Source organism: Bacillus sp. AF23 (assembly GCF_020861455.1).
Taxonomy (GTDB): Bacteria; Bacillota; Bacilli; order Bacillales; family Bacillaceae; genus Bacillus; species Bacillus halotolerans.
Genome location: NZ_JAJHVY010000030.1, coordinates 115,343 through 227,272 on the forward strand (window position 1 = coordinate 115,343; position 111,930 = coordinate 227,272).

At 45.3% G+C, this 111,930-nt stretch carries 123 protein-coding genes, 2 pseudogenes and 1 riboswitch; of the genes and pseudogenes, 38 read left to right on the forward strand and 87 right to left on the reverse strand.

Features of this window, described 5'->3' with window-relative positions; all coding sequences use genetic code 11:
• Nucleotides 1–183: 183 nt before the first annotated feature.
• Complete coding sequence (locus tag LNN34_RS16350; protein ID WP_024122709.1) at nt 184–780, reverse strand: sulfite oxidase-like oxidoreductase; 597 nt, start codon at nt 778–780, stop codon at nt 184–186.
• A gap of 100 nt (nt 781–880) precedes the next feature.
• On the opposite strand from LNN34_RS16350, the gene LNN34_RS16355 reads away from it, so the two are divergent.
• Nucleotides 881–1,483 carry a biotin transporter BioY gene (locus tag LNN34_RS16355; protein WP_101864124.1) on the forward strand — a complete coding sequence of 201 codons (603 nt, stop codon included), beginning with the start codon at nt 881–883 and terminating at the stop codon, nt 1,481–1,483.
• 72 nt (nt 1,484–1,555) lie between these two features.
• Here the strand turns inward: LNN34_RS16355 and LNN34_RS16360 are convergent, their stop codons facing one another.
• Entirely contained in the window at nt 1,556–2,884 is a 1,329-nt protein-coding gene (locus tag LNN34_RS16360; RefSeq protein WP_229043823.1) for a Na+/H+ antiporter family protein, read from the reverse strand.
• A 145-nt stretch (nt 2,885–3,029) separates the two neighbouring features.
• Nucleotides 3,030–4,532: a leucyl aminopeptidase gene (locus LNN34_RS16365; protein WP_229043825.1), complete on the reverse strand. Its 1,503-nt coding sequence runs from the start codon at nt 4,530–4,532 to the stop codon at nt 3,030–3,032.
• A gap of 155 nt (nt 4,533–4,687) precedes the next feature.
• Between LNN34_RS16365 and LNN34_RS16370 the strand changes: the two genes are divergently transcribed.
• Nucleotides 4,688–5,164, forward strand: a complete 477-nt coding sequence (locus tag LNN34_RS16370) for a divergent PAP2 family protein (protein WP_044158979.1) — start codon at nt 4,688–4,690, stop codon at nt 5,162–5,164.
• 33 nt (nt 5,165–5,197) lie between these two features.
• Here LNN34_RS16370 and LNN34_RS16375 read toward each other — a convergent pair whose 3' ends face one another.
• From LNN34_RS16375 to LNN34_RS16390, 4 genes are all read right to left on the reverse strand, one after another.
• Nucleotides 5,198–5,857, reverse strand: coding sequence for a 3D domain-containing protein (locus LNN34_RS16375; RefSeq protein ID WP_081638361.1), 660 nt, complete (start codon nt 5,855–5,857; stop codon nt 5,198–5,200).
• A gap of 104 nt (nt 5,858–5,961) precedes the next feature.
• A complete protein-coding gene (locus tag LNN34_RS16380) occupies nt 5,962–6,282 on the reverse strand; it encodes a YuiB family protein (RefSeq protein WP_044158980.1) in 321 nt (106 codons plus the stop codon).
• Between the two features lie 50 nt (nt 6,283–6,332).
• Nucleotides 6,333–6,476 carry a YuiA family protein gene (locus LNN34_RS16385; protein WP_024122716.1) on the reverse strand — a complete coding sequence of 48 codons (144 nt, stop codon included), beginning with the start codon at nt 6,474–6,476 and terminating at the stop codon, nt 6,333–6,335.
• Nucleotides 6,477–6,650: 174 nt separating this feature from the next.
• Nucleotides 6,651–7,871, reverse strand: a complete 1,221-nt coding sequence (locus LNN34_RS16390) for an NAD(P)/FAD-dependent oxidoreductase (protein WP_044158981.1) — start codon at nt 7,869–7,871, stop codon at nt 6,651–6,653.
• A gap of 330 nt (nt 7,872–8,201) precedes the next feature.
• Here LNN34_RS16390 and yumC point away from each other — a divergent pair, with 330 nt between their 5' ends.
• Nucleotides 8,202–9,200, forward strand: a complete 999-nt coding sequence (yumC, locus tag LNN34_RS16395; RefSeq protein WP_024122718.1) for a ferredoxin--NADP reductase 2 — start codon at nt 8,202–8,204, stop codon at nt 9,198–9,200.
• Nucleotides 9,201–9,240: 40 nt separating this feature from the next.
• Here yumC and LNN34_RS16400 read toward each other — a convergent pair whose 3' ends face one another.
• Nucleotides 9,241–9,381, reverse strand: coding sequence for a hypothetical protein (locus tag LNN34_RS16400; RefSeq protein WP_044158982.1), 141 nt, complete (start codon nt 9,379–9,381; stop codon nt 9,241–9,243).
• A gap of 278 nt (nt 9,382–9,659) precedes the next feature.
• On the opposite strand from LNN34_RS16400, the gene guaC reads away from it, so the two are divergent.
• Nucleotides 9,660–10,640 (forward strand): GMP reductase, encoded by a 981-nt coding sequence (gene guaC, locus LNN34_RS16405; RefSeq protein ID WP_069486973.1) that lies wholly within the window; start codon nt 9,660–9,662, stop codon nt 10,638–10,640.
• 52 nt (nt 10,641–10,692) lie between these two features.
• Here guaC and LNN34_RS16410 read toward each other — a convergent pair whose 3' ends face one another.
• The 4 genes from LNN34_RS16410 to LNN34_RS16425 form a co-directional block, all read right to left on the reverse strand.
• Complete coding sequence (locus LNN34_RS16410; RefSeq protein ID WP_010331733.1) at nt 10,693–11,055, reverse strand: HesB/IscA family protein; 363 nt, start codon at nt 11,053–11,055, stop codon at nt 10,693–10,695.
• A 78-nt stretch (nt 11,056–11,133) separates the two neighbouring features.
• The gene (gene dapF / locus LNN34_RS16415) at nt 11,134–11,988 is read right to left on the reverse strand and encodes a diaminopimelate epimerase (RefSeq protein ID WP_099043580.1); all 855 of its coding nucleotides are present in this window, start codon (nt 11,986–11,988) and stop codon (nt 11,134–11,136) included.
• Nucleotides 11,989–12,110: 122 nt separating this feature from the next.
• A complete protein-coding gene (locus tag LNN34_RS16420) occupies nt 12,111–13,325 on the reverse strand; it encodes a NupC/NupG family nucleoside CNT transporter (protein WP_044158986.1) in 1,215 nt (404 codons plus the stop codon).
• A gap of 137 nt (nt 13,326–13,462) precedes the next feature.
• Nucleotides 13,463–13,699 carry a YuzB family protein gene (locus LNN34_RS16425; RefSeq protein ID WP_010331736.1) on the reverse strand — a complete coding sequence of 79 codons (237 nt, stop codon included), beginning with the start codon at nt 13,697–13,699 and terminating at the stop codon, nt 13,463–13,465.
• 263 nt (nt 13,700–13,962) lie between these two features.
• Here LNN34_RS16425 and LNN34_RS16430 point away from each other — a divergent pair, with 263 nt between their 5' ends.
• Entirely contained in the window at nt 13,963–15,030 is a 1,068-nt protein-coding gene (locus tag LNN34_RS16430) for an NAD(P)/FAD-dependent oxidoreductase (protein WP_229043827.1), read from the forward strand.
• A gap of 20 nt (nt 15,031–15,050) precedes the next feature.
• Here LNN34_RS16430 and LNN34_RS16435 read toward each other — a convergent pair whose 3' ends face one another.
• Complete coding sequence (locus LNN34_RS16435; RefSeq protein ID WP_044158988.1) at nt 15,051–15,377, reverse strand: YuzD family protein; 327 nt, start codon at nt 15,375–15,377, stop codon at nt 15,051–15,053.
• 101 nt (nt 15,378–15,478) lie between these two features.
• Between LNN34_RS16435 and LNN34_RS16440 the strand changes: the two genes are divergently transcribed.
• A complete protein-coding gene (locus LNN34_RS16440; protein WP_175422398.1) occupies nt 15,479–15,814 on the forward strand; it encodes a NifU family protein in 336 nt (111 codons plus the stop codon).
• A 39-nt stretch (nt 15,815–15,853) separates the two neighbouring features.
• Here the strand turns inward: LNN34_RS16440 and LNN34_RS16445 are convergent, their stop codons facing one another.
• The 5 genes from LNN34_RS16445 to yutH all read right to left on the reverse strand — a co-directional run bounded on the left by LNN34_RS16445 (nt 15,854) and on the right by yutH (nt 22,442).
• Nucleotides 15,854–17,830: a S9 family peptidase gene (locus LNN34_RS16445; protein ID WP_229043828.1), complete on the reverse strand. Its 1,977-nt coding sequence runs from the start codon at nt 17,828–17,830 to the stop codon at nt 15,854–15,856.
• Nucleotides 17,831–17,938: 108 nt separating this feature from the next.
• The gene (thrB, locus tag LNN34_RS16450) at nt 17,939–18,868 is read right to left on the reverse strand and encodes a homoserine kinase (RefSeq protein ID WP_106295613.1); all 930 of its coding nucleotides are present in this window, start codon (nt 18,866–18,868) and stop codon (nt 17,939–17,941) included.
• Nucleotides 18,865–19,923: a threonine synthase gene (thrC, locus tag LNN34_RS16455; protein ID WP_044160320.1), complete on the reverse strand. Its 1,059-nt coding sequence runs from the start codon at nt 19,921–19,923 to the stop codon at nt 18,865–18,867. Before thrC ends, thrB begins: the two co-directional genes overlap by 4 nt.
• Nucleotides 19,923–21,224, reverse strand: a complete 1,302-nt coding sequence (locus LNN34_RS16460; RefSeq protein ID WP_044158994.1) for a homoserine dehydrogenase — start codon at nt 21,222–21,224, stop codon at nt 19,923–19,925. The genes thrC and LNN34_RS16460 overlap by 1 nt, the downstream gene beginning before the upstream one ends.
• A 204-nt stretch (nt 21,225–21,428) precedes the next feature.
• Nucleotides 21,429–22,442, reverse strand: a complete 1,014-nt coding sequence (yutH, locus tag LNN34_RS16465; RefSeq protein WP_059292705.1) for a spore coat putative kinase YutH — start codon at nt 22,440–22,442, stop codon at nt 21,429–21,431.
• Between the two features lie 153 nt (nt 22,443–22,595).
• Between yutH and LNN34_RS16470 the strand changes: the two genes are divergently transcribed.
• Nucleotides 22,596–23,096: a phosphatidylglycerophosphatase A gene (locus tag LNN34_RS16470; RefSeq protein ID WP_024122730.1), complete on the forward strand. Its 501-nt coding sequence runs from the start codon at nt 22,596–22,598 to the stop codon at nt 23,094–23,096.
• Between the two features lie 23 nt (nt 23,097–23,119).
• On the opposite strand, the gene nucF is transcribed toward LNN34_RS16470, so the two are convergent.
• The 3 genes from nucF to LNN34_RS16485 are packed head-to-tail and all read right to left on the reverse strand — an operon-like array spanning nt 23,120 to nt 24,657.
• Complete coding sequence (gene nucF, locus LNN34_RS16475) at nt 23,120–23,893, reverse strand: 5' nucleotidase NucF (RefSeq protein ID WP_229043829.1); 774 nt, start codon at nt 23,891–23,893, stop codon at nt 23,120–23,122.
• A gap of 29 nt (nt 23,894–23,922) precedes the next feature.
• Nucleotides 23,923–24,357 carry a DUF86 domain-containing protein gene (locus tag LNN34_RS16480; RefSeq protein ID WP_044158997.1) on the reverse strand — a complete coding sequence of 145 codons (435 nt, stop codon included), beginning with the start codon at nt 24,355–24,357 and terminating at the stop codon, nt 23,923–23,925.
• Nucleotides 24,358–24,381: 24 nt separating this feature from the next.
• Nucleotides 24,382–24,657 (reverse strand): YutD family protein, encoded by a 276-nt coding sequence (locus tag LNN34_RS16485; protein WP_003228682.1) that lies wholly within the window; start codon nt 24,655–24,657, stop codon nt 24,382–24,384.
• A 112-nt stretch (nt 24,658–24,769) separates the two neighbouring features.
• Here LNN34_RS16485 and LNN34_RS16490 point away from each other — a divergent pair, with 112 nt between their 5' ends.
• Complete coding sequence (locus tag LNN34_RS16490) at nt 24,770–25,399, forward strand: YhcN/YlaJ family sporulation lipoprotein (RefSeq protein ID WP_229043831.1); 630 nt, start codon at nt 24,770–24,772, stop codon at nt 25,397–25,399.
• 15 nt (nt 25,400–25,414) lie between these two features.
• Here LNN34_RS16490 and lipA read toward each other — a convergent pair whose 3' ends face one another.
• Nucleotides 25,415–26,311 (reverse strand): lipoyl synthase, encoded by an 897-nt coding sequence (lipA, locus tag LNN34_RS16495; protein WP_010331747.1) that lies wholly within the window; start codon nt 26,309–26,311, stop codon nt 25,415–25,417.
• A gap of 237 nt (nt 26,312–26,548) precedes the next feature.
• Here lipA and lytH point away from each other — a divergent pair, with 237 nt between their 5' ends.
• Nucleotides 26,549–27,529: an L-Ala--D-Glu endopeptidase gene (gene lytH / locus LNN34_RS16500; RefSeq protein ID WP_229043833.1), complete on the forward strand. Its 981-nt coding sequence runs from the start codon at nt 26,549–26,551 to the stop codon at nt 27,527–27,529.
• Nucleotides 27,530–27,556: 27 nt separating this feature from the next.
• On the opposite strand, the gene yunB is transcribed toward lytH, so the two are convergent.
• From yunB to LNN34_RS16530, 6 genes are all read right to left on the reverse strand, one after another.
• Nucleotides 27,557–28,324 (reverse strand): sporulation protein YunB, encoded by a 768-nt coding sequence (gene yunB, locus LNN34_RS16505; RefSeq protein ID WP_229043835.1) that lies wholly within the window; start codon nt 28,322–28,324, stop codon nt 27,557–27,559.
• Between the two features lie 71 nt (nt 28,325–28,395).
• Complete coding sequence (locus tag LNN34_RS16510; RefSeq protein WP_010331750.1) at nt 28,396–28,701, reverse strand: YunC family protein; 306 nt, start codon at nt 28,699–28,701, stop codon at nt 28,396–28,398.
• A 64-nt stretch (nt 28,702–28,765) separates the two neighbouring features.
• Complete coding sequence (locus tag LNN34_RS16515) at nt 28,766–30,154, reverse strand: bifunctional metallophosphatase/5'-nucleotidase (protein ID WP_229043837.1); 1,389 nt, start codon at nt 30,152–30,154, stop codon at nt 28,766–28,768.
• A gap of 20 nt (nt 30,155–30,174) precedes the next feature.
• Entirely contained in the window at nt 30,175–30,996 is an 822-nt protein-coding gene (locus LNN34_RS16520) for a sulfite exporter TauE/SafE family protein (protein ID WP_229043839.1), read from the reverse strand.
• 17 nt (nt 30,997–31,013) lie between these two features.
• The gene (locus tag LNN34_RS16525; protein WP_059353728.1) at nt 31,014–31,862 is read right to left on the reverse strand and encodes a DUF72 domain-containing protein; all 849 of its coding nucleotides are present in this window, start codon (nt 31,860–31,862) and stop codon (nt 31,014–31,016) included.
• 37 nt (nt 31,863–31,899) lie between these two features.
• Entirely contained in the window at nt 31,900–32,247 is a 348-nt protein-coding gene (locus LNN34_RS16530; RefSeq protein WP_024122739.1) for a hypothetical protein, read from the reverse strand.
• 109 nt (nt 32,248–32,356) lie between these two features.
• Between LNN34_RS16530 and LNN34_RS16535 the strand changes: the two genes are divergently transcribed.
• Nucleotides 32,357–33,625, forward strand: a complete 1,269-nt coding sequence (locus LNN34_RS16535; protein WP_229043841.1) for a glycosyltransferase — start codon at nt 32,357–32,359, stop codon at nt 33,623–33,625.
• 20 nt (nt 33,626–33,645) lie between these two features.
• Here the strand turns inward: LNN34_RS16535 and LNN34_RS16540 are convergent, their stop codons facing one another.
• A complete protein-coding gene (locus tag LNN34_RS16540; RefSeq protein WP_229043843.1) occupies nt 33,646–34,989 on the reverse strand; it encodes an allantoinase in 1,344 nt (447 codons plus the stop codon).
• A 180-nt stretch (nt 34,990–35,169) separates the two neighbouring features.
• Between LNN34_RS16540 and pucR the strand changes: the two genes are divergently transcribed.
• The 6 genes from pucR (at nt 35,170) to LNN34_RS16570 (ending at nt 41,771) form a co-directional block, all read left to right on the forward strand.
• A complete protein-coding gene (gene pucR / locus LNN34_RS16545) occupies nt 35,170–36,765 on the forward strand; it encodes a purine catabolism transcriptional regulator PucR (protein WP_229043845.1) in 1,596 nt (531 codons plus the stop codon).
• 200 nt (nt 36,766–36,965) lie between these two features.
• Nucleotides 36,966–38,261, forward strand: a complete 1,296-nt coding sequence (locus tag LNN34_RS16550; RefSeq protein ID WP_267476735.1) for a nucleobase:cation symporter-2 family protein — start codon at nt 36,966–36,968, stop codon at nt 38,259–38,261.
• A gap of 6 nt (nt 38,262–38,267) precedes the next feature.
• Complete coding sequence (locus tag LNN34_RS16555; protein WP_229043849.1) at nt 38,268–39,560, forward strand: nucleobase:cation symporter-2 family protein; 1,293 nt, start codon at nt 38,268–38,270, stop codon at nt 39,558–39,560.
• A gap of 13 nt (nt 39,561–39,573) precedes the next feature.
• Nucleotides 39,574–41,058 carry a factor-independent urate hydroxylase gene (pucL, locus tag LNN34_RS16560; protein ID WP_229043851.1) on the forward strand — a complete coding sequence of 495 codons (1,485 nt, stop codon included), beginning with the start codon at nt 39,574–39,576 and terminating at the stop codon, nt 41,056–41,058.
• A complete protein-coding gene (gene uraH, locus LNN34_RS16565; RefSeq protein ID WP_229043853.1) occupies nt 41,058–41,411 on the forward strand; it encodes a hydroxyisourate hydrolase in 354 nt (117 codons plus the stop codon). The genes pucL and uraH overlap by 1 nt, the downstream gene beginning before the upstream one ends.
• A gap of 282 nt (nt 41,412–41,693) precedes the next feature.
• A complete protein-coding gene (locus LNN34_RS16570) occupies nt 41,694–41,771 on the forward strand; it encodes a YjcZ family sporulation protein (protein ID WP_082687850.1) in 78 nt (25 codons plus the stop codon).
• A gap of 43 nt (nt 41,772–41,814) precedes the next feature.
• Here LNN34_RS16570 and LNN34_RS16575 read toward each other — a convergent pair whose 3' ends face one another.
• The 3 genes and pseudogenes from LNN34_RS16575 to LNN34_RS16585 all read right to left on the reverse strand — a co-directional run.
• Complete coding sequence (locus LNN34_RS16575) at nt 41,815–41,970, reverse strand: hypothetical protein (RefSeq protein WP_229043855.1); 156 nt, start codon at nt 41,968–41,970, stop codon at nt 41,815–41,817.
• Nucleotides 41,971–42,368: 398 nt separating this feature from the next.
• Entirely contained in the window at nt 42,369–42,920 is a 552-nt protein-coding gene (gene pucE / locus LNN34_RS16580) for a xanthine dehydrogenase subunit E (RefSeq protein ID WP_229043857.1), read from the reverse strand.
• Nucleotides 42,911–43,408: pseudogene (locus LNN34_RS16585) on the reverse strand (molybdopterin cofactor-binding domain-containing protein); the annotation flags it as partial. The gene pucE (LNN34_RS16580) and the pseudogene LNN34_RS16585, both read right to left, overlap by 10 nt.
• A 362-nt stretch (nt 43,409–43,770) precedes the next feature.
• Between LNN34_RS16585 and LNN34_RS16590 the strand changes: the two are divergent.
• The gene (locus tag LNN34_RS16590; protein ID WP_229043860.1) at nt 43,771–44,433 is read left to right on the forward strand and encodes a hypothetical protein; all 663 of its coding nucleotides are present in this window, start codon (nt 43,771–43,773) and stop codon (nt 44,431–44,433) included.
• Between the two features lie 76 nt (nt 44,434–44,509).
• Here LNN34_RS16590 and LNN34_RS16595 read toward each other — a convergent pair whose 3' ends face one another.
• Complete coding sequence (locus LNN34_RS16595) at nt 44,510–44,722, reverse strand: transcriptional regulator (protein ID WP_229043862.1); 213 nt, start codon at nt 44,720–44,722, stop codon at nt 44,510–44,512.
• Nucleotides 44,715–44,942 carry a hypothetical protein gene (locus LNN34_RS16600; protein ID WP_229043864.1) on the reverse strand — a complete coding sequence of 76 codons (228 nt, stop codon included), beginning with the start codon at nt 44,940–44,942 and terminating at the stop codon, nt 44,715–44,717. The genes LNN34_RS16595 and LNN34_RS16600 overlap by 8 nt, the downstream gene beginning before the upstream one ends.
• 106 nt (nt 44,943–45,048) lie before the next feature.
• Here LNN34_RS16600 and LNN34_RS16605 point away from each other — a divergent pair, with 106 nt between their 5' ends.
• Nucleotides 45,049–45,237: a hypothetical protein gene (locus LNN34_RS16605; protein ID WP_229043866.1), complete on the forward strand. Its 189-nt coding sequence runs from the start codon at nt 45,049–45,051 to the stop codon at nt 45,235–45,237.
• Between the two features lie 43 nt (nt 45,238–45,280).
• On the opposite strand, the gene LNN34_RS21955 is transcribed toward LNN34_RS16605, so the two are convergent.
• Together LNN34_RS21955 and LNN34_RS16610 are read right to left on the reverse strand one after the other, a co-directional pair.
• Entirely contained in the window at nt 45,281–45,412 is a 132-nt protein-coding gene (locus tag LNN34_RS21955; protein ID WP_267476724.1) for a hypothetical protein, read from the reverse strand.
• Nucleotides 45,412–46,542, reverse strand: coding sequence for a Rap family tetratricopeptide repeat protein (locus LNN34_RS16610; RefSeq protein ID WP_229043868.1), 1,131 nt, complete (start codon nt 46,540–46,542; stop codon nt 45,412–45,414). The genes LNN34_RS21955 and LNN34_RS16610 overlap by 1 nt, the downstream gene beginning before the upstream one ends.
• Before the next feature lie 209 nt (nt 46,543–46,751).
• Here LNN34_RS16610 and LNN34_RS16615 point away from each other — a divergent pair, with 209 nt between their 5' ends.
• A complete protein-coding gene (locus tag LNN34_RS16615) occupies nt 46,752–48,515 on the forward strand; it encodes a T7SS effector LXG polymorphic toxin (RefSeq protein ID WP_229043870.1) in 1,764 nt (587 codons plus the stop codon).
• 18 nt (nt 48,516–48,533) lie between these two features.
• Nucleotides 48,534–48,998 carry an SMI1/KNR4 family protein gene (locus tag LNN34_RS16620; protein ID WP_044430364.1) on the forward strand — a complete coding sequence of 155 codons (465 nt, stop codon included), beginning with the start codon at nt 48,534–48,536 and terminating at the stop codon, nt 48,996–48,998.
• A gap of 445 nt (nt 48,999–49,443) precedes the next feature.
• On the opposite strand, the gene pucE (LNN34_RS16625) is transcribed toward LNN34_RS16620, so the two are convergent.
• From pucE (LNN34_RS16625) to allC, 7 genes are all read right to left on the reverse strand, one after another.
• A complete protein-coding gene (gene pucE / locus LNN34_RS16625) occupies nt 49,444–49,965 on the reverse strand; it encodes a xanthine dehydrogenase subunit E (RefSeq protein WP_229043872.1) in 522 nt (173 codons plus the stop codon).
• A complete protein-coding gene (gene pucD / locus LNN34_RS16630; protein ID WP_229043874.1) occupies nt 49,956–52,193 on the reverse strand; it encodes a xanthine dehydrogenase subunit D in 2,238 nt (745 codons plus the stop codon). Before pucD ends, pucE (LNN34_RS16625) begins: the two co-directional genes overlap by 10 nt.
• Nucleotides 52,194–53,027 carry a xanthine dehydrogenase subunit C gene (gene pucC / locus LNN34_RS16635; RefSeq protein WP_229043876.1) on the reverse strand — a complete coding sequence of 278 codons (834 nt, stop codon included), beginning with the start codon at nt 53,025–53,027 and terminating at the stop codon, nt 52,194–52,196.
• Nucleotides 52,966–53,631, reverse strand: coding sequence for a xanthine dehydrogenase accessory protein PucB (gene pucB / locus LNN34_RS16640; protein WP_229043878.1), 666 nt, complete (start codon nt 53,629–53,631; stop codon nt 52,966–52,968). The genes pucC and pucB overlap by 62 nt, the downstream gene beginning before the upstream one ends.
• The gene (locus LNN34_RS16645; RefSeq protein ID WP_229043880.1) at nt 53,628–54,629 is read right to left on the reverse strand and encodes an XdhC family protein; all 1,002 of its coding nucleotides are present in this window, start codon (nt 54,627–54,629) and stop codon (nt 53,628–53,630) included. Before LNN34_RS16645 ends, pucB begins: the two co-directional genes overlap by 4 nt.
• 216 nt (nt 54,630–54,845) lie before the next feature.
• Nucleotides 54,846–56,096: a pyridoxal-phosphate-dependent aminotransferase family protein gene (locus LNN34_RS16650; RefSeq protein WP_229043881.1), complete on the reverse strand. Its 1,251-nt coding sequence runs from the start codon at nt 56,094–56,096 to the stop codon at nt 54,846–54,848.
• Between the two features lie 16 nt (nt 56,097–56,112).
• Complete coding sequence (gene allC / locus LNN34_RS16655; RefSeq protein WP_101859991.1) at nt 56,113–57,351, reverse strand: allantoate deiminase; 1,239 nt, start codon at nt 57,349–57,351, stop codon at nt 56,113–56,115.
• A 453-nt stretch (nt 57,352–57,804) separates the two neighbouring features.
• On the opposite strand from allC, the gene LNN34_RS16660 reads away from it, so the two are divergent.
• Nucleotides 57,805–58,671, forward strand: a complete 867-nt coding sequence (locus LNN34_RS16660; protein ID WP_044159027.1) for an endonuclease I family protein — start codon at nt 57,805–57,807, stop codon at nt 58,669–58,671.
• A 33-nt stretch (nt 58,672–58,704) separates the two neighbouring features.
• Here the strand turns inward: LNN34_RS16660 and LNN34_RS16665 are convergent, their stop codons facing one another.
• Nucleotides 58,705–59,808 (reverse strand): ABC transporter ATP-binding protein, encoded by a 1,104-nt coding sequence (locus tag LNN34_RS16665; protein WP_229043882.1) that lies wholly within the window; start codon nt 59,806–59,808, stop codon nt 58,705–58,707.
• 183 nt (nt 59,809–59,991) lie between these two features.
• On the opposite strand from LNN34_RS16665, the gene frlR reads away from it, so the two are divergent.
• Nucleotides 59,992–60,720: a transcriptional regulator FrlR gene (gene frlR, locus LNN34_RS16670; RefSeq protein WP_024122756.1), complete on the forward strand. Its 729-nt coding sequence runs from the start codon at nt 59,992–59,994 to the stop codon at nt 60,718–60,720.
• A gap of 24 nt (nt 60,721–60,744) precedes the next feature.
• Here the strand turns inward: frlR and LNN34_RS16675 are convergent, their stop codons facing one another.
• The 7 genes from LNN34_RS16675 to LNN34_RS16705 form a co-directional block, all read right to left on the reverse strand.
• Nucleotides 60,745–61,599, reverse strand: coding sequence for a fructoselysine 6-kinase (locus LNN34_RS16675; protein WP_229043883.1), 855 nt, complete (start codon nt 61,597–61,599; stop codon nt 60,745–60,747).
• A 13-nt stretch (nt 61,600–61,612) separates the two neighbouring features.
• Nucleotides 61,613–62,515: a carbohydrate ABC transporter permease gene (locus LNN34_RS16680; RefSeq protein WP_229043884.1), complete on the reverse strand. Its 903-nt coding sequence runs from the start codon at nt 62,513–62,515 to the stop codon at nt 61,613–61,615.
• Nucleotides 62,516–62,518: 3 nt separating this feature from the next.
• Nucleotides 62,519–63,397 carry a carbohydrate ABC transporter permease gene (locus tag LNN34_RS16685; RefSeq protein ID WP_044159032.1) on the reverse strand — a complete coding sequence of 293 codons (879 nt, stop codon included), beginning with the start codon at nt 63,395–63,397 and terminating at the stop codon, nt 62,519–62,521.
• Between the two features lie 57 nt (nt 63,398–63,454).
• Nucleotides 63,455–64,723: an ABC transporter substrate-binding protein gene (locus LNN34_RS16690; protein WP_229043885.1), complete on the reverse strand. Its 1,269-nt coding sequence runs from the start codon at nt 64,721–64,723 to the stop codon at nt 63,455–63,457.
• An 80-nt stretch (nt 64,724–64,803) separates the two neighbouring features.
• Nucleotides 64,804–65,790, reverse strand: a complete 987-nt coding sequence (gene frlB / locus LNN34_RS16695; protein WP_229043887.1) for a fructosamine deglycase FrlB — start codon at nt 65,788–65,790, stop codon at nt 64,804–64,806.
• A 215-nt stretch (nt 65,791–66,005) separates the two neighbouring features.
• Nucleotides 66,006–66,380 (reverse strand): nucleotide excision repair endonuclease, encoded by a 375-nt coding sequence (locus LNN34_RS16700; RefSeq protein WP_010331777.1) that lies wholly within the window; start codon nt 66,378–66,380, stop codon nt 66,006–66,008.
• Nucleotides 66,381–66,482: 102 nt separating this feature from the next.
• On the reverse strand, nt 66,483–67,601 hold the full coding sequence (locus LNN34_RS16705) for an NAD(P)/FAD-dependent oxidoreductase (RefSeq protein WP_229043889.1): 1,119 nt from the start codon (nt 67,599–67,601) through the stop codon (nt 66,483–66,485).
• Between the two features lie 158 nt (nt 67,602–67,759).
• Between LNN34_RS16705 and LNN34_RS16710 the strand changes: the two genes are divergently transcribed.
• The gene (locus tag LNN34_RS16710; protein ID WP_003240873.1) at nt 67,760–67,909 is read left to right on the forward strand and encodes a hypothetical protein; all 150 of its coding nucleotides are present in this window, start codon (nt 67,760–67,762) and stop codon (nt 67,907–67,909) included.
• Nucleotides 67,909–68,184, forward strand: coding sequence for a hypothetical protein (locus LNN34_RS16715; RefSeq protein WP_059353513.1), 276 nt, complete (start codon nt 67,909–67,911; stop codon nt 68,182–68,184). The genes LNN34_RS16710 and LNN34_RS16715 overlap by 1 nt, the downstream gene beginning before the upstream one ends.
• 95 nt (nt 68,185–68,279) lie before the next feature.
• Here LNN34_RS16715 and sufB read toward each other — a convergent pair whose 3' ends face one another.
• The 19 genes from sufB to LNN34_RS16810 all read right to left on the reverse strand — a co-directional run bounded on the left by sufB (nt 68,280) and on the right by LNN34_RS16810 (nt 85,334).
• On the reverse strand, nt 68,280–69,677 hold the full coding sequence (sufB, locus tag LNN34_RS16720; protein WP_024713611.1) for a Fe-S cluster assembly protein SufB: 1,398 nt from the start codon (nt 69,675–69,677) through the stop codon (nt 68,280–68,282).
• A gap of 20 nt (nt 69,678–69,697) precedes the next feature.
• Nucleotides 69,698–70,141: a Fe-S cluster assembly sulfur transfer protein SufU gene (sufU, locus tag LNN34_RS16725; RefSeq protein ID WP_044159038.1), complete on the reverse strand. Its 444-nt coding sequence runs from the start codon at nt 70,139–70,141 to the stop codon at nt 69,698–69,700.
• Nucleotides 70,131–71,351: a cysteine desulfurase SufS gene (gene sufS, locus LNN34_RS16730; protein ID WP_024122766.1), complete on the reverse strand. Its 1,221-nt coding sequence runs from the start codon at nt 71,349–71,351 to the stop codon at nt 70,131–70,133. The genes sufU and sufS overlap by 11 nt, the downstream gene beginning before the upstream one ends.
• Entirely contained in the window at nt 71,351–72,664 is a 1,314-nt protein-coding gene (sufD, locus tag LNN34_RS16735) for a Fe-S cluster assembly protein SufD (protein WP_229043891.1), read from the reverse strand. The genes sufS and sufD overlap by 1 nt, the downstream gene beginning before the upstream one ends.
• A gap of 17 nt (nt 72,665–72,681) precedes the next feature.
• Complete coding sequence (gene sufC, locus LNN34_RS16740; RefSeq protein ID WP_044159040.1) at nt 72,682–73,467, reverse strand: Fe-S cluster assembly ATPase SufC; 786 nt, start codon at nt 73,465–73,467, stop codon at nt 72,682–72,684.
• Between the two features lie 176 nt (nt 73,468–73,643).
• Complete coding sequence (locus LNN34_RS16745) at nt 73,644–73,796, reverse strand: hypothetical protein (RefSeq protein WP_010331789.1); 153 nt, start codon at nt 73,794–73,796, stop codon at nt 73,644–73,646.
• A gap of 192 nt (nt 73,797–73,988) precedes the next feature.
• Entirely contained in the window at nt 73,989–74,366 is a 378-nt protein-coding gene (locus LNN34_RS16750) for a carboxymuconolactone decarboxylase family protein (RefSeq protein WP_229043893.1), read from the reverse strand.
• Nucleotides 74,367–74,704: 338 nt separating this feature from the next.
• Entirely contained in the window at nt 74,705–75,526 is an 822-nt protein-coding gene (metQ, locus tag LNN34_RS16755) for a methionine ABC transporter substrate-binding lipoprotein MetQ (RefSeq protein WP_024122769.1), read from the reverse strand.
• 13 nt (nt 75,527–75,539) lie between these two features.
• Nucleotides 75,540–76,208: a methionine ABC transporter permease MetP gene (metP, locus tag LNN34_RS16760; protein WP_044159042.1), complete on the reverse strand. Its 669-nt coding sequence runs from the start codon at nt 76,206–76,208 to the stop codon at nt 75,540–75,542.
• Nucleotides 76,201–77,226, reverse strand: coding sequence for a methionine ABC transporter ATP-binding protein MetN (metN, locus tag LNN34_RS16765; RefSeq protein ID WP_229043895.1), 1,026 nt, complete (start codon nt 77,224–77,226; stop codon nt 76,201–76,203). The genes metP and metN overlap by 8 nt, the downstream gene beginning before the upstream one ends.
• A 107-nt stretch (nt 77,227–77,333) precedes the next feature.
• Nucleotides 77,334–77,440, reverse strand: a riboswitch (SAM riboswitch).
• Nucleotides 77,441–77,554: 114 nt separating this feature from the next.
• Nucleotides 77,555–77,899, reverse strand: a complete 345-nt coding sequence (locus LNN34_RS16770) for an SCP2 sterol-binding domain-containing protein (RefSeq protein ID WP_059292598.1) — start codon at nt 77,897–77,899, stop codon at nt 77,555–77,557.
• A gap of 107 nt (nt 77,900–78,006) precedes the next feature.
• On the reverse strand, nt 78,007–78,327 hold the full coding sequence (locus LNN34_RS16775) for a thioredoxin family protein (RefSeq protein ID WP_059292597.1): 321 nt from the start codon (nt 78,325–78,327) through the stop codon (nt 78,007–78,009).
• A gap of 11 nt (nt 78,328–78,338) precedes the next feature.
• Nucleotides 78,339–78,692 (reverse strand): toprim domain-containing protein, encoded by a 354-nt coding sequence (locus LNN34_RS16780; protein WP_059292702.1) that lies wholly within the window; start codon nt 78,690–78,692, stop codon nt 78,339–78,341.
• Nucleotides 78,693–78,769: 77 nt separating this feature from the next.
• Nucleotides 78,770–79,006, reverse strand: coding sequence for a YusG family protein (locus LNN34_RS16785; protein WP_010331799.1), 237 nt, complete (start codon nt 79,004–79,006; stop codon nt 78,770–78,772).
• Between the two features lie 55 nt (nt 79,007–79,061).
• Nucleotides 79,062–79,445: a glycine cleavage system protein GcvH gene (gcvH, locus tag LNN34_RS16790; RefSeq protein WP_010331800.1), complete on the reverse strand. Its 384-nt coding sequence runs from the start codon at nt 79,443–79,445 to the stop codon at nt 79,062–79,064.
• Nucleotides 79,446–79,511: 66 nt separating this feature from the next.
• Nucleotides 79,512–79,868, reverse strand: a complete 357-nt coding sequence (locus LNN34_RS16795) for an arsenate reductase family protein (protein ID WP_024122775.1) — start codon at nt 79,866–79,868, stop codon at nt 79,512–79,514.
• A 111-nt stretch (nt 79,869–79,979) separates the two neighbouring features.
• The gene (fadE, locus tag LNN34_RS16800) at nt 79,980–81,764 is read right to left on the reverse strand and encodes an acyl-CoA dehydrogenase FadE (protein ID WP_069486950.1); all 1,785 of its coding nucleotides are present in this window, start codon (nt 81,762–81,764) and stop codon (nt 79,980–79,982) included.
• Nucleotides 81,765–81,778: 14 nt separating this feature from the next.
• A complete protein-coding gene (locus LNN34_RS16805) occupies nt 81,779–82,954 on the reverse strand; it encodes an acetyl-CoA C-acetyltransferase (RefSeq protein ID WP_229043897.1) in 1,176 nt (391 codons plus the stop codon).
• A 10-nt stretch (nt 82,955–82,964) separates the two neighbouring features.
• Nucleotides 82,965–85,334: a 3-hydroxyacyl-CoA dehydrogenase/enoyl-CoA hydratase family protein gene (locus LNN34_RS16810; protein WP_229043899.1), complete on the reverse strand. Its 2,370-nt coding sequence runs from the start codon at nt 85,332–85,334 to the stop codon at nt 82,965–82,967.
• A gap of 175 nt (nt 85,335–85,509) precedes the next feature.
• On the opposite strand from LNN34_RS16810, the gene LNN34_RS16815 reads away from it, so the two are divergent.
• Nucleotides 85,510–85,656 (forward strand): YuzL family protein, encoded by a 147-nt coding sequence (locus LNN34_RS16815; RefSeq protein WP_003240817.1) that lies wholly within the window; start codon nt 85,510–85,512, stop codon nt 85,654–85,656.
• Between the two features lie 24 nt (nt 85,657–85,680).
• On the opposite strand, the gene LNN34_RS16820 is transcribed toward LNN34_RS16815, so the two are convergent.
• A complete protein-coding gene (locus LNN34_RS16820; RefSeq protein WP_229043901.1) occupies nt 85,681–86,589 on the reverse strand; it encodes a proline dehydrogenase family protein in 909 nt (302 codons plus the stop codon).
• A gap of 99 nt (nt 86,590–86,688) precedes the next feature.
• On the opposite strand from LNN34_RS16820, the gene LNN34_RS16825 reads away from it, so the two are divergent.
• The 4 genes from LNN34_RS16825 (at nt 86,689) to mdtP (ending at nt 89,537) form a co-directional block, all read left to right on the forward strand.
• Nucleotides 86,689–86,934, forward strand: coding sequence for a hypothetical protein (locus tag LNN34_RS16825; RefSeq protein WP_229043902.1), 246 nt, complete (start codon nt 86,689–86,691; stop codon nt 86,932–86,934).
• A gap of 11 nt (nt 86,935–86,945) precedes the next feature.
• On the forward strand, nt 86,946–87,278 hold the full coding sequence (locus LNN34_RS16830) for a spore coat protein (protein ID WP_202663819.1): 333 nt from the start codon (nt 86,946–86,948) through the stop codon (nt 87,276–87,278).
• 173 nt (nt 87,279–87,451) lie between these two features.
• A complete protein-coding gene (locus LNN34_RS16835) occupies nt 87,452–87,898 on the forward strand; it encodes a MarR family transcriptional regulator (RefSeq protein ID WP_095714032.1) in 447 nt (148 codons plus the stop codon).
• A gap of 25 nt (nt 87,899–87,923) precedes the next feature.
• Nucleotides 87,924–89,537 carry a multidrug efflux MFS transporter MdtP gene (mdtP, locus tag LNN34_RS16840; protein ID WP_024122781.1) on the forward strand — a complete coding sequence of 538 codons (1,614 nt, stop codon included), beginning with the start codon at nt 87,924–87,926 and terminating at the stop codon, nt 89,535–89,537.
• A gap of 34 nt (nt 89,538–89,571) precedes the next feature.
• Here mdtP and LNN34_RS16845 read toward each other — a convergent pair whose 3' ends face one another.
• Both LNN34_RS16845 and LNN34_RS16850 read right to left on the reverse strand, forming a co-directional pair.
• Nucleotides 89,572–89,955: a tautomerase family protein gene (locus LNN34_RS16845; RefSeq protein WP_024122782.1), complete on the reverse strand. Its 384-nt coding sequence runs from the start codon at nt 89,953–89,955 to the stop codon at nt 89,572–89,574.
• A 19-nt stretch (nt 89,956–89,974) separates the two neighbouring features.
• Nucleotides 89,975–90,715, reverse strand: coding sequence for an SDR family NAD(P)-dependent oxidoreductase (locus tag LNN34_RS16850; protein WP_095714035.1), 741 nt, complete (start codon nt 90,713–90,715; stop codon nt 89,975–89,977).
• A 142-nt stretch (nt 90,716–90,857) separates the two neighbouring features.
• Here LNN34_RS16850 and LNN34_RS16855 point away from each other — a divergent pair, with 142 nt between their 5' ends.
• Nucleotides 90,858–91,724 carry a LysR family transcriptional regulator gene (locus LNN34_RS16855; protein WP_106019531.1) on the forward strand — a complete coding sequence of 289 codons (867 nt, stop codon included), beginning with the start codon at nt 90,858–90,860 and terminating at the stop codon, nt 91,722–91,724.
• A gap of 45 nt (nt 91,725–91,769) precedes the next feature.
• Here LNN34_RS16855 and LNN34_RS16860 read toward each other — a convergent pair.
• The 4 genes and pseudogenes from LNN34_RS16860 to LNN34_RS16875 form a co-directional block, all read right to left on the reverse strand.
• Nucleotides 91,770–92,058: pseudogene (locus tag LNN34_RS16860) on the reverse strand (YusU family protein).
• A gap of 27 nt (nt 92,059–92,085) precedes the next feature.
• Nucleotides 92,086–92,913 (reverse strand): ABC transporter ATP-binding protein, encoded by an 828-nt coding sequence (locus tag LNN34_RS16865; protein WP_095714037.1) that lies wholly within the window; start codon nt 92,911–92,913, stop codon nt 92,086–92,088.
• Between the two features lie 214 nt (nt 92,914–93,127).
• Complete coding sequence (locus LNN34_RS16870; protein ID WP_095714038.1) at nt 93,128–93,565, reverse strand: YusW family protein; 438 nt, start codon at nt 93,563–93,565, stop codon at nt 93,128–93,130.
• 108 nt (nt 93,566–93,673) lie between these two features.
• Nucleotides 93,674–95,458 (reverse strand): M3 family oligoendopeptidase, encoded by a 1,785-nt coding sequence (locus LNN34_RS16875; RefSeq protein WP_103671343.1) that lies wholly within the window; start codon nt 95,456–95,458, stop codon nt 93,674–93,676.
• Nucleotides 95,459–95,592: 134 nt separating this feature from the next.
• On the opposite strand from LNN34_RS16875, the gene LNN34_RS16880 reads away from it, so the two are divergent.
• Together LNN34_RS16880 and mrgA are read left to right on the forward strand one after the other, a co-directional pair.
• Nucleotides 95,593–96,447 (forward strand): oxidoreductase, encoded by an 855-nt coding sequence (locus LNN34_RS16880; protein ID WP_095714040.1) that lies wholly within the window; start codon nt 95,593–95,595, stop codon nt 96,445–96,447.
• A gap of 77 nt (nt 96,448–96,524) precedes the next feature.
• A complete protein-coding gene (gene mrgA / locus LNN34_RS16885) occupies nt 96,525–96,986 on the forward strand; it encodes a Dps family protein (RefSeq protein WP_024122790.1) in 462 nt (153 codons plus the stop codon).
• A gap of 40 nt (nt 96,987–97,026) precedes the next feature.
• Here mrgA and LNN34_RS16890 read toward each other — a convergent pair whose 3' ends face one another.
• The gene (locus tag LNN34_RS16890; RefSeq protein ID WP_101859974.1) at nt 97,027–98,403 is read right to left on the reverse strand and encodes a S1C family serine protease; all 1,377 of its coding nucleotides are present in this window, start codon (nt 98,401–98,403) and stop codon (nt 97,027–97,029) included.
• A 275-nt stretch (nt 98,404–98,678) separates the two neighbouring features.
• On the opposite strand from LNN34_RS16890, the gene cssR reads away from it, so the two are divergent.
• Nucleotides 98,679–99,356 (forward strand): secretion stress-responsive two-component system response regulator CssR, encoded by a 678-nt coding sequence (cssR, locus tag LNN34_RS16895; protein ID WP_024122792.1) that lies wholly within the window; start codon nt 98,679–98,681, stop codon nt 99,354–99,356.
• Nucleotides 99,353–100,708 (forward strand): secretion stress-responsive two-component system sensor histidine kinase CssS, encoded by a 1,356-nt coding sequence (gene cssS, locus LNN34_RS16900; protein WP_229043903.1) that lies wholly within the window; start codon nt 99,353–99,355, stop codon nt 100,706–100,708. The genes cssR and cssS overlap by 4 nt, the downstream gene beginning before the upstream one ends.
• 27 nt (nt 100,709–100,735) lie before the next feature.
• Here the strand turns inward: cssS and spxO are convergent, their stop codons facing one another.
• Complete coding sequence (spxO, locus tag LNN34_RS16905) at nt 100,736–100,900, reverse strand: anti-adapter protein SpxO (protein WP_003221681.1); 165 nt, start codon at nt 100,898–100,900, stop codon at nt 100,736–100,738.
• A 168-nt stretch (nt 100,901–101,068) separates the two neighbouring features.
• On the opposite strand from spxO, the gene LNN34_RS16910 reads away from it, so the two are divergent.
• A complete protein-coding gene (locus tag LNN34_RS16910) occupies nt 101,069–101,944 on the forward strand; it encodes a TetR/AcrR family transcriptional regulator (RefSeq protein WP_044159068.1) in 876 nt (291 codons plus the stop codon).
• Nucleotides 101,945–101,981: 37 nt separating this feature from the next.
• Here the strand turns inward: LNN34_RS16910 and fumC are convergent, their stop codons facing one another.
• Nucleotides 101,982–103,370, reverse strand: a complete 1,389-nt coding sequence (fumC, locus tag LNN34_RS16915) for a class II fumarate hydratase (RefSeq protein WP_010331827.1) — start codon at nt 103,368–103,370, stop codon at nt 101,982–101,984.
• Nucleotides 103,371–103,436: 66 nt separating this feature from the next.
• The gene (locus LNN34_RS16920; RefSeq protein ID WP_010331829.1) at nt 103,437–103,622 is read right to left on the reverse strand and encodes a YvzF family protein; all 186 of its coding nucleotides are present in this window, start codon (nt 103,620–103,622) and stop codon (nt 103,437–103,439) included.
• Nucleotides 103,623–103,739: 117 nt separating this feature from the next.
• Here LNN34_RS16920 and LNN34_RS16925 point away from each other — a divergent pair, with 117 nt between their 5' ends.
• The 3 genes from LNN34_RS16925 to LNN34_RS16935 are packed head-to-tail and all read left to right on the forward strand — an operon-like array spanning nt 103,740 to nt 107,366.
• Complete coding sequence (locus tag LNN34_RS16925) at nt 103,740–105,185, forward strand: spore germination protein (RefSeq protein WP_229043905.1); 1,446 nt, start codon at nt 103,740–103,742, stop codon at nt 105,183–105,185.
• Nucleotides 105,157–106,251 (forward strand): spore germination protein, encoded by a 1,095-nt coding sequence (locus LNN34_RS16930; RefSeq protein WP_229043907.1) that lies wholly within the window; start codon nt 105,157–105,159, stop codon nt 106,249–106,251. Before LNN34_RS16925 ends, LNN34_RS16930 begins: the two co-directional genes overlap by 29 nt.
• The gene (locus LNN34_RS16935; RefSeq protein ID WP_229043909.1) at nt 106,248–107,366 is read left to right on the forward strand and encodes a Ger(x)C family spore germination protein; all 1,119 of its coding nucleotides are present in this window, start codon (nt 106,248–106,250) and stop codon (nt 107,364–107,366) included. Before LNN34_RS16930 ends, LNN34_RS16935 begins: the two co-directional genes overlap by 4 nt.
• A 7-nt stretch (nt 107,367–107,373) precedes the next feature.
• Here LNN34_RS16935 and liaR read toward each other — a convergent pair whose 3' ends face one another.
• From liaR to liaI, 6 genes are all read right to left on the reverse strand, one after another.
• Complete coding sequence (liaR, locus tag LNN34_RS16940; protein WP_024122798.1) at nt 107,374–108,009, reverse strand: two-component system response regulator LiaR; 636 nt, start codon at nt 108,007–108,009, stop codon at nt 107,374–107,376.
• Nucleotides 107,987–109,069, reverse strand: a complete 1,083-nt coding sequence (liaS, locus tag LNN34_RS16945) for a two-component system sensor histidine kinase LiaS (RefSeq protein ID WP_229043911.1) — start codon at nt 109,067–109,069, stop codon at nt 107,987–107,989. The genes liaR and liaS overlap by 23 nt, the downstream gene beginning before the upstream one ends.
• On the reverse strand, nt 109,066–109,794 hold the full coding sequence (gene liaF, locus LNN34_RS16950; protein ID WP_044159076.1) for a LiaRS two-component regulatory system accessory protein LiaF: 729 nt from the start codon (nt 109,792–109,794) through the stop codon (nt 109,066–109,068). The genes liaS and liaF overlap by 4 nt, the downstream gene beginning before the upstream one ends.
• A 34-nt stretch (nt 109,795–109,828) precedes the next feature.
• Nucleotides 109,829–110,701: a DUF4097 domain-containing protein gene (locus tag LNN34_RS16955; RefSeq protein ID WP_199398161.1), complete on the reverse strand. Its 873-nt coding sequence runs from the start codon at nt 110,699–110,701 to the stop codon at nt 109,829–109,831.
• 99 nt (nt 110,702–110,800) lie between these two features.
• Complete coding sequence (liaH, locus tag LNN34_RS16960; protein ID WP_059292579.1) at nt 110,801–111,481, reverse strand: stress responsive protein LiaH; 681 nt, start codon at nt 111,479–111,481, stop codon at nt 110,801–110,803.
• 26 nt (nt 111,482–111,507) lie between these two features.
• On the reverse strand, nt 111,508–111,888 hold the full coding sequence (liaI, locus tag LNN34_RS16965; RefSeq protein WP_059292578.1) for a cell envelope stress-induced membrane anchor protein LiaI: 381 nt from the start codon (nt 111,886–111,888) through the stop codon (nt 111,508–111,510).
• Nucleotides 111,889–111,930 lie beyond the last annotated feature (42 nt).

A 111,930-nucleotide genomic window follows, 5' to 3' on the forward strand; every position in this document is an offset into this window, starting at 1 on the left:
GCTGCATTTATGATAATGATTTTCACTATCAACTAGACAACTCAAATAATAGGTTTTCTGGCAAACAAAGTCAACTTTTTCCTTAATAAAAAAGGCACCTTCTCTAAATAAGGTACCTGATGACTAGCAATATGGAAATAAAATCCTGTAAAAGATGCTGATTATCCTACGTTTACTAGAACCTTAATCCCATGTAAATCTCTGATTCCGCCAAGGGTCGCCTCTCATATGATAGCCGTTCTGCTCCCAAAAACCGGGATGATTTTCTTTCGTAAATTGGATGCCGCGCAGCCACTTAGCGCTTTTCCAAAAATACAAATGAGGAAACACCCCTCGCAGCGGGAAGCCGTGTTCAGGCGTTAAAGGTTCGCCGTTATGCGCATAAGCGAGCAGTGATGTTTCAGCCAAAAAGTCATCGAGCGGCAGATTTGTCGTCCAGCCCTCTTCCGCGTGTAAAATGACATAGCCCGCCTCTTCTTTTACCCCGGCTTTCTCCGCAATATCCCTTGTCCTTACCCCCTGCCAAACGTTATCAAGCCGCGACCAGCCTGTCACGCAATGAATGTCATTTTCTGATTCGCACTGAGGAAAGGCTTTTATATCTTCAAAGCTTAAAAGCATCGGGTGATCAACCAATCCGTATACTTGCAGATTCCACTTCGTCATATCCTCATAATACGGAACGTTCCCCGTATGAAGCACAGGAAACGAAGTCGTCACATTTTGATTGGGCGGCACTCTTCCTGACTGATCTGCCTGTTTTATTTTTCCGAAATACATGCAAATCCTCCTTTTGTTAACCTAAATTATATTTATGTTGACAATCATTCAGATCTTTATTACTCTATGATTGTGTATGTAAACCTAAGGGGGAACAACGATGAAACAACCTAAACTTCGTGCGGGTGATATGGCGCTGATCGGCATGTTCGCCGCACTTATGGCTGTCGGCGCCAACATTACATCAGTCGCGCCCTTTTTGCAAGTTGCCGGCATTCCGCTGTCGATGCAGCCGTTTTTCTGCCTCTTGGCGGCTTTGCTTCTCGGCAGCAAACGCGCTGCTATCGCGATGCTTGTATATGCGCTTGTCGGATTGGCCGGGGCACCAGTGTTCGCTCAGTTTTCCGCGGGCTTCGCACCATTTGCAGGTAAAAGCGGCGGCTTCATTATCTCATACATTCCTGCAGCATTCGCAGCTGGATGGTTATTAGAACGCAAAATCCACCCAAGTAAAATCCGTTTTCTGATTGCTTCTCTTATCGGAACGGCCATTATGTATATCATTGGCACCACCTATATGTATCTTGCGCTGAAGCTGTGGATTCATACACCGGTGAGCTACGGCACGGTTTGGGGCTTTATGACTTGGTTTATGGTAAAAGACACGGCGCTGGCTGTGCTGCTGACGTTTATCGCACCTGCGATCTACCGCTCTATTCATAAAGCAACCGGCTTTAACAGACATCAAATATCGTCCACTTAAAAACCGTTTCGATGGACGTTTTTTTGAAATGATAAACGAAAAAAGGCTCTCCCGTTAAGGAGAGCCTTTTTTCTATAAGACAAGCGCCGCAATCCAGCCAAAAATAACAAGCGGAATGTTATAAAAGATAAATGTCGGCACACAAGTGTCCCAAATATGGTGATGCTGTCCGTCCGCACTCAGACCCGAAGTCGGCCCAAGTGTACTGTCGCTGGCAGGTGAACCGGCGTCGCCAAGCGCGGCAGCCGCTCCGATAATCGCAATCGTTGCCATCGGGCTGAATCCGAGCTGCATACATAGAGGCACAAAGATCGTTGTGATCACCGGAATCGTTGCAAAAGATGAGCCGATTCCCATTGTAATCAGCAAGCCGACAATCAGCATCAGCAATGCACCCAGTGACTGACTGTGCCCGATAATACCAGCTGATGTTTTGACCAATGACTCGACATCTCCGGTTTTTGTCAATACATTTGAGAATCCGGCTGCAACAAGCATAACAAATCCGATAAAGGCCATTAATACCATACCGTCAGTAATCAATGAATCCGCTTCGTCACGTTTCATTACGCCGCTGACAAACAGAATAATCAGGCCGGCCAGCGCCCCCATAATCATCCCTTCTACTCCCAAGGTCTGCGATAAATAAAGCTGGACGCCGAGTGACACTACAATGGCGAGAACCGCGATTCCCAGGCTTTTTTTTGTATATGGAGATGCTTTTACACCTGAGATTTCTTTTGTTTCATACACTTTTGGTTTACGAAAAACGATTACTGATAAAATCAAACCGACAACCATGCCTGCAACCGGTATGATCAGCGCGTACGGAATATCGCCAAGCGGAACGTTTAAACCCGCATCGGCCATGTTGTCCTTCAGCATGCCTTGGAAAATCTGGCCGAAGCCGACAGGCAGCAAAATATAAGGAGCCGTTAAGCCGAACGTAATCACACACGCAATCAGCCTGCGGTCCATTTCAAGCTCATTAAAAATGTTCAAAAGCGGCGGTATCAGCACAGGAATAAATGCGATGTGAACCGGTACCACGTTTTGTGAAAAACAAGCTACGATTAAAATAATCAGTACGATAAGCACTTTAGACAGTGCCTTTTTTCGAGTATCTTCTTTATTTCCAATTAATTTTACAGAAGCTTCCACCATAGCATCCGGAAGACCTGTTTTCGTTAAAGCCGCAGCAAACGCACCAAGCATAGCGTAGCTGACTGCAACGGTGGCATTTCCGCCGAGCCCTTCTGTAAAGGCTTTAACCGTTTCACCCAGGCCGAGTCCTCCTGTTAAGCCGCCGGCCAAAGCACCTATGATTAAAGCAATAACTATATTGACACGCAGAAGGCTTAAGACAAGCATAAGCAGCACTGCGATTACGACTGCATTCATGATACCCCTCCAAAAACCCTTTAGTTTGCTAATGTAGTAGATAAATAAAGCACGAACGTATCGTATCATATTCATGATACTTTAGTCAACTAAAGATTTTGGAGAAAAAAAACCCTGCCGCGAAATCGCAGCAGGGCTATATTTATTATGCTTTTGCGTCTTCTTCCGCTGTGAATCTTTCTGCCAGAGTAGCCAGTGTTCTTGCCATGACGCCGGTTGCACCGGACGGGCCGAAGCAGCTTGCTTTACTTGAAGTTGCTGTGCCTGCAATATCAAGATGGACCCAAGGAGTCGTTTCAGCAAACTCACCAAGAAACGTTCCTGCCATAATGGCATGGCCTTCCCGTCCCGGTGAATTGTTTAAATCCGCCATTTGGCTGTTTTTCACACGTTTTTTATCCTTTTCTGTAATCGGCAGCTGCCAGATGGCCTCACCGCACTCTTCCGCAGCTTCAGCCACCCGCTGATAAAAGCTCTCGTTATTTGTCATGGCGCCGGTTGTTTCTGTGCCCAATGCCACAACAACACCGCCGGTGAGCGTTGCCACATCAACAAGAACAGACGCGCCATGCTGTTTCGCATATGTAAGGCCGTCTGCAAGCACAAGCCTTCCTTCTGCATCCGTGTTAAGGATTTCAATCGTTTTTCCGCTTAATGACACGATGACATCGTCAGGCTTCATCGCCCCGCCTGAAATCATGTTGTCGGTTGACGGAATGACAGCCAGCACATTTTGCTCCGGACGAAGCTCGCCGATCGTTTCCATTGTGCCAAGGACCGCTGCCGCTCCTCCCATATCGGATTTCATGCCGACAATTCCTGTTTTCGTTTTAATAGAGTAACCGCCTGTGTCAAAGGTAATTCCTTTTCCGACAAGTCCGATAACGTTTTCCCATTCCTTTTTGCCCTGATACTTCAAGACAATCATTTTGGGCGGTTCGGCAGAGCCCTGGTTTACCGCAAGGATTCCGCCCATACCGAGCTCTTCCATATCCGATTTCTCCAATATTTCACACTCAAAATCATACTTCGCCGCAAGCTCGGACGCATAAGAAGCCAAGTCAGTTGCTGTCAGCATATTTCCCGGCATATTAACAAGCGTTCTCGCCGAATTTGTGCCCTGTCCGTATGCCCGGCCGACAAGAAGACCGGCCTGCACTTCTTGTGTATCTTCATCTGTGACGGCATAGATGGATTCAAGCTGTTTATCCGGCTCATTAGATTTGTGCTTATAATCCTGCACCTCATAAGAAGCAAGCAGGCAGCTCTCAGCTAATGCGTGAGCGGCATCCGCTGCGGGAACTTCTTCACAAATAAATGTGTCAAGCAGTACGGCAGCCTCTTGTTTTCTGTCTTTATGAATGGCGTGAAAAACATGGGCAAAGCTTTCCTTCGCCTCTTCAAATGAATAATTCGCCTCTCTTCCCAAACCGACGAAATAAATACGTTTCATACCAGCGGAGGACGGAGGGAATACTTTTGATACTTGATTCCGTTTGGCAGAGACATCACCGTCTTTCAGAAGCTGAGTCAGATGGCCTTCCAGTTTTCCATCAATTTCCTTTGCTTTGCCTGTCAGCTGGCTTTTTTGAAAAAGTCCGACCACCAGGGTTTCAGTATGCTCTAATTGTTGAACCGCATAAAACATAAGGCTTACACTCCTAACGTAATGGGTATTTGTAATGAACAATGGTATAATAGGAAAAACATTCTTTCCTTACATTTATTTTATCAAACAACAGACAAAGACCTGCTTTTTTCTTTTGTAACACGAAAGATTTTCATATAGAAAGGATGTCGCCTATGGAACTTTTTATGAATTTTCCTTTATTATCAAGCCTTGCTGCCATCATCTTTGCACAAGTCATTAAAGTGCCGATACAATTTATCGTATCCAGAAAACTGGACTGGTCGCTGGTGACAAGCACAGGCGGCATGCCGAGTTCCCACTCCGCAGCTGTTACGGCGCTCTCTACCGGCGTAGCTTTAGAGCATGGATTAGGTTCCTCTCTCTTTGCGGTTTCAGCCATTTTCGCCGTCATTACCATGTTTGACGCAACCGGCGTCAGACGTCATGCCGGCGAGCAGGCAACAGTCATTAATAAACTTGTGATTGATTTTAACCGTTTTGTGAATGAAGCAAAAGATTTCCCGAAAGCCGAAGAGAAAGAAAAACAAAAAAAGCTGAAAGAGCTTCTCGGCCATCAGCCAATCGAGGTCTTTTTTGGCGGATTGACAGGAATTTTATTAACACTGGCACTGGCATACTTTTTTCTGTAAAAAAAATAACGCTCCAGCCGCAGCTGGAGCGTTTTATTCTTTCACTGTTTTGTATTGATTTCTGAACACCTGCAATGATTTTGTTTCATTAAGCTTTACCAGTTCATCCTCAGTGACTTTTCCGGTCCCCTTCTTAATCACATACACGTCCAGGGTTTTTTTGCCCCATTCATTGTAGACATCATGAACGGTTTCAAAATACAAATCAATGCGGTTTCCCTTGATGGCCGATCCGGTGTCCGCAACGACACCCAAACCGTAGTTCGGGATAAATAAAATGGTGCCGATCGGAAAAACGGATGGATCGGCGGCAACCGTAGAGTATAAATCTCTTTTCACTTTAACACCTGAATATGTAAGCCCGTATAATGGATCACCAGGTTTTTTACCCGTCGATTCGACTCCCGCTGTATAGCCTGTAGCCGTTACTTTTTGCGCCGGATATTGGTTCCAGTCAAAGGCTTCTTCCAATGGTTTGTCTTTTGCTTTGGCTGCAGCGGACATCGTTTTTTCGTTTTTCTGCTGCAATGCTTTTAATGTCAGTCCTGTATTCTTCGAGTGCTTCTCATTATTTTCTTGTACCCATTTTGATAAGTCCTTCGCCTCTACTCCTGATATCGCTAAATATGTCGTGGCAAACGCGAGCAGAAATAAACAGGCCATCAGCAAACGTCTGATCATTTTCAACATTATTCACCTCTCCTCCGAATCATTGTTCCCATATAGCGGGAGCAATATTCAAAACGGTGAATGCGCTGAAGGCACAAAAAAAAGCTTTCTTTAGAAAGAAAGCGGCATTAAAACATCTGATATCCTCTTTTTCTGAGCATGTTGATCGCTATGCCTGAGACAATGGCGCCGGCCAGACCGCTGGCTAAAATCAATACATCTGCAGCAGCTAACGATACGACTCTCTGAAACAGGCTGGCAAAGGATTCGCCTGGCGATTGGATATAGCTGATCAGCTTTTCCTTGCTGATTATAAAAAGGCATACAATCGGATAAATCACAGCCATAATCCAAGACATTCTCAGCAGCATGTTTAATAAGAAACCGATTCCAAAAAACAAAACAAAAAATAAAACAATTGAGATGATAACGACTGGCAGACTAATCAAAACCCCACCCCCTGCGTTACTTTTAGTGTACCGCGGGGGCTTTTAAAAAGTCAACGGCTGGAAAATGAATGACTGTCTTTACCTGTCCCCTGACATGACGGACAAGTTTCTGAACCGCCGAGGATTAATTGAAAATACCCTTTCCCTGAGCAAAACGGGCATGCCTGTGAAGCGGTTGTCGTTGCGGTTTTCATCTTAGCATCACCTTTTTCTTAATTTTCAGATAATAATACCATACCAAGGTGTCAATGATAAAGTCAGATCATGTGACATATCTTTTGATGTAAGCGGAAACATTTTTAGTTTCCTCTTGTTCTCTTTTTATTTTGGCGTTTTTTAATAAAACAAAACCCGCGGAGAGCGGGTTTTTAGAAAAACTTAAACTTGCCTTTTTTCAGTGTGAGTCCAAGTCCGCCGATTAAAAACAGCGAACGGTTATCGATGACTTTTTTCATAAAAGAAGCCGGCGTGCCTTTCAGTTTTCTTCCGTACACGACTCCGACCGCATTATGCTCGCCAAGAGAAGCCACCGTTCCTTTTATATCAGGTTTGAATTCTTCAAGCTCGCCGCCCTTAATGAGTTTTGCAATGTTTTTAGCGACCGTAGTCCCCTGCTGCATCGCGATTTGGGCGGTCGGCGGATAAGGACGGTCAGTGTCTTCATTGATAAACAGCGAGCTGTCGCCGAGAATAAAGACGCTGTCATGTCCGGGCGCGCGAAGATCAGGATTGACTTTCACCCGGCCGCGCATATTTTCAAAGCCGGCTTCTTCCACAATCGGATGTCCGCGGACACCTGCCGCCCACACCACTGTTTGCGATTTGATTTGCTCGGGCTCCTCATCTTTTTTGCCGACTGTGACTCCTTCTGCGGTACACTCTTGAACCGCCGTTCCGATTTTAAACTCAACGCCATTCTCCTCAAGATAGTGAACAGCATAATCGACAAGCTCGGGATCAAAGCCCGGCAATACGGTCGGCGCTGCTTCTACGCAGATAATGCGTACAAGGCTTCTGTCAACGTCATATTCCTTGCAGAGCTCCGGCACACGGGCAGCCAGTTCGCCAAGAAATTCAATACCCGTAAACCCGGCTCCCCCGACAACGATTGTTAACCTGTCCGGCCTTTTTTCAGCTTCAATGTTGTAAGTCGCAAATTGCAGCTCAATATGTTCCCGAAGCACACGGGATGTATTGATATTGGCGATCGGAAACGCAAATTCTTTTAAACCTTTAATGCCGAACGTTTCAGGTACCGCTCCGAGGCCGATAACTAAATAATCGTACTGCAGTTCTCCATTGGCAAGCACAACTTTCTTCTCTTCTATTTTGATTGCCTTCACGGTATCCTGTACAAAATTGACACGTGACTGGTTGATTACATCTTTTATCTGATAACGGCAGCGGTCATGATGGAGCGTACCGGCGCTCGCTTCGTGCATCCATGTCGTTTCGTAATGATAATTGTGTTTATTCACAAGCGTAATATCAGCATCATTCGGACCGACATGCTTCGTCAGCCTTGTCACTGTCATCAATCCGCCATAACCTGCACCTAAAATCACGATTTTGGGCTTATTCAATGCCATCACATCCACCTTCTCTTTTTTTTGCTGTTAGACGCATATAAAAATCATCATTTGTGTTATCTTCAGCTTATTGGCAGGATTTTATGAAATATATTGAAAAGTTTTTTGTGAAGTCCACACCCATAGCACTACTATCATGTGTATCCGGCTGGTTCATGAAACATTCAGAAAAAAGATGAATTCATGTTTTTCTTATCGTATCGGCCCCCAGGCATATGATCAAGAATGAATGCGCATACAATACACTCGCAAATTTTTCTGCTGACTCGTCAATTTTAAGAGCAATATGGTATAATTAATAACAATTTTCATTTAGGAGGCAATTTTCGTATGCGAGAGGATACAAAGGTTTATGATATTACAATTATAGGCGGGGGACCGGTCGGCTTATTCACCGCTTTTTACGGAGGCATGAGACAGGCAAGCGTCAAAATTATCGAAAGCCTGCCTCAGCTTGGCGGACAGCTTAGTGCCCTGTACCCTGAGAAATATATATATGACGTAGCAGGATTCCCGAAAATCCGCGCCCAAGAGCTAGTGAACAACTTAAAAGAGCAAATGGCGAAATTCGACCAAACCATTTGTTTGGAGCAAGCGGTTGAATCTGTTGAAAAACAAGCAGACGGCGTGTTTAAGCTTGTGACAAACGAAGAAACCCATTACTCTAAAACGGTCATCATCACTGCAGGAAACGGCGCATTCAAACCAAGAAAGCTCGAGCTTGAAACAGCTGAACAATACGAAGGCAAAAACCTTCACTACTTCGTTGATGATTTACAAAAATTCGCCGGCAGACGCGTTGCGATTCTGGGCGGAGGAGATTCAGCGGTTGACTGGGCGCTTATGCTTGAGCCAATCGCAAAAGAAGTTTCCATCGTTCACCGCCGCGATAAATTCCGCGCGCATGAGCACAGTGTGGAAAACCTTCACGCATCTAAAGTGAATGTCCTGACTCCATTTGTTCCGACAGAGCTCATCGGAGAAGACAAAATCGAGCAGCTTGTGCTTGAGGAAGTGAAAGGCGAGCGCAAAGAGATTTTAGAAATCGATGACTTAATTGTCAACTACGGCTTCGTCTCATCTCTTGGACCGATTAAAAACTGGGGACTTGAAATTGAGAAAAATTCCATTGTCGTCAAATCAACGATGGAAACAAATATCGAAGGCTTCTTCGCAGCAGGTGACATTTGCACATACGAAGGAAAAGTCAACCTGATCGCAAGCGGCTTCGGCGAAGCACCGACAGCTGTTAACAACGCGAAAGCTTATATGGACCCGAAAGCTCGCGTACAGCCTCTGCACTCTACAAGTCTTTTTGAAAATAAATAATAAAAAAAGGAGTTTGTGTCAAGATGACACAGCTCCTTTTTTATTTGAAGATATTTATATAATTCATCGCAGTTCCGATAACCAGCGCAATCACAAGGGCTGCTACAACCCAGATCGTGGTCATGATAATGCGGTCTTGGATCTTTTGGGACTTCGGTGTTTGTTCTTCGTTTTGAGTCATCTCCACTCGCTCCTTTCCATGTCCATGTCATAAAGAAAGCCTGGTGCTGAAGGACCAAGCTGTGCTGAACTTATATATTAGCGTCTTATCATCCGCTCTATGAGACCATTCGTTAAGACTATGATACCCAAACTCATCCTGAATGACAAGCTTCCGCACCTGAATCACATCCATCATCAGATAAATCGTTTGACATCCTCTCCAAAACAGAGTACATTATACAAGGCGAACATTTGGTATATATTCATCATAAATATTCGTATTTAGGAGTGGATTCTATGGAAAACGTGTTTGATTACGAAGATATTCAGCTAATTCCTGCAAAATGCATTGTGAACAGCCGTTCTGAATGTGATACATCCGTGCGTTTAGGCGGACGTACATTTAAATTGCCCGTCGTTCCTGCCAATATGCAGACGATTATAGATGAGAAACTTGCGGTTTCATTAGCCGAAAACGGCTACTTTTATGTGATGCACCGCTTTGAACCTGAAAAACGGATTGACTTTATAAAGGACATGAACGCACGCGGCCTATTCTCTTCTATCAGCGTTGGGGTCAAAGATGAGGAGTATGCATTTGTCCGTCACCTGGCAGAAGAAAATCTGGTCCCTGAATACGTGACCATCGACATCGCTCACGGACATTCCAATGCCGTCATTGAGATGATTCAGTACCTCAAAAAGCATCTTCCGGACAGCTTTGTCATCGCGGGAAATGTCGGAACACCGGAAGCTGTCAGAGAGCTCGAAAATGCCGGAGCGGATGCAACAAAAGTCGGCATCGGACCGGGAAAAGTATGTATAACGAAAATTAAAACCGGTTTCGGAACAGGCGGATGGCAATTAGCCGCGCTGCGCTGGTGCGCAAAAGCCGCCAGCAAACCGATTATCGCGGATGGCGGAATCCGCACCCATGGCGACATCGCAAAATCAATCCGATTCGGCGCCACCATGGTCATGATCGGTTCACTATTTGCCGGACACGAGGAATCACCGGGACAAACCATTGAAAAAGACGGAAAGCTCTACAAAGAATACTTTGGCTCAGCCTCTGAATATCAAAAAGGCGAAAAGAAAAATGTCGAAGGCAAAAAAATGCACGTAGAGCATAAAGGCGCAATCATGGATACGCTGACTGAAATGGAACAGGATCTTCAATCTTCTATTTCTTATGCTGGCGGAACTAAGCTGGAGGCTATCCGCAATGTGGATTATGTCATCGTGAAGAATTCGATTTTTAATGGAGATAAGTATTAAAATAAAAAAAGCCAAGTCAGCGGCTCGCCGCTTGACTTGGCTTTTTCTATTATTAGCACTCTTCTGGTTTACCTGCATTCGTCGCTGTCCTGAAAGAAGAACCGCAGCCGCATGAGGCGATGGCGTTTGGATTATCGATGGTAAAACCGCCGCCAAGCATGGATTGCTTAAAGTCTATAATAGTGCCGTTCATGATATCAAGGCTTTCTTTGTCGACGAGAACAGTAATGCCGTGCTCCTCAAACATACTGTCTGCTTCGCTTTTTTCATGCTCAAAGCCCATTCCGTATGAAAGACCGCTGCAGCCGCCGCCTTTAACGCCGACACGCAGAAACGCGTTTTCTTCTTCATGCTCTTTCATCATATCTTTTATATGCAAAGCTGCTGCTTCTGTAATTGTTACAGGGTTGCTCATTAATGTGAACCTCCTTTTAGAAACCGGATGTTGTCTTTTATTATAAACTTGATCGGCTCATTTCTCAAACTAGCTGTTTTATAAAAAATAGACGCCCTCACAAACAGTCTCTGCCGGACCTGTCATCATCACATGGCCGTTCTCTTTCCAATTAATGACCAAATCTCCGCCCGCTAAATGAACCGTAATGTCTTCATTTTGTCTTGATACGCCGTTTAAAACAGATGCGACAGCCGCTGCACAAGCGCCTGTTCCGCAAGCCTGTGTGATGCCTGATCCCCGTTCCCACACGCGGAAGTGCAGTTCATGCTCATTCACAGTTTCCACAAACTCGACATTCACACCTTCCGGAAATCTAGGATCTTTTTCAATCACCGGTCCCAGTGTCGTCAGCGGAGCCTGTTCAATATCGGCAACCGGAAAAACGATATGAGGATTGCCCATGGAAACCGCGGTGCCTTTTAGCTCAGCTTCTTCAAATGTCATTGTTTCATTAATGGTTTGCTCCTCACCGCCGCCAAGCATCGGAAGCTCGGCTTTTGTCAGACGCGGTTCACCCATATCGACAGTGACAACATTCACTTTTCCGTTTTCAGCTTGAACCTCCGCTTTCACAAGCCCGGAGAGGGTTTCAATCAGAAAAGATGTTTCCTCAACCAGCTTATGCTCATACGCGTATTTTGCAACGCAGCGCAGGCCGTTGCCGCAGTTTTTCCCTTCAGACCCGTCATTATTAAAAATTCGCATTTTGACAGGTGCTTGATCTGAAGGACATATGAGGATCATTCCGTCGGAGCCGATCCCTGTATAAACGGAAGACACTTGAACCGCTATTTCAGACAGTTGTTCTTCCGGCAGTTGTTCTTCAAATTGATTCACGTATATATAGCTGTTTCCAAGTCCGTGCATTTTGGTAAATCGAAATGAGTTCATAGATGCCTCCAACTTTTTCTCTTTTTCTTAGTATAAAAGCTATTATAAACGGACACAATACAATTATCCCCCGTTTTTCATACATAAAAGCTCCTTGCAATTACGCAAGGAGCTTTTATCTTTTATATGAACATGCCGGCAATAGCCGCGCTCAGCAGATTGGCTAATGTTCCCGCTAGAACAGCCTTTAACCCGAGGCGTGCGATATCTGAGCGGCGGCTTGGCGCTAAACCGCCAAGCGTACCGAGCATAATCGCAATCGAGGAGAAATTTGCGAATCCGCATAACGCAAAACTGATAATCGTAGCGGTTTTTTTAGAAAACTCGCCGATGTGCGGACCGAAGTTAGAATAAGCGACAAACTCATTCAGCACCAATTTCTGGCCGATAAAGCTTCCGGCATGCAAGGCTTCATGCCATGGCACACCAATCATAAAGGCGATTGGAGAAAACACATAGCCGAGGATAGATTCTAATGTGACATCTTTTAAACCGAACAAGCCAAAAACACCGCCGAGAATACCGTTGACCACGGCGATTAATGCGACGAATGCAAGCAGCATCGCACCAACGTTCAGCGCAATTTGCAGACCTGTTGACGCACCCTTTGCAGCCGCGTCAATCACATTGGCCGCTCCTTCGCCTTCATCCATTTTGAAATCGCCTTTTACTGTTTGCGGCGTTTCCGTTTCAGGAATGATTAATTTTCCGAAAACCAGACCCGCAGGAGCAGCCATGAAGCTAGCCGCGAGCAAGAATTCAATCGGAATACCGAGAAGGGCGTAGCCAAACAAAGTTGAACCCGCAACAGCCGATAGACCGCTCGTCATAATTGTAAACAGTTCAGAGCGCGTCAGCCCTGCAATAAGGGGCCTGATCACTAACGGAGATTCCGACTGCCCTACAAAAATATTAGCAGCAGCCGCAAGAGATTCCGTTTTGCTTGTCCCAAGAAGCTTCGACAATCCGCCGCCGATCACACGGAAAATGAGCTGCATGATTTTCAAATGATATAAAACTGCAATCAGTGCTGAGAAGAAAATGATAACAGGCAGTACACTTAATGCAAACGCCGGGCTGTCGCCGACTTTTAAAAGCGGCCCAAATATGAAACTGATGCCTTCATTGGCATAATCAATCAGAAGCTGTACACGGCTTGAAAACCATAAAAAAACAGCGCGTCCCGCTTCCCATTTCAACACGATGTATCCAAACGCCACCTGTATACATAAACCAACGATGACGGTTCTTATTCTAATATTGCTTTTCTTTTCTGAAAATAAAAACGCGATGGCGATTATCCCAACTGCGCCGAGCAGTCCCCAAAGAACATTCATGAATACACCTACACCTCTTAAAATTTATTTAAAACAAATCTTTTATACGATAACAATAATATTTTTTGATGTCTACACATTTTTTCAGTACTTTTGTACCGCAAAATAAAAAAGGGCCTGAAACAGGCCCTTTTTCTTCAAAACATTGGGTTTTCTTCAATAAATGTATATATATTCTCAACAAGCTCAGCAGGTGTTTCACCCGTAACGACTTCTCCGTTTACTAGAGCGAATAGTGATTCCATACATTTTCCGCAATAGCTTAAACAGCCGTATTCAAGAACATCCAGATTCGGATCTTTCTCTAAAATCGCTCGGGCTTCCTGAGAGCCGTGAGCCAGATTGCTGACACAAAATTCAATCATTGGATTCATGCGGTTTCACCTCACATATGAACATTATCGCGAATTTTTCACTATTCGTCAAAGACAACGAACGCATCAAAATTTATTATCGTAACATATCATTCCCGCAATAACGTTCTACTAATTTGCGTTTTAAAGCTAATTTGTAGGTTATTTTGAAACTAATATTGTGATTTTAGATCAAATTCGATATAATTCTAGATGTTATTTTACAAAGTTCGTATTTTTCATCAATGTGTCTATCATACTCTTCGGGTTAAAGGGGAATTCAAATGAAAAAATTGGTCTTGATCGGCGGAGGTTACGGAAACATGCGTGTTCTTCATCGCTTATTGCCCAACCAGCTGCCTCATGATGTTTCAATCACGTTAATTGACAGAAATCCTTATCACTGCTTAAAAACAGAATATTATGCCCTTGCCGCAGGCACAATTTCTGACCACCATATCAGAGTAACGTTCCCAGAGCACCCTCGCCTGGATGTCGAGTACGGCGATATTTCATCAATTGATATTGCACAAAAACAAGTGCTGTTCCATGACCGCGAACCGATTTCTTACGATGACGCAGTGATCGGGCTCGGCTGCGAGGATAAATATCATAACGTGCCGGGAGCGCCCGAATTCACCTACAGCATTCAAACCATCGATCAGTCCCGCGAAACCTATCAAAAGCTGAACAACTTATGCGCCGAAGCGACTGTTGCCATTGTCGGAGCAGGCCTTAGCGGCGTTGAACTTGCAAGTGAATTAAGAGAAAGCCGTGACGATCTGAACATTATTTTGTTTGACCGCGGAGATCTCATTTTATCAAGCTTTCCCGAGCGTTTGAGCAAATATGTGCAAAAGTGGTTCGAAGAGCACGGTGTCCGCATTATTAACAGGGCAAATATCACAAGAGTAGAAGAAGGCGTTGTGTATAACCACGATGACGCAATTTCCGCAGACGCCATCGTATGGACAGCCGGCATACAGCCGAATAAAGTCGTCAGAGACTTGGATGTGGAAAAGGACGCACAAGGCCGTGTCGTGTTAACCTCTCATCACAATGTCCCGGGTGATGAACATCTGTACGTTGTCGGAGATTGTGCCAGCCTTCCTCACGCACCGAGTGCCCAGCTGGCAGAAGCTCAAGCAGAACAGATTGTCCAAATATTGCAAAAACGCTGGAATGGTGAAGCCCTTCCTGAATCAATGCCTCAGTTTAAGCTGAAAGGCGTTTTAGGTTCACTCGGAAAAAAATCCGGCTTCGGACTTGTTGCTGACCGGCCGCTGATCGGCCGTGTTCCGCGTTTGCTGAAATCCGGCTTGCTGTGGATGTACAAACACCATAACGGATAATAGCAGAACCGCTGATGAAGTCAGCGGTTTTCTGTATAACCGTATCTCTCCATTTCCTCATATACATCCTTCAATTTCGGATTGCCTTCTCCGACAATTTTATTTTCGACGAGGACGAGCGGATAAAAATATTCGTCATTTCTGATTTTTTCCGCAAGCTGTTTTACGTTTTCGACGTCAGGCGGCTCGTAAATGTCGATGTATTGGATTTCAAAAGGCTGATCCGGATATTTTCTTTTCAGCGCAGCCTCAAGCCATTCAAATGTATCTTTAGCCGTCGGCATATTGACACAGCTTGCACAAACGGTTTCTGCCCCATATACGCTGAGCATGACTGTTTTGGTCATTGATAAGTGCCCCCATTTCTCTGCATTACATTCTTTCTATTAAGTATACAGAGACAAAAGACGTTTTTATAGAAAAAAACCGTTTTTGTGTTCAAGTCTGAATGTGCTATAATAATGGGAGCAATTCTGCAAACCAAACAATAGATTTTTATTGTTACACTGAATATAATGGTTTTATGACGACGAAAGGAGCGAATGTCATGACTGAAGTTGAAATGAAAGAACAGGTGCAGGAAGTACTGGACAAACTTCGTCCGTTTTTACTTCGTGACGGCGGTGACTGTGAGCTTGTAGACATTGATGAAGGTATTGTTAAGCTTCGTCTTCTAGGCGCGTGCGGCAGCTGCCCAAGTTCAACAATTACGCTGAAAGCCGGAATTGAACGCGCTCTTCTTGAAGAAGTGCCGGGTGTAATTGAAGTAGAACAAGTCTTTTAATAAAGCAGTCAGGCTGATATTTGATCAGCCTGGCTTTTTTTATGAGAGATATTGGTCAAACCATGAGCTTATATAGGTCAGGCGCTTGATCCGCTGTCCCGGGTGTCCGCTGCGTGACAAATTATGCGTCGCTTTCGGAAAACGGACCAGCACGGTTTCCTTGTCCATTTTTTTCAAGACGATAAAAAGCTGTTCAGCCTGTTCAATCGGGCACCGGTCATCACGTTCGCCATGAAGAATTAAAAGGGGCGTCTCCACGTTTGCCGCATATTTTAAAGGGGAACGGTCCCACAGTTTTTCCGTATCGGTAAACATGTCATGCTCAAGCTGCCAGTCCGTGAAAAAATAGCCGATATCACTAACGCCGTGAAAGCTGAGCCAGTTTGAAATCGAACGCTGAGTGACAGCTGCTTTAAAACGATGTGTCTGCCCCACGATCCAGTTGGTCATAAAGCCTCCGTAGCTTCCGCCTGTGACCCCTATCCGCTCGGCATCTATCTTCGGGTCTCTTTTGATCGCCTCATCCACTGCCTGCATCACGTCCTGATAGTCTTTTCCGCCGTAATCCCCTCTGACTGCGTTCACAAATTCCTGTCCGTAGCCATGACTTCCTCTTGGATTTACATAAACCACTGCATATCCTTTCGCCGCCAGCACCTGTAATTCGTGAAAATATGTATGCCCGTACATCATATGCGGACCGCCGTGTATATTGAGAATAAGCGGATAGTTTTTGCCCTCTGCAGCGTGAGCAGGTTTCATCAGCCAGCCGTTCACCGTCATCCCATCTTCTGTCACATATTGAATGTCTTCAGGTAACGAAATGAGGTGCTCGTCAACAAACTTGTCATTCGCATCAGTCAGCCGTTTTTCTTCCTGTCCAAGCGGAATGCTGTAAAGCTCACTAGGTCTGCCAGGCTTTGTCACACTGGCAATAAAGCTGTGTTCATCAGGATGCATAGAAAAGCTGTTGATATATTCTTTTTCTAACCGAATCGGATATACGAGTCCCTCTATAGAAACATAATAGATTCCCGTGCTGCCTTGTTCTGTGCCGATGACATAAAACCCTTGACTGTCTTTTGTCCAAACCGGGCGCTGTTCAGCTCCTCCTATCAGCGAATCTCCAATCAACGCATCCGCTAAGTGAACGTCCAGCATATCAGTGAGACACGTAAGGCGGTCTAGCTCTATATCATAAAGCCACGCTTTTTCTAGCGTTGCATTCCGATATTCCTGTTCATGCCCAAGCAAAGCAAGGTACCTTCCGTCCGGTGAAAAAGAGCTGGGTCCGAATGAGCCGCGATGAGAGGTAATCAGCTTGAGATCTTCTGTCTCCAGCGACACCATGCAGACATCGTGCGGCTTGCTGGCATCATCCGTTTCAGTCAAATTAGCCGAAAAAACGAGAGATTTGCCGTCAGGAGAAAAAGCCGGATCGAAGTGGTCAGCTTTTTCATTAGTCAGCTGTTTTACCTCACCAGACTTCACGCTGACAAGCACAAGCTGAGCATACGCGCCTCTCGTCAGCCCTTTTCCATCCCGTTTATAGGCTAAACCATGCACTTCAACCGGTTCAAAGCTGTCGGGTTCCGTTTTCTCTTGATCATAAACACTTTCTTCATCTCCCAGGCTGACCGTGACAAGCACTGACTCTCCATCCGGAGACCATACCGGCTGAGACACACCATATGGAATATCAGTCAGTTTTTTTGCTTCCCCGCCTTCAGCGCTCATTATATAAAGCTGAGACACATCGCCATCACGGTCAGAAACAAACGCAATCTGGCGTCCGTCAGGAGACCATCTAGGATCAGTACTCCGCTTTTCTCCATGTGTCCAAGGAATGGACGTGCCGCTTCCTGCATCATATACCCATATATTTGAAGTATATGAATCTTTCTCTTTGTTTGCTTGTGACTTCACATAAGCCGCACGCTTGCCGTCCGGGGCGTATTGAGGGTCCGTCACCGAGACAATGGCTGTCATATCTTCGGCGGTCATCAGCTTTTTCATATCAATCTCCTCCTTTTTACATGTATTTCGTTTTTCTAAATAAAAATCCCTTTATATCATGAAGAAAAAAAGCGTCCTCTGCTGACGCTGAGGAACGCTTGGAATGAACTATACACTTTTCACTTGATAGAAAGGATTTCGCTCTATTATACTTCCCTCTTTCGGAACGGTCAAAGCGTCGACTTCACAATGCGGGAAATGAAGTGCGAGCTGCTCTTTCAGCGCTTCTCCTTTTCCTTTTTCGGTCATGACAAGAATCGTCGGGCCCGCTCCGCTGAGGGCAGTTCCATAAGCGCCTTTCATCTCGGCAACATGCTCCACTTTAGACAATTCCGGGACAAGCATCGCCCGATACGGCTGATGGAACATATCCTTTTTCATGATTTTTCCGACAAGCTGCCAATCCTTTGACATGATCGCCGCGATGAGAATGTTGCTGACGGCGCTGGCTTTTACAGCGTCCGCATATGGAAACTCTGCCGGGAGCACGTCCCGCGCGTCTCTTGTCAGCACCTCGTAAAAAGGAATGACAACCACAACATCAATGTCGGCATCCGGCACGCGGATCATTTGCGTCTCGTCGTCTTCATGCAGTCCGATCACAAGCCCGCCGACGAGAGAAGCGCCTGCATTGTCCGGATGTCCTTCTTCAAGGCTGGCTAAATGCAGCTTGTCTGCTTCGGAGAGCTGTAAACCGCATAATTCATCTGCCAGTTCTATAGCCGCCACTATGGCCGCAGCACTGCTGCCAAGACCGCGTGCAAGCGGGATGTCACTCCACACTTTCACATGTGCAGGAGGCATTGCTTTTCCGTACATATCCGCCGTCCGTTTCGCCACTTGGTAGATCATATTATCTGTACCCGCCGGAATTCCGGCGACTGTTTCTGTTTCAGCTTCAAAAGACCATTGATCGCTTTCAAAGACGGTCAGCTTCAAATATCTGCTGAGCGCCATTCCGACTGAATCAAAGCCGGGGCCTAGGTTAGCCGTGCTTCCTGGAACAGTGACAGAGAACAGCATGTCGGCATCGTTCATACACGGGCCGCTCCTTTTACATATTCGAGGATGCTGTCTTCATCAGTCGGCAGGGTGACCGGCTTCATTTCAGAAATGTCGACCGCTGTGTTCGGGTCTTTCAGCCCGTTCCCTGTTAACACAGCCACAACCTTGCTGCCTTTCGGAATTTCTCCGGATTTTACTTGTTTCAGCACACCTGCAATAGATGCGCAGGAGCCCGGTTCTGCAAACACGCCTTCTTCACGGGCGATCAGCTGATACGCATGAAGAATTTCATCATCAGTGACTTCGTCAATTTTCCCATTGGACTCCTCAGCCGCTTTTACAGCTTTATCCCAGCTTGCCGGGTTTCCGATACGAATCGCTGTTGCCACTGTTTCCGGGTTTTCAATAACTTCGTTGCGGACGATCGCAGCTGCTCCTTCCGCTTCAAAACCGCGCATTTTCGGAAGGCCAGTGCCGTTTTTCTCATGATATTCTTTGAAGCCCTTCCAGTACGCTGTGATGTTTCCCGCGTTTCCGACCGGGATCGCCAAAACGTCCGGTGCTTCGCCCAGCTGTTCGCATACTTCAAAGGCAGCTGTTTTTTGGCCTTCGATGCGGTAAGGGTTGACCGAGTTGACAAGCGCGATCGGTGATTTTTCACAAATTGAACGGACAATTTTAAGGGCATCGTCAAAGTTGCCGTCGATTGCAATGATTTCAGCTCCGTACATGACTGCCTGAGCGAGCTTGCCAAACGCAATTTTCCCATTCGGGATGATGACAATACATTTCATATCGGCGCGGGCTGCATAAGCAGCCGCAGCCGCTGATGTATTTCCGGTTGACGCGCACATAATCGTGTCGTTGCCTTCTTCTTTCGCCTTTGCCACCGCCATGACCATCCCGCGGTCTTTAAAAGATCCAGTAGGGTTTACGCCTTCTGTTTTGACATGGAGCTCAATCCCGAGCTGTTCAGACAGCTTCGGCAAATGAATGAGCGGCGTATTGCCTTCATGTAACGTAAGCGCCGGTGTTTGATCCGTTACAGGTAAAAATTCTTTATATTGATGGATAAGTCCTTTCCACATTAGCTCCAACCGTTCCCTTCTACACGATATGTGCTTTTGACTTCTTGAACGACTTCCAAATCATTTAAGTTTTGCAGGATATCACTGAAATCAGCTTCTGATGTGTGGTGTGTGACGATGACGATTTCCGCTAACTCATCATGCCCCTTAATCGGCAGCTGAAGAATTTTCTCAAAGCTGACGCCCCGTTCTGAGAACACAGACGTGATTTTCGAGAATGAGCCTACCTCATCCTTCACGTGAATTCTCAAAAATTGCTGTGCATAAATATCGGACGGCGACTTCATGTTTTTCTCGTATTGCGGCGCAACAAAGCTGTTGCCGGTTACGCCGAGACGCATGTTTTTCATGACAGCGACCAGGTCAGACACAACTGATGTGGCTGTCGGCATGCTTCCCGCTCCCGGGCCATAGAACATCGTCTCTCCGACAGCTTCGCCATACACGTAGACGGCGTTATATTCATTATGCACGGCAGAAAGCGGATGGTGATCTGGAAGCAGCGTCGGCTGAACGCTGACTTCAATTTTGCTGCCGTCACGCTGGGCAATCCCGATCAGCTTCATTGTGTAGCCGAGGCGTTTGCTGAAGCTGATATCCTCGTCTGTAATCTGGGAGATCCCCTTCACTTTGACATCTTCCAGATCGACGTTCATTGAGAAGCCGAGACGCGCCAATATTGCCATTTTCCGTGCGGCGTCGAGCCCTTCCACATCTGAAGTCGGGTCAGCTTCAGCAAACCCCAGATCCTGCGCTTCCTTAAGCACTTCCTCGTAAGGGCTTTTCTCTTTAATCATTTTGGTTAAGATAAAGTTCGTTGTTCCGTTTACGATTCCCATCATTTTAGTAATCCTGTCTGATGAGAGGCCTTCCTCTAATGTGCGAAGAATTGGAATCCCGCCGGCAACGCTGGCTTCGAAGTAAATATCACAGCCATTTTCCTTTGCTTCAGCCAGCAGTTCAGAACCGTACACAGCCATTAAATCTTTGTTTGCCGTGACAACGTGTTTTTTCGATCTCAAAGCGTCAAGCAAATATTGCTTTGTCTGCTCAACACCGCCGATTACCTCGATGATGACATCAACATCTGGATCGTCGATCACATCATATACTTCTGTCGTGAGCACTTCCTTCGGCAAATCTACTTCTCTTTTTTTCTCTACATCTTTCACAAGCACTTTTTTTATTGTAATTGGACAGCCAACCTGATGCATCAGCTTATCCTGATGGTCTTGAATAATTTTAACGACACCGCTTCCGACGGTACCTAAGCCTAAAAGCCCTACACGAATTGCTTTCAAAAAAACTCCACCCTTCTTCGAATTGTCCTTTCAAGAGAGACAATTGTTAACTCAACACAGACATATAAGTTACAAATATTATATAAGCCCACTCCTGTTTTGACAAGACAACAATCTGCTGAATTTTGCGAATGCAAACGCTTAACCAATTGATATGACAAGATTCTTTATTTTCTAATTATTTTTGTCAGATTTTCTCCTTCCTTACAAGCCGCCCTTTCCGAGCCAGCTGACAGGGGGAACAAAAATGTTCTGCGCTCTCATGTTCATAAACTCCTGGGCGGCATTCAGAAATTGTTCATAGCCCGAATCGCTGAGAATGTAGTCGAGCTGCTCTTCATAATAGTGCTTTTCTGATTCTGAAGAAATATAGTAGCCTTCCACGATTTCATAATAATGAAGCGGAAAAAGGAGACGGCTGTACAAAAGACGTTTCGAAAATGAAGACAGCGGTGTGATTTGCTCGTATTCCTGCAAAAAGCGAAAGCCCTGCCGGTTAAAATCATCACGATGATGCAAAAATGTGTGTCTCATATATTCGGCTAAATCGCGTGCAGCGTGGTCAAATACCCAGTCAGCCGGAATCCTGATTAGGGATTCAGAAGACCACGTATTTCTTTCCATCCTCTGATGGCATATTGTTCCTGAATCAGCCGCTTGCGGTTTGTCATCGAGCTCAGTATCGACTAAATATTGAATCGCGTTTTCTGACAGTCCTAAATAATATGGAAACGATTCAATCATTTTTTTATCAAAGGGCTCGTGCGGAGGGGTATGAACCTTTCGCTGCCAAAACGCTTCAAGCTGATCAATTCGTTTTCCCCACAGGTCTTTCCACTGCCCGATTCTTCCGGCCTCCTTGACTTCGTACGGGTATCCTCTGCCCTTTCGATGAAACTCCGCCAGTTCTGTCCCTATGGAAAATGCCCGGTTTGAAAAAGGAGGAGCCGCCTTCAGCAGGGCGTACGTTTTTCCTTCATGTTCAAAGGTCAGCTCGCCTTCTTTTGTAAAGATAAAAACGGAAACGTATGGGTCACTTTGTTCTTGTAAATACTGACTCATGTAATAAAGCTCCGCCAGCTCCTCATCTGAAAAATGGGAAACGGGAACAATCAAAAAGAAGGAATTCGGTGTTTGAAAGCATTGATACGTATGCTGATACATTGAAAGCTGCCTGATATGAATGCCGTATTTTTCTTTTATTGTGCCTTTCACAATGATCACCTGCCTGTTGAATTAGGGCTCATCACATCGTAGTCATACACAGGCGGAATTATGAATACATATTTTAATCCGGCGAAGGAGCAAGAAAAAGTCGTAAACATCTCGTACGTTTTGTATAAACTAGTAAAAAAAGATTGGGTGAAGTTGATGTCAGATAAAGAACAAATCAGTCAGATGGAAGCCAAAGCAAGAGAACGGATGAAGGAGCGCGGCGTTGAGGTATCCGATATTGCCGAGCTTGTCTTTTTTCTGCAGAAAAAATATCATCCGGATTTAACCATGGATGAATGCACGTTGAATGTGAATCGGGTCCTCGCAAAGCGTGAGGTGCAAAACGCGATTTTAACGGGCATTGAATTGGACGTTCTTGCTGAGCAGAAAAAACTGTCTGAACCGCTGCAAACGATGCTGGAGATAGATGAAAGCCTATATGGAGTAGATGAAGTTCTGGCATTTTCCATCGTGAATATTTACGGGTCCATCGGGTTTACGAACTATGGCTACATCGACAAAGAAAAACCCGGTATCCTCGGCCGTTTAAATGATAAATCAACCGGCGAATGCCATACATTTCTTGATGACATTGTCGGCGCAATTTCCGCTGCGGCCTCCAGCAGGCTCGCACACCGCGCGCGGCATACAGAATAAAGGGCACCCTTTTTGGGCGCCCTTTATTCTGTATGCTGAATCCACTCAGTCAGTGAATCAATAGCGTGAGTCGGTTTTTCCATATCGTCTGTCATATGCTCTCTTTTCGTTACGCCTGTGTGGACAAGCAGCGTATCCATCCCTGCATTAATGCCTGCCATAATATCAGTCGCGTAGTTGTCGCCGACCATAAGTGTCTCGGATACGTCAGTGCCGAGAACACGCATCGCCTGCTCCATGATGATGGATTCCGGCTTGCCGATAAATACCGGCTGCACGCCTGTGGATACGGTTAACACAGAGGTCAGTGAACCGTTGCCCGGCAGGAGGCCTCTTTCAGTCGGTATGGCAATGTCACCGTTGGTGGAAATAAAGCGGGCGCCATTTCTGATTGCGAGGCAGCCGACGGCAAGTTTTTCGTATGTAATCCCGCGGTCAATTCCGACAACAACAAAGTCCGCATCTTCCTCTGCAAAGGTCAGGCCGTTTTCTTCAATCGCCTGGCGAATTCCTTCTTCCCCGATCACATACACAGACGCGTCTTTTTTCTGCTGTGCGATATGCTGGGCAGTCGCCATGCTTGTCGTAAAGACCTGCTCCTCTGTTGCCGGAATGTCAAAAGAGACCAGCTTGTCCGCCACCTGCTTCGGTGTGCGGGAAGAGTTGTTTGTCACAAAAAGATAAGGAATGCCGCGGTCTTTCAGCGTTCTGACAAATTCACACGCTTCCTCGATTTTTTCTGTGCCGTTGTACATCGTTCCGTCTAAATCAATTAGATATCCTTTATATGTTTTCATTTTTAAACACTCCTGTGGCTTTCCTGTCGTTATTTAAACGCGGAAACAGGGCCCAGCTCTGTTTCCAAGTAGCTTCTGATTCGTTTCGGAAAGACTTGAAGGACCGCTAGATGCGCGGTGATCAGCTTGTAAAGCTCTGCACTGTCAGCGAGCTGGTATTGCTGAACCAATGTTTTTCGGTACGCAATCAATTGCTTCAGCTCCGCTCCCTCTTCTTCCGTTACGACTTTTTCATCAACCAGTATGTCCATGATATCATCATAGCTGCCCGGGTCCCGCATAATAAAACCGTCAATCATGTCATTTCCTGTATCGAGAATGCATTCGATTAACAGGTGGCCGATGCGTTCAAGCGCGAGCCCCTCGATTTCGGAATTCCAGTCTGTTTGCGAATGAAACAGCGCCAGCTGACGCTCGAAGAACCCGAGTGTATGCTCTATCTTGTTTCTGTCAACAAAATACATGACAGCATCCCCTTTGTGTAATGGTTATTTTCTGATCCGTTTTAAGACAAAATACGCACAGCCGAAATTACAGTATTCGTAAATGTATTCGTCCAATGTGCTGATTTTCGTTTCAAAGGTCGCCTTTTGATTCTGGTCGTCAAAGAAGCCCTTGAGCCTGAGCTGGCCGTATCCCCAGTCTCCCACAATGTAATCGTATTTATTTAAAATATCGGAATAACGGGCTTTAAAAGCCTCTTCGTTGAAGCCGTCTTTGAAATTGTGCACCAGCTCAAATTCGGCATTTTGAATAAGAATCATGATCTCACCTCTTTTTCACTCATTCCTATCATAATTCATTGCCCCGTCCCCATCAATTGCTAAAGAATAATTCGTGTGATTTGGCTACCCTACACATGAGGAGGGATTACAAATGAAACGAACGGCTGTCAGCCTCTGCCTGATGACCGGGCTTTTATCCGGATGCGGAGGCGCAGGATTCAATAACGCTGAACAGAATGCCCAGCATCAAAATGAAACCAGGCCCATTCATGTATCTGACCGCAATGAAGCTTTTAACAGGCATGATGAGAATGAACAGTTTGGTTATGTCCGCTATCAAAAAGAACAATTGGACGGCGAACAGCAGGAGACACCGGCGCCAGACCGTGAAGAAACCGCTCACATCATATCAAGCTTAACGGTTCAGCTCCCTCATATTCAAGATGCCGCAGCGCTTGTCACTGACCAAGAAGCGCTTGTCGTGTACAAAACCGATTCGAAAAACCGTGAGCTGACAGCTGATCAAGTGAAAAAAACGGCGGTTTCGGTGATTCCGCGTTACTATCATGTGTACATTTCCGACAATCCGAATCACATGCAGGCCATCAAAAATTACAGCAATCTCGGTTCCGGTTCAAGAGATGTCAGAGACATCATATCGGGGACAATACAAGAAATGAAAACCTCCCCGCAAGGAAGCCCTGTCTCGGAAAACGAAAATGCCAATGGAGAAACACGCCAGGACAAGGAAACGAATAGGAATGACAAAAACGCCAGATGATCTGGCGTTTTGGCATTATGCTTGCGCTTGGCGTTTTTTAGATGCTTCGTTAACCTGTTCATCCGCATGGTAGGAGGAACGGACAAGCGGACCGGCTTCACAGTGGCTGAAGCCTTTTTGCATCGCGATTTCCTTCAATTCTGCAAATTCATCAGGGTGATAATATTTTTGGACTTTTAAGTGCTTCTTCGACGGCTGCAGGTATTGGCCGATTGCCATAATATCAACATTGTTTGCCAAGAGGTCGTCCATCACTTCGATAATTTCTTCTTTCGTTTCACCGAGTCCGATCATGATGCTTGATTTTGTCGGGATGTCAGGCTGCATTTCTTTCGCGCGGCGCAAAAATTCCAATGAACGGTCGTATGTCGCGCGCGCGCGGACTCTTGGCGTCAGGCGGCGAACCGTTTCGATATTGTGATTCAGGATGTCAGGGCGCGTATCCATTAACGTTTTTAAGTTATCATAGTTTCCGCCCATATCTGACGGAAGCACCTCAATTGTTGTGAACGGGCTTTTTCTGCGGATTGCACGGACAGTTTCCGCGAAAATACCCGCACCTCCGTCTTTTTGGTCATCACGCGCAACAGCTGTGATAACCGCGTGTTTCAGATTCATCAGAGCGACGGAATCTGCTACGCGTTCCGGCTCTTGCAGGTCAAGCTCAGTCGGAAGGCCCGTTTTGACGGCGCAGAAACGGCACGCTCTCGTACAAACAGATCCTAAGATCATAAATGTCGCTGTACGTCTCACTGCCCAGCATTCATGAATATTCGGACATTTTGCTTCTTCACATACGGTGTGCAGATTGTTTTCCCGCATGAGTTTTTTGAGTCCTGTATAATTTTCATTTGTATTTAATTTGATTTTGAGCCATTCGGGCTTTCTGAGGTGTTCGTCTTTCTTTGCCAATTCCCATCATCTCCAATATCCAATATACTCAATTTCTGACACGAAACATTCTGAAAACGAGATAGGTGCAGTTTTTTCATTTCTGCAACAAAAATAATGTTTTTCTAACTAAAGAAAGTCTTTTCTTTAGACACTTTAACATAGGAAAAATTTCTCGACAAGGGAAGATGATTACTGACATTTTCTCGCCGGGTTGCCGCAAACTATGTGTATTCAATATTGAAAGGAGATTATTTTGTGAAAGTTGTGTTATCTGCCCTTCTTCTCCTTTTGTTTGCATTTGAACCTTATGCGTCTGGAAAAGAGCTTTCAGATCCGGTGCTTTCCAAACGGATGGAATTATATCATAAAGTCGAGGCTGTAACGCAGATTCCTTGGTATGCGCTCGCCGCTGTTGATCAATACGAGGAGAATGTGCGGAGCAACAGAAAGGATCTGCCTGACAAAACGGGAATCATCAGCATCTATGTACCGGATGAGATCTGGAGCGGACCAGAAAACCCGAACCCGAAAGACGATGCGCCGTTAAGCATAAAAGTGTTTGACGGAATCGGAATGGACGGTGACGGCGACGGGAAAGCCGAGGTCAGCAATGATGAAGACATTCTGTATACATTCGCACAATATCTGCTGTCGTACGGCACAGATGAGGAGAATATCCGCATCGGGCTCTGGGACTATTACCGCCGTGATCAAACGGTGGGAATCATATCCGAGTTCATGAAGCTGTTTAAGGCTTACGGTCATATTGATTTGGGCGAGCATGTGTTTCCGCTTCCGATCAGAACGGATTACAGTTACCGCAGCACGTGGGGAGACGCCCGCGGCTTTGGGGGAAGGCGGATTCATGAAGGAACAGATCTCTTTGCCCACTATGGCCTTCCTGTTAAATCCACCTGTTACGGCGTCATTGAAATGAAAGGCTGGAACCGCTTTGGAGGATGGAGAATCGGCATCAGAGATATTAACAATACGTATCATTATTTCGCCCATCTCAATGGGTTTGCAAAGGGCATTAAAACAGGGCAGATCGTTGAGCCCGGCCAAGTGATCGGGTCAGTGGGCAGCTCAGGATACGGCCCGCCTGGCACGGCCGGAAAATTCCCGCCGCACCTGCACTATGGCATGTATAAGGATAATGGAAAAACTGAATGGTCGTTTGATCCTTATCCACATTTGAGAGCGTGGGAGCGCTATGAGTACAAGAAAAAGAAATGACGAAAGCCGCCTCATGAAAAGGCGGCTTTATTTGCTGTTTTTTTCATTTTTTGAATCATGGCTGTCTTCTTCTTTGCTGCTTGGAAGCTGGACAGAAGGCGTAACACCTGAACCGCCGCTTCCGTTATAAAATTGCGGCACTTCGCCCTGCACTGCTTTAATTGATACAGGAACATTATTGGTGACCACGGCTGTTTTGCTAGCGAACGGGATGATGACCTTCACTTTAATTTCTACGAAGATGCTGATATCAATAAGTGCGTTATTAATGCCATATGGCTTTATTTTTGTTTTGACGTCTGTAAAGGCGTCACCAATTAAATTAAACCGGACCGGGATTTTCGGGCCGAGGTTTCCAAGAAGGCTGTTTCCTGTCACCTGTCCCAATGGGATGTTGATCATAATATTTTCACTGGCGCCGCTGTGTCCGGTGTGGGTTTCCATCTCTTTCAGATGAGACTGAAGCTGCTTTGTCACCTTTGTTTTCACACTGTTTATCATCTGTGTATTAAAATCGATTGTCGTTAAATTTCCGTTTTCATCAGAATTCATTTGAAACATATCTTTCATATTTTCGCTGTCAGACATATAATCCTCAATCGAATCCTGAATCACCTCTGTTGCCACACGCTTCGTTTCCATTTCACCGATGCTCATTAATACCGGTTTAATCGAGCCGTTGATAATCCAAAGGCTGACTGTTGTAGATATGATAAAAAATACGAGTGACAGCAGCAGCACGTACCGGAAAGGCAAAGGTCCTCTCTTGCGAAGAGGGCCGCGATATCTTGGCAAGAAAATCCCCCCTTACATATCACAATGTATGCTTGTAAGGGGGGACATAGTAATAGCCGGGCCAATTTATTTTATTTCACCATTTTTAAGAGCGCTTCTCTGCCGCTCATGCCGGCATGAATGCCAAGATCTTCTGCGGCATATGTGACGGATTCTAAAGGGGCGTCTAACAGCTGGTCAATTGTTCGCACACCAACCGCCCGTCCCGCCACAATTCCACGCTCCTTTAATTTTTCATTCAGCAGCGCCACATCAAGCGCGCCGCACATAATGTATCCGTGATCATTGGAGACTGCCATGAAATTTGTTTTTGGAAGCTTTACTGTCACAGCTGTAAAAGGCTGTCCTTCTATCATAATCGGTGTCAGATTTACCACGTCAACCACTCCCTTCCTTCATCACTTTATGATGAAGGGCACGGCTTGTTGTGGGCTGACCTCCTTATTGTGCAAGCTTCCAGGCAAGCAGATCCCGCAAAAACTCCGGCATAAAATATTCTTTTACCCCGGCGTCGCGGATGATTGGAAACAGCCTGCCGAGCGTAAACATGTCAAGCACGGCCACAGCGTATTGTTTATTTTTATCTATGTCATCTCCGTTCAGCGTAATCCGGGTGACGTGCGTCATCCCATCGTCCAGCCGTTTTGTTTCGACATCGACACCCGCGTACACCATTTTTCCCATCACTTCTCCCCGGAAGCCCAATCCTTTAATTCGAAGCTGCTCCATCTGTTCCGAAGCGGCATGAACAATCGTTTCCTTCAGTTCCTCTCCCGTCAGGCGGACAGTAACCGGGTTGATGGGGTGAGGGCAGATGCGGTGCAGGTCAAGCTTGGTCACCGGGCCGGCTTTAAGCGGTCCGAGGATGACGCCGGAATTCACCATGCTGATGTCGGCTCCGCACCATTCCTTTAACGCATATGCCAGAAGTAAAGGCAGATCGGATTCTTCAAACCACTTGACCTCAGCATCTTGCGCAAGCTCCGCAACGGCAACGGACAGCTTCCTCTCGGCTTCACGTTCTTTTTCCTCGAGAAATGCTTTGGTTTCCGGCGATTCCCCTGTCCATTCCGCCATGTTTTGAACAGACGCTGTTTTGCTGATGATTTTTCGCTTTTCAGTGTCCATCGTGATGTCTACACAGCCGACATAGTTTCCGTATTTCTCAGCGCTGGCAAGCAATACGCCGTTGACCATCTGTCCATTTTCAAGCAGATGGTGAGTATGAGACTCGAGGATAACGTCAATCTCCGGAACCGCTTCAGCAACCGCTTGGTCGTCAAGAATTCCCAAATGCGACAGGAGAACGATGATATCAGCCTGTCCTTTCACTTCCTGTATGGTTTCTTTTATACTTTCGAGCGCATCAGTAACAGTCCATTCCAGCTTGTCATAGACGGGATAATACGGTACCGTTACACCTAACAAAGCGATGGTCATACCGTTTCTCAATGTTTTGATATGGTAAGGAACTGCCCAGGACGGGCGGTTTCCGTTTTTGTCATACAGATTAGAGACGATAACGGGAAACTCGGCATGATCATATAAAGAAGCAAGCTCTTCATGAGGAAGCGTAATCCCCTCGTTATTGCCGATAGCCGCTCCATCAATTTGAAGACGGTTTAAGAGGTCTACATTGGCTTTTCCGAATGTCGCCTCTGTCACAAAATGAAAACGATCAATATGATCACCAATATCAAAAACGAGCGTCTCTTCGCTGTGCAGCTGATGTTCTTTTCTTTTTTGCTCAATATAATCTGTTATTTTGGGCCAATTTTCAAAATGGCTGTGCAAATCATTTGTGTGATATAAGCGGAGCTTCTCTTTCATACCATTCTCTCCCTAATCGTTCAGCTGAAAATGCCTTCATAAATGAGCTGGCAGCCGATCAAAATTAATACGATCCGCATGATCATGACGATTGTTTTCGTCTGCATTTTTCGGTTGATGGCGGCGCCAAGCCTTCCGCCGAACCAAGCGCCGGGCACAAGCGCGAGGGCGTACAGCCAATTCACATGCCCGGACATGATATGTGAAACAGACCCTGTCATAGAGGACAGGAAAATAATGAACATGGACGTTGCCACCGCAACCTTTGGCGGGAACAGAAATAACAGCATCATGGCCGGAACCATCAGCGAGCCGCCGCCTATTCCAAAGAGCCCGCCTAAAAAGCCGACAACAAAGGCGATGGCAATCCCGACAGACGCCTGATACGAGTAAGTATAGGGCTCTCCGGCATCATCCTGAAAAGTCCTTATTATTCCTCTGTGCTCTTTGTTTACCGGCCGCGCCTTCGCTTTCAGCATTAAGGATAATGAAATAAGAATCATAAATATGCCAAACCAAATGGAAAACGAGTTTGAATTAAAAAGCTTTGACACGTATGCCCCAATAATGCTGCCGGGACCTGAACCGATAAAGAAAATGAGCCCGCTTTTATAATCAACCGTTTTATATTTAATATAAGCTAAAGTTGAGGAAAGACCCGTAAAAATAATGACCAGAAGCGAAGTTCCAATCGCGATCTGCGGCGTCACATTCTGAAACAGCGGCGTCACTGTGCTTAAAAACATCAGAGACGGCACGATGACAATTCCGCCGCCAAGCCCAATCAGACTTCCCACCGTACCTGCGATGAATCCCAGTACGGCCAAAATCACAAACGACATCAATCAAAACCTCTTTTCTAAAATAAATCGAGCTGTCTCGGAGAAAGTCCGGAGTACTCGATATCAAGCAGTTCAAGCATCTGCTTGCCGTTATCCGCGGCGTCTCCGCCGGAATTGTTGTTGAACAGGACAAATACCTCTTTACTTTGCTGCTGCAATTCGTTCAGATGCTTTTTCCAGTCTTCCAGCTCCTGTTTGTTATAGCGGTATAAATATCTGACCTCACGCCAGTTTTTCCCGCCATCGGGCTTCATCCAGCCCTGCTTATTGCGTCCGTGAAACCTGACGAGCGTTTTGTTTTCATCGGTCGCCCGCAACACAGTCGGGACGCTTCCCTCGCCGATTTGCGGTTCGTCACATACGCTGTGAATCCAGCCTTCCGCTTTCATAAAGGAAAGCGTCTGCTCATAAAATGGCGGCGAAAACCAGGAGCGGTTTCTGAACTCAAGCGCGCAAGGAATATCGCCCATCTGATTTTTGCACCATCTTAAATAAGCGACATTTTCTTTCTTGCAGTCAAACCACGGCGGAAATTGAAACAGCACCATGGCGAGCTTATTGCTATGTAAATATGGCGTTAAGGACAGCTTAAAAGCATCAAACATCTCCTCTTTGGAGTCAAACGGAATGTCGCCGCGCTGATGCCCCGTCATGCCCTGATACGCTTTCATGATAAATTGGAAGGTTTCCGGTGTTTCCTTCACCCACTTTTCATTGTTGCGCGCCGGCTGAATCGCGTAAAAGCTCGCGTCTAATTCCACGATCGGAAAATGGGAGGAATAGGCCTGCAATTTTTTCTGGCTGGCCGTTTTCGGCGGATAAATGCTGTCATGATCCCCCCATCCCGTCAGTCCGATATAAATCACAATCATTCACCTCTCTTCCAGTTTATCACACGCGTTTTCAGGTTTCCTCGGAAATGCTGTTCATATTGCGGAAAAACGCTGAGCGCAGATGCTGATATTGTTCCTCATTGGTATCCAAAAACGCCTCCTCTCTTGAGGAAGGGATATTTTGGTACTCAATAGGCTCCTGAAACTGTTCACTCGTAAAGTCATACACAGCCCCATTTATGCTGTTATAAAAATGCCAGCTCCCACCGACCTTTGTTTTGAAAATGTCGCCCCCGAATTGCTCCTGTATCACCAATGCCGTCACGCCGCATTGGCCGCATGCCGGGCATTCTTTCGTCCATTTGGAACTCGTATGCAGCGACCATGATTGGTTTAGTATGTGTTTGATGTGTTCCACTTCCTTCGCCTCCTTTAAAAAAAGATACCACGTTGATTCCATTTTAAAAACTGATCTAGGCTTATGTATGATAAATTAGTGGTAATGAATGACATTATGGAGGCGAATCATGAAAATCAACCTGCTTACGATCGGTACGAGGGGGGATGTACAGCCCTTTATCGCATTGGGAAAAGAATTATCCAGACGCGGTCATCATGTGACCATTTGCACTGAAGACGCGTTCAAGGATCTAGCGGTGAAAAACAGGCTCTCCTTTTCAGCCATTAGAGCCGATTACGCAAATTTGACACAATCAGAAGAAGGAAAAAACATGCTGAAAGGGAATCCTATATCAATTATCAGACAAGTGAAGACCGTTATTTACCCAATGATGGAGGAAATGTTAGACGATATATGGGCAGCCTCTAAAGATGCTGATGCAATCATTTATCATCCTAAAGTATTGGGCGGATATGATATTGCCGAAGCCCTGCATATCTCTGCCTTTATCGCTCACCCCGTTCCTGTTATAGCCCCTACCCGCCATTTTACTAACCCTGTCTTGCCATTCGCCATGCGGAGCGGAATGCTTAACAGGACCAGTTTTAAAATCAATCGATTATTGACCGCAGCGTTTTTTTCGCTGATTAACAAGTGGAGAGATGAGACACTCAGCCTGGCTGATAAACGTTCTGTTTTTAAGGATGATTCCGTACTGAATGGAAAGCATATTCCTGTTCTGTATGGATGCAGCCCTTCCATCATTCCCTTTGACCAACAATGGGAAGGACGTGTTTCAATGAAGGGATTCTGGTTTTTAGACGAAGGTGACTGGACCCCTCCACCTGAGCTACTGCATTTTTTAGAAGCGGGGCCGCCTCCTTTTACCGTTAGCTTTAGCAGTATGCCATTACGAAACCCGGATGACATTCTGAACATACTTCAGCAAGCATTCAAAAAAACCGGGCAGCGTGCCATTTTGCTGACGGGCTGGAGCGGAATTAAACAGACGACAGATTCACCTCATATATTTACAACCGGCTCCATTCCTCACAGCTGGATTTTCCCTCAATCACGAGCTGTCATTCATCATGGAGGGGCTGGGACAACGGCCGCGGCATTGAAGGCCGGCATACCTATGGTGATATGCCCATTCTCTGGGGATCAGCCTTTTTGGGCAAGAAAAATGCGAGACATCGGAGTGGCTGCTCCCCCTCTGAAAGAAAGGGATATGTCAGTCGAAGCCTTCGTTTCCAGGATAAATGAACTAATTTCAAACCACACATATTCGCAACGTGCAGCTGAAGCTGCCTCTCTTATCGGCAAAGAAGATGGAGTAAGACACACTGCGGATTTTATTGAAGAAAAACTAGAGAAAAAAACCCCGGCAAAATAATATATGCCGGGTTGGTTTTTTTACAATGGAACGACCAGCGCTCCCTCAATTCCGCTGTCTGCTTTCTCCCCATCACTGTACACGCACCGTCCTCTGCTGTAGGTGGCCGAGATGCGGCAGGGGAAAGTATGTCCTTCATAAATGCTCTGCTTATGTTTTGCAAACATTGTTTCTGTTGTGACTGTGTATGGCTCCATGCTGACGAGTACGAGATCCGCGTCCCGCCCCTCTTCAAGCCGCCCTTTTTGCTGAAGGCCGAATCGCTTCGCGGGTGCCCCCGCTGTCCATTCAGCAATGGTTTCAAATGGAATGTCCCGCTCAAGGGCCAATTCAAGCATGGCCAATAAAGTAAACTGCCCGCCGCTGATTCCGCCCCATGACAAAAACATATTATCCTCCCGCTTCAGAGAAGGACGGCAGGGGGAGTGGTCCGAGGACACCATGTCAACATCTCCCGCAATCAGCGTATCAATTAACGCCTCTTTTGATGGCTGCGATCTGAGCGGAGGGGCGCATTTTGCGACAGAGCCCTTTTCCCGTAAATCGTCATGGCTGAACAAGACATAATGCGGGCATGTTTCGACCGAAACATCAAGCCCTTCCCGTTTCGCCTCTCTGATCAGCCGGACCGCTTTCGCCGTGCTGATATGGACAAAATGAACCGGACAGCCCGTCACCTTCGCATACTGAATCGTGCGATACACCGCTTCAGCTTCGGCTTCCTCCGGGCGGGAGGCCGCGTATGCATCCGCATACACTTCCCCTTTATTCGCCCATTCCATCTGCAAAAAGCTTGTGATCGCATCGCTTTCTGCGTGAAGAGCAAGGATTTTTCCTGCGGCCGCGATTTCTTTCATGCCTTTGAGCAAGGTCCGTTCATCAACAGAGCGAAACTCCTCTGTGCCTGATTTTGATAAAAATGCTTTAAATCCTATCGCACCCGCTTCAGCCATCGGATGTATGTCATCAATATGACCGGGCACAAGGCCGCCCCATAACGCAAAATCCACCGCCGATTTTCGCCTGCCGATTTCAGCTTTTGCGAGAAGGTTTTCAGCCGTCACCGTGGATGGAATGCAGTTCAGCGGCATATCAAAATAAGTGGTGCAGCCGCCTGCAGCCATCATCTGTGAGCCCGTTTCAAACCCTTCCCAATCCTCTCTGCCCGGTTCGTTGAAATGAACATGACAATCGATCGACCCCGGAAAAACATATTGCCCGCTAGCCTCCACAACTGGTGCCCCCTCTGCTTCAATTGCAGAACCGATCTTGGCAATAGTCCCGTTTTTCATTGCAATATCAGCTTCTCTAACACCATCCGGCGTGACTGCCTTAGCTCCTGTTATCACCAAATCGTAAGCCATACTGATCCCTCCCCTGTAAGGATGATGAATTTTTATGTCAGTTTATGTAACACAATCAGTCTATTTTCAACATTTTACTGTTACTATGATCGTATTACATCAGCAAAACAGCTAGAATTAATAATGAAATTTATTCATCTTAACCAATGGTTACTTTTTGTGAGAAAAGGAGAATGAGCTATGAATATTTTTGATGTGATGAAAATACCAGCTTACGAAAATGCAGTTTTAATTGCGGGAAAAGCAGGGGGAGAAAGAGAGGTTCAGCATGTCAACATGATGGATGCTCCTGATATCGCGGATTTTTTGCATAAAGACGAGCTGCTCGTCACCACCGCGTATCACCTGAAGGACAATCCTCACCAGTTATCAGAGCTGATTCGGCAAATGGCAAAACGCGGCTGTGCCGGTCTTGGCATTAAAACAAAGCGGTACCTGGAGGATATCCCGAAAGAAATCATTGACCTCGCCGATTCACACGCGTTTCCGATCATCGAGCTCCCTGAGCATATACGCCTCGGAGACATTGTCAACGCCACGCTGAGCCATATTCTTGATATGCGTTCAAACGAGCTTCAGCAAGCCATTTACGCACATAAAAAATTCACAAACCACATTATGAGCGGCAAGGGATTGCAATCTCTGCTCAAAAAGGTATCAGACCTCCTTCATCTTCCCGTGCTGCTCCTTGACCAGCATGCCAAAATGCTTTCTGCATCTCATCAGATGTCATTTGAAACCGAAAAGCTCAAAAGCACGCTGCACACCGTGTCCGGGCCATTTTTCACTTGTTTCTCTTCGATCTCAAATCAGAAAACATATTCTGTCCTTCCTATCTATAATCACGAAAAAAGCTGCGGCTACCTGCTGATACCGGAAATGGTCCAAGCCGCTGATAAAGGATTGATTCTCACCATTGAACAGGCTGCGAACGTGATTTCCTTTGAGCTGCTGAAGGAAAACGCCCTGAAGCAATACAGCCGGCGGGCGCGGAATGAGTTTTTCAGTAATTTTATCGAGCGATCGTTCTCTTCTGACGACGAAATCAAAAACCGCGCAAAAGAATTTAAACTCCGCTGGGATCAAAAATATATGTGCATCGCCGGAAAGCTCGACCGGAATGACAGATCGATCAGCTTTACTGAAAATCAGCTGGCCTCTGACAGCGTATTTGAATTTCTTGAAGGCGAATTGTCTGCCTTCCCGTTTCCGCCTCACCTCTTTATTAAAGGAAATGTCGGCATTCTGCTGATCGAGGCGACAGACAGCTGGAGTGAAATGCACGCCTCTGTGATCAGCTTTTTAGAGCAGTTCCAGACACAGGTCAAAACCCAATTTAAACGGACATTGTCCTTTGGCATCAGCAACATTTGCCAAAAGCTGATCGATGTTCCGGACGCTTTCACAGAAGCGTCTGACGCTCTCCAATCAGGGCATTTATCAAGAAGCACGGAGTTCATCCAAGTGTATCACGCGAAAGATGTACCTGAGCTTCTCCGCCTGCTCCCGGTGGAGGATTTGAAGAAATTTTACAATTCCACTCTTCAAAGCCTGGCTGAAAAGCAGCAGGAGGATCAAAGCCTGCTTCATACACTGTCTGTCTATCTAGAGACACACTGCCAGATTTCCGAGACGGCAAAACGCTTGTACGTGCATCGCAATACGGTCATCTACCGCCTCGAAAAATGTGAAGAATTACTGGGCAAAAGCTTAAAAGATCCCGAAACGACAATGCGGTTGCGGCTTGCCTTGCGGATGCAGCGGCTGATTAGCTAGCACTTGTCACATTATGTTACAAACGAAATGGCTTTTCGTTACTTTCAGCAATAACGCTCCTATTTTTCAGCTACTGTATCCAATGACAGCCCGCAAACGGCACGCTATCATGTTACTAAAGTTCACATGTAAAAGGAGGGACTGTTGTGAAACAAAAACCGTTTGCAGTGTTCACTCTTGGCCTGCAGCATGTGCTGGCCATGTACGCAGGTGCGATTTTGGTGCCTCTGCTTGTCGGCAGAGCGCTGAATGTAACGTCGGAACAGCTGTCCTATCTATTGGCGATTGACCTGTTAACATGCGGAGCCGCGACGCTTTTGCAAACCTGGCGAGGAACGCACATCGGCATCGGCCTTCCCGTCATGCTCGGCAGCTCGTTCGTGGCCGTCACCCCGATGATTGCAATTGGTACAAATTACGGCATTTCAGCGATTTACGGTTCAATCATTGCAGCCGGTGTCTTGATCTTCTTATGTGCCCGTTTCTTCGGCAAGCTGACCATGTTATTCCCTCCTGTCGTAACAGGAACTGTTGTCACCTTGATTGGTCTTTCTCTTGTTCCGACAGGTGTGAAAAATATGGCTGGCGGAGAAAAAGCAAACGGCAGCGCCAATCCCGAGTACGGTTCTCTCGAAAACCTTCTTCTTTCTGTCAGCGTCCTTATCCTGATCTTAGTCCTCAACCGCTTTCTCAAAGGGTTTGCCCGAACGCTTTCCGTTCTAATCGGGATTGCTGCGGGTACTGCGGCGGCTGCCGTCATGGGCAAGGTCAGCTTTTCATCTGTATCTGAAGCCCCATTCTTTCAAATCCCGAAGCCGTTTTACTTCGGCGCTCCATCTTTTGAAATCGGTCCGATCATCACGATGCTGATCGTAGGAATTGTCATTATCGTTGAATCAACCGGCGTTTTTTACGCCATCGGAAAGATATGCGGCCGGCCCCTAACCGAAAAAGATCTGGTCAAAGGCTATCGGGCGGAGGGGATCGCCATTATGATAGGCGGGCTGTTCAACGCCTTTCCCTATAATACATTTGCACAAAACGCCGGATTATTGCAGCTGACAAAGGTGAAAACGAGAAATGTCGTCGTCACCGCGGGCTGTATCCTTCTTTTCCTCGGGCTGATTCCTAAGGTTGCCGCTCTTGCTTCCTCCGTTCCCGCGGCTGTGCTCGGCGGCGCAACCGTTGTCATGTTCGGCATGGTTATCGCCTCCGGAGTAAAAATGCTCAGTACAGTGGATCTGAAAAACCAATATCATCTGCTGACCATCGCCTGCTCAATCGCACTCGGCATCGGCGCCAGCACAGTGCCGGCGATTTTCGCAGCGTTTCCCGCTCCGATCCGCATTCTGGTCAGTGACGGCATTATCACAGGAAGCCTGACCGCGATCTTTTTAAACCTATTCTTCAGTTTGCGCGCCAGAAAGAAAAAAAACGTTCAGAAGGAAGAACTGCCGGTATTAGAAAACACACTTGTTTTAGAAAAAGAGGTGTAAATAGAGATGAAGGAAAAGCATCATTCCTTTCAGCTTTTGATGCTTGGGCTTCAGCATATGCTGGCGATGTACGCGGGAGCCATTCTCGTCCCTCTGATCGTCGGAGCTGCGATCAGGCTGAATGCGGGCCAGCTGACGTATTTAATTGCCATTGATTTGTTTATGTGCGGGGCGGCGACTCTGTTACAGCTCTGGAAAAACCGTTATTTCGGCATCGGCCTTCCTGTTGTGCTCGGCTGTACGTTTACTGCAGTCGGCCCGATGATTTCTATTGGCAGCACATACGGTGTCTCAGCGATTTACGGTTCGATTATCGCAGCCGGGCTGATTGTCGTTTTAGCCGCGGGCTTCTTCGGGAAGCTTGTCCGTTTTTTCCCGCCGGTCGTAACCGGCTCAGTCGTTATGATTATCGGCATCAGCCTGATTCCGACGGCGATGAATAACCTGGCCGGCGGTGAAGGCAGCAAAGACTTCGGCTCACTAGGCAACGTGCTCCTTGGCTTTGCCGTTACAGCCTTTATTTTAGTGCTGTTTTATTTCTTTAAAGGGTTTATCCGCTCCATTGCGATTTTGCTCGGCCTTGCAGCTGGAACGGCAGCCGCTTTCTTTATGGGAAAAGTCGATTTTTCTGAGGTCGCGGAGGCGCCCTGGGTTCATGTTCCTTCTATATTTTATTTCGGCACGCCAACCTTTGAGCTGCCTGCCATTCTCACCATGCTATTGGTTGCGATTGTCAGCCTTGTTGAATCAACGGGTGTTTACTTTGCTCTTTCCGATATGACAAACCGGAAACTAACAGAGAAAGATCTTGAGAAAGGCTACCGTGCGGAAGGGCTTGCGATTGTGCTTGGCGGCTTATTTAACGCGTTTCCGTATACAGCCTTCTCGCAAAATGTCGGCATCGTTCAGCTTTCAAAAATGAAAAGTGTCAATGTCATCGCCATCACGGGATTTATGCTGATGGCAGTCGGTCTGATTCCAAAAGCCGCGGCATTGACGACCGTGATCCCGAATGCAGTGCTCGGCGGCGCGATGATTGTCATGTTCGGCATGGTCATTTCTTACGGTATTAAAATGCTTTCCGGCGTCGATTTTGAATCACAAAGCAATCTCCTGATCATTGCTTCTTCTGTCAGCTTAGGGCTTGGCGCCACGACGGTGCCCGCTTTGTTTTCATCTCTTCCGGGAGCAGCTTCCGTGTTGACTGGAAGCGGCATTGTCATTGGCAGCTTAACCGCGATCGCATTGAACGCTTTTTATCAATTCAAACGGCCCCATGGCGCGGAAATCAATACGTAAAGGGTGATGGCTCATGTTCACGATTGACGACCTGAATCAAATGGATAGACAAACACTGACTGACACACTTGGATCTATTTTCGAGCACTCTGCATGGATTGCGGAGGAGGCCGCGGCACTCCGCCCATTTTCCTCCCTTTCTGATTTGCATCAAAAAATGTCCCGCTTAGTCAAAGCTGCGGATCGCAAGACACAGCTTGAGCTCATCTGCAAACACCCCCGGCTCGGCACCAAGAAAACAATGAGCGCTTCCTCCGTAAAAGAGCAGCAAAACGCAGGACTCAGTCAGCTTGAACAGCACGAATACGAGGAATTTCTCAAACGAAATGAAGACTACTATCACAACTTCGGTTTTCCTTTTATTTTAGCGGTAAAGGAAAAAACGAAACAGGAGATCCGCCAAACCCTGCTGACAAGGCTGAAGAACAAACCAGAAACAGAATTCCAGCAGGCTCTTGAAGAAATATACCGCATCGCCCGCTTTCGTTTAGAGGACATCATTACAGAAAAAGGAGAGATTCAAATGAAAAGAACCATGTCTTACGGCAAAGGAAATGTGTTTGCATACCGAACGTTTTTAAAGCCGCTCACAGGCATAAAGAAAATCCCAGAGTCTTCTTTTACGGGCAGAACCAATACAGTTGTCGGCATTGATGTGACATGTGAAATTGGCGGAGATGCCTTTTTGCCGTCATTTACAGACGGAGATAATACACTCATCGTGGCTACGGATTCGATGAAAAACTTTATTCAGCGCAACCTCGCTTCCTATGAGGGAACAACTTCCGAAGGCTTCTTGCATTATGTGGCTCACAGATTTTTTGACACCTATTCACATATGGACACGATCACGCTGACAGGCGAAGACATTCCGTTTGAAGCGATGCCTGCATACGACGATCAAGAGCTCGGCACAAGCCAGCTTGTCTTCAGAAGATCACGCAATGAACGCGCTCGGTCGGTGCTGAAAGCAGAACGAACTGGGGATACGATAACGCTGAAGGAGCAATACAGCGAAATCACGGATCTCCAGCTTGTCAAAGTGAGCGGAAACTCCTTTGTCGGCTTTATCAGAGACGAATATACGACTCTCCCTGAAGATAGCAATCGGCCGCTCTTTGTCTATTTAAACATCAGCTGGCGTTACGAACATGCGGATGATGCATACGCCGCCGATCCAGCCCGTTACGTGGCGGCTGAACAGGTCCGTGACTTAGCGAGCACTGTATTTCACGAGCTCAAAACGCCTTCCATTCAAAACTTAATCTATCATATCGGATGCAGAATATTAACGAGATTCCCGCAGCTCGCGGATGTCAGCTTCCAATCTCAAAATCACACATGGGATACAGTCGTCGAAGAGATTCCGGGCACAAAAGGAAAAGTCTACACAGAACCGCGCCCGCCATTCGGTTTCCAGCGCTTCACCGTGACGAGAGAAGACGCCGAGAAAGAAAAACGGAAAGCCGGGGAAGCATTAGGGAGCCTGAATGCCTGATGGGGAAGCTGACAACGCATATCTTGGATTTAACCTGCGGCAAACCCGCGGCTAACGTAAAAATCGAATTGAAGCGGCTGGGCGAAGGTGAAAGCCTTCCCCTTGTCAAAGAGGCTTTTACGAATGAAGACGGCCGAGTCGACGCTCCGCTCCTTGCGGGAGAAGAGCTGAAGTCCGGGGAGTATGTGATGGAGTTCCATGCAGGGGATTACTTTGCGGAAAAGAAAGCGAACACGGCTGAGGTGTTTTTAACGATTGTAACAGTTCGTTTCCATCTTTCTGATCCGGAAGCTGATTATCATATCCCGCTTTTGCTGTCACCGTTTGGTTATCAGGTATATAGAGGGAGTTAAGAAAAGAGCCCGCCCGCTGGTGAGGCGGGCTCCGCACATGTTTAGGGGTTGAGTGGATCACTGCATAAATAAAAGACCCTCCCTATTGTGAGAAGGTTCCTGCGATTTATGCCACCCCCGAACCTCGTATTTGAGAGTTTGAGTTTGTGTTTAAATATTTAATTTAACGTTCTCTATTTCTACTTAGACTAAAAAATATTTAAAATCAATTAAACTAGCATCACTATCAATTTATCTCCATCAGCATATCATGCACTAACCTCTTTTAAGGGAGGTGAAGTTATGAAGTCATTCCCTTTGATCGTGGTGCTATTCATCCTATTAATCATTGTTGGCACTTCTTTCTTCGGTGGCTATTAAGAACTCACCTTACCCCATATCCGTCAGACGCCATAAGAATTCTTTATGGCGTTTGTTTTGCTATAGCGACAAGGTTTTGAGCAGGGAAATATAACACTCGCTGCAAATCCTCGTCCTCCATTACAATATGAGATGAGAGCGTGATGTTTTCCCACAACGCGGCCGCGTCTTGATCTCGCTCTTCAATTAATCCCGCCATTCAGAAACGCTTGTTAACGGATTTGTTAGTTTCTTTCGGATCGATTTCTTCCGCACAACAAAAAAATATTTTCATTCCCTTTTCTCCAAATGAATTATCTTATTTTTTCAATCGATTTAACAGGTACTTCCGGTGGATTGAGTATTAAGTCAATCCGTTGAACAGTGACAAAGACGACAGAAAAAATCAGGGAACAAAGAAAGGTTAGTAAAAGTATTTTCCACCAATTTAAGTTATTCATCATCTCTCCCTCTTTCCTTAATTTGTAATATTACCCATTTCTAGTATGAAACACAACTAGGCAAAAAGTAAAGGGAGAAGAGGTATTTCATCTTCACGATCTGTCATTGAAGTTCATCCAGGCCATTCTCTAAAGCTTTATCGATTTGCTTAACTTTTTAAACCCGGTGCTTTGCCGTAGCTGCGGGAAAAGTCCAATGACTCCCTTTTCCACTTGCTAACTCTTTTCTAATCCTGCAAGCCGACCGCATAATCCCTCCATAACCGGTACACCGGCACAAATTGCCCGCCAGCCCTTCTTCAATATCTTCGTCAGTAGGTTGCGGGTTTTCCTGAAACAGAGCTCTGAGCGCAATCGTCATCCCTGGTGTGCAATATCCGCATTGGAAGCCGCCTTCTACCAGGAAAGCGGTTTGGCAGATATCCAGTTCTTCTTTTTGAAGCCCCTCAATGGTTGTGATCGAATGGCCGTCTGCTTGGTATGCCATGGTCATACACGCATTGGCGAGCTTGCCGTCGAGCAGGACAGAACATGCACCGCAACGGCCGATTCCGCAGGAAATTTTAGTTCCGGTCAGCTCGAATTCCGTCCGCAGAAGGTCACTCAAGCGAGCTGTAGGAACCGCATCAACCTCCCGCGCTATTCCATTCACGGTCATTCGGAACCGATGCTTTTTTACAAAGAAAGATCCTGCTTCTTTTACGTCCATTGTTTTATCCCCTTTCTGTCTATCGCATCAAGCAGCTCTTCACGCGAAATCGGCAGCTTGTTCACCCAGCAGCCGACGGCATCATGTACCGCCTTTACAATCGCCGGGGTAATGGCGATCGTTCCTATTTCTCCGACACCGCGCGGGCCATATGAGTCACCATCCATCAGCTCTTCTATCGCGGTCAGTTTCATTGCCGGAACATCTTTGATTCCCGGAATGACATACTGATCCAAATTCTCCACCATGTAACGGCCGTCCGTCATTTTTGCTTCCTCCATCAGCGTATAGCCGAGCGCCATAACAGCGCCGCCTTCGATTTGTCCGCGATAGCCCTGCGGACTGACAACCGGGCCTGCCGCAATGGCGTGCTCACAATCTATCACTTTGACATCGCCTGTTAATAGATCAACCTCCACCTCAACTGCAGCCGCTCCAAATGAGTAGAGAAAATGGCCGCCGACCACAGGATCTCCTGTTGTTTTGAAAGGCATTACTTTTTTAAAACACAAAAAAGAGCCTATCAAATTTGATAAGCTCTCTCTGTAAGTTTTAATGTTCGAGGCAGCCTTTCCTGCCACCTTGTGGTGGCGAATAACATCCATACAAACATCTTGGAGCAAAAAAGGATTTACTATGGTTAAATTTTGTTCTTTCTTCTTTTCAAGAACCATCTAACAATTAAATAAATGATACCTAACCAAACAATAATCGGAATAATGATACCTAAAGTCGCCATAGTAAATTCCTCCTATTTTTCTTTTATTTTACAATAAACCCTATGATTTCCCTATTTTTTCAAGTATACTACGAATGTATCAAACTTCAAATAGGAAAGAGGTAGGAAAGAGTGAAAAAACGATCCTTATTAATGCCTAGTCTCGCCGCTTTGTTATTGGTCCCTGTTGCACCAGCATCAGCGTCAGAAACACCACAAGTCCACACCCCATCAAATGCTATGCAAGCCAAACTTGCTACGTCTCAAGCGATGGACACAGAACTCGAAGTGAAAAAACTAAAAGAATTAGGACAAGATCCAGAAAAACTCCAATTCAAAGATGGACAATCTCTCGAAGTTAAATTTGATGACGGCAGCCGAATTGTCTACTCCCTAGAAATAACTCCTACATCAAAAGAAAATCTTCCTAAGAACCTCACCCAAAGTGACGCCGACATCCAAGCCACATACAAAACATACACTTTAAGAAAACAATACTTCTATGTCACAGCAAATGCCAACATTTCTGTCAAAGCAGATATTAAACATGAAGGAAGAAGCTTAACTGTAAGAAGAGCTTACCATGGTTTCCAAGGTACATTCGCTAAAAACGATAAACAGTCCAGCCGTATCATTCGAAAGAATGCTACAAGCCCTAAAATGGGGATCACAGAAACAAGTGGACAGTTTACGTTGTATGCTTTCGGGAACATAGCTGACTACTATACAAGGAGCTATGTACTGAGAATGGATATTGATACTGCTGGGTTCGCTGTACTAAGAGTAATGCAATAATGTAAAGTTAATCAATCCACACAAAACCTCCTTTTAAATTTATAACCAAAAGAACCCATCTATGACGATGGGTTCTTTATTTAATAATTTTTAATGTTCTTGGTGACCCCGCTTCCCAAGTTACATATTCCTTTCTTTTCAGAGCATCTAACAGCCCTTTCACTGTACTTGGTGAGGTTAACCCTAACATATTCATCAATTCTCTATATGTAGGAGCAAACCCCTTTTCGTTAATGTATTTTTCGATAACTTGGAGCGTTTCATATTGTCTCTCTGTAATTTTACGCATAATTCTTGACCCCTCTTTTATATGCTGCAGGAGAAACAGCCAGAATGTTTTCGATTGTAAACGTCTTTGTTTGACGGCTATTAAAACAAAATGCCCTTATATAACTCTGATTGATTTGCCGAACAATTATTGATCGTTTTGTGATAAGACCGTCGTTTCTTATATAAATCATATCTAATGCTGTTTTCTCAGTTAACGAACGTTTCAAAATCGATTCCATGCGTTCCTCCTCCTTCTCTACCATTATTTTATACGAACATTAGTTCTATTTCAAGTTGAAAAACGAATGTTTGTTCTGGTATTATTTACTCAAGGAGGCAATTGAATTGAACGATTTTGAACAAAAACTGTATCGGATTATTTTTAATATGACCCATTTAGGAAAAAATCCTTCGTTGGATCAATTGAAGAGAAAAACTGGGAAGGATGAACGAGCTATACGGGAAGCCGTTAAAAATCTTATGAGGCAGCGTTTGTTAAAATGGGATAAGAAAAAGAATAAATGGATTGTGTAAAAACCCCACCTTAAAAAGATGGGGTTTAACAGGATAATATTACTTAGATATTAATAGCTTTTTCGGCTACATAGAAAGTTCCAGAATCATTCAAAGCATCATATACCTTTTCCACATTTAATAAACCTGCAAAAAGAATACCGATTAAAGCGGAGCTGATTAAAAATTTTTTCATTATATAGCCTCCGTAACCTTAAGTATTTGTGTTTGTGCATGTATAGTTCTCTTTAAGAAGCTTCTTCCCTCTGCATAGTTTCTTTGCTCATAATGAAAGTCACCCAATTTTTCTGTTAATTCTGCAAAATCAGACCACAGGCGTTTCTTTTCCAAATAGTCTAAGCTTTGATTTACTTCTGTTTCATTATATTCTTCATATATTGAATTAATGATCTTTAATTTCGCCATGTATTCTTCTTCATTAGAATCTTCAGCCCGTTTTAAAGCTGTTTCATAAAAGAAACGTGCTTCCTTAGGTTTGTTGCTTTGGTAAAGTACATTTGCCATCATATATAATGATCTTACTCCATACACTGTATCAAGATGTTCTTTCATGTCTATTGCTTTTTTGAAATGCTCTTCAGCTGCACTTAGATTTTGGGTCCTTAAATAAACTAAGCCTAAATTATGAAAGATCACTCCAATGATCCTTTTTGTCTTTTTCTCATTCATTCCCTCAGCGACACTTAAAGCTTCTCGGTAATATGATTCCGCCTCTGTCAGCCGGTACATATCGTACATATTAGCTCCAAACATCATATTGCATCCGATCACTTTCACCTTATATAATTGATTCTTTTCAAACAAATGCTTAGCTTTTTTCAAATGATTCAGGGAAACAAAATGCTGATCAATTTGATAGTAGGCATCTGCTATTTTATAATGAAATTCAGCTTGTTCCATTTCATCTGAAACTGCAGTCAATTCTTCCTCAGCTTTACGATAATAACTTATCGCTTCAACGTATTCTTTATGATCAAATTCATACATCCCTCGGAAAAATAATGAGTAATATTTTAAAAGGCCTGTAAGTCTTTTTTGTGGTTTTTCTATTTTTTCAAGTAGTTCATCGACTGTGGGACGATCCCGATATCTGTCTTCTGGCTCCAATGAATCTAACATCAATTGATGACGGAAACACATCAACGAATAATAAACAAGTAAATCCTGATCCTCTTCCATTTCCTCTATTTCTTGCTCCACTTCCGCCTTTAAGATTTCTGCATCAGGAACACTGAATTGACGAATCATTTTATACCATTCATTGATCTTGACTCCCACTCGGGATGACGGTAAAACTTGGTCCATACATACCCCTCCCTCTTATGTCTATTTTTGTAATATTGTAACATTTCCAAAAAGTGTTTATGCCGCAAAAAAACCGCAAACATTTTCTTCGGTTAGTTTCGTTGCAGTTCATTTTCCCAATAAAAGGTTTTTTGTATTTCTCGATATCTTTATATGGTAAAATTTTGTTAATCAGTGAAACACAAAGCTTGATAAGAAAGGATATGATCATGAAGGTATTTGAAGCTAAATCACTGCTTTCTGAAGCAGATAGACGCGCAAAAGAGTACAAGGAACTCAGATCACAAATGGTTATGCTCAGAAAAGCATTTAAAGACGTAGCTGATTTAGATGACAGCGAGTTTTCAGGTAAAGGTGCAAACAATATCAAAGCATTTTATCATGATCATGTCGGTGTTACAGATCAATGGATTGATCTTATCGATATGAAAATTGCTTTCCTTACAAGTGTCTCTGGAGTTATAGAGGAAGCCAGCTTGTCAGATGCATACGTCGAGGAGTCTTTTTTAGAGCATGAACTCGCAAATGCTTATAAAAAATCAAAGGCTATTATGTCTGAACAGAAGAAAGCAATGAAAAACATTCTGAATGATATTGACGATATCCTACCACTTGATTTGTTTTCAACAGAAAACTTTAAAGTTGAACTTGCCAGTGCAGATAAGAAACGTGAAAAAACAATTGATAAAATTGGACAAGTTGATGATGATTTAACAACTGAATATGCATTAACAGAGCCTAACGAACAATTCATTCAACAAGATTTTAAAAAACTTCAAGAATCAACAGGCAAAGGGAAAAATGCTACACCTATTCACTATAATGCCAAAGCGTATAGAGAAAGCGACATACATAAGAAAAAAGGCGATATTGAAAAACGTACAGAAGGTTATTTGACGATTAAGAAGAAGGAAGAAAAAGAACGAGAAATTGAAAAACTGAAAGAAAGACTAAAAAACTACGATTATGCGGATGCCGATGAATTTTACTCAATGGCAAAAACCATTGGTTTTGAGAATCTTACTAAAGATCAACAGAGGTATTTCACACAAATTGAAAACACACGTGAGTTGATGGCTGGAGCCAAAGGTACTGTTACAGCTCTTTATGATATGACAGCTGAAACATTAGACTATATGGCACATAATCATCCTGTCGACATGCTTATTAATTCTGCAGTTGCAGTTTATCACTATGATTCCACATTTTATTCAATTAAAGATGCAATTATAAACTCCTATGTAAGAGACGTAAAGAACGGTGACACAGAATCAAAGGCTCATTGGTTTACATATGCAGCAGTAAACATCTTTGGCTTAAAAGGTGCTGGTTCAGTTGCTAAAATAGGAGTGAAAACAGCTGGAAAAGCTGCAGTCAAAAAAGTGTCTAAAAAACTTGGCGAAACTCCTGATCCACTAACAGCAATTAAACCGTTTGTCATACGAGAAGATGTAGTTGTAGCAGGTGGCATGCCTTATAATGTCATCAACGATGTTAGCGCAAAAGACAGGCTGCTCCAGCTTGCTAAAAAATTAGATGAGAGTAGAAAGCCGTTTACTGGGCAAAAGATAAATCCACCTTGGTTAAATAAAGAAAAGTATGAAGCATATGAAATAAAGGGAAATGTAAAGGCGAAAGGGAAAATTAAAGATGTAAGTCGTAGAGTATATACGATGAAAGATATCGACCTTAATCAAAAAAATCGTAAAGGTCTTACGAATCTTCAACTTATGAAAAATGGTAACGCTCCGTTTGCAAAAGATGGCACACAGATTAATTTACATCACTTGATTCAAGAAGAACCTGGCCCAATGCTTGAAATTCCAAATAGCTTACATACTAAATATAGCGGCATTATCCATAAGCTTAAATCTGACGGCGAAAGCTTTAGAAACGATCCAGTTTTGAAAGCCCAATATGATAATTTCCGAGATAGGTATTGGAAGTGGAGAGCAAAACAATATGAAAAATAAAAGGAATGAGAGATATCAATGGACTTATATGAAAAAACTATAGAATTTATAACTGATAATAAAGCAGACAGTTATTTTACTGGAGGAATAGGTGAAGAAGAGATTATTAATATAGAGAAGGAGCTCCAATTACAACTTCCTGATAGTTATAAATGGTTTCTGAAAAACTTTGGCTCTGGTGGCTTATACGGAATTGATACTTTGGGGTTTGACTATGGTGGAGCTTCTGTAGTTGAAACCACAGAAGAATATCGTAATCACTTTAATTTATCTGAGGGACTTGTTGTAATAGAAGATATAGATTTTTTTGCATATGCCTTAGATACTAACAAAATGAACAGTAATAATGAATGTCCTGTTTTTATTTGGGATAGAGTGCTTGGATACCAGGACAAGCTAGCCGATAGCTTTATTGAATTTTTCTATAAAAGATTGCTTGAAAAAAAAGAAAACTGGGAAGAAGATGAAGACTGGGACGATTAAGTCAAATTAATTACAATTTAGAGCCCCTCATTTTACAAGTATAGAGGATGTAGAAGATAGCGAAATTGAAAATCTTGAAGAACAATTCTCAAATGAAAAAAAACAGAAAAAAATTCAGGATGATTTAGATAAACTACTTACCCGGAAAAAGAAATGGCAATATGCTTGGGCTAATGAATTGTTAAATGATGAAGAATTCAAAGATAGAATGAACGGGGAAAATAAGAAGGAAAAACAACTAAAAGAGGAATTGAAGGCCCTTGAAGAAATAACGCCGAGCGTTCAGTGATTTAATAGAGTCATGGAGCAATTTGACAGACAAAGAAAAAAAGCAGCTTTTGCAAAATACAGTGTCTAGTATAGTGGTCGAGAAAGTTAATGAAGGAAAACCTCTTGATCGTCTCACAATTTTAGAAATAAACTTCTCAGACTAATAAGTCCGGTTTTAAGAGCCGGACTTAATTTTCTCATTGTTTAATTCTTTTCTGATCCTCCAAGCCGACCGCATAATCCCACCGTACCCTGTACACCGGCACAAATTCCCCGCCAGCCCTTCTTCTATTTGTTCATCTGTGGGATGCAGGGTTTCCTCGAACAGTGCTTTAAGTGCAATTATCATTCCTGGGGTACAGTATCCGCATTGGAAGCCGCCTTCTTCCAGAAAAGCTGTTTGGCAGATATCCAGTTCTTCTTTTTGTATTCCCTCGATTGTTGTAATGGAATGGCCGTCTACTTGATAAGCCATGGTCATACACGCATTGGCCAGCTCTCCGTCAATTAAAATGGAGCATGCTCCGCAGCGGCCGATTCCGCAGGATATCTTAGTTCCGGTCAGCTCGAATTCCGTCCGCAGAAGGTCACTCAAGCGAGCTGTAGGAACCGCATCAACCTCCTGCTCTATTCCATTCACGGTCATTCGGAACCGCTGCTTTCTTGCAGAGAAAGATCCTGCTTCTTTTACGTCCATTGTTTTATCCCCTTTCTGTCTATCGCATCAAGCAGCTCTTCACGCGAAATCGGCAGCTTGTTCACCCAGCAGCCGACTGCATCATGTACCGCCTTTACAATCGCCGGGGTAATGGCGATCGTTCCTATTTCTCCGACACCGCGCGGGCCATATGAGTCACCATCCATCATCTCTTCTATCGCGGTCAGTTTCATTGCCGGAACATCTTTGATTCCCGGAATTACATACTGATCCAAATTCTCCGCTGTGTAACGGCCGTCCGTCATTTTTGCTTCCTCCATCAGCGTATAGCCGAGCGCCATAGCAGCGCCGCCTTCGATTTGTCCACGATAGCCCTGCGGACTGACAACCGGGCCTGCCGCAATGGCGTGCTCACAATCTATCACTTTGACATCGCCTGTTAATAGATCAACCTCCACCTCAACTGCAGCCGCTCCAAATGAGTAGAGAAAATGGCCGCCGACCACAGGATCAGGCGTTGTCGGAAAATCGAATGCTGTTTCCTCAGTCAAAGAGCCTTTTTCTGCCAATTCCTTATAGGTCACCACCAGCTCCTTTTTATTAAGCATCCGCAGCCCCCCAGCGCTGAGAATGAGTTGTTCAGGCAAACATGAGACCGATTGTGCGGCACGTTTTTTCAGCTGATATAGAAACGGTTTCTTCAAACGCTGGATCGCGTGCCACACCATGCTCGTGCCGCGGGATGCCGTGGAGGAGCCTGACTTTGGCACTTTTGCGGTATCCCCAATGACAATGGAAATATCCTCCGCCGCGCAGCCAAGCTCTTCGGTGACAATATGTTCAACCGCGGCGAGTATGCCCTGCCCGCACTCTTCAAACCCAAACGAAGCCGTAATTTTGCCGTCACTTGAAAGGGAAAGACGCCCTCCTGCGGCATCCATCCGGCCATAGCCAAGCCCGCCCCCGTGCATAGTAATTGCGGATCCAACACCTCTTCGTTTATAACGAGACGTCTGATGTTTTCTTTTGAGAATAGAAGATGCAGAAATGACGTTCAACACCTGCGCCGCTCCGTCAGTGGGCGCAATCCGATGCTCAAGCGGCCCAGGGTCATGCGGTTTTCTGATATTTCTTCTTCGCAGCTCCAGCGGATCGATGCCGAGCATGCTGCTGATTCGATCAAGATGGGTTTCCAGCGCAAATGTGATTTGGTTGCCGCCAAAGCCCCGGAATTCTCCCGCCACCCCATTGTTCGTAAACACAGAGATCCCTTCAGTGCGGATATTCGGAATGCGGTACGGACCCGCGGCATGCTCGGCAGAAAAATCCAGGACTGCCGGTCCCAGCGTGGCGTAAGCGCCTGTATCGGCAATGATTTTCACATCATGAGCCAGAAGCTTCCCTGTTTGATCAGCCCCTGTTTTGATCGTGATTTTCATCGGGTGGCGCTTGATTCCTGAGCGTACAGATTCCTGTCTCGTCTGATGTATTTTGACCGGACGCCCGCTTTTATGGGCCAAAAGCGCAGCATACGGCTGAATATTCAGCTCATCCTTTCCGCCAAATGAGCCGCCCATCGGACTCGACACAACCCGAATTTTCTCTTCAGGAATACCAAAAATGCGGGCAAGCTGAAAACGGTCCTTGTAGCCGTGCTGAGTGCCAGCGTACATTGTAAAACCCCCGTCACGTTCCGGAACAGCTACGCCCCCTTCCGTTTCCATATACGTATGCATCTGCCGCGGCAGTTCGTAGGTTTCTTCAAGAATGGTGTGACACGATTGGAATCCCGCTTCCACATCGCCGTGCGAGAAAAACGCACGATGAAGGATGTTACCTTCCGGGTGCAGCATATACGCATCTGGTCGGAGCGCTTTTTCCGGAGAATCAATGACCTCCAGCTCCCTGTACACCACGTGAATCAGCTCCAGCGCGGCTTCGGCAATGTCTTCTGTTTCTGCGGCAACTGCTGCCACTGCATCTCCGACATAACGCACTCTATCCTCGCATAGAACCGGCTGGTCAGGAATGACAATCCCAAAACGGTTGAAACCCGGAACATCCTTATGGGTGACGACCGCCCGCACACCTTCCATTTCTTCAGCCTTTTTGGTGCAAATCGACACGATTTCCGCATGAGGGAAAGCGCTTCTCAGAATTTTGCCGTACAGCATCCCCTGAAAAGTGAGATCAGTCATATACTTCAATTCACCCGTGACCTTTTCCCTTCCATCCGGCCTTATTCTTGGCGGTTTGCATATGCTCATTTATTCCCCTCCCTCAAACATCAGCTCGGACATGATGACGTTGGCAGCCGCTTTTTTTCTGTATGCCGCTGACACGAAAGCATCAGCTGAAAACGGCAGCTCCTTGATAAGTGTTTCGTACAGCTCGTGCGCCTCCCATTCAGGCTCCATCCATTTCGCCTCGCTTTCTATTAATCTTTTTGGCCTGATATCGGCATGGCCCGCTGCGAGGCGAATGTCACTGTCTTTCAGTAAACGTCCTGCCGCCACAGCAACCGCTCCGGTAAATGCCTGCCGCCTTCCCAGCTTGCGGAAAAACACACGATCTCCCTCTGGACGCGGGATGATCACACGCGTCACGATTCCATGTGAATACTCTTCACTGGAGATCCATCCAGCAAGCGGCAGCCTGACAAGCTCCTTCTGATAAACGATAAGCTCCGCATCAAGCACAAGCAGAAGCGGAATCAAATCCCCTATTTTACTCGCTATGTTGCCGCCAATTGTGGCCCGGCTTCGGATTCCCGGCGCTGCAACAGCAGAAACTGCATCACATAAGCAAGCCAAATCCCGCTTGATGAGGCTGTTTTTTCTGCATTCATTCAGCGTGGTGAGCGCCCCGATCGACACATGGGTGCCGTCAGCGGTAATGCCTTTCATCTCATCAATGCCTTCAAGGCTGATGAGATGCGCTTTCGGAAGAATTCCTTTGTCCCATTGGAGCTGGAGCAGCGTGCTGCCCGATGCTGCACACACATCTGGCGCAAGCTGCTTCAAAAGAGAAAATGCCTCATCAAGCGCTGCCGGCCTCCATAATTGAATGTTCATTCGCGCCTGTGTCACTTGTCCGTACATGTATTCGCCTCCTGACAGTGTCATATTCCTCCGGCGTATCAATATCTTCCAGTTCTTCGCACGCTTTCACTGCCAGCACCGCTCCAGTGCCAAGCTGTCCGTTTTTCAGCAGCCTGCGGGCACCCTCATCTCCCTTCAACTCCTTTACATATGGAAAACAGGCGGATGAGAAATAAATAGGCGGACTGAGCGTACGCAAAGACGCTGACACCGCAAACATTTCATGAGCCCTTGATATCAGGGCATTTACATGATCGACAGAAAGCTGCGGCTGGTCACCCAACAGAATGACGACCCCGTCTGCCCCCATGCTTTCAGCTTTTCTCACCCCGCTGCTGACAGAATGCCCTTGGCCCTTTTCCGCCTCTTTACAGACATGCAAACTCCAGCGATCCAGAAAAGGCGGTGCTTGATATTGCGCCCCGATCCACTCAAGTGAAGCATGTTCTGTCCTCTCGACAATCAGCACATGGTCAAGACGGGATAATAGAGCTGTTTTTAATGAAGCCGATCCGATCGTTTCTCCTTTTAGCGGCAATGCCAGCTTGTTTGTGACCATTCTCTCGCTTTTTCCGGCCGCCAGAAATATACCGATAATGCTCATATAACCGCCAGCCGTTTTCGTGTTTGAAGGATTTCCGCAACGATGCTGACGGCAATTTCCTCTGGGCCTTCCGCGCCGATTTTCAACCCGACCGGACTGTAAAAATGCGCGGGCGGCTGTTTTCCATTCAGCAGCCGTTTCGTGCGGTTTTCGGAACCCAAAAGCCCGATATAATGAAGGTCTCGAGAAAATAAGGATTCAACGATGACTTGATCGTGCTGAAAATGGTGAGTCGCCACAACAGCGGAATCCTGAGGGGAAAATCCAAATTCACTGAGCATCTGCTCCGGAAAGGCAGTGATCAGCTGATCTGCTTTTGGAAAAAGAGCGGCTGTGCAATATGCAGGCCGCCAATCTGTCACAATGACAGAAAATCCGGTCTCAGCCGCCAAATTGGCGAGCGGTATCATATCTGGGCCCGCCCCAAACAGAATGAGACGCGGCTTCGGCTCAATACGCTGAATAAAAATGTTTGATGATGGATCAAAATGCGGTACATGAAGCGTTGAAGCGGTGCGTTGAATATCTTGAAGCGGCACATCCGGCCAGTGCCCAAAATATCCGGTCTCTGACAAAAACAAATAACGCCCTGACTGTGAGGATTCAATCTGTGTAACAGCTGTTACGGCTTTTCCTGAATAAAGGCAGTCTCTTACTCTTTCATAGTGCCGCTTTTTTTCCTGAGAGATTCGTTCCGCATAGATATGAATAACGCCATTGCAGCTGACTCCCATGCCCCATGAAAGATCGTCTTCAGCCCGCATGTCATAGGATATAAGCGCTGTAGGCAGCTGATCGCCGAGCTCACCGATTCTTTCGGATATATCCTCTTCCAGACACCCGCCGCTCAGCAAGCCGATTCTTTCTCCGTTTTTCTTAAAGAGCATGGTGGCGCCCGCTTTTCGATATGCAGAGCCTTCGACTTGTACAATGGTCGCCAGCACAGCCTCGTCCTGATCTTCCAGAAGCGCATCTAAAATCGTGTAAAAATACTCCAATGCCGCATCCCCCTTTCAAAAATTGCTGTAAGAAATAAAACGTCACTTTATAGGTGCCTTGAATAAAGAATAGATGAAAAAAGAAAAAATGACTCATGCTCCGTCAGAAAATGCAACACAGAGAAAACGGATTTGTAAAAAGAGTCAAACGGAGAAAATCAGATTGGAGAATGAGCGAAAATGAAAAAAGCCTGCGGAATTCCGCAAGCTTTTTCTTTAAATCGCTGCCTGGCTCTTAGCATTTTCATATACATCAAGCGCGGCCTGAAGCGCTTTTCCCGCTTCGATCACAGCGCCATGTCTGAGAAGCACAGCTTCTAATCCGGCAAGGACAAACAGTACGTTTTCTCTTCTGCAGCTGTAGCCCATCGTACCAATTCTCCAAATCTTCCCGGCTAAAGGGCCGAATGAGCTGGCGATTTCGATTCCAAACTGTGCCAAAAGCATATGGCGGACTGACTCTCCATCTACGCCGTCCGGGATTTGCACACAGGTGACAACAGGCATTTTGCAGCTCTCATCCCCAAACAGCTTCAGCCCCATCGCTTTAATTCCGGCTATTAACGCGGCCTCATGGTATTGATGCCGCTCGAAACGTGCTTTAAGGCCTTCATCAAGCACCAGTCTCACGCCCTCACGCAAGGCATAAAGCATCGTTGTCGCTTCTGTATGATGATTGAGCCGCCGTTCGCTCCAATAATCCTCGAGCTGGCTCAAATCAAAATAATTGCTTGTGATCGGGCGATTTCCGGAAAGCTTCGCCTTGTCTGCCTGGGTCGCAATTCCGCGTTCCACCTTTTTGCGCGCCGCAATGATATCTGCCACCCGTTCATTATATGTAATCGGTGCCATGCCAGACGGAACAGACAAACACTTTTGCGTACCACCGATAGCTGCGTCAATGTTCCATTCATCCACTTTCACCTCGCAGCCCCCAATTGTCGCTACCGCATCGACAATAAACAGTGCATCCCAAGCACGGCACGCTTCTCCAATCGCTTTCAGCGGATGGATTCGGCCAGTTGATGTTTCCCCGTGCACCATCGCCACAATTTTCGGCTTCACTTTTTTCATTTCCCGTATAATAGCGTCAGGGTCAAAAACCGTTCCCCACTCACACTCAATCGTATGAACATTCGCCCCGTACCGCTCAGCGATTTCAGTCAGCAAAAAGCCAAAGCGTCCGTATATCGGAATAAGCACGTCATCTCCCGGTTCAATGACACTCGCTAACACCGCTTCGATTCCCGCCCGGGAGGTGCCGTCAATCGGATACGCCCAGCGATTTTTCGTTTGAAATAATTCTCGGAGCATCTCCATCGTTTCATTCATGATATCGGTAAACGCCGGATCAAATTGGCCGACAACCGGCGTGCTCATCACTCTTAATACACGCGGATCGACCTCTACAGGCCCCGGTGTCATAATCGTTCTTAACGGTGTACATAATTCTTTTCTGCCTGACACAGCCATTCCTCCTTCATCAGTAAGCCAGTTTGTATAATAAATTAGTCAATGTGCGGACGCCGATCTCAAGCTGACGTGCAGAAGTAAACTCCTTCGGCGAATGGCTGATGCCGCCTCTGCTCGGCACAAACAGCATACAAGCGGGGCAGCTCCTTCCGATCATTTGCGCATCATGCCCTGCCCCGCTCACCATTTCTTCACAGCTGATACCGTTTTCTGCCGCTGTCTCAAGAGCCTTGGCAGAAAGCGTTTTGTCCATCGGCACAGGCTCTATCCGCATATATTCATCAATCATGGCGTGAATCCCTTTTTCGTCACAAATGCCGTTGATGACAGCAGTCATTTCTTCATGAAAATGCTCCAGAACATGCTGATTTTGATGTCGAATATCGATTGAAAACTGCACCCGGCCAGGTATGACATTGGCCACATTGGGCTGCACCGTCATTTTTCCGCATGTCAGACGAAGCTCATCCGGCTGTTCTTCAGCGCGAAACAGCAGTTCATGAATCACTCGGCTGCTGGCTGCGAGCGGGTCCTTGCGCCACTTCATGGAGGTGGTCCCTGCGTGGTTGCATTCTCCCTCAAGCGTAATCAGATATCTCCTCTGCCCGACTATACTTGTCACCACACCGAGATCTCGTCCTGACATTTCAAGCGTCTGTCCTTGTTCAATGTGAATTTCAATAAAAGCGTTGATATCTGTCCTGTGCGCTGACGGATACACGCCTCTGCCAAAACCGTTGTCATGCATCGCCTCTTGTAATGAAACACCTGATCCGTCTCTCGGTACTTCCGCATGCTTCAATGACAAAGCACCCATCATATTCCCTGATCCCCAGTATGTCATCGGAAAACGGCTGCCCTCTTCCTCACATAAAGACACGGCCTCAAGCGTTTTTTTCGGCGCTCCGTATGTTTCTTTGAGCTGCTTTAAAGCAAGCATTGCCGCAAGCACGCCATATGAGCCGTCATACTTTCCCCCATTGATCACCGTATCGATATGTGAGCCGGCTAAAATCACTTCATCCGGAGACTGGGTGCCCTGAAGCCTTCCAAAGACATTGCCGACGTCGTCAAATCTGGCGTCAAGCCCAAATGCCGACATCTCCTCTTTCACGGCGAGCTGCGCGTCCATCCACTCCTTGGTGTACAAAAGTCTCGTCACTCCGCCATCAGCAGACGCACCGAATTGGGCAAGCCAATCGATGTAATCAGCGATGCCGCTTTCTACTGAAAGCCTCTGCTTTTCCATGTCTTCCTCCTCTGGCCGTTATGGTGACTTCATTATAGAGGGAGGAAGACGTATAGTTCATCAGCACATAAACCAAAAAAACGTTTGTTTTTTGGTCATAATAACCAGCCTGCCATTCCATTTAGGAATAGCAGCCAGTAAGGAAGAGAGTCAATAGGCAGCGATGAATTAAAAAAACAGCGAGAGGAAAAAGTGGTTCTAAAGATTTATTGTATGAACTAGCGAAAATCACGGGAAGGCAATGCTTTCAGTGAAGCGGCACTCGATCAAGGAACAGCGCTTGCCTAATATCCGCGGAGCAATAACGCGGACTAAAGATCCCGGAACAATAGAGTTCTGCCTCCTCCAAAGTTACCATTTTACAAATGTAATAAAAAATATACAAAATGACACTTCTAACCTTTATCTCAATTTTAGATAATAGACATGATCTGATCTAAAGGAGGGCAAGTGATGACAAAAAAAGCAAGGTTTCTGCCGCTCGTCTGTGTATTACTGATTTCCGGATGGTTTGCGCCCTCTGCTTCAGCAAGCGCGCAAACCGGATTGAACCTGAATGACCGTGCAGCTACTTCTTCCGCAGCCTCCGGGGGCATTCTCTCATTAGTCTCTCCCGCTGCACCATACGCCGACACAGACACCTATTATGAAGGTGCTGAAGGAAAAAGCGGAGAAGCGTTAAAAAGCGCGCTGCACCGCATCATTAGCGGACATACGATGCTGTCTTACAGCGAGGTATGGAACGCGCTGAAAGAAACAGATGCAGATCCGGCCAATCCGAATAACGTCATCCTGCTCTATACGAATGAATCCCGTTCGAAAAACCTGAACGGCGGCAATGTCGGGGACTGGAACCGGGAGCATGTCTGGGCGAAATCCCATGGCGATTTTGGTACAAGCAAGGGGCCCGGCACTGATATTCATCACTTGCGCCCAGCAGACGTCCAAGTAAACAGTGCCAGAGGCAACATGGACTTTGACAACGGCGGCAACGAGTATGCGAAAGCGCCCGGAAATTACTATGACGGAGATTCATGGGAGCCCCGCGATGATGTGAAAGGCGATGTCGCCCGCATGCTGTTTTACATGGCTGTCCGTTACGAAGGAGACGACGGCTACCCTGACCTTGAGCTCAATGATAGGACAGGAAACGGCTCTGCTCCTTATCACGGAAAACAATCCGCCTTGCTTGAATGGAATAGGCAGGACCCTGTTGATGCCCGCGAAAGAAAAAGAAATGAAATCATTTATGAAAAATATCAGCACAACCGAAATCCATTTATCGATCACCCTGAATGGGCAGACGACATTTGGCCGTAAGAAAAAGGTGCTCCCCCGAAGGGAGCACCTTTTCTAATACACAGCCTGTTCCGTTTCAGCATCGAAAAAGACGGCGTGATCCATTTTCACCGCCAGCTGAATTGTATCGCCCGCGGCGATTCGATTGCCGCCATCCAGGCGAACCGTGAGCCGCTCGTTCCCGGCGCTGACATGCACAATCAGCTCAGGTCCCAAATTTTCATTCACTTCTACCGTCGCTTTAAACACAGAATCAAACAGCCGGTCATTTCCAGTCATTTGTGCGATGTGCTCCGGCCGTACACCGGCTGTCATCTGTTTTCCGGTATAGCCTTTTTCCTTCAGCCGTTTCGCCTTTTCTTCAGGAATATGAAGCCGGATCGAAGGATTTGTAAAAAACAGCTCGCCATGGTGCTCTTCAATCATGCCTTTGAAAAAGTTCATTCCGGGAGAGCCAATAAACCCGGCCACGAACAGGTTTGCCGGATAATGATAGATATCATGAGACTTGGCCACTTGCTGAATTTTACCTTCATTCATGACGACAATCCGATCGCCCATCGTCATCGCTTCAGTCTGATCATGGGTGACATAGATAATGGTTGCTTCCAGCCGCTGGTGAAGCTTGCTGATTTCTGTCCGCATCGTCACTCTCAGCTTCGCATCCAGATTAGAAAGCGGTTCATCCATTAAAAAGACCTTTGGTTCCCGCACAATTGATCTGCCAAGCGCCACCCTTTGCCGCTGGCCGCCGGAAAGTGCCTTCGGTTTTCTCTTCAGCAAATGCTCAATCTCCAAAATGTTTGCAGCTGCATGCACCCGCTCGGCAATTTCTTGTTTCGGCATTTTTCTGAGCTTCAGTCCGAATGCCATGTTATCGAAAACAGTCATATGCGGATACAGCGCATAGTTTTGGAACACCATCGCGATATCACGCTCCTTCGGCGGAAGATCATTGACCCGTTCCCCATCGATGAAGAGGCTTCCTTCCGAAATGCTTTCCAGCCCGGCCACCATCCGCAGGGTTGTCGATTTGCCGCAGCCTGACGGCCCCACCAGCACCAAAAGCTCTTTATCTTTTACATCTAAATCAAAGTCCTTCACCGTTAATTGTGAATGATATGATTTTTTGACATGTTCAAATGTTAATGAAGCCATCAGAAAACTCCCCCCGTCTTTTTTTCTCCGTTATTTCGTCACTGGAAACAACTCGGTCTTTCTGTTATTTTTAGAGTAATCGATTCCCATATTTGCTATATTTCTAAAACAAAAAACGCAAATTTGTATTATAACGTCATAATACATTATAATATAAATAATAGCTTAAAAGGAGGCTACCCCTTGTTAAACAACGGAAGTTCAACACCTTTATACATTCAGCTAAAACAAATCATAACAGATGACATTAAAAAGGGCTTGTATTCCCCGGCTGCCAAGCTGCCCACAGAAAACGAGCTTTGCAGCAAGTATAATGTGAGCCGCATTACCGTCAGAAAAGCCATTCTCGATCTGGTCGAAGAAGGTTATCTGATCAGGCAGCAGGGAAAAGGAACGTTCGTTAAAAGCCCTAAATTGAAGAGAGAGCTGATCGCAGTAAACGGCTACTCTGAATTTATGGAATCAACCGGGAAAAAACCGAAGCATCAGGTTCTGTCCCATGAAATCATACCAGCATCGAAACCGATCGCCGAAAAGCTTCAGATTAATCCCGAGAGCCCTGTCGTTGAATTAAAACGGATTTTATATAACGATGATCAGCCGCTCACCTTTGAGATCACGCATTACCCGCTGGACATGTTTCCTGCCATCAATACGTTTATTGCTGACGGTGTATCTATGCATGATATTTTAAAGCAGCAATACCAAGTTGTTCCCACTCACAATACAAAACTATTAAATGTTGTCTATGCCCAGCAGGAGGAAAGCAAATACTTGGATTGCGATATCGGGGATGCGCTGTTTGAAATCGATAAAACCGCATTTACCTCAAACGATCAGCCGATCTACTGCTCACTGTTTCTGATGCACACAAACCGTGTCACATTTACAATCAACAGTCCCTACACATGACAGGCATAAAAAACGAGACACTGCTTATAGTATTCTCGTTTTTTCACTGCTTCCCCCTTCCTCCAGGCGATAGGGATAGCCGTAGCCGAATGCCCCGTACACTCCGCATGTTTTCGCAGCTGTTTCCGCTCCTTGGCGCAAAGCGTTCATCATATCCTGCTTCTCACAAAACGCAGTCAAAAATCCCGCGATAAATGAATCTCCCGCTCCGAGTGTGTCTATTATATCAGCTTCCACAATCGGCTGATGGTAGATTCGGTCCCCCGCAGACAGGATCGCCCCTTGCCCGCCGCGGGTCATGCAAACAATTTTTGCTCCATACTCATGTGCCTTTTTGGCGAGCTGGCCGCACTCCGTCTCACTCAGATCGCTCCCTGAAAAGAACGCGTACGTCACATAAGGACAGACCTTTTTCAAATACTCATCCTCTCGATTTGTTGAAAAATCAAAAGAAACCGGGATCAGTCCGCACAGCTGCGGCAAATCGTTCTCAAGCCTGCTGTACACACTGGTATGCAGCAGATCATGGCCGCTGATAAAAGATAAGTCCTTTTCCTGGAACACAAGACGGAGACGCGACTGGATGCCGCCCTTATTCGATCGGACAAAGATCCGGTCCCCCTGTTCATCAAGGGTAACGATTGCCATTCCGTTTTCCCCATGCGCCTGGCGAATAAAATCAGCGTTGACCTTCTCCAATTTCAGCACATTCAGCAGATGAGCCGCGGCTTCGTCATTGCCGATGATTCCGATATAGGAAGACTCATGCCCGAGCCGTTTTGCAAGCACTGCGACATTTAAGGCATTTCCTCCCGGATAGAATGTTTCTTGATCCTGATAGTAGTCTACAACGTTGTCTCCAACAGCAATTAATTTCATTGTGCTTCCTCCTTTATCCTTTTACGCTTCCGCTTGCAATCCCGCGGACAAAATATTTCTGCATAAATAAAAACAGAATAATAATCGGCGCGGCAGAAATCGTTAATCCCGCCAGCAAGACGCCCCAATCCGTCTGCAGCGCATCTCGGAACTGCATCAGCCCCGCTGGAATGGTCCGCAAATTCTCGTCATCTATGAAAATAATCGCAAACATAAACTCATTCCACGTATGGTAAGCTGTCAGAATACCCGACGTCACTAAAATCGGCACACTCATTGGTAAGAAAATTCTGAAAAATACTCCGAAACTCGTACACCCATCTAAATAAGCCGCCTCTTCCAATTCTTTAGAAATAGAAAGAAAATAAGAGCGGATTAAAATGATGGTAAATGGAATCCGATAAGCCGCATAAGGCAAAATCAAAGCCCAATACGTATTGTAAAGCCCCAGCGACTGAATAATGGAATAAAGCGGCACAAGACTGACCTGAGGCGTCAGCATCAAACCGCCAAGACAAAGCACCAAAAAGAACCCTCTTCCTTTAAACTCGAACCTCGAAAGCCCGTATGCCGCCCATGCGCTGATAAAGACAGTAATCACACATGTCAGCGCCGTCACGATCACACTGTTCATAAAATAAGAAGAAATCCCCTGATTCCAGGCGGACACAAAGTTCTCCGGATGCCACGAAGACGGCAGCGACCAGCTGTTCTCAAAAATATCATCCGAGCTTTTAAAGGCGCTCATGACCATCCATAAAAGCGGATAAGCAATCGCGATTAGATAAAGAAACAGAAAAACCCATACAGACGTTTCTCCGATATACCATTTTCGCCTCGGCTTTCTTTTCACCTCGATGTACCGGTCAGGCACAGGCTCTAATCTTAACGAATCTGTCTTCTTTTGAGGCAGCATCTGTTAATCCTCCTTTCCGGTTTTAAAGAACTTCATTTGCATGAGCGACAAAGCAAGCGTAATGAGTAACACAACAGTGGCAATCGCTGAAGCATACCCCATCATATCCTTTGTAAAGGCGCTTTTATATAAGAATGTGCTTAATACCTCAGAAGCGTTTCCCGGTCCGCCGCCTGTCAAAATGTACGGCTCGTTAAACACTGTAAAAGCGCCTGTCAGCGTCATCACCACCGCAACAAAAGACATCTCTTTCGTCTGGGGGATGGTAATGTGAAAAAACTGCTGAATTTTCCCCGCACCGTCAAGACGCGCCGCTTCATACAGTTCATCCGGTATTTTTTGAATCGACACAATATACAGCATCGCAATATAACCGACAGACTGCCACTGCGACACAAAGATGACAGAAAGCATAGCCGTGCTGTCCTCCCCGAGCCATGCCCTCGTCAGCTGATCAAGTCCGATTGCCTGAAGCAGCTGATTCAAAAGCCCCGTCTCAGGGTTGTAAATAAAATCAAATAAAAGCGCGATCACCGTCATCGAGATGACAACCGGCAAAAAGAAAACGGTACGAAAAAAAGGCGACCATTTTCTGACCAGCTTATCCTCAAGCACCGCCGCCAAAATCAAACCGCCAAACACCTGGCATACAATTGAGATCACTGCGTAGAGCACGTTATTCGTGAGGGCTTGATAAAAGACAGGATCACGAAATAATTCAACATAGTTCTTCAATCCGATAAACGTTTTTTCCGGAGAAAAAGAGCTCCATTGAAACAGACTGAGAAAGACATTCTCAAAAATCGGGATATAAACGAAAAGTAGAAAAACAAGAGCCGGCAGTAAAAACAAATAGGGGATTATTCTATTTTGGTTGACCAAGGATAACTCATCTCCTTTATAAAAAGAAAAGGTGCGTCGCTTCACCTTTTCTTTGATTTATTCAGCTGACGCCTTCACTTGCTTGGCTGCTTTTTGGACGGCTTTCATGACCTGCTCCGGTGTCGTGTCGCCGCCAAGCATTTGCTGGACGCTTGTTAAGTACACATCTGCGATTTCAACATCAACATCCATATCGAACCACGGAACCATTGATTTGGCATCTACGATATGCTGAACGGCTTCACGCTGAATGGCTGTAGAATTTTCTTGGGTTGCCGTCCCTTGCACCGCACTGTATTTGCCGACGTCCTTAACGAGCTTTACACCCATTTTTTTCGACGTCAGAAATTGCAAAAATTCCACTGCTTCCTTCGGATGTTTTGTTTTCGAAGAAATCATAAATCCTTCAGGCGCCCCCGTTAACGCTTCTGAAGATCCTTTTTGTCCGCTGATTTCAGGGAATGAGAACATCCCTAGATTCACTGGCTCGACCAGTTTGATTTCAGCCGTTTCCGCATATATCATCGCCGACTTTCCGCTCTTAAATTGCTGTCTCACATATTCATGGTCGACGGAATTTACATGTTTATTGAAGTAAGGCATCAGTTCCTGCAGCTTTTCAAGTGCTTTCACATAGCCTTCATCGGTAAATTCACCCGTTTTGGCGTTATAATCCTTTTCTCTTGTTTTTTCATCGACCATCCGCTGATTCAGCGTGCCGATATAATGTGAGATTGTCCAAGGCGCTTTTGTTCCGAAACTGATCGGCGTATAGCCATTTTCTTTCAGCTTCTTGGAGACATCGATGAGTTCATCCCAAGTCGCCGGCGGCTCTAGATTGAGCTTTTTAAAAATATCTTTATTATAGAAAAATGATTTAGCGTCCATTTGCCACGGCACGCCATATTGTTTGTTTTCATACGTAAATGGTGTAACTTGCGATTGAACGAGCTGCGATGACCAATCTGTATCATCTTTGTAGTAGGACGAGAGATCAAGTGCTTTATTTCCTCTGATAAATTTAAAAGCAAACTCGTCACTCCATGAGAAGTAAATATCAGGAGGGCTGCTGGTTCCCAGCATAACTTTAATTTTATCTTTATAGGAGTCATTCAAAACCGCTTCAGTTTGAATGTCGATATCCGGATGCTCTTTTTCAAATTCCTTTACAACCTCTTCAAAATACCTTTTTTCCGGCTCCTTCGGCCATCTGTGGAAAAATTTCAATGTCACCTTTCCATCCGCTGAACTGCCCTGGCTCGAACAGCCCGCAATGGTGAGCATACCGACAGCTGCAATGATCAAAAATAAAAACATTTTCTTCAAAGGGTTGGCCTCCTCTGGACATTAGACTATAATGTTATATAACATTATAGTCTAATGCATAATGGTTCCTCTTTTTCAGATCAATACTCAACTTTCCACATGTATCTTCTATGAGATAAAGGATGATTTCTTGCTTCTGCCAAAGCGTCCGCATAGCTTCTCAGCACACGGTTAAGAACGAGCGGAGCAAGGTAGCCTTTTACTGAATCGTCAATTGCAGTGAAGTCGTAAGATGCGGCATCGAGCACAGTCAGCTTTTTGCCATATTTTTTCGAGAAGGTAAGCGCCCGCTCTTCAAGAGGCCTTGTTTCATCTAAACCGAGCAGGATGATAAACGGCACGGATTCATCAATAATTTCAAACGGTCCGTGAAAATATTCTCCGGCATGAATGGCGTGGGAATGAATCCATTGCATTTCCATGAGAATGCAGATGCTGTAGGAGTAAGCGACACCGTAGTTTGCACCGCTTGCCATTGTATAAATGATGCTTTCTTTTTCATGTGCTTTTGCAAATTGCTGTGTGTTTTCAACTTCCTGCTTAAGGGCTTCATCATACACAGCCTGCAATTGATCTAAACCTTCTATTGCTTGTTCAAATTTCGTATTGTTTTCTAATACCTGCAAAGCGCCGAAAACGATTTGATATAGAACACCATAGTTCGTATTGATCGCCTGCGCCTCATCACCCCAGTCATATTGGGCGACATATTGCGCTTCCTGTGCTAAAGGAGACTCCGGCTTATACGTCATTGCAATCGTAAGCGCGCCTTTGCTTCTCGCAAATGCAGCGGCTTTTACCGTTTCCGGAGTATTTCCCGAATGCGAGCACAAAATGACAAGAGACTTTTCACCAAGCTGCACAGGGTTTCGCTGAATAAATTCATTAGAGCTGTAAAGGTCGGAGCTGATTGATTTTGACTCCCTGTCAAACACATATTTACTCGGATACATGATGGCCGAAGACCCTCCGCATGCGACAAAGAATACATGGTCAATGGTTTTTCCTTTCAAATCCTGCAAGAAAGCTTGAACCTCACGATTAACTTTTGCTGTGACTTGACTCAAATCCTTCACTCCTCATTTTTATTATATAACGTTATATAACATTATATATTGTTATATTAAAGTCCGCAGCTTGGATTGTCAATATCATTTTCTGAAATTTCTCAATAATTTAATCGAGTGATAGACTACAGGCCTACGTACAGAAAAATGCCAAATCAAAAAGCCAGAACTTAGCATAAGCTCTGGCTTCACTGCTCAATCCGCAGACTGACTTCTTATTTAAAAAATACCTTGTCTATATTGTACTTCGAGTGCTGTGTATTGATGATGTAGGTTTCGTAAATTTCTCTTTCCATTGGATCTTCGACTACACATACTTCAATTTTATATACTTCGTCTCTGTGATTTTTGATCGGTGAGACAGTATCTTCAAAATGCTTCTTAATTCTCTGTCTTAACTTTCTGGCTTTACCGACAAACAGCAGCTCATCGTGAATGTTGTAAAACATGAAGATGCCGCCTTTATCCCTTGGTATCTGGTGAAAGTCGATGAATCCGTAAATCGCCTTTATTTTCGGCTCGTTATCATTGGCTGACTGCTGCCGTTCGGTGATCGTCACATTCGGTGCTGGTATATCAATTTTTATCAAAATCAGTTCACGTCCTCTTTTTCATTAAAGATAAATGCTAACACAGACAGGAAAGAAAAGCTAGAACAGCTTTATTATATTTGTTTGTCATGCCTTTCATTATTATGCAAGCGCTCCGGCAAGATCATAAGGGCTAAGGTCTATTCCTGTCGGCTGTCCGCGAACTAGCTTTGCGAGCTCTGAACCGAGAAACGGCCCCATCGTTAATCCTGACGCGCCTAAACCGTTAGCGGCGTAAAGTCCTTGAACATTCGGCACGGCACCCACCACTGGCAGAAACCCCGGTGTAAACGGTCTGAAGCCCACTCTTGTTTCAATGACTGTGCTGTCAGCAAGCCCCGGGGCTGCGGCAAGTGCTTTGCTCAAGACTTCATGCTGTCCCCCTGCTGTCACACGCAGGTCTTTAAGATCGGCCTCATTTTCATGGGTGGCGCCTGCTACAATTCTGCCGTCATCAAAGGACAGAATATACTGATCATTCGGCGGCATCACCACCGGCCATGATCCGGTATCTGCGCCAGGAATTTCAAAATGCATAATCTGCGCCTTCTGAAAGGACACTTGAAAATGAATGCCCAGAGGCTTCATCAATTCATTGGCCCATGCCCCTCCAGTCACGATCACATTATCAGCCTCAAACTGCTGCTTATCTGTTTGGACACCGGTGACTCTTCCGTTCTCAAAAAGCAAGGACGCGTTTCCTTTTACAATGACCGCACCATGTTTCTCGGCAGCGCTTAAAAGCGACCGGCATAGCGCCCTCCCGTTCACACGAGCGGCGCCGCTGATATGAACCGATTCATAGCCGTCAGCTAAAATGGGAAACAGCTTTTTCGTTTCACTCGCGGACAAACGGGTGATGTCACCGATCTCCGGCGCATGCTCGCGCCTCTTATACGCCCGCTCCTCCATCTTATCAAGCTTCACTGAATCAGTGTGAATGCTGATCGCCCCGACACGCTTGTATCCGGTGTCTGTCTCTCCGTCCTCTTCCAATTGCTTGATTAAATCATTATAGTATCGCGCTCCGCCCTTAGCGAGCTGATACCAATCCTGATTGCGGCGCTGCGACAGCCAAGGACAGACGATCCCCGCCGCCGCGTCAGTCGCTTGTCCCGGTTCATTCCGGTCAATCACCGTAACCCGGGCTCCTGATTTTGCGAGATGATAAGCCGTCGACGCACCTAGTATGCCTGCGCCGACGATGATGTAAGACTTCATATGCAAACACCTTTTCTTTTATAATATCTATTCATTTTACCAAATAGAGTGCTTTTCTTCGACCTTTAGACCCAATGTGGAAAAATCGCGAAGTTCGTCCAATCTCTTCACTCTCCTATTGAATATCCTGTCACTATCAATAGAGAAAGGATGATACCATGAGCGAAAATCGTCATGAAAATGAAGAAAACCAAAAGCGCAATGTATCAGTTGCTAAAGTTGAAAACAGCGGCAATGCAAAAGTCGTAGTCAACGTGAATACAGATCAGGATCAGGCACAGGCACAGTCTCAAGACGGAGAAGAGTAATGAACGAGAATATCATTCCTATCAACAGACATGCTGCGGAAATGCCCAAAAATGGCTCTGTTATTGAAAACAGCGGCAATTCGGAAGTCCATATTGATATTCACATTGACACAATGCCGATTGCCTTTGCCATTTTATGCTCTGCATTAGCCGCAAAGCAGATGACAAAAGAGGAATTTGACACGGCCTATACTCAATTGCTAGAGATGAACAGCAATTATACCAACAGAACATCTGTGATGAAAGTTGTTAACCCCGAGACAACAGAAAACTGAGAAAGAACAACTCCGTGCGCGCCCTCGGCCCACGGTTTTCTTCTGTATATAAAAAGGACGCGTCTGTAAACCAGTCGCGTCCTTTTTTATTAACATTAACCGATTGAACCTTCCATTTCGAATTTAATCAAACGGTTCATTTCAACTGCGTATTCCATTGGAAGCTCTTTTGTGAATGGCTCGATGAAGCCCATTACGATCATTTCAGTCGCTTCTTCTTCGGAAATACCGCGGCTCATCAAGTAGAAGAGCTGTTCTTCAGATACTTTAGACACTTTCGCTTCGTGCTCCAATGAAATGTTATCATTTAAGATTTCATTGTAAGGAATTGTATCTGATGTTGATTTGTTATCCATAATGAGCGTATCGCACTCGATGTTGGAACGGGCGCCTTCCGCTTTACGTCCGAAGTGGACGATTCCGCGGTAGGTTACTTTTCCGCCCTGTTTTGAAATCGATTTTGATACGATTGTGGAAGATGTGTTTGGCGCAAGGTGAATCATTTTCGCACCCGCATCCTGATGCTGGCCTTTACCCGCAAGAGCGATAGAAAGCGTCATACCGCGCGCGCCTTCGCCTTTTAGGATACAAGCCGGATATTTCATTGTCAGTTTAGACCCGATGTTGCCATCGATCCATTCCATAGTTGCGTTTTCTTCACAGATCGTACGCTTTGTTACAAGGTTGTAAACGTTGTTCGCCCAGTTTTGGATCGTTGTATAACGGCAGTAGCCGCCTTTTTTCACGATGATCTCAACAACCGCACTGTGAAGAGAGTTTGTTGTGTAAACAGGTGCCGTACAGCCCTCAACGTAATGCACGCTTGCTTCCTCGTCAACGATGATCAGCGTACGTTCGAATTGACCCATATTTTCAGAGTTGATACGGAAGTAAGCTTGAAGCGGTGTCTCAACCTTCACGCCTTTTGGCACGTAGATGAAAGATCCGCCGGACCAAACAGCTGAGTTCAGCGCCGCGAACTTGTTATCAGTCGGCGGAATCACTTTTGCCCAGTGCTCACGGAAAATGTCTTCATTTTCTTTCAGCGCGCTGTCCGTGTCTTTAAAGACGATGCCTTGCGCTTCAAGATCTTCTTTCATGTTGTGGTATACAACCTCAGATTCGTACTGAGCAGAAACACCCGCAAGGTATTTTTGTTCAGCTTCAGGAATACCGAGCTTGTCGAATGTTTGCTTAATTTCCTCAGGAACTTCATCCCAAGAACGCTCTGAACGCTCAGACGGTTTTACGTAGTACGTAATTTCGTCAAAGTTCAGTGAGTTTAGATCTCCGCCCCATTGAGGCATTGGCATATTGTAGAAATGTTCAAGTGATTTCAAGCGGAAATCAAGCATCCATTGAGGCTCTTCTTTCATGCGAGAAATTTCTTCTACGATTTCTTTTGTCAATCCGCGCTCTGAACGGAAAATGGAAACGTCCTTGTCGTGAAAACCATATTTGTATTCACCAATATCAGGCATTTTTTTAGCCATCCATTTTCACTCCAATCCTTTTAATTGCCGCCTTCTTCTTTAGCGACTCCTTTTTCAAGTGCCTTCCATGACAGGGTTGCACATTTAATACGGGCCGGGAATTTTGAAACGCCTTGAAGGGCTTCAATATCACCCAGATCGATAGAATCATCATATTCTTTCCCTTGCATCATATCCGAGAAAATCTTAGACATGGTAAGGGCTGTTTCAATATCTTTCCCTTTAATCGCCTGAGTCATCATCGAAGCGGATGCCATTGAAATGGAACAGCCTTCCCCTTCAAATTTCGCATCTTCCACGATGTCTCCGTCAAGCTTCATTGTCAGCCTGATTCGGTCGCCGCATGTCGGATTGTTCATATCCACGACGATGCTGTCATTCAAAACCCCTTTGTTGCGCGGGTTTTTGTAATGATCCATAATCACCTGTCTGTACAATGTATCTAAGTTTGCATTAAAAGACATTTGTAAAATACTCCTTTGTCTTTTGAAGAGCTTCCACAAGCTTATCAATCTCTTCCTCTGTATTATACAGATAAAAGCTTGCTCTCGCAGTAGCAGTTACATCCAGCCATTTCATCAGCGGCTGGGCGCAATGGTGACCCGCTCTGACAGCGATCCCTTCCGCATCAAGTACGGTTGCCACATCGTGCGGATGAACATCATCAAGGTTAAATGTGATCAGCCCGGCACGCTCTTCCGGTCCGTAAACCGTCACGCCGTCAAGCTGACGGAAGCGTTCAAGCGCATAAGCTGCAAGCTTGTGCTCGTGGCGGGAAATCTCATCAAGGCCGATTTCTTCGAGAAAATCAATTGCGGCACCGAGACCGATTGCTCCAGCAATAATCGGAGTACCCGCTTCGAATTTCCACGGAAGCTCTTTCCAAGTTGATTCATAAAGCCCGACAAAGTCAATCATTTCACCGCCGAATTCGGCAGGCTCCATGTTTTCCAGCAGGGCTTTCTTTCCGTACAGCACACCTACTCCGGTAGGGCCGCACATTTTGTGGGAAGAAAGCGCAAAGAAGTCGCAATCGAGATCCTGCACGTCAATTTTCATGTGAGGCGTGCTTTGTGCACCGTCCACCACAATGACAGCCCCGTTGTCATGAGCAATTTTCGCCATTTCTTTTATCGGGTTGATCGTGCCGAGAACATTAGACACATGAGATACCGCAACAATCTTTGTATTGCTTGTGACCGTTGCTCTGACGTCATCTAATGAAATCGTGCCGTCTTCCTGCAGCGGAATATATTTTAATGTGGCGCCAGTCGCTTTGACAGCCTGCTGCCACGGAATGATATTCGCATGATGCTCCATATAGGTGATGACCACTTCATCACCCGGTTTGAGGTTGGCGCGTGCATAGCTTAGCGCCACCATGTTCAGTGATGTGGTCGTGCCTTTTGTGAAAATAATCTCAGCCATTGACTTCGCGTTAATAAACTTGCGGACTTTTTCACGCGCTCCTTCATAACCGTCTGTCGCTCTGGTTCCAAGCGTATGGACGCCCCGGTGAACATTGGAATTGTATTGGTTATAATACTTATCCAGTGTTTCAATGACAGCACGCGGCTTCTGAGAAGTCGCCGCGCTGTCGAGATAAACGAGATCATGTCCGTTCACTTGCTGATGAAGGATCGGGAACTGTTCACGAATATCTGTGATATTCATTACTTCACTTTCCTTTCGATAACAGAAACCAATTGTTTCTTAACGCCTTCAATCGGAAGTTCGTTAACTACCGGCGCAAGGAATCCGTAGATGACTAAGCGTTCTGCTTCTTCTTTGGCAATACCGCGGCTCATCAGGTAGTAAAGCTGAATAGGGTCCACACGGCCGACAGATGCCGCATGTCCTGCAGTTACATCGTCTTCGTCAATTAAAAGAATAGGGTTTGCGTCTCCGCGCGCTTTTTCGCTGAGCATCAGCACACGGGATTCCTGTTCCGCATTTGCTTTAGAAGCGCCATGTTCGATTTTGCCGATTCCGTTAAAGATAGAAGAAGCGGAATCCTTCATCACACCGTGCTTCAAGATATATCCTTCAGATGCTTTACCGAAATGAATGATTTGTGTCGTGAAGTTTTCTGTTTGCTCTCCTCTTCCGACAACAACCGTTTTCGTGTCGCCGTAAGTGCCGTCACCGTAAAGGTTTGTTGTGTTTTCGGAAATGGTGTCGCCATCGTTCATGAGGCCGAGAGCCCACTCGATTTTACTGTCGCGACCGCGCGCAGCACCGCGGCGGTTGACGTAAGTTGTCACGCCGGAAGACAGATTATCCACTGCACCGTATGTCACACTGGCATTATCACCTGTGATAACCTCACTGATAATGTTGAATACAGCATCTTTCGGGTTGACCGTGCTGATGTAGTTTTCTACATACGTTACTGAGCTATGGTCTTCCGCCACAATCAATACGTGGTTGAACAGAGCTGTATCGTTGCTTTCGTGGACATAAACAGCCTGAATCGGCGTCTCCACCTGAACATTTTTCGGAACATAGAGGAATGCCCCTCCGTTAACAAGAGCTGCGTGAAGTGCAGTTAATTTATGCTCATCAACCTTCACGCCGTCTTTCATAAAGTATTTCTCCACTAAGTCGCTGTGCTCGCGGGCAGCAGTCAAAATATCAGTAAAGATGACGCCTTTGTCTTTCAATTCCTGAGAAAGAGAAAGGTATGCAGGCGTCTGATCACGCTGTACATATAACGTTTTATCTTCGTTTTTTACATCGATCAGCGCTTTTGCTTCATCAGTCAAATCTTCTAATGAAGAAAGCGGCTCATTATCAACTGTATGCTTCGCGAAGTTCGTGAAGTTCCAGTTTGTGATTTTTGTTTTGTCAGGCTTCGGCATCGGCAGATCCTCAGCTTGTTCAAGAGCCTGTAAGCGCAGGTTTTTCAGCCAGGCAGGTTCTTGATGCTTTTCGGAAAAGCTTTTGAGATACTCCTGATCTACGGATAGTTTTGTATCTAGTGTCATATTAATCCCCCTAACGCTTACGCTTCTTGGCCTACAGTTTCGTCTTCAATGCCAAGTTCTTTTTTGATCCAGTCATAACCTTCTGCTTCAAGACGCTGTGCAAGCTCTGCACCGCCGGATTTGACAACGCGGCCTTGCATCATAACGTGAACCACATCAGGAGTGATGTAGTTTAACAGACGCTGATAGTGAGTGATCATCAGGCAGCCGAAGCTTTCGCTGCGCATTCTGTTGATCCCTTTTGATACAACTTTCAGAGCATCAATATCAAGACCTGAGTCGATTTCATCAAGGATGGCGATTTTCGGTTCAATCATCATCAGCTGAAGGATTTCGTTGCGTTTTTTCTCCCCGCCTGAGAAGCCTTCGTTGAGGTAGCGCTGAGCCATTTCAGGGTCCATTTCTAAGAACTCCATGTTTTCGTCCATTTTGCGGATGAATTTCATAAGAGAAATTTCATCGCCTTCTTCTCTGCGCGCGTTGATCGCAGAACGAAGGAAGTCGGCATTTGTCACACCGCTGATTTCACTTGGGTACTGCATTGCAAGGAACAAACCTGCCTGCGCACGCTCGTCCACTTCCATTTCCAGTACATCTTTGCCGTCAAGCGTGATGCTGCCCTTCGTTACTTCATATTTAGGATGCCCCATAATAGCAGCTGACAGAGTTGATTTACCAGTACCGTTCGGTCCCATTACGGCATGGAACTCTCCGCCTTTTATTTCAAGGTTTACACCTTTTAAGATCTCTTTCCCTTCGATTTCAACGTGAAGATCTTTGATCGTTAATGTTGAAGCAGCCATATCTATACCTCCAAAAATATATAATCATTATTCTCATTTTATTCTCATTCTAATTTTATAACAAATGAAAAGTAAATACAACTTTTTATCGTGCCTTGCACATTTCTCAAGTTTAACAAAGTTCAGCACTTTATTAAAGCAATTGAAAAAGAAAAAGAGTGGATTCCCACCCTTTTTTAAAGACCGATTTTCTCATTAAGCTCCGCAGAATACCGCTTGCATTTTTTATATTCAAGCTCTCTCTGCCGCTCAACTTCCATTCTTGTATCCAGCCGACGTCCGTATTCCTCGTACCCGATTCCATGCGACAGCTGCATCGCTTTTTCCATTTCTGACGTATAATCGAGGTCCAGTCTGTCCTGGCTGCTGCAAATAATGAATCAATCCCTTCATTTATTTACTGCTATTGTATCAGCTCTTAGACCGGCGCTGCAAAATGGATATGGCTTGATATAACAACGGATGAGACGAAAGGACCCTTTGAGTTGAAATGAGAATCGTTTTTCGGAATATTCCTTCTTCTAATGCGCAGTGTTTCCAAATTCCTCTATGCACTGCTGGACAACTGTCACACCTTGGCTTAGAGAAGCTCCGCCTCCGAATGCCGCCGCCACACTGACAGCTTCAAGAATGTTTTCTTCCGTCGCTCCTTGGTCAAGACAGCCTTTTGTGTGATAGATCATGCAATATTCGTCCTGAGCATTGATAGCGATTCCCAGTGCAATCAGCTGTTTTTCTCTTTCTGTTAGCGAATTAGCTGCAAAGCATTGTTCGGTAAATTCGTTAAACTTTCTTCCCATCATCGGCATCTTCTGTTCAAATGTGCCTAAACTTTGTTTATATTGTTTTAGCGCGTCCTGCATGCTTCCTCTATCTTGATTCAAAGAAAATCCCTCCATCTGTTTAACATTCCTTTTTATTATGAACAGCTTTAAGGAAAATACCCAAAAAACCCCGGATTTCTCATCCGGGGTTTCAGCGGGTCAGCAAACCCTCGCATTCGTTGTCAGACCTGCGCGTTGGTGCTCAATACGTAGTGGAACAACGGCTAAATTCTCAGACGTCCTGCCTAAACACCGTTGTCATCACATCCTGTGAAAATCCGCTCCAATGCTCGGTCTTCTTAGACTTCAAGGGTGTTCAATCACGCCGAAAAGATGACAAAGCCCTAAAACGAATATCGTTTTAGGGCTTTGTCAATAATTGAACCCCGGATTTCTCATCCGGGGTTTCAGTCTTATTCAGATACAGGAAGCACAGCTCCGTCATATTTTTTATCGATGAAGTCTTTGATCTTTTTAGAGTGAAGAACTTCCATCAGCGCTTTGATTTTTGCAGAATCCTCTTCGCCATCTCTCACTGCAATGATATTGGCGTAAGGGTTATCTTTTGTTGATTCCACTTCAATCGCGTCTTTTTTAGGATTTAATTTATTTTGGATCGCGTAGTTCACATTGATGAAGGCCGCGTCTCCTTCTTTGTTTTCATATGCTTTTGCCGTTAATTCAGGCGCTACTTTTTTGAACTGAAGGTTTTTCGGGTTTTTCTTAATGTCTTTCAGTGTTGCATCGACTGTCTCCACTTTGGAATCAAGTGTAATTAATCCTGCATTCTCAAGCATTGCAAGCATACGGCCTTGTTCAGCGACGTTATTTGTCAGGATAATTGTCGCACCGTCGGGAAGATCTTTTAATGATTTGTATTTTTTAGAATAAATACCGAATGGCTCTAAGTGAATCGCACCGGCATTCGCAAGTTTATAATCTTTGTTTTCTTTCATTTCTTGCTCAAGGTAAGGAATGTGCTGGAAGAAGTTCGCATCCACTTCTTTATCAGCCAAGGCTTTGTTGTACATTTTGTAATCACTAAGCACTTTCACTTTCAGTGTGTAGCCTTTTTCTTTTAACAATGGTTCAGCTTCTTTTAAAATTTCTGCATGCGGTGTTTTTGTAGCTGCAACAACAATTTCTTTCTTGCCGGATTCAGCGTTATTAGAACCGCAGGCAGCCATAACTCCTGCAAATACAAGCAGTAATGCACCCAAAAATAACTTTTTCAATGTAAATCCTCCCTTATCGTTTGTCTATTATATTTGTTATGACATCACCGATGATTTGAATAATAAATACGATGATTAAAATAAACACAGTAGCAACGAAGGTAACATCAGTATTATTAGACTGATAGCCTTCTACGTACGCAAGGTTTCCAAGGCCTCCTGAACCGATGGCGCCGGCAATTGCCGTTGAGCCGATCAAAGCGATGGCCGTAACCGTGATCCCAGAAATAAGGGCCGGCATGGATTCCGGGAGCAGCACTTTGAAAATAATCGTTGATGTTTTGGCTCCCATTGATTTCGCAGCTTCGATGACGCCTTTATCCACCTCGCGCAGCGCAATTTCAGCAAGCCGCGCGTAAAACGGGGCTGAGCCGATGACTAACGCCGGCAGTGCCGCGTTCGGCCCTAAGATGGTGCCGACTAAAAACTTCGTAAAACCTAGTAATAAAATAATTAAAATGAGGAACGGAATAGACCTGAATACATTGACAATGGCCGCAATCACAGTGTTAACCGCTTTGTTCTGCCAGAGGCTCCCTTTGCTTGTGAGAAAGAGCAGCAGACCGAGGATCACCCCGATGACAAAGGCAAAAACCAAAGAGATCAGCGTCATATAAAGCGTTTCGTATGTCGCGTTCCATAATTCAGTTACATCAACGTTCGGGAAGTATTTTTCAAACATTCGTGATCACCTCTGCTTTCACCTGTTTGTCATTAATAAACCGGATCACGTTTTGCACTTCTTCCTCGCCACCGTCAATATGGATGAACAATGAACCGTATGCTCCGTCCTTCGTCTGCGAGATTTTCCCTTGCAGAATATTGACACTGACATTGAAGTTTCTGATCATCTCTGTAATCAGAGGCTGTTCAGCCGCTTCGCCGACAAATGTGAGCTGAACCGTTGTTCCTGACGCTTTTTCGTCAAGAAGATGCTGAAGCGTTTCTTTTGTTTCTTCAGGCTCAGTCACCTGCTGGACAAATCGTTTTGTCATTTCTTCCTTCGGATTCTTGAAGACATCGAGAACTTCCCCTTCTTCAACAACCTTTCCGTTTTCCATGACAGCGACTCTGTTGCAGATTTTGCGGATGACATGCATTTCGTGTGTGATCAGCACAATCGTCAAACCGAGTCTTTCATTAATATCGGACAAAAGATCCAAGATTGAATCAGTTGTTTGCGGATCTAAAGCTGATGTCGCTTCATCACAAAGGAGAACCTTCGGATTGTTTGCGAGCGCTCTGGCGATTCCGACCCGCTGTTTTTGTCCGCCGCTCAGCTGGGACGGGTAAGATTTTTCTTTTCCTTCTAAACCTACCAGTTTAATCAGTTCATTGGCACGCTTGATCCGCTCGCTTTTTTTCACCCCGGCAATTTCTAAAGGAAACATGATGTTATCTCTGACAGTTCGCGACCAGAGCAAATTGAAATGCTGGAAAATCATACTGATTTCATGGCGTGCTTTTCTTAAATTTCGTCCGTTTACTCCATTAATCTTTGTTCCCGCCACTTCCACGATTCCTGAGCTTGGTTTCTCAAGTCCGTTCAGCAGACGGATTAAGGAACTTTTACCAGCTCCGCTATATCCTATAATTCCAAAAATCTCACCTTTTTTTATGGAAAGCGAGACATTTTGGACAGCATTGACATCTCCATGCTTCGACTTATACACTTTTGAAACATTCTGAAGATTGATCAAAGCGATCACCTGCCTTAACACTATTCTAAGAAATCTTCCGGTTTTTTCTGCAAAAGAAAAGCCTTTCTGCACACTTGAGCAGAAAGGCTTATATTAAACTCGCCTTTCTCTCATCTTTCAAAGCTGAACGCTTCGTGTGAATTGGCACCATTTCAACAGTGTTGATGGTTGCCGGGCTTCATAGGGCACTTCCCTCCACCTCTCTTGATAAGAGAAATATATAGTCTTTTTCGTCCGGAAATTCTTAATGTAGAATAGCATGGCGAATGATAAAATGTCAATAAAATAAATGATGTCAACTTTTACTATTATAATAATTTACTACTTTTCAATTATTTAGAATCCTCTGAAAAAAACCATTAGTAAGCCACAGAATGGCTTCCAGCTTTAACAGCGCTCTGAATGAACCCTTTACCTTTAGGCTTCCGCTCTGGATCAGGTGCTGAAGGGAAATGTCTCCATGCAAAAGATCAATGATTTCTGTTTGGTTTCCATAAAAGGTCAGGTTGGACGTGTGGGGCGGAGAAATCTTTTTCATTTCCCCTTGTTCGTTTATTGAGACGGTTAAGGCTTCTGTTTCTCCTTGGAAGGTAATGAGCAATGTTGAAGTGTTCAAAAGGGGTTTTAAAAACAGATGCTGGTAATCATCTTCTAAAACTTCCGCTTTCTCCATTTGTACAACCTCCTATTTGTTGGTCATACATACACATTTCTCTCTTCAGCGCAAGAACCCCTTTATAAAACGAACGACAATTTCATTGGAATGCGCCGAGAAAAATGTCATAAATGAGATGCAGAAGATGATTTTTGTTTGATCAGCTCATACAAGTAAGAAACGGAATGAAACGCATACCCACTTTCAATTACTTTTCCGCCCTTAAACAGCAGAAAACAAGGGACGCTTTCAATTTGATATGCTTTAGCAAACGCCGGTGAATAGTTGAGATTATTTTTATAGAAGGCGACAGACGGAAGCATTTCTTCGACGACTGTCAGCATTTTGCTTGCCAGCTGGCAGGTCCCGCAAAACGGAGTATATAAATATAGGAGATACACATCATCAGTAATGTGATCAAGTTCTTGTTCTTGGAGTTCTTTCATGCTATAACACCTCAGGTCTTTCTTTCAAGAAAAATCGTATGGACATTCAGATTTGCGCTCAGCAATACAGATGCTATATGGTGTCTGGGCGCCGCCTCCACTTCCTTATAGGCTCTGTCGATATGTAAATGGAAGGCTTCATTAAATTCCCTTTTCAGCTGTTTTCTCAATTTCTCGCCCGATTCATCGGCATCAACCAAAATATAGACGTCCTTCTCGTAAAGCTCGTCAGCCAATTCCTCCAGCTTCAGCTGGCTGATTGTTCCGTTTGTGCAGATAATGCGCATTGGCTCATTCAGGACGCTTTCAATCTTTTCTTTATCTGATTTCCCTTCAACAATCAAGACTTTTTCCAGCTCGTCCATGTTCATCTGCTTCACCTGCCGCGTCAAATTTGAAACGTTCAGATTGTAAAAGAAGGCAGTGAAATTCACCGCCAACATTAACACCAGCCGCTTTCGTAGTCACAATCCACATATTTCTGATCGTCTCCTGAAACCACGTCGGCTGTCTTATAAAACTTTTCATTTTCATAGGTAAAACCGGACTTAAGCTCATATTCATTCATGCCTGTCATTTGGCCGATCATCTCATCTTCATGATATAACGAGAGCCGGCCATTTTGAAAGCGGCCTGTCACATCATTGGTGACATCGAGCTTTTGTTTGCTGAAAGCCATATTGGACACCTCCCATAGCGTTAGCGTATCCAATTGCCTGCTCAGCTATCCGGTTTTAGTCTTGCTGTGTCATCTCTTCGTATTGCTCTGCTGTCATTAGTTTTTCAATTTCAGACGCGTCAGACGGTTCAACGACGATCATCCATGCTTTTTCATACGGAGATTCGTTAACGAACTCCGGGCTGTCATCAAGATCTTCGTTTACTTCCACTACAGTTCCGTTAATCGGTGCGTAAAGCTCAGATACCGTTTTTACGGATTCTACACTTCCGAAAGGCTCGTCCGCTTTAATTTCAGCGCCGACTTCAGGAAGCTCAACAAACACGATATCTCCGAGCTCGGATTGGGCAAAATGGGTAATGCCGATTTTGGCTTTTTCTCCTTCAACTTTTACCCACTCGTGTTCTTCTGAGTAACGCAAATCTTTAGGTATGCTCAATTGAATCCCTCCATTTTTTACAGCACTACAATAAGAAGATACCACACTTTTCGAAAAAAATTTACATCATGACCAGTTTTCTTCAAATTGATCTTCTTTAAAGCCGACTGTCACTTTTTCGCCGTCTGTTGTGAGCGGGCGCTTGATCAGCATTCCGTCTGAAGCCAGCAGTTCAAGCTGTTCGTCTTCTGACATGTGATACAGTTTTTCCTTCAGATTCAGTTCACGGTATTTCATGCCGCTTGTGTTGAAGAATTTCTTTAAATCCAGCCCGCTTTTTTCATAAAGCGATTTTAGCTCCTCTTTGCTTGGAGGCTGTTCTGCAATATGTATTTCGTTGATTTCTTTTCCATGCTCTTCAAGCCATTTTTTCGCTTTGCGGCACGTTCCGCATTTAGGGTACCAGTAAAAAGTTAACGACATCTTCTTCCCCCTCAATAAAATAATCGAGGTTATTTTAACACAGTTTGTTTTAAAAACCTAAAACAGTGCTTCATAAAAAAAGAGCTCCGGATGAGCGGAGCTCCTTGGGACTCAGACAATATATTTTTCGGCCTCGAACACACCCGCTGCCGCTTCACGTTTTTTCCGAATGACATTTTTAGGCGTCACGCGTGTCAGCTTGCGGAGAGTCGAGAGCATCATGCGGAGAGAATCCCCTTCTTCCATTGCAAGTAAAGATTCTTTCGCATGGGCTTCAATTTCGTTAAAGGCTTCTTGAACGAAAATTTCTGTGTACAGCAGCTTTTGTGCTGCTTTATCGCTTCCTTGCGCGGCAATGGCCTTTTCCGTTCTGAGCACCGCTGATTCCATAGCATATACATTGCTGACAATATCAGCAACGTTTACGAGAATTTCTTGTTCGCGGTCGATCGCTTTTCCGTATTTTTGCGCGGCAAGACCCGCGGCGAACAGGGCGATTTTTTTGGCTTGCTTGACAATATATTTCTCTTGCTCTAATACGCCGGTGCCCGGCTCCTCAGGCATAAGCATCATGAGTTCTTCTTGAAGCGCCTGTGCCTTTTCAAAAAGAGGCAGCTCGCCTTTCATCGCTTTCTTCAGAAACGTGCTTGGCACGATTAACCGGTTAATTTCATTTGTTCCTTCGAAAATTCGGTTGATCCTGGAATCCCGATAGGCTCTTTCCACCTCATATTCCTGCATAAATCCGTAGCCGCCGTGGATTTGCACGCCTTCATCGACAATATAATCAAGCGTTTCAGAGCCAAATACCTTGTTGAGAGAGCATTCAATGGCGTATTCGGCAATGGACTTCGCAATTTGTCTTCCGTCCTTTAGGTCTTCAGCTGTAAACTGGCTCATATTGTCTTCAAACAGCCCGACGGTTCTGTACACAGAGCTTTCCATCGCATACAGTCTTGATGCCATCGTCGCGATTTTTTCCTGGGTCAGCGAAAAGCCTGCGATCGGCGTTTTAAATTGGCGGCGCTGATTTGCGTAAGCTGCAGACAGCTCGATCACCCGTTTTGACGCACCGATCGTTCCTACTGCCAGCTTGTAGCGGCCGATATTTAAAATATTAAAAGCGATGACATGCCCTTTGCCGATTTCTCCAAGAAGGTTTTCCTTCGGCACCTCAGCCTGATCCAATATGAGGGTTCTTGTCGAGGACCCTTTAATTCCCATTTTCTTTTCTTCAGGTCCGGTTGATACGCCCGGAAAATCTTTTTCTACAATAAAAGCGGAAAACTTTTCGCCGTCCACTTTGGCGTAAACGACAAAGACATCGGCAAAAGCTGAGTTGGTGATCCACTGTTTTTCCCCGGTTAATACGTAATGCGTTCCTGCTTCATTCAGCACCGCTGTCGTTTTTGCGCCTAACGCATCAGATCCGGAACCCGGCTCAGTCAGTGCGTACGCAGCGATCTTTTCCCCTGAAGCCAGATCAGGGAGATATTTTTTCTTTTGCTCTTCCGTTCCGAAGAATACGATCGGCAAGGAACCGATGCCGACATGTGCACCGTAAGAAAGTGAAAAGCTTCCCGCACGCGAAAATTTTTCAGTGATCAGCGCCGAGCTGATTTTATCAAGGCCCAGCCCGCCGTATTCCTCGGGCACATCGGCTCCGAGAAGCCCCAGTTCTCCCGCTTTCTTCAAAAGCCGGACGGAATGTTCAAATTGATGGTTCTCAATTTCATCTATATGCGGCAGAACGTCCTGCTCAATGTAATCCTCCGTTGTTTTCGCAATCATTTTATGCTCGTCGGTGAAATCCTCCGGTGTATACATCTGATCATATGTGACATCCTCGATTAAGAAACCGCCGCCTTTTAGTACTTCAGCCGTTTTTTTCGTCATTTGCTTTTCCCCCTTTAGCATAATTCAAATACACCGGCTGCTCCCATCCCGCCGCCGATACACATTGTGACGACACCAAATTGCTCGTTTCTTCGTTTCATTTCGTGAATCAGCGAGAGAGTAAGCTTTGTGCCCGTACAGCCAAGCGGATGTCCGAGTGCGATAGCGCCCCCGTTGACATTCACTTTCTCCTCATCAATCCCCAGCTCCCTGATGACTTGGATGGCTTGTGATGCAAAAGCTTCGTTCAGTTCGAACAGCCCGATGTCCTGCAGTTGAAGCCCGGCTAGCTTCAGTGCGCGCGGAATGGCTTCCACGGGCCCGATGCCCATGACTTCCGGCGGCACCCCGCCAACTGCAAAGGAACGGAATTTGACAAGCGGCGCCAAACCAAGCGCATCCGCTTTTTCGCGATCCATCAGCATGACAGCCGCCGCCCCGTCACTTGTTTGCGAGGAATTTCCGGCAGTGACTGTCCCGTCAACGGAAAAGGCCGGGCGTAAAGTGCTTAAAATGTCTGCGGTCGTTTGCGGGCGGACACCTTCATCCTGAGAAAAAACAGTATGTTTTTCCTGCGGCTTATGATTTTGGCCGATTTCTGTCACCTTGACTTCGACTGGGACAATTTCATCTTTAAATTTCCCCTCTGCAAGGGCTTTGGCAGCTTTCTGGTGGCTGCGCACGGCAAAAGCATCCTGATCTTCACGGGAAACGCCGTATTTTTTCGCAACCTGTTCTGCCGTGTGTCCCATGCTCATGTAATACTCCGGCGCTTTCTCGGCTAATGCGAGGTTCGGACGGGTCACATGCCCCATCATCGGAACCTGTGACATAGATTCCGCTCCGCCTGCAATGGCCGTATCGTAGGCGCCAAGCATAATTTTTTCTGCCGCATATGCGATGGACTGAAGACCTGAGGAACAGTAGCGGTTGACCGTAATCGCCGGCACCGTATATGGCAGACCCGCAAGCGCGCCGATATTTCTCGCCATATTGAGCCCCTGTTCTGCTTCAGGTGTCGCACAGCCAATAATTAAATCGTCAATATTGCCCTCATAGCCGCCTGCTCGTTTCAGCGTTTCTTTCACGCAAATGGCTCCCAAATCATCCGGGCGAACGGTGGCCAATGAACCTTTTTTCGCTTTCCCTACCGGTGTTCTTGCTCCTGCCACAATAACTGCCTCTTTCATAAACTCCCTCCTAGTTCCGTAAAGGTTTGCCTTTCACCAGCATATGCTGCATTCTCGCTTGAGATTTCGCCTCGCCTGCCAGACTTAAAAACGCTTCTCTCTCAATTTCCAATAAATACTCTTCATCCACCTCTGTTCCGAACGGCACTTTTCCGCCGGCAATCACAAAAGCGAGCTTTTTAGCGATTTTCATATCATGCTCAGATAGGTATCCGGACAGCTTCATTTGCTCTGCACCGAGCAGAAGCGCGGCATAACCTGTTTCCCCCGCCACCTTGACCTTTTCTTTTACAGGCGGCCGCCAGCCGGTATCGTATAAAGAGGCGGCTAACTGCTTTGCATCGTACAGGAGGTGATCCTGGTTAGTGCTGATACGGTCAGCCTCTTTTAAAATGTTCAGTTCCCGGGCCTCTTGGGCGGAAGTTGACACCTTAGCCATTGCGATCGTTTCAAATGTTTTCATGGCCGCATTCATCGGATCAAGACCGCGGTGAAGATGATTGATGTACAGCTCTTTATTGCCCCCTCCGCCAGGGATAAGGCCGACTCCTGATTCTACAAGTCCCATATAGGCTTCGCTTGCCGCTTGTATACGTGCAGCAGGGAGACACACTTCCGTCCCTCCGCCGAGCGTCATGCCAAATGGAGCTGCAACAACAGGTTTCGTGCTGTATTTGATGTTCATCATTGTCTCTTGAAAACGCCGTATCACCAAATCAACTTCCATAAAGTTGTCATCCTGTACTTCCATTAAGATCATGGCGAGATTGGCGCCCACACAGAAATTTTTGCCTTGATTGCCGATGACAAGCCCTTTGTAATTCCGCTCTGTTTCTTCCAAAGCTCTGTTGATCATTTGAATGATGTCGAACCCGATGGCATTGCTTTTCGAGTGAAACTCGAGAAGCGCCACATCGTCTCCAAGGTCGATCAGGCTGGCTCCGCTGTTTTTGGCAATGACGCCGTTTGTTTCTTTGACCGATTGTAAATGGATTCGTTTCTTGTTTTCTTTTACTGCTCTGTATTCGCCGCTTTCGTAATAAAGCACTGTTCCGTTTTCTCTGATGTAGAAGGTTTCATTCCCTTTGTCCAGCATATCTTTTATCCAGCCGGGAATCTCCGCTCCTAGATGTTCAAGCTTTTCCGCCGACTGTCTGAGACCGATTGCGTCCCAGATTTCGAATGGCCCCAGTTCCCAGCCGAAACCCCATTTCATGGCTTGGTCAATTGCATGAATATCGTCGGCAATTTCTCCGAGCAGCTGGGCTGAGTAAAGCAGCGTTTGCGACGTGATATTCCACAGCAGCTGGCCAGCCCTGTCTTCCGAATAAATAAGCGCTTTCATTTTGGCTTTTGTCCCTTTAGCTTGCTTTGCCGCTTCAAGAGCCGGTGTTTTCATCTTTGTCCGTTCTCCGTAAGTAAGCGTCATCGGGTCTAGCTCATAAATCGTTTTTCCTTCTTTTTTATAAAAGCCTTGACCGGATTTGCTTCCGATCCAGCCTTTTTGCAGCATGTCATTCATGAAGTCAGGCAGGCGAAACACTTCTTTTTCGTCTCCCTCTGCTTTGTCATATACGTTTCGGGCGACGTGGGCAAACGTATCAAGGCCGACAACATCCAGCGTTCTGAAGGTTGCGCTCTTCGGTCTGCCGATCAGCGGGCCTGTGATGGAGTCGACTTCTCCGACCTGATAGCCGCCTTTCAGCATTTCTTGAACCGTAATGAGAAGTCCGTACGTCCCGATTCGGTTTGCGATAAAATTTGGTGTGTCCTTAGCTGTAACCACACCTTTGCCGAGGACATTTTCACCGAAGGATGTCATAAACGCCAGGATGTCAGGATCAGTTTCCTTAATCGGAATGATCTCCAGCAGCTTTAAATATCGCGCCGGGTTAAAAAAGTGTGTTCCGAGAAAATGAGCTTTAAAATCATCAGACCTGCCTTCAGCCATTGCCTGCACTGAGATGCCGGACGTGTTGCTCGAGACGATGCTGCCCGGTTTCCGATGCTCATCCACGAGAGAGAAAATCTTCTTTTTGACCTTAAGATTTTCCACAACGACCTCAATAATCCAATCAGCTTCCTTCAGCTTCTCAACATCATCTTCTAGATTGCCAGAAGTAATATAAGCGGTATTTTGTGCTGACGTAAGAGGGGCAGGCTTTTGTTTCAGCAGCTTTTTCACCGCAGATCTGCTCAGCCTGCTGCGCACCTCCGGACTTTCCTTCGTCAGCCCCTTTTTCTCCTCTTCCTTTGTTAAATCGTTCGGCACAATATCAAGCAGCAGGACCGGAATTCCGATGTTAGCCAAATGCGCAGCAATACCGGAACCCATAACCCCCGATCCTAAAACGGCTGCTTTTTGAATGTGTTTGTGCATGAGACATCCCCCTTGAACGTTGAATGAATAATCATTCATTTTTTGGTCAAAAAAAATGGAAACCCGTTTCTTCTTTCATCATAAAAGATTTTTGTTTCGACTTCAATAGCTAATTTGTTATTTTTTTGAATGAAGCAAATAGAAGACGGGAAACGTAAACCTGGAGGTGAAGGGAATGGTGCGAGAAAAAAAGAACCCGTCTTCAGCAGCAGTAAGCGCGGCGAGCGTGAAGGGAGATGCCGGTCCGACACAGCATTACGGCGGCGGAAAACGGACAAGCCAAAATCAGCAGTATAAGAAACACAACATGGAACAATCATGACGCAGCTGCTTCTCGCGGCTGCTTTCACTTTTTCAAGATTCCTTTTAACACAAACGCTGCATTGGCGGGCCGTTCGGCGATTCTTCTCATAAAGTAGCTAAACCAGTCGGTTCCATACGGGACATATACACGCATCTTGTACCCTTCCTTCACGAGTTCCTTCTGCCGCTCCGGCCTAATCCCGTAAAGCATTTGAAACTCGAATTGTGATAGCGGGATTTGATGCTCGGCAACTAGTTTCTTCGTAAATGCAATGATGTCATCATCGTGTGTAGCGACGGCAGTATAGTTCCCGCTCAGCAGATGAAGTTTAATCAAGCTCTGAAAGTGAAGGTCTGTTCCTTTTTTATCAGGGAATGCAACGGCCGCAGATTCCTTGTAAGCGCCTTTGACAAGTCTGAGATTCGGCTTCAGATCGTGCAGCTTTCGGATATCTTCTGCAGCCCGGTAAAGATACGCCTGTATCACCGTACCCAGCATGTCAAATTCCTGCTTGCACTGCCTGTAGATGGCAAGCGTCTGTTCATAATGTGAGTAGTCCTCCATATCGATCGTCACAGCCACGTCATTTTCCTTCGCGGCAGATAGAATGTCACGCAAATGTGAAACGGCCAGCTCCTCTGAAATATCGAGCCCCAGTGACGTCAGCTTAAGGGAAAGCCCGGAATCTAACCGATGGTCGGCAATCGCTTGAATCGCCTTCTTGCATTCCTCTGCGACTCGACTCGCTTCTTTTTGTGTAGCCGCATACTCGCCTAAATAATCGATGGTTGTGCACAAACCGGATTGATTCAGCTTTTTAATGGTCCGAACAGCCGATTCAATCGTGTCCCCCGCGACAAATCTCCGCGCCCCCAGCCGTGATCCGTATACTTTGGCAAGCTTGGTGAGCGTTTTATTTTGAGATAAGAATAAAAACATATGTCTCAACATCCAATTCCCTCCTGACGATACAGCCTTCTTCAAAACACCTGTATATAACTCCCATACTGAAGGAAACATAAAACGAATAGAACGCAAAGGAGGATGACAATGAACAATCAGCAGCAATCTCAAATGCCGCCCTCTGTTATTTCGACAAAGGATCATTTGTATCTGAATGACATGCTGAACTGGAATCTGCTCGTAATGAAAAAAGCGCATTTTATGGCGCAGCAGTGCCAAGATCAAGCATTAAAACAAGAACTAGACCGTGTCGGACATATGCATCACGATCACTATCAAAGAATATTAAAGCACCTGCAGCCAGGCCAGCAGCAGTCCGGCTACATCCAATAAGGAGGCGCCAAATGAATCAGCAAAATCAGAAAATCAGCAACCCGCAAACACCTGTGCCGACTACATCAGAAATGAATGACAGAGATGTCGTCAATGAACTTTTGACAACGGAAAAATACATGACCACTGCGTATTGCACTGCTCTGCACGAGTTCAGCCATGAATCTCTCTATCAGGATATTCAATCCATTTTTGATGAGTCACAAAAAGCGCAAAGAAAACTGTATGACCTCATGTTCCAATATGGGTGGTATTCTGTTGAAGCGGAGGATGCCCAGAAGCTGCAGCAGTCCTATCAAAAGTTCCAGCAGACCATTCAGCAGCAGTCTCCTTATCAGCAATAAAGTTCCATCAATCAGATCCGCAAAAAGGGTATGATGTGCTTTACCGGCATCTATCCTTTTTTTGTGTGTAAAATCAGTTGACTTTTTATTAATGCTTATTTATATTTAATAAGCATTAACTATTTCAATACATTAAATATAAACACAGATTATATTAAAGAGGAGAAATGAAGATGAAGAGTGCGGATCAGTTAATGTCTGATATTCAATTATCGCTTCAGGCGCTCTTTCAAAAGATACAGCCTGAAATGCTGGATAGCATGGAGAAACAGGGGGTTACCCCCGCGCAGCTGTTTGTGCTCGCAAGCTTAAAAAAGAATGGCAGCCTTAAAATTTCTGAAATTGCCGAACGGATGGAGGTCAAGCCAAGCGCGGTTACGTTAATGGCAGACCGCCTTGAACAAAAAAATCTGATCGTCAGAAAACACAATACACAAGACAGGCGAGTCATTAATATCAGCCTTACCGATGAAGGAGACAGAAAGTTCGAGGATGTTCTGGCGGGCAGAAAAGCCATAATGGCACGATACCTTTCCTACCTGACGGAAGAGGAACTGCTGCAGGCAGCGCATATGACGAAAAAGCTGGCACAAGCTGCTGCCGAAACCAATGAAACGTAAAATAGGAAAAGAGGAAACGGATGAAATGAGTAATGAAGGAAAACAATCAAAACGGACTTTATTAATAACAGGCTTAATCATTGCCATGTTTTTCTCAGCCCTTGACGGTACCATTGTCGGAACTGCCATGCCGAAAATCGTCGGAGATCTTGGCGGTTTGAGCATGATGACCTGGCTGACTACGGCGTATTTGTTAACATCAACAACGGTCGTGCCGATTGCCGGTAAATTAGCGGACTTATTGGGGCGCCGGATCGTCTATGTATCAGGGTTGCTTATTTTTATGGCTGCTTCAGCTCTGTGCGGAATGGCCAACAATATGACAGAATTGATTATTTTCCGCGGTTTGCAGGGAATTGGCGGAGGTATTATGATGCCGATGGCCATGATTGTCATTGGTGACTTATTTACAGGGAAACAGCGTGCCAAATTCCAAGGGGTCTTTGGAGCCATTTACGGGCTTGCTTCTGTTATCGGGCCGCAAATCGGCGGCTGGATCGTTGATTCATTAAACTGGAAATGGGTTTTTTACATTAACCTTCCTGTTGGAATTATCGCAGTTATTTTTATTGCCAGAGGATTGCAGGGCCGTAAGCAGACCGGTCCGATCAACTTTGATATCGCCGGTATTTTTACAATGATTGTCGGGGTTGTCAGCCTTCTTCTTGCCCTAAGCTTTGGCGGGAAAGATTACGCATGGGGTTCATGGCAGATTCTCGGCTTGTTCGCACTCGCACTGATCGGAATTGTGAGCTTTATTATTGTTGAATCGAAAGCGAAAGAACCGATTCTTCCAATGTATCTATTTAAAAATAGAACATTTACGTTTTTGAACCTGATCGGCTTTTTTATGAGTATCGGAATGTTTGGCGCGATTACGTTTGTTCCTTTCTTTATGCAGGGAATTGTCGGTGTAAGCGCATCTGAATCAGGCACCATTATGACACCGATGATGATCTCAATGATCATCACAAGCATTATCGGCGGCCAGCTTGTTTACAAAATAGGAATTAAACCGCAAATCATAACAGGCATGCTGATTATGGCTGGCGGATTCCTTCTGTTAACCACCTTGGATTTAGACACGAGCAAACTTGTCGCAACATCCTATATGGCCATTATCGGTCTTGGAATGGGTCTTGTTATGCCGATTCTGACGCTGGCTTTACAGGAAAGCTTTTCGAAAGAGGAGCTTGGGGTCGTCACCTCTTCCAGCCAATTCTTCCGTTCTATCGGGGGCACATTCGGCATTACCATGCTGGGCGCTGTAATGAATGCCAGATCCGGAAGCTTGCTGACTGATAAACTGGTTCCATATTTAGACTCGCTCCCAGCACAGGCAAACGCCTTTGCATCTCAATTAAAGGGCATGATTGACACAAATCCGCAAGGGCTGCTGCAATCACTGTTCAGCCCGGACACAATTAAACAAATCCCTGCGGCTTTCTCATCCCATATTATGCCGATATTAAAAACATCGTTGATGGATTCGCTCCACAGCGTGTTTTATACAGGCCTGATCTTTATCGCAGTCGGAGCTGTATTTACCTTATTCTTAAAGCCTATTAAGCTTTCGAATAAGAAAACGGATGAACAAAAGGAAAAATCGGCACAAGCCGTTGAATCCCCTTCTCATTAATAGAGCGCCCCGCGGACATAACCGCGGGGCTTTTTTATTCGATCATCTGGGCCCTTCCGTTTCCGAAGGACCAATCCTCATCCTGGTTTCCGGCCAGTATGATAAACACATCTTCTTTTCTTACACCGAGCTCCGAATGAATCCGGCTTGCCACTGAATGGTAAAACGATTTTTTCTGTTCTGTTGTTCTTGAATCTTTCAATGTAAAATGGATGTAAATCAGTTCATCTGTACGCTCTACCTGTAAATAAGATGGATCATAAAAAAATTCGCTTTTTTGGTATTGCCGGATCACTTGAAAGTAATCATCAGCCGGTACATTGATTTCTTCGATCATAGACTGGTGAATGGCACTGCTCAGTTTTTGAAGCCATTCTTTGCTTCTCCCCGCTCGTAAATGAATCTGTACAAATGGCATCTCTCAGGCGCTCCTTTCTTTACATCGTCTGGCCGCTGTCAATCGTGATGATTTGTCCTGTCAGGGATTCCTGTTCAAGCACGGAACAAATCAGCCGTGCCACATCACTCGCTTCAGCAATTCGCTGCAACAGCAAAGTGCCGCTCATATTTTTCATTTTTTCTTCACGCCCCGCCCACCATCTTGTCGCGACAGCTCCGGGTGCGACACCGCACACTCTGATTTCTGGCGCCAAAGCGTGTGCCAATGATTTTGTCAGGCCGTGCACCGCTGCTTTTGACACAGCGTAAGGCATAGAAGAGCCCGCCCCGGTTGACCCCGCGATACTGCCGATATTAACGATCGCCCCAGCCTTGCTTTTTTTCATGAAAGGAGCCGCTGCTCTCGCGCAAAAAAACATTCCTTTGACATTGACTGCATACAACTCGTCCCATACGTCCTCTGTCGCGGCGTCGAGATCATCCATTGGAATATGCCGTGTAATACTTGCGTTGTTGATTAAAACGTCAATCGTGCCGTATTGCTTTACTATCGCTTGAACCATGTCCTGCACTTCACTGTTTTTGGACACATCGGCTTGGATAGCAACGGCCTGCCCGCCCTCGCTTTTGATGATTTCTGCTGTTTCCTCCGCCTCAGCTTGCGAGCGTGAATAATTCACCGCAACAATCGCTCCGCGTTTCGCTAATTCAATGCATGCTGCTCTTCCTATTCCCGTGCCGCCCCCAGTGACGAGAGCTGTTTTGTTTTTAAGATCCATTGCCGCCACTCCTTGTTGTTTGTATATATTTTGAAATCTAAACTGCTGATTCTATTGTAATGGAGGTTTGGTGTTACGTATAATGATTGTTAAAGATACTCGATATCATTTAGATTGATATCAAAAGAACGGGGGATTCAACATGGAAAGCGGAGATCTGCGTGTGTTTCAAATGGTAGCCCGTGAAGGCACAATTACGAAAGCCGCACTGCTGCTTGGTTACGTGCAATCAAATGTGACGGCCAGAATTCAGCAATTGGAAGCTGAGCTCGGCACCACCCTTTTTTTGCGCCATAATCGAGGCATGACACTATCTTCTAGCGGAAAGCTTCTGCTGGATTATACGGATAAAATTATCGGGCTGCTGGATGAGGCGTCCAAAGCACTCTCTTCCTCAACTGAGCCGAGCGGACAGCTGATGATCGGTTCCACTCAGACAGCCGCCGCAGTCAGGCTACCAAAACTGCTTGCTTCGTATTATGAAGAGTATCCAAACGTACAGCTGTCTTTAACAACAGGGCATACACAATTTTTAATCGATAAAGTTCTTCGGTATGAACTCGATGGAGCGTTTATCGGCTGTGAATGCAATCATCCTGAGCTTCAGTCCTTCCCCGCATTTGAGGAGGAGCCCGTAGTCGTGTCCGCTTCTTCTGTGTCCTGTGCAGAAGAAGCGATCACAAAGCCGATTCTCGTTTACAGCACAGGCTGTTCGTACCGAGATACCCTTGAAAAATGGCTGCACTCCGTCGGCGTCACACAGCCGGTGATTATGGAGTTCGGCACACTTGAAGCGATTATAGGCGGGGTAACGGCGGGCCTTGGCATCTCATTGCTGCCGCGGACTGTTGTACAAAAACACGAGTCTGAAGGTTCGATCCGATTGTACACGCTCCCTGAACCTCTCAGACAGATGAAAACGGAGTTTATTTTCCGGAAGGATTCGTTTATCAGCAGCGCGCTGCGCACCTTTATGGATTCCTTCGCACCAAATGAAACAGCCACATAACAAAAAGCAGTCTGCCGTTCATGAGCGGCAGACTGCTTTTTTAGCCTATTCTTTGTTTCGATGCTCTTCGTTTAACTGTTTGATATGCTGTATGATGTCTTTCATGCCCTGCTTTGCGTCAGGATATGTAGTATTCCAATGCTTAGCGAGCGGAGGCATGCTTTTGACGATATGCGTGTACAAGATCCACTGCTTCACTTCTTCTTTTAATTCATGATTTGACTCCCCAAGGAGCAGCTCGGTATATTTTTCAAGCAATCCATCCAGCTGTTCTTGCAGTTTTTGTTCCATTTATACATCTTCCTTTCAAAAAAACAGCAAGGAGCTTTCTCATTGATGAAAGCTCCTTTAGCCGTGTTATTTATCCATGTGATGTGAAAGCCGCTTCCCGGACAATGCATCTGCCCCGGCCATGAGGAATGCAAAGAGGCGTTCCGAACAGCGGGTCCTGTGTGACCTGACAGTTCATAGAAAACACATTTTGCACCAGATCACAAGTAATGACCTCTTCCGGACGGCCTTCAGCGTAAATCTGTTTATCTTTAATAGCCACAAGGTGATGTGCGTAGCGGCACGCTAAATTCAAATCATGGAGCACCATGACGATCGTCCGCTGTTCCTTCTCATTCAGCTCAAACAGCAAATCAAGAATTTCTATTTGATGCGTCATATCCAAATACGTTGTCGGTTCATCCAGAAGTATAATATCCGTTTCCTGGGCAAGCGTCATCGCAATCCAAGCCCGCTGGCGCTGTCCGCCTGATAAGGAATCGACGGCGCGGTCAGCCATCTCTTCCAGCTTTGTGGCTTTAAGCGCTCTCTCAACAGCTGCCTCATCCTCTTTTGACCACTGTTTCAGCCAGTTTTGATAAGGATATCTTCCCTGCTTTACAAGCTGATGCACCGTCAGTCCCTCCGGAGCAGAAGGCCCCTGCGGCAAGATGGCAAGCTCCTTTGCGACTTCCTTTGTCGGAAGCTTGGCGATCGCTCTTCCTTCCAATAGCACAGAACCGCCTCTCGGCTTCATCAGCCGCGCCAACGAACGTAAAAGTGTCGATTTTCCGCAGCCGTTGCTGCCGATAAATACGGTAATTTCACCTTTTGGAATCGTTAAATTCAGTTCATCAATAATAACGGCATCCCCGTACCCTAAGCTCAGCGTTTCTGTAGAAATTGCACTCATACCCATAACCGCTCCTTTTTGCTGGCTTTTTAGCAGCTCTATGTATCGCACGTTTTATATAGACATGCATGTAAGTAAATTGTCATCAATGCAAGTGATACAATATTCAGTCTCTGATATGGTCATATACCCTCATTGTAGCAGAAAACAGTGACTTTGAAAATCATTTTCAATTAGTTTTCTGGTCAAAAATGGCGGTTATGGGTTTTTCAGCACATGATTATTTTTTAATTTCTCTGACAGCGCCGTTCTTAAGCTTCAGTTTTAAGTCGATATGATCATAGTGGCTGTCAAGGTTAAAAGCCGCCAGCACACTGTGAATCACTTCCTTTTCAGCCATTTGATCTGTCACGGATAGCTCGCTCAGAATCATTTTCATCTCATCCAGCGCTTCTTCTCCCTCTTGATTGATGCCTGAGAGCTTATCTTGTATTTCTGCTGTTTCATGAGTTCCGTTTTTTTCGTATATCCCTTCATAGCGATTATGCTCACCGTCACCATAGCTGACGCGAAGCGAGAAATTGCTGTAAGGAACAGATTTCATATGAGTAACTGCCGTATTTTCTCCTTCTGCTTGCTGCTGTTCTTCATTGAGACGGCAGCCCGCAATCAGAACAACTGCGAGACAAACGGCCCCCGCCGCTCTGATCAAATGCATAATGGTTCCCCCCTGTAGAATTCCATTTCTTTTAGGTATGTCCAAGGGATGGAATCCTCATTCAGAGAAAAGAGCAGAAAAAGCCGGGCTTCAGCGCCCGGCTTTCCTTTATGATTCAGTCATTTGCAAAAAGGCTTCGGCGTCCTGCACTGCCAGCTTGATGGCATTTTCCCAAAAGTCTCTCTTCGTGATGTCTGCGCCTAAATGCTTCATCGCTAAATCTTCTACGGTCATGGATGCCGTATCACGCAATAGCGCTATATATTTCTCTTCAAACGTGTTTTTTTCTTCAAGCGCCAGAGCGTAAATACCGAGAGAAAACAGATAGCCGAACGTATAAGGGTAATTATAAAACGGCACTCTCGTAATATGAAAGTGGAGCTTTGACGCCCAGAATAGCGGATGATACTCGCCTAAAGCGCCACAGAACGCTTCTTTTTGCGCTTCTTCCATCATCTCGTTTAAACGGTCCGCCGGCACAATTCCCCGCTTTCGTTCCTCGTAAAATCTCGTTTCAAATAAAAACCTCGCATGGATATTCATAAAGAAAGCAACGCTTCTTTGCACTTTATCCTCCAGAAGCACAAGCTTTTCTTCCTTTGTTTCCGCCTGATTGACAGTCGCGTCTGCCACAATCATTTCCGCAAAAGTTGAGGCAGTTTCCGCTACGTTCATGGCGTAGGATCGATTTAACGGCCTTACATTGAGCATCGATTCCTGATGAAAGGCATGCCCGAGTTCATGGGCAAGCGTTGAAACGTTCGAGGCACTGCCGGAAAACGTCATGAAGATACGGGATTCCCCGCTGTCCGGAAAGCTCGTGCAAAAGCCGCCGACTCTTTTTCCGCTTCTGTCCTCGGCTTCAATCCAGCGGTCACGGAACGCCTTTTCTGTAAAAGCGGACAACTTTCGGCCGAACGTGGAAAATTGGCTGACAATTAAGTTTGCGGCTTCATCGTATGAATATTCCTTCCCGGCAGACCCAATCGGTGCCTCAACGTCATACCAATTGAGCTTTTCGAGTCCAAGCATGGATGCTTTCCGGTTGAGAAACTGAACGAACGGCTGCTTATTTTCAGTAATGACCTGCCACATCGTATCCAGCGTTTCTTTTTTCATCCGGTTGATTTGCAGCGGCTCCTTCAGAACGTCCTCCCATCCTCTCGCTTTGTAGGTTTCCAGCCGGAACCCCGCCAAATGATTCAGCGTGCTGCTGAAAATATCCTGTTCCCGCTCCCAAGCTTGATTGGTGCGTTCAAAAACGGTTTTTCTGACATCACGGTCCTGAGAAGACATCATGTTTTCCGCCTGTCCGACAGATAATTGTTTTTCCTCAAACGGAATGGTCATTTTTCCGACAACGATATGATATAAATCATCCCAGGCATGATAACCGTCAACCGCAAGGCTTCCAATCAGTTTTTCTTTGTCTGGGCTGAGCTTTTCCGCAACCCGTTCTCTTCTTTCATTTAATATGTATGATACCTCTCGCAGTCCAGGTGTTTTGAGCAATTCTTCCCACACGCCTTGATCAATTTCCACAAGTTTATGATCCAATGTGACAAGGGAGGATTGAAAATCTGCGACTAGCTGATGCATGAATGATTTATGTTCATTCGCTTTCTGATCGCTAATGTTCTGTGCCTGAAGACAAGAGACAAAAGCACCGGCCTGCTGCAGCTTTACCGAATTTTGTTCAAATGCATCAAGCAATGCGGTCAGCCTTCCAGCATCATCAGATGTTTCTGGCGCCTCAAATGCATCTGCCATGTCTTGAAATGCACGCAGGCTTTGTGACAGCTTTTCAATATATCCCTTGAATTCTTCTGACTGGCTCCCGCCTTTAAAAAACGAGTCCAGATCCCATGTTTTGTTTACCCCTTGCAATCCCATGACTCAAAACCCCTTTCCTTATTTGATTTTATTATAGAACAATTCTGAATTATTGTATAAAATTTTCTTTTATAGCGTCATTCTCTGTGCATCATTGTACAATAGCTGTAGCGCCGAACAGGAGGATATGGAAAATGAATAAAAAAATAGCTATCGTAACAGGAGCGTCTAGCGGTTTCGGTCTGCTGGCAGCAGTCAAACTGGCTCAGTCATTTTTCGTCATTGCCACAGCAAGGCAGCCCGAGAAAGCGGAACAGCTGCGCGGTTTAGCAGCAAAACATCATGTAGCTGACTCCATTCACATCACCGCTCTCGATGTCACTGATGAACACTCGATCGAAGCCTTTGGAAAAACCATAAGTGCGTATGCCCCAATTGATTTACTCGTCAACAATGCGGGGACAGCTTACGGAGGATTTATCGAGGATGTGCCGATGGAGCATTTCAGAAAGCAATTTGAAACGAACGTTTTCGGATTAATCAATGTCACAAAAACCGTCCTTCCTTACATACGAAAGCATAGCGGGGCAAAGATTATAAACGTAAGCAGTATCAGCGGTTTAACCGGATTTCCCGCATTGTCGCCTTACGCCTCTTCCAAGTATGCATTGGAGGGGTTTTCAGAAAGCCTGCGTCTGGAGCTGCTTCCTTTCGGCATTGAAACCGCTCTGATCGAGCCAGGCTCATACAAAACATCGATCTGGTCAACATCGTTATCGAATCACATGACTGTGCCGGCTGACGATTCAGCTTATCATCAATACTATAAAAAGATCTTTTCTTATGTTGAAAAAAATGCCGATGAAAGCGGAGATCCCCAAGAGGTTGCCGACCTCATTTATCAATTAGCGATGAAACAGCGTTTAAAGAAATTGCGTTATCCGATCGGAAAAGGCGTCAAGCTCACCCTGTTATTCCGAGCGCTTTTTCCTTGGTCCGCATGGGAGTCTATCCTGAAGAAAAAACTATTCAGTCGATCTAAATTATAATTATTATAATTTAGTATTGATTTTTAATTAATACGTGGTATAATTAAATTAACAGATCACAAGGAGGACGTAAGATTATGAAAACCGAAAACGCAAAAACAAACCTGACATTAGTTGAGAATTCAATGAACACCCAATTATCAAACTGGTTTCTTCTATACTCCAAGCTGCACCGTTTTCATTGGTATGTAAAAGGACCTCACTTCTTTACATTGCATGAAAAATTTGAAGAACTGTATGACCACGCGGCGGAAACTGTGGATACGATTGCTGAGCGCCTGCTGGCTATCGGAGGACAGCCTGTTGCCACTTTGAAAGAATACACTGAGCAAGCATCTATCACAGACGGCGGAAACGAAACGTCAGCTTCAGAAATGGTCCAAGCTTTGGTGAACGACTACAAACAAATCAGCAGCGAGTCTAAATTCGTCATCGGCCTTGCGGAAGAAAATCAAGACAATGCGACAGCAGACTTGTTTGTCGGATTAATCGATGAAGTCGAAAAACAAGTGTGGATGCTTTCCTCTTATTTAGGCTAAAAAAAAGCTGAACCCTCTTCGGGTTCAGCTTTTTTGCTATTTAGCTGCCAAGGCTTTCTGTCTGCTTGGTCAGTGTCACGTTCAGGTTTTTCGTTTTTCCGTTTCGTATCACTTGAATTGTTGTTTTATCTCCGACTTTTAAATCTTTATATAGGATTTGACGGATATCCGCACTGCTTTGGATATCTTTGCCGTTTAATTTGACAATCACATCCTCAGATTTCATTCCTGCTTTAGCCGCCGGTGAATTGGATTGAACTTCTTTGACGTAGACACCTTTGCTCAATTGATCGCCAAACAGGCCGAGTGTGTTTTCCTGGTACGTTTCAGGAACTTGTGACATATCAATCATTTGCACGCCTAAGAATGGACGTTCCACTTTTCCGTTTTCAAGAAGCTGGTCAACAATTGGCTCTACATCGTTGCTTGGAATCGCAAAACCGAGTGACTCAACCCCGTTTTCACTTACTTTCAAACTGTTGATACCGATCACTTGGCCGTTTGAATTGATTAACGGGCCGCCGCTGTTCCCCGGATTGATTGCCGCGTCTGTTTGCAGCACATTCATCTCAACCGTACCTTGAGTCGTATCGACATCAATCGTCCGGTTAAGTCCGCTGATGATCCCTTGTGTCACTGTTCCTGAGAACTGCTGGCCGAGCGGATTACCGATGGCGATGACTTTTTCACCTGTGCGCAGCTGCGAAGAATCACCGAAACTCGCCACTTTTTTGACGTTCTTGCCGCTGATTTCCAAAACAGCCAAATCTGTAATTGTATCGCTTCCCACAAGCTTGGCTGTCTCCGTTTTACCATTGTACAGAGTAACAGTCAGCTTATTCGCTCCTTCCACCACGTGGTTGTTTGTAATGATATATGCTTTGTTATTGTCTTTTTTGAAAATGACCCCTGACCCCGTTCCGCTTTCACTTTCAGAGCCGGAGCTGCCTTCTGTGCCGAATGTGTTATTTTGAGAGGTTTGGATATTTGAGATTCCGACAATTGTCGGCTCTAAGTCCTCTACCATATCAGCCACGTTGGTCGCGTTTGTCACAGGTGTCGTTGTAAAGTTGTCTGATTGCACCTGTTTATTTGCGGAAGCCGTCTCGGTCGTCTGATTATGGTCAGACGGCAAATAAGGCGCGATGCCAAGCATCAGTCCGCCGCCGATGATCCCGCCTAAAATCGGGCTCAGCCATGCGGCTCTCCGCTTCTTTTCTTTTTTTACAGCTGTTTCTTTCTTCTCCATTTCTAAAGCGGAAGCCGTTTCTTTTCGTCCCGCTTCATCAGAATGAAGCGGATCAAGCAATTCTTGTTCAGGATGCTCAATCAGCTTCCGGTTTTCTGTATTCATTTTTTCTGTATGTGAAGGTTCTGTGTGTTGTTCTCCGTTCTGGTCATCACGTCTGTAATCCATATGCATACACTCCTTATTCGGTTTTCGTTTATCGTTACATATTCATCGCATGTACAAGTTCAATTGTCCCAATAATGAGGAGAAAAGCAAAGCACCAAAATAGAATATGTTTGATCATCCTACATCTTCCCCGCTCTTTTCTTTTCCTTTCTTCCCTTATACACATCATAAACAAACATTGTGGGATAAAAATGAAAAGAATATGTGAAATTATGAAAATTGCCTGCCGTATGTTAAAACTAGTTTATAATGACGTTGAAAGGATGTGAAGAGCCTTGTCATATACCATTTATCTAGTTGAGGATGAGGATAATCTGAATGAATTGCTGACGAAGTATTTAGAGAATGAGGGCTGGAACATTACATCTTTTACGAAAGGCGAAGACGCCAGAAAAAAAATGACGCCGTCTCCCCACCTGTGGATTCTCGATATCATGCTGCCGGATACTGACGGCTATACATTAATAAAAGAAATCAAAGAGAAAGACCCTGACGTGCCGGTCATTTTTATTTCCGCACGAGACGCCGATATTGACAGAGTGCTTGGGTTAGAGCTTGGAAGCAATGACTATATTTCAAAACCATTTCTCCCGCGGGAACTGATTATACGTGTGCAAAAACTATTGCAGCTTGTCTATAAGGAAGCGCCGGCCGCACAAAAAAACGAAACCGTCGTCTCCTCCTATCGGGTCGCGGAAGACGCCCGTGAGGTCTATGATGAAAACGGCAATTTGATTAATTTAACGTCGAAGGAATTTGATCTCCTCCTCTTATTTATCCATCATAAAGGACATCCATATTCCCGTGAGGATATTCTCGTCAAGGTATGGGGACATGATTACTTTGGAACTGACCGCGTTGTTGATGATCTTGTCCGGAGGCTGCGTAAAAAGATGCCTGAACTCAAAGTGGAGACCATTTACGGGTTTGGCTACAGGATGATGACATCATGAAAAACAAGCCGCTCTCGTTTCAAATATGGGTTGTTATCTCCGGCATCCTGTTAGCCATATCGATTTTATTGCTTGTTTTATTTTCAAACACGCTGCGTGATTTTTTCACCAATGAAACGTACACCACCATTGAAAATGAACAGCATGTTCTGACTGAGTACCGCCTGCCTGGTTCTATCGAAAGGCGCTATTACAGCGAGGAAGCCACGGCGCCGACGACCGTGCGCTCTGTACAGCACGTGCTTCTGCCCGAAAATGAAGCGGCTTCGTCAGACAAGGATTTACGAATCCTGTCGTCTGATTTTATCCATAAGGTATACCAGCTGGCTGATAAACAGGAAGCCAAAAAGAAACGATACAGCGCTGAAATTAATGGCGAAAAAGTGTTTTTTGTCATTAAGAAGGGACTTTCCGTCAACGGGCAATCCGCCATGATGCTGTCCTATGCACTTGATTCTTATCGGGACGATCTGGCCTTCACCCTGTTCAAACAGCTGCTGTTTATTATAGCGGTTGTCATTTTATTAAGCTGGATTCCGGCGATTTGGCTTGCGAAATATTTATCTAGGCCTCTCGTTTCGTTTGAAAAGCACGTCAAACGGATTTCAGAACAGGATTGGGATGATCCTGTCATAGTGGATCGGAAAGATGAAATCGGCAAATTGGGCCATACCATCGAAGAGATGCGCCAAAAGCTCGTGCAAAAGGATGAAACAGAAAGAACCCTTTTACAAAATATTTCTCATGATTTAAAAACACCGGTTATGGTGATCAGGGGATATACCCAATCCATTAAAGATGGGATTTTTCCTAAAGGAGATCTTGAAAATACAGTAGATGTCATTGAAGGCGAAGCCCTTAAGCTGGAGAAAAAAATAAAAGATTTATTATATTTAACAAAGCTCGATTACTTATCTAAGCAAAAAGTACAACATGAAACATTCAGTATTATGGAAGTGACAGAAGAAGTCATTGATAGACTGAAATGGGCGCGAAAAGAATTATCATGGGGAATTGATGTAGATGAAGACATTCTCATGCCGGGTGATCCCGAGCAATGGAACAAGCTTCTGGAGAACATACTGGAAAATCAAATCCGCTATGCCGCAACAAAAATTGAAATCATCATGAAACAAGATGATCGGAATATCTTTATCACCATTAAAAATGACGGACCGCATATTGAAGATGAGATGCTTTCCAGCCTCTATGAGCCTTTTAATAAAGGGAAGAAAGGCGAATTCGGCATTGGTCTCAGCATCGTAAAACGTATTTTAACTCTTCATAAGGCGTCTATCTCAATTGAAAATGACAAAACGGGTGTAACATACCGCATAGCAGTGCCAAAATAGACTGTAGATGTTTTTGCAGTCTATTTTTTATGTGAAAGAATAGCCGTTAAAATCTCTGTAATTTGTTTTGAGCGGCTGTTTGCATTGATGAACCCATTTTTTCTCTGACAACGTCTGCTTCGGATATTTGACTTTTTCCACTTTAATTCCTCTGTTTCGCAAGCGGCTGATCATTTCGTCCAATTCTCTCATTTCAGATTCACCCTTTCGCTTGAGCTTTGACCGTTCGGTCATCTCAATTTATAATATAAATAATACATGATAAAAAAACAAGTTACAATAAGGTTAAATTTATAACGTATGGTATGACTATATGGTCATATCCTATGTAGGCCTCAGGCTCCGAAAGGGTGGAACCATTTGAAGGAAAAAGAGAAGCTGATTATTGAAACAGCCATTAAACTGTTTGCCCAAAAAGGATATAACTCAACATCGGTTCAGGAAATTGCCAAAGCATGCAAAATTTCTAAAGGCGCTTTCTATATTTATTTTCCTTCTAAAGAAGCGCTGCTTTTGTCTATGCTGAATTACTATTATGATAAAACGTTTACCCGTATTTTAAATATTAAAACGAAAGGCGACAGCCCCAGAACAGCTTACCGCAAGCAGCTTACCGTGTTCTATGAAAACATCCTTGAACACAAAGACTTTATTACAATGCAGATGAAGGAAGGTTCTCTGCCTTATACGGAGGAAGTAGAGCAATACGCGAAAAAAATCCGCCAGACTTCCCTTCAATTTCACATTGACAGTCTGTTAAACATATACGGAGAGAAAGCTGAACCTTATACAGCGGAGCTTTGTTTTCTAATAGAAGGAATCAGCCAGATTTACCTGGAATGCATGATTTTGCTCGGGTATACTGTGAAGCCGGATCAATTAGCAGATATCGTTATTAACCGAATTGATGATATGGTCAAAGGCATGTCTGAACGAAACGATGAGCCTTTCATCACATTAGAAGAAGCAAGCTCTTTATTCGGGCCCCTGTCTCACGGACGTCCTGACCCGCTGACTGAATCGATTGTGAAAAGCCTTCGTGAAAAAATAAAAAGCTTGAACACAAACTCCTCTTTTGAATTATCGGAGAGCTTGGACATACTTGAAGCAGAAATGAAGAAAAAAACACCGAAGCTGGTGATCATAAAAGGAATGATCCATAATCTGATGGAGTCGGAAGCTCTCGCAGAGGATGCCGAGCAGCTTACATATCTCTTGAAACAGCAATATATTTAGAAGAACGGCTGCTTTACAAGCAGCCGTTTTTTCTCTATTACGCCTTTGGTTTTACCATATCTTCCGGTTTCACCATTTCGTTAAATTGTTCCTCTGTCAGCAATTCAAGCTTCAAAGCCGCTTCTTTCAGCGTCAATCCCTCTTTATGGGCAAGCTTGGCAATTTTTGCGGCGTTTTCATATCCGATATGCGGATTCAGCGCCGTAACCAGCATTAAAGAATTCGACAGGTTTTCCTGAATCGTTTCTTTATTTGGCTCGATACCGACAGCACACTTATCATGGAATGAGTTCATTCCGTCACTCAGCAGCTGCACGGATTGCAGGAAGTTGTAAATGATCACAGGTTTAAATACGTTTAGTTCAAAGTTCCCCTGACTTGCGGCAAAGCCGATTGTCGCATCGTTCCCCATAATTTGCGCTGCGATCATCGTCAGTGCTTCACTTTGTGTCGGGTTCACTTTTCCAGGCATAATGGAGCTGCCAGGCTCATTTTCAGGAATGACAATCTCCCCGATGCCGCAGCGAGGTCCGCTCGCAAGCCATCTGACATCGTTTGCGATTTTCATTAAATCAGCGGCAAGAGCTTTTAAAGCGCCGTGTGCATATGTGATTTCGTCATGGCTTGTCAGCGCGTGGAATTTATTCGACGAGCTGTTAAACGTTTGACCTGTCAGTTTCGTGATCTCCTCTGAAACAAGCTCTCCAAATTCAGGATGAGCATTGATTCCTGTTCCGACAGCTGTCCCTCCGATTGCAAGCGCACGCATTTTGTCTGTCGCTTCTAAAATCATTTCCTTCGAACGATCGAGCATGTGCACCCATCCGCTGATTTCCTGTCCAAGAGTCAGAGGTGTGGCATCCTGAAGGTGCGTACGTCCGATTTTCACAATATCATTGTATGCTTTCGCTTTTTCGTCTAACGTATTGCGAAGCTGATCAAGCGCAGGCACAAGCTGTTCATAGACAGATAAAACGGCAGCAACGTGCATCGCTGTCGGGAACGTATCGTTTGAGCTTTGGCTGCGGTTAACGTCATCGTTTGGATGAATCGTTTGATCAGAGTTCTTTTCTTTTAATAACGCAGTCGCGCGATTGGCCACCACTTCGTTCATGTTCATGTTGCTTTGTGTGCCGCTTCCGGTCTGCCATACAACAAGCGGGAAGTTATCATCATATTTGCCTTTGAGCACATCATCACAAACTGCTGCAATGGCTTCCGCTTTTTCCGCATCTAGATTGCCCAGGCGTTTATTAGCGATCGCCGTGCTGCGTTTCAATATTGCAAACGCCTTCACAACACGCATCGGCATTTTTTCAGAACCAATCTTGAAGTTCTCCTTGCTTCGCTGTGTTTGGGCGCCCCAAAATTTATCAGCAGGAACTTTTACTTCTCCCATGGTGTCTCTTTCAATTCTGTAGTCCATTTTATGTATCCCTCCATAACGGTTGCTTCAATAGATCAAATTCGCCAGTGATATAAAAAATCCTTTTTATTTTTCGATCTTGGCAGATTTTAATTTTAATTCAAGATATACGCGGGAGTCCTTTGAATATTTGTACTTCGGATTCGTTCGTCCGTACTCCCTTGATGTATAAGAGACATCGTAATGCTTTTCAAATGATTTAATGAGCTGTTCTATTTCTTCTTGTTTTCCTGCAAGTCTTACCTGTGCCACTTCATATCCTCCGCTTTCATAAAAAAACTTCTGCCATAAAATACTGTAACACAGTATATCATTTTTTTAACAGGAAAAGATAACCTCTACTAAGGTTTTGGACAAGAGGTGACCTCGTTGGAACAAACAGAATTTAAGGAATATATACACGATAATTTAGCAATGGTGCTTCCAAAATTAAAAGAAAACGATGATCTGGTGAAAAACAAAAAAATGCTGGCGAACGGACTTGTTTTTTACTATCTCTACTTCAGTGAATTGAATGACCAGCAGAAGGTTTTAGAATCGATCAAAACCTTAATCAAGGATGAGGAGACGCTGACGCTTGAGCAGGTCAAAAAACGCCTCGACCAAATTGACGCAAGGCCGATAGAAACGGAAGAAAAAACGGTTAAGGAGATTCTCAGCGGCAATTGTGCGGTGTTTGTTAATGGACTCAACAAAGCCTATATCCTGTCCACAGGAAAGAAACAAACAAGAAGTCTGGCAGAGCCGACGACTGAAAAAGTGGTTCGCGGACCAAAGGTTGCGTTTGTGGAGGATATCGATACAAATCTTGCTCTGATCAGGCAAAGGACCACTCATCCGAAACTCATTACCAAAAAAATCATGATTGGCGATAACAAACTGAAGCCGGCGGCGATGATGTACATTGAAGGCAAAGCAAAAAAGTCCGTTGTGAAAGAAGTAAAAGCGCGGCTTAACAATATCAAACTGGAGGATATCCAGGACAGCGGAACGCTTGAAGAACTTATTGAAGATAATAAATACTCGCCATTTCCGCAAATTCAAAATACGGAAAGGCCCGATAAAGTGTCGTCCGCCCTGTTCAACGGCCGGGTTGCGATTTTGGTGGACAGTTCCCCATTTGTGCTTTTGGTGCCGGTTTCTCTCGGTGTACTGATGCAATCTCCGGATGATTACTATGAACGCTGGATCTCGGCATCCCTCATCCGGTCGCTGCGTTTTGCTTCTATATTCATCACCTTGTTTTTGTCATCGATTTATATCGCACTCGTGTCATTCCATCAAGGGCTCTTGCCGACCGCGCTCGCCGTCACAATTTCAGCGAACAGGGAAAACGTGCCGTTTCCTCCGATATTTGAAGCCTTGCTGATGGAAGTGACGATCGAGCTGCTAAGGGAAGCCGGTCTGCGTCTTCCAAACCCATTGGGACAGACGATCGGTCTCGTCGGGGGTGTCGTCATCGGACAAGCGGCGGTAGAAGCGAATCTCGTCAGTTCGATTATGGTGATTGTCGTCAGTGTCATTGCCCTTGCATCCTTTACCGTTCCCCAATACGGAATGGGGCTGTCTTTCCGGGTGCTGCGTTTTATTTCGATGTTTTCCGCCGCAATACTCGGGCTGTACGGGATTATTTTATTTATGCTGGTCATTTATACGCACCTTACGAGACAAACGAGCTTTGGATCTCCGTATTTTTCGCCAAATGGATTTTTCAGCCTGAAAAATACAGAGGATTCCATTATCCGTCTCCCAATTAAAAACAAACCAAAAGAGGCGAATAATCCAAATGAGCCAAAAACAGACACTCAAACTTAATACCTTTCAAGGTATTTCTGTTGTTGCAAATACAATGCTCGGTGCCGGTCTTTTAACATTGCCCCGAGCGCTGACCAGTAGGGGTAATACTCCTGACGGCTGGATCTCGCTGATATTAGAAGGTGTCATTTTTATTTTTTTCATTTATTTAAACACGCTCATTCAGAAAAAACATCAATATCCCTCACTGTTTGAGTATTTGCGGGAAGGCCTTGGGAAATGGATTGGCAGCATCATTGGGCTTTTGATCTCCTGCTATTTTATCGGAGTGGCCAGTTTTGAAACCAGGGCGATGGCTGAAATGGTAAAGTTTTTCCTGCTGGAGAGAACGCCGATTCAGGTCATTATTATAACGTTTATCTGCTGCGGCATCTATTTAATCGTAGGGGGGCTAAGTGATGTTTCGCGGCTGTTTCCCTTTTATTTAACGGTTACGATAATTATTTTGCTGATTGTGTTTGGGATCAGTTTTAAAATTTTTGACATCAATAACTTGCGCCCTGTTTTAGGTGAAGGCTTGGGCCCCATTGCGAACTCCCTTACTGTTGTTTCGATCTCATTTTTAGGAATGGAAGTGATGCTGTTTCTTCCTGAGCATATGAAAAAAAAGAAATACACATTCAGATACGCGGCTATTGGCTTTCTGATTCCGATTATTTTATATATCCTGACGTATATCATTGTTGTCGGGGCTTTGACAGCTCCTGAGGTAAAAACGCTGATCTGGCCGACCATTTCTCTCTTTCAGTCTTTTGAGCTGAAAGGCATATTCATTGAACGGTTTGAATCGTTTTTACTGATCGTCTGGATTATTCAGTTTTTCACAACGTTTGTCATTTACGGGTATTTTGCCGCTAACGGGCTGAAGAAGACGTTTGGATTATCGACTAAAAAAAGCATGGTGCTCATCGGTGCGGCTGTCTATTATTTTTCTTTATGGCCGGATGACACCAATCAAGTCATGATGTACAGCGATTATCTGGGGTACATTTTCGTCTGCCTGTTTCTGCTTCCCTTCATTCTGTTTTTCATTGTAGCTCTCAAAAGGAGGATTACAGCAAAATGAAAATCCGGATTTTAAGTATGTTCATATGTATCCTATTGCTGACCGGATGCTGGGACAGCCGGAATATTGAGGAATTAAGCCTGATCATTGGTGTTGGCTTAGACAAGCCGGATGATAAAAATTTAGAACTGACACAGCAGATTCTCGTGCCGAAAAAAATCAGCGCCAAGGAAGGCTCTTCATCTGATCCGACACAGCTTGCTATCACAAAGGGTGAAACGGTCCATCAAATGATGAGAACATCTGCATTAAAGCATAATCCTACGTTTTCACAGCATTTGCGTCTCATTCTGCTTTCCAAGAGCGTGATTGCGAATCATATTGGAATGGACGCGATCATTAACCAGTTTGTCAGAGACAACGGAACAAGGAGGAGTTCGTACGTCTTTGTCACCGATGGCAGAACTAAGGATATATTTAAAATGAATGATCAAGGCGAACCCGCATCCAATGTAATTTACGATCTGACAGAGAATAATGCGGTCACGATCAGAATGATGGAGCCTGTTACATTGGGGGAGATCTCAGAACATTTGACCTCTGACGATTCGTTCCTCATCCCTCATGTCGGTAAGGAAAACGGCAAACTCGCGATAAACGGGGCCACAATCATCAAAGACAAATTATGGTACCGGAATTTAACTACGGTTGAGGTTCAAAATATCAACTTATTTACAGGCACTGTCGAAGGAGGCGTCATTGATATGAGGCATAATGGCAATCTTTTTTCTTACGAAGTGTACTCCAGCAATCGTAAGATCAAGACATCCTACAAGGACGGAAAGTTCAAATTCACCGTCACACGCAATATTGAAGGGCGTTTATCCGAGGACTGGAATCCTGATGAAGATTCCTTTAAGGACTCGTATATCAAAGAAATTGAAAAGACAGTCGAAAAACGATTAGAAGAAACAGTAACAGCATTTATTACAGACAAACTGCAGAAAGATATCAAAGCGGACGTGATCGGATTGGGAAACGAGGTCAGAATCCATTATCCTCAGAAGTGGAAAAAGATTTCAAAAAAATGGGATGATTATTTCAGCAATGCGGAAATAGACTACCGCGTCAATGTGGTTGTCAGAGACTTCGGGACGAAGGGCGCGTCCAAATAGCGGACGCCTATTTGACGAGGTGATTTCGGTGTGCGTAAACCGCCGCCTGTGTCCGGTCACTGACATCCAGCTTTGATAAAATATTGGTGATGTGGGTTTTGACTGTTTTGATCGTGATAAACAGCTCCTCCCCAATTTCTTTATTTGTTTTTCCTTCTGCAATCAGACAGAGAATCTCAAGCTCCCGTTTCGTGAGGGATTCATGCGGGAGCGCGTTTTCGCCTGAGTGGCGCAGCCGGGATAATACTTTCCCCGCCACTTTTGATTCAAGCTTTGGCTCTCCCTTGCTTGCGGCACGGATCGCATCAGCGATTTCGGCCGCTTTTGACGTTTTTAATAAGTAGCTGAGCGCTCCCGCTTCAATAACCGGGTACACTTTGTCATCATCAATGAAGCTTGTGAGCACAATAATTTTCGGATCGGAAAGCTTCTGGCAAATTTGCTTTGTCGCTTCAATGCCGTCCATGCCTTCCATGACAAGATCCATTAAAATCACATCAGGCTTTAATTCAACAGCAAGCTGTACACCCTCGCTGCCATCAGATGCTTCGCCGATGACATCAATATCGGGCTGTGCTTCCAAAAAAGCGGCGAGCCCCATTCTGACCATTTCATGATCATCAATCAACAATACTCGAATCACGTTCGTTCTCTCCTTTTTCTTCCGGGAAAATCGGGACCTTTACTTCGATTTGTGTGCCTTTTCCTTCAACCGAGATCACCTCGGCGACTCCGCCGATTTCGCTTGCACGTTCTTTCATCGAATTCAAGCCGTAGGATGACGCTTTTACCTGGTCCATCTTGAATCCTTTTCCGTTATCAATAACCTTCAGCCGCAGCTGATTATTCTTTGCGCCGAGGATTACGGATACTTTTGAGGCTTTTGAATGCCTGAATACATTCGAAAGAGCCTCCTGTACGATCCTGAATAAATGATCCTCTACTCCTTTGGAAATCGGTGTATCCTGAATGTCCCACTCGATATCAAGCGGCTGTTTTTTCCGGAACTCGTCCAAAAGCTCCGTGAGACCCTCCTTCAGCCCTTTCCCTTCGAGCGTCACTGGCCTTAAATGGAGCAGCAGCGCCCTCATTTCATTTTGGGCTTCTCCCGCCATGTGCTCTACCATCTTGATCCGTTTCACAGTTTTATCATCCGTATCTTTTACGTGTTCTAATACAGCGGAGGTCATCATGGATATCGCAAAGAGCTGCTGGCTGACAGCATCGTGCAGGTCTCTTGCCAATCGCTGGCGTTCTTCTGTAATGACCGATTTCTTCATTTGCACCTGCCATTCAGCCCGTTCATTTGAAAGCTTTTGCAGGGAAGCGACTTGAAGTTCAACCCGCTTCGCCATTTCATTCAGCTGATCGGCTGCAAGCCCGATTTCATCGTCCCCGAGCGGCGGTATTCGATAAGCGAAGTTACCGTTTTCAAATGTTAAAATCGATTCGATCAATGTATCGACCCTTGTTTTCAGCCGGTTGCCGTACATGTAGCCTGACGCAAAACCGATCGTAAGGCTGACCAGCACCAAAATCAGGATAAATGGAATCCCGAACCAGCTTGACGACAGCAGCACAAACGGATCGAGCCGATAGTAAACCATCATAAAAGAAATCAAGCAGACAAAAAGGAGCAGACTGATTCCCGTTGTCATGCGAATGGCGCGCCACTGGAGACTGGCAAGCAGTTTTTTTCTCATACGTATTTCACATCCACATCACCGATAAATAGGGAGACGGATACTTTTACCCGGCGTTTGGACTCGCTGAAATCAGAAGACGCGGCGTATACCTTTGTGCCTAATCCGCTTTTCTTCGAGCCGATCAGATTAATGTCGCCGATAAAAACGGACGAGCTGACAGCCACTTCAAGGTCTGATGGAACATAAATATCAACGTTTCCGATCACTCCGCTGATGACAATCGTGCTCTCTCCCTCCGGAATCATCGCTTTTGACAAGTCGATTTTCACATCGCCGATAAAACCCGATACATTTAAATCATTCAGATCAAACGGCTGCTTCATCATCAGCAGCTCGCCGATAAAAAAGCTTCGCATGTCAGGGTGTTTCACATCTTTAGGAGGCTCGGACTGTTTTTCTTTTTTCGTTAAGTCGATAGGCTTCTCATTCGGTTCAAAAATTGGCTTTCCTTTCACAAGCCGGTAGCCTGCGTAGATTAAAAATGCGGCAAACGCGTAGCCAAATAAGTTAAAGGTGATGCTGAACAGATTTTTCAAAAATAAGAAAGCGGCAAAGATATACATGACGGACCCAAGCCAGTCACGGGAGTACTTTTTTAAAAAATAGCCGGCAATCAGAAAAAAGAGCGGCCAAAACAGCAGATCGCCTATTCCGATAATTTGCAAAAACATACTGATGCCAAATAAAGCAATCATAAGTCCAAGAAGCTGTTTTTTTGTCATTCTGGTTGTTCCGCCTCCTTTCTTCTGCCAGATGCTACTGTATCGCTACATCCCCGCTGTCTGTTTTAATATCGACTAGATGCTGGCCGCTTCCATGTGAGCCTGTGATTTGATGATGATCTTTATGTGCTGTATCAGCAAATGGATACGCCGAACTGACGCTTCCGCTCTCTGAAGCCGCATTGACTTTGAAACTGCCGTTTTCGGGAAGCTCCAGATTCACATCACCGCTCGTTAATGTGACAGCTGAAGAGCCTGCTACCTTTTCTAAATCCGCGCGAAAGTTTCCTGATGTCATCCGTACATCAAGTGAGCCTGAAACACCGTCCAAGTTTGCGTCGCCTGAAGTTAAGCGGATGCCGGCTGTTTTAGCGTCTGTATTTGATATCGACACATCCCCGGAAGAGCCCTTCACCTTCAGCTCCTGAAGGCGGATACCCGTTACGTCCATATTTCCGCTTGCAGATGCTGCGTTCAGCTCGGAAAGCGCGAGATGTTTGTTTCCGGCTACAGACACGTCGCCGCTTGATGTTCTCACAACCAACCCGCCTTTGTACGTGTATGGAATGCGGACGACAAGGGAAGAGCGATGAAATCCATTCAAAAATTGAAATTCTTTTTCCTTTGCCGTCAGCTCCAGCTTTCTTCTCTTTTCAGCCACAAACAATTTCCCGGAGTCACCTGAGATGGTTGCTGATATGTCATTACGTTCTTCCGCTATGATCTTCACATTCTTGTGATCCGATTCAATGATTACGCTTTCGATCTCATGCGGTGAAGCACTGGCTGAATCAGCTTCAGTGCCGTTTATGAATGAAAGACCTTCAGCAAGCACGTCTTTGATTACAACTGCGGAAAAAATAAGAATACCGGCAATGATCAGCAGTTTGCCCAGCATTTTTTTCATTTGTTTTCATCCTTCTCATTCATTCTATTATAAAGGAAAAGCCTGTGAATTGATACGTGCGGAAGGGAAGGACTTGACGAAAACCCTTCCCTGTCCCGCTTATTCATTTGCTGCATGTGATGTTTGATCTGATTTTTTCAATGAGAGTTCCCGCATCTTTTCGATTTCAGCTTCTACTTCACCCGCAAATTCACTTCGGCTCGATTCTGTGCCGGCTTCCGCTGATTTCGAATAATCAGCACGGATTTCCATTTCCTCAATTCGGTTTTCAATCCGCAGAAATTCACGATACGCGCTTTCACTGTCAATTTTGTCGAATGTCGCGTTCATATGCTCTTTTGCTTTTGCCGCGTTTGCCCGGGCAATCAGCGCCTGTTTTTTATCCTTTACGTCCTGAAGTCTTGTTTCAAGTGTGGCCAGCTGTTCTTTCAGCTCAGCCAGCTGGCTGCTTGCCTGTTCGTAGGAAGCTTTGTGCTCTGCTGCCTTTCCCTCTAAATACTTCATTTCTGTCAGCGCTTTTTTCGCAAGCTCTTCTTCACCGGCATCAAAAGCGAGCTGAGCTTGATTCTTACGCTTTCCAGCCACTTCATTTGCTTCTTCATATTTTTTCTTAAATTGAAAGGCAATCGTATGCTGTTTGACGAGCGTTTGTTTTGCTTTTGCAATATCGCTTTCCATATCACGAACGTATTGATTCAGCATCACCTTAGGGTTCTCCATTTTATCCAAGCCTTCATGAACTGACGCAACAAACATATCTCTCATTCTTTTTAATACCATACCGTTATTCCTCCTTATATCATGTGTTATTTTTTCTTTAAGAAATTTTCCCACTCGTCATCAAAATGAGACTGGTAGCCGGCAGAAGCTGGTTCAGGATCAAAGCCTGACACATCGCTTTCCGCGGATCCGTTTTTCATCAGTTTCCAGCCGTAATACACCATAGCGGCTGCGAGTGCAATTCCGACGAGAAACGGCAGTGAGCAAATGAGCATCATCGCCCCGATTCCGCCCAAGATAATACCTGTGATGGTTTTGCCCGCTGCGAATCTTTTGATTCCCGCGTATGTCAGCAAGCCCCCGATCGCAAGCGGAATGATAAAGCCGAAGCTGCCTCCCCCAAAAAAGACGGAGATTCCAAATACAATTAATAAGAATCCGCCTATCGTTTTCTTGTTGATCTTCATGCAGATCCTCCTTTCGTTTTCCTTGTCTTCATCTTATACAAA

What these genes read in the sequence shown, in the direction of transcription:
- LNN34_RS16870 (WP_095714038.1), bottom strand. Translation starts at nt 93,565, where the DNA reads ATGCATTTGATCAGAGCGGCGGGGGCCGTTTGTCTCGCAGTTGTTCTG.
- pucR (WP_229043845.1), top strand. Translation starts at nt 35,170, where the DNA reads ATGAATATTTTTGATGTGATGAAAATACCAGCTTACGAAAATGCAGTT.
- LNN34_RS16485 (WP_003228682.1), bottom strand. Translation starts at nt 24,657, where the DNA reads ATGATTCTTATTCAAAATGCCGAATTTGAGCTGGTGCACAATTTCAAA.
- LNN34_RS16615 (WP_229043870.1), top strand. Translation starts at nt 46,752, where the DNA reads ATGAAGGTATTTGAAGCTAAATCACTGCTTTCTGAAGCAGATAGACGC.
- pucB (WP_229043878.1), bottom strand. Translation starts at nt 53,631, where the DNA reads ATGAGCATTATCGGTATATTTCTGGCGGCCGGAAAAAGCGAGAGAATG.
- LNN34_RS16490 (WP_229043831.1), top strand. Translation starts at nt 24,770, where the DNA reads ATGAAACGAACGGCTGTCAGCCTCTGCCTGATGACCGGGCTTTTATCC.
- liaI (WP_059292578.1), bottom strand. Translation starts at nt 111,888, where the DNA reads ATGAAGATCAACAAGAAAACGATAGGCGGATTCTTATTAATTGTATTT.
- LNN34_RS16610 (WP_229043868.1), bottom strand. Translation starts at nt 46,542, where the DNA reads ATGGACCAAGTTTTACCGTCATCCCGAGTGGGAGTCAAGATCAATGAA.
- LNN34_RS16470 (WP_024122730.1), top strand. Translation starts at nt 22,596, where the DNA reads ATGTCAGATAAAGAACAAATCAGTCAGATGGAAGCCAAAGCAAGAGAA.
- LNN34_RS16390 (WP_044158981.1), bottom strand. Translation starts at nt 7,871, where the DNA reads ATGGCATTGAATAAGCCCAAAATCGTGATTTTAGGTGCAGGTTATGGC.
- mdtP (WP_024122781.1), top strand. Translation starts at nt 87,924, where the DNA reads ATGAGTAATGAAGGAAAACAATCAAAACGGACTTTATTAATAACAGGC.
- LNN34_RS16675 (WP_229043883.1), bottom strand. Translation starts at nt 61,599, where the DNA reads ATGAAATTAATTGCTGTTGGAGACAACGTTGTAGACTACTATCAGGAT.
- LNN34_RS16955 (WP_199398161.1), bottom strand. Translation starts at nt 110,701, where the DNA reads ATGAAAAAAATGCTGGGCAAACTGCTGATCATTGCCGGTATTCTTATT.
- LNN34_RS16835 (WP_095714032.1), top strand. Translation starts at nt 87,452, where the DNA reads ATGAAGAGTGCGGATCAGTTAATGTCTGATATTCAATTATCGCTTCAG.
- sufB (WP_024713611.1), bottom strand. Translation starts at nt 69,677, where the DNA reads ATGGCTAAAAAAATGCCTGATATTGGTGAATACAAATATGGTTTTCAC.
- LNN34_RS16680 (WP_229043884.1), bottom strand. Translation starts at nt 62,515, where the DNA reads ATGCTGCCTCAAAAGAAGACAGATTCGTTAAGATTAGAGCCTGTGCCT.
- yumC (WP_024122718.1), top strand. Translation starts at nt 8,202, where the DNA reads ATGCGAGAGGATACAAAGGTTTATGATATTACAATTATAGGCGGGGGA.
- fumC (WP_010331827.1), bottom strand. Translation starts at nt 103,370, where the DNA reads ATGGACTACAGAATTGAAAGAGACACCATGGGAGAAGTAAAAGTTCCT.
- LNN34_RS16780 (WP_059292702.1), bottom strand. Translation starts at nt 78,692, where the DNA reads ATGGACGAGCTGGAAAAAGTCTTGATTGTTGAAGGGAAATCAGATAAA.
- LNN34_RS16480 (WP_044158997.1), bottom strand. Translation starts at nt 24,357, where the DNA reads ATGTATTTTGTTGACAGAAACAAGATAGAGCATACACTCGGGTTCTTC.
- LNN34_RS16830 (WP_202663819.1), top strand. Translation starts at nt 86,946, where the DNA reads ATGAATCAGCAAAATCAGAAAATCAGCAACCCGCAAACACCTGTGCCG.
- LNN34_RS16575 (WP_229043855.1), bottom strand. Translation starts at nt 41,970, where the DNA reads ATGGCGGGATTAATTGAAGAGCGAGATCAAGACGCGGCCGCGTTGTGG.
- LNN34_RS16540 (WP_229043843.1), bottom strand. Translation starts at nt 34,989, where the DNA reads ATGGCTTACGATTTGGTGATAACAGGAGCTAAGGCAGTCACGCCGGAT.
- LNN34_RS16705 (WP_229043889.1), bottom strand. Translation starts at nt 67,601, where the DNA reads ATGAAGTCTTACATCATCGTCGGCGCAGGCATACTAGGTGCGTCGACG.
- LNN34_RS16825 (WP_229043902.1), top strand. Translation starts at nt 86,689, where the DNA reads ATGAACAATCAGCAGCAATCTCAAATGCCGCCCTCTGTTATTTCGACA.
- LNN34_RS16595 (WP_229043862.1), bottom strand. Translation starts at nt 44,722, where the DNA reads ATGCGTAAAATTACAGAGAGACAATATGAAACGCTCCAAGTTATCGAA.
- LNN34_RS16890 (WP_101859974.1), bottom strand. Translation starts at nt 98,403, where the DNA reads ATGGATTACAGACGTGATGACCAGAACGGAGAACAACACACAGAACCT.
- mrgA (WP_024122790.1), top strand. Translation starts at nt 96,525, where the DNA reads ATGAAAACCGAAAACGCAAAAACAAACCTGACATTAGTTGAGAATTCA.
- LNN34_RS16815 (WP_003240817.1), top strand. Translation starts at nt 85,510, where the DNA reads ATGGTGCGAGAAAAAAAGAACCCGTCTTCAGCAGCAGTAAGCGCGGCG.
- LNN34_RS16935 (WP_229043909.1), top strand. Translation starts at nt 106,248, where the DNA reads ATGAAAATCCGGATTTTAAGTATGTTCATATGTATCCTATTGCTGACC.
- pucE (WP_229043872.1), bottom strand. Translation starts at nt 49,965, where the DNA reads ATGGACGTAAAAGAAGCAGGATCTTTCTCTGCAAGAAAGCAGCGGTTC.
- LNN34_RS16535 (WP_229043841.1), top strand. Translation starts at nt 32,357, where the DNA reads ATGAAAATCAACCTGCTTACGATCGGTACGAGGGGGGATGTACAGCCC.
- fadE (WP_069486950.1), bottom strand. Translation starts at nt 81,764, where the DNA reads ATGACGAAAAAAACGGCTGAAGTACTAAAAGGCGGCGGTTTCTTAATC.
- liaS (WP_229043911.1), bottom strand. Translation starts at nt 109,069, where the DNA reads ATGAGAAAAAAACTGCTTGCCAGTCTCCAGTGGCGCGCCATTCGCATG.
- LNN34_RS16930 (WP_229043907.1), top strand. Translation starts at nt 105,157, where the DNA reads ATGAGCCAAAAACAGACACTCAAACTTAATACCTTTCAAGGTATTTCT.
- LNN34_RS16445 (WP_229043828.1), bottom strand. Translation starts at nt 17,830, where the DNA reads ATGAAAAAGCTGATGACCGCCGAAGATATGACAGCCATTGTCTCGGTG.
- pucD (WP_229043874.1), bottom strand. Translation starts at nt 52,193, where the DNA reads ATGAGCATATGCAAACCGCCAAGAATAAGGCCGGATGGAAGGGAAAAG.
- LNN34_RS16745 (WP_010331789.1), bottom strand. Translation starts at nt 73,796, where the DNA reads ATGGAAAAAGCGATGCAGCTGTCGCATGGAATCGGGTACGAGGAATAC.
- LNN34_RS16845 (WP_024122782.1), bottom strand. Translation starts at nt 89,955, where the DNA reads ATGCCATTTGTACAGATTCATTTACGAGCGGGGAGAAGCAAAGAATGG.
- LNN34_RS16600 (WP_229043864.1), bottom strand. Translation starts at nt 44,942, where the DNA reads ATGGAATCGATTTTGAAACGTTCGTTAACTGAGAAAACAGCATTAGAT.
- LNN34_RS16660 (WP_044159027.1), top strand. Translation starts at nt 57,805, where the DNA reads ATGACAAAAAAAGCAAGGTTTCTGCCGCTCGTCTGTGTATTACTGATT.
- LNN34_RS16350 (WP_024122709.1), bottom strand. Translation starts at nt 780, where the DNA reads ATGTATTTCGGAAAAATAAAACAGGCAGATCAGTCAGGAAGAGTGCCG.
- LNN34_RS16425 (WP_010331736.1), bottom strand. Translation starts at nt 13,699, where the DNA reads ATGAATCCAATGATTGAATTTTGTGTCAGCAATCTGGCTCACGGCTCT.
- thrB (WP_106295613.1), bottom strand. Translation starts at nt 18,868, where the DNA reads ATGAACGATGCCGACATGCTGTTCTCTGTCACTGTTCCAGGAAGCACG.
- uraH (WP_229043853.1), top strand. Translation starts at nt 41,058, where the DNA reads ATGGGGAAGCTGACAACGCATATCTTGGATTTAACCTGCGGCAAACCC.
- LNN34_RS16360 (WP_229043823.1), bottom strand. Translation starts at nt 2,884, where the DNA reads ATGAATGCAGTCGTAATCGCAGTGCTGCTTATGCTTGTCTTAAGCCTT.
- LNN34_RS16365 (WP_229043825.1), bottom strand. Translation starts at nt 4,532, where the DNA reads ATGTTTTATGCGGTTCAACAATTAGAGCATACTGAAACCCTGGTGGTC.
- sufU (WP_044159038.1), bottom strand. Translation starts at nt 70,141, where the DNA reads ATGTCTTTTAATGCAAACTTAGATACATTGTACAGACAGGTGATTATG.
- LNN34_RS16420 (WP_044158986.1), bottom strand. Translation starts at nt 13,325, where the DNA reads ATGAATGTTCTTTGGGGACTGCTCGGCGCAGTTGGGATAATCGCCATC.
- sufD (WP_229043891.1), bottom strand. Translation starts at nt 72,664, where the DNA reads ATGACACTAGATACAAAACTATCCGTAGATCAGGAGTATCTCAAAAGC.
- LNN34_RS16715 (WP_059353513.1), top strand. Translation starts at nt 67,909, where the DNA reads ATGAACGAGAATATCATTCCTATCAACAGACATGCTGCGGAAATGCCC.
- LNN34_RS16875 (WP_103671343.1), bottom strand. Translation starts at nt 95,458, where the DNA reads ATGGGATTGCAAGGGGTAAACAAAACATGGGATCTGGACTCGTTTTTT.
- LNN34_RS16775 (WP_059292597.1), bottom strand. Translation starts at nt 78,327, where the DNA reads ATGAAAGAACTCCAAGAACAAGAACTTGATCACATTACTGATGATGTG.
- LNN34_RS16570 (WP_082687850.1), top strand. Translation starts at nt 41,694, where the DNA reads ATGAAGTCATTCCCTTTGATCGTGGTGCTATTCATCCTATTAATCATT.
- LNN34_RS16440 (WP_175422398.1), top strand. Translation starts at nt 15,479, where the DNA reads ATGTGCTATAATAATGGGAGCAATTCTGCAAACCAAACAATAGATTTT.
- guaC (WP_069486973.1), top strand. Translation starts at nt 9,660, where the DNA reads ATGGAAAACGTGTTTGATTACGAAGATATTCAGCTAATTCCTGCAAAA.
- LNN34_RS16400 (WP_044158982.1), bottom strand. Translation starts at nt 9,381, where the DNA reads ATGACTCAAAACGAAGAACAAACACCGAAGTCCCAAAAGATCCAAGAC.
- LNN34_RS16880 (WP_095714040.1), top strand. Translation starts at nt 95,593, where the DNA reads ATGAATAAAAAAATAGCTATCGTAACAGGAGCGTCTAGCGGTTTCGGT.
- allC (WP_101859991.1), bottom strand. Translation starts at nt 57,351, where the DNA reads ATGGAAAAGCAGAGGCTTTCAGTAGAAAGCGGCATCGCTGATTACATC.
- LNN34_RS16750 (WP_229043893.1), bottom strand. Translation starts at nt 74,366, where the DNA reads ATGGAGGGATTTTCTTTGAATCAAGATAGAGGAAGCATGCAGGACGCG.
- LNN34_RS16665 (WP_229043882.1), bottom strand. Translation starts at nt 59,808, where the DNA reads ATGGCTTCATTAACATTTGAACATGTCAAAAAATCATATCATTCACAA.
- LNN34_RS16710 (WP_003240873.1), top strand. Translation starts at nt 67,760, where the DNA reads ATGAGCGAAAATCGTCATGAAAATGAAGAAAACCAAAAGCGCAATGTA.
- LNN34_RS16435 (WP_044158988.1), bottom strand. Translation starts at nt 15,377, where the DNA reads ATGACCAAAACAGTCATGCTCAGCGTATATGGGGCAGAAACCGTTTGT.
- nucF (WP_229043829.1), bottom strand. Translation starts at nt 23,893, where the DNA reads ATGAAAACATATAAAGGATATCTAATTGATTTAGACGGAACGATGTAC.
- thrC (WP_044160320.1), bottom strand. Translation starts at nt 19,923, where the DNA reads ATGTGGAAAGGACTTATCCATCAATATAAAGAATTTTTACCTGTAACG.
- LNN34_RS16430 (WP_229043827.1), top strand. Translation starts at nt 13,963, where the DNA reads ATGAAAAAATTGGTCTTGATCGGCGGAGGTTACGGAAACATGCGTGTT.
- pucC (WP_229043876.1), bottom strand. Translation starts at nt 53,027, where the DNA reads ATGTACGGACAAGTGACACAGGCGCGAATGAACATTCAATTATGGAGG.
- LNN34_RS16520 (WP_229043839.1), bottom strand. Translation starts at nt 30,996, where the DNA reads ATGTCGTTTGTGATTTTGGCCGTACTGGGATTCATCGCAGGTACGGTG.
- LNN34_RS16385 (WP_024122716.1), bottom strand. Translation starts at nt 6,476, where the DNA reads ATGAAAACCGCAACGACAACCGCTTCACAGGCATGCCCGTTTTGCTCA.
- liaH (WP_059292579.1), bottom strand. Translation starts at nt 111,481, where the DNA reads ATGGTATTAAAAAGAATGAGAGATATGTTTGTTGCGTCAGTTCATGAA.
- LNN34_RS16555 (WP_229043849.1), top strand. Translation starts at nt 38,268, where the DNA reads ATGAAGGAAAAGCATCATTCCTTTCAGCTTTTGATGCTTGGGCTTCAG.
- pucE (WP_229043857.1), bottom strand. Translation starts at nt 42,920, where the DNA reads ATGGACGTAAAAGAAGCAGGATCTTTCTTTGTAAAAAAGCATCGGTTC.
- LNN34_RS16770 (WP_059292598.1), bottom strand. Translation starts at nt 77,899, where the DNA reads ATGGAGAAAGCGGAAGTTTTAGAAGATGATTACCAGCATCTGTTTTTA.
- LNN34_RS16810 (WP_229043899.1), bottom strand. Translation starts at nt 85,334, where the DNA reads ATGCACAAACACATTCAAAAAGCAGCCGTTTTAGGATCGGGGGTTATG.
- LNN34_RS16820 (WP_229043901.1), bottom strand. Translation starts at nt 86,589, where the DNA reads ATGTTGAGACATATGTTTTTATTCTTATCTCAAAATAAAACGCTCACC.
- spxO (WP_003221681.1), bottom strand. Translation starts at nt 100,900, where the DNA reads ATGAGAGAATTGGACGAAATGATCAGCCGCTTGCGAAACAGAGGAATT.
- LNN34_RS16865 (WP_095714037.1), bottom strand. Translation starts at nt 92,913, where the DNA reads ATGGGTATGAGTGCAATTTCTACAGAAACGCTGAGCTTAGGGTACGGG.
- LNN34_RS16550 (WP_267476735.1), top strand. Translation starts at nt 36,966, where the DNA reads ATGTACGCAGGTGCGATTTTGGTGCCTCTGCTTGTCGGCAGAGCGCTG.
- metP (WP_044159042.1), bottom strand. Translation starts at nt 76,208, where the DNA reads ATGTTTGAAAAATACTTCCCGAACGTTGATGTAACTGAATTATGGAAC.
- sufS (WP_024122766.1), bottom strand. Translation starts at nt 71,351, where the DNA reads ATGAATATCACAGATATTCGTGAACAGTTCCCGATCCTTCATCAGCAA.
- LNN34_RS16795 (WP_024122775.1), bottom strand. Translation starts at nt 79,868, where the DNA reads ATGTCGTTAACTTTTTACTGGTACCCTAAATGCGGAACGTGCCGCAAA.
- liaF (WP_044159076.1), bottom strand. Translation starts at nt 109,794, where the DNA reads ATGACAAAAAAACAGCTTCTTGGACTTATGATTGCTTTATTTGGCATC.
- LNN34_RS16620 (WP_044430364.1), top strand. Translation starts at nt 48,534, where the DNA reads ATGGACTTATATGAAAAAACTATAGAATTTATAACTGATAATAAAGCA.
- LNN34_RS16410 (WP_010331733.1), bottom strand. Translation starts at nt 11,055, where the DNA reads ATGAGCAACCCTGTAACAATTACAGAAGCAGCAGCTTTGCATATAAAA.
- LNN34_RS16855 (WP_106019531.1), top strand. Translation starts at nt 90,858, where the DNA reads ATGGAAAGCGGAGATCTGCGTGTGTTTCAAATGGTAGCCCGTGAAGGC.
- cssS (WP_229043903.1), top strand. Translation starts at nt 99,353, where the DNA reads ATGAAAAACAAGCCGCTCTCGTTTCAAATATGGGTTGTTATCTCCGGC.
- LNN34_RS16785 (WP_010331799.1), bottom strand. Translation starts at nt 79,006, where the DNA reads ATGGCTTTCAGCAAACAAAAGCTCGATGTCACCAATGATGTGACAGGC.
- LNN34_RS16805 (WP_229043897.1), bottom strand. Translation starts at nt 82,954, where the DNA reads ATGAAAGAGGCAGTTATTGTGGCAGGAGCAAGAACACCGGTAGGGAAA.
- LNN34_RS21955 (WP_267476724.1), bottom strand. Translation starts at nt 45,412, where the DNA reads ATGAAAAAATTTTTAATCAGCTCCGCTTTAATCGGTATTCTTTTTGCA.
- LNN34_RS16370 (WP_044158979.1), top strand. Translation starts at nt 4,688, where the DNA reads ATGGAACTTTTTATGAATTTTCCTTTATTATCAAGCCTTGCTGCCATC.
- sufC (WP_044159040.1), bottom strand. Translation starts at nt 73,467, where the DNA reads ATGGCTGCTTCAACATTAACGATCAAAGATCTTCACGTTGAAATCGAA.
- dapF (WP_099043580.1), bottom strand. Translation starts at nt 11,988, where the DNA reads ATGAACTCATTTCGATTTACCAAAATGCACGGACTTGGAAACAGCTAT.
- LNN34_RS16850 (WP_095714035.1), bottom strand. Translation starts at nt 90,715, where the DNA reads ATGGATCTTAAAAACAAAACAGCTCTCGTCACTGGGGGCGGCACGGGA.
- pucL (WP_229043851.1), top strand. Translation starts at nt 39,574, where the DNA reads ATGTTCACGATTGACGACCTGAATCAAATGGATAGACAAACACTGACT.
- LNN34_RS16355 (WP_101864124.1), top strand. Translation starts at nt 881, where the DNA reads ATGAAACAACCTAAACTTCGTGCGGGTGATATGGCGCTGATCGGCATG.
- LNN34_RS16515 (WP_229043837.1), bottom strand. Translation starts at nt 30,154, where the DNA reads ATGAAAGAGAAGCTCCGCTTATATCACACAAATGATTTGCACAGCCAT.